The sequence below is a fragment of the Cellvibrio sp. PSBB006 genome (genome assembly GCF_002162135.1).
Classification (GTDB): Bacteria; Pseudomonadota; Gammaproteobacteria; order Pseudomonadales; family Cellvibrionaceae; genus Cellvibrio.
In genome coordinates this window covers 1-115343 of sequence record NZ_CP021382.1, presented here as the reverse complement: position 1 = coordinate 115343, position 115343 = coordinate 1, and the positions used below count along the sequence as shown (strand labels likewise).

At 51.5% G+C, this 115343-nt stretch carries 112 protein-coding genes (1 of these 112 running past the window's edge); 40 read left to right on the top strand and 72 right to left on the bottom strand.

Going from position 1 to position 115343, the window contains the following annotated elements:
* Positions 1 to 941, bottom strand: the 5' portion of a protein-coding gene (locus tag CBR65_RS00570) for an ATP-NAD kinase family protein (protein WP_087465059.1). 211 nt of this gene lie to the left of the window's left edge; 941 of the gene's 1152 nt are visible here — the first part of the coding sequence; it begins with the start codon at positions 939 to 941; the stop codon falls past the left edge of the window.
* Positions 942 to 962: 21 nt separating this feature from the next.
* Positions 963 to 2084 carry a 4-phosphoerythronate dehydrogenase gene (locus CBR65_RS00565; protein WP_087465058.1) on the bottom strand — a complete coding sequence of 374 codons (1122 nt, stop codon included), beginning with the start codon at positions 2082 to 2084 and terminating at the stop codon, positions 963 to 965.
* 257 nt (positions 2085 to 2341) lie between these two features.
* On the opposite strand from CBR65_RS00565, the gene CBR65_RS00560 reads away from it, so the two are divergent.
* Positions 2342 to 3040, top strand: coding sequence for a hypothetical protein (locus tag CBR65_RS00560; RefSeq protein ID WP_087465057.1), 699 nt, complete (start codon positions 2342 to 2344; stop codon positions 3038 to 3040).
* 201 nt (positions 3041 to 3241) lie between these two features.
* On the opposite strand, the gene tusA is transcribed toward CBR65_RS00560, so the two are convergent.
* Positions 3242 to 3475: a sulfurtransferase TusA gene (gene tusA / locus CBR65_RS00555; protein ID WP_087465056.1), complete on the bottom strand. Its 234-nt coding sequence runs from the start codon at positions 3473 to 3475 to the stop codon at positions 3242 to 3244.
* Positions 3476 to 3625: 150 nt separating this feature from the next.
* Here tusA and CBR65_RS00550 point away from each other — a divergent pair, with 150 nt between their 5' ends.
* On the top strand, positions 3626 to 4021 hold the full coding sequence (locus tag CBR65_RS00550; protein WP_232461290.1) for a hypothetical protein: 396 nt from the start codon (positions 3626 to 3628) through the stop codon (positions 4019 to 4021).
* Positions 4022 to 4045: 24 nt separating this feature from the next.
* Here CBR65_RS00550 and rlmM read toward each other — a convergent pair whose 3' ends face one another.
* The 3 genes from rlmM to CBR65_RS00535 are packed head-to-tail and all read right to left on the bottom strand — an operon-like array spanning position 4046 to position 5971.
* Positions 4046 to 5098, bottom strand: coding sequence for a 23S rRNA (cytidine(2498)-2'-O)-methyltransferase RlmM (gene rlmM, locus CBR65_RS00545; protein ID WP_087465054.1), 1053 nt, complete (start codon positions 5096 to 5098; stop codon positions 4046 to 4048).
* Positions 5095 to 5748, bottom strand: a complete 654-nt coding sequence (locus tag CBR65_RS00540) for an alpha/beta family hydrolase (RefSeq protein ID WP_087465053.1) — start codon at positions 5746 to 5748, stop codon at positions 5095 to 5097. The genes rlmM and CBR65_RS00540 overlap by 4 nt, the downstream gene beginning before the upstream one ends.
* Positions 5738 to 5971: a YheU family protein gene (locus tag CBR65_RS00535; protein WP_087465052.1), complete on the bottom strand. Its 234-nt coding sequence runs from the start codon at positions 5969 to 5971 to the stop codon at positions 5738 to 5740. Before CBR65_RS00535 ends, CBR65_RS00540 begins: the two co-directional genes overlap by 11 nt.
* A 124-nt stretch (positions 5972 to 6095) precedes the next feature.
* Between CBR65_RS00535 and CBR65_RS00530 the strand changes: the two genes are divergently transcribed.
* On the top strand, positions 6096 to 6635 hold the full coding sequence (locus CBR65_RS00530) for a glycine cleavage system protein R (RefSeq protein WP_087465051.1): 540 nt from the start codon (positions 6096 to 6098) through the stop codon (positions 6633 to 6635).
* Positions 6636 to 6759: 124 nt separating this feature from the next.
* Here the strand turns inward: CBR65_RS00530 and CBR65_RS00525 are convergent, their stop codons facing one another.
* From CBR65_RS00525 to pilM, 17 genes are all read right to left on the bottom strand, one after another.
* Positions 6760 to 7155 (bottom strand): DUF2721 domain-containing protein, encoded by a 396-nt coding sequence (locus tag CBR65_RS00525; RefSeq protein WP_087465050.1) that lies wholly within the window; start codon positions 7153 to 7155, stop codon positions 6760 to 6762.
* 77 nt (positions 7156 to 7232) lie between these two features.
* Positions 7233 to 12770, bottom strand: coding sequence for a DUF6701 domain-containing protein (locus tag CBR65_RS22615; protein WP_157671930.1), 5538 nt, complete (start codon positions 12768 to 12770; stop codon positions 7233 to 7235).
* A gap of 45 nt (positions 12771 to 12815) precedes the next feature.
* Complete coding sequence (locus CBR65_RS00505; protein ID WP_087468846.1) at positions 12816 to 13247, bottom strand: pilus assembly PilX N-terminal domain-containing protein; 432 nt, start codon at positions 13245 to 13247, stop codon at positions 12816 to 12818.
* A 28-nt stretch (positions 13248 to 13275) separates the two neighbouring features.
* Complete coding sequence (locus CBR65_RS00500; protein ID WP_087465046.1) at positions 13276 to 14055, bottom strand: type II secretion system protein J; 780 nt, start codon at positions 14053 to 14055, stop codon at positions 13276 to 13278.
* A complete protein-coding gene (locus CBR65_RS00495) occupies positions 14055 to 14528 on the bottom strand; it encodes an MSHA biogenesis protein MshD (RefSeq protein ID WP_087465045.1) in 474 nt (157 codons plus the stop codon). The genes CBR65_RS00500 and CBR65_RS00495 overlap by 1 nt, the downstream gene beginning before the upstream one ends.
* On the bottom strand, positions 14515 to 14838 hold the full coding sequence (locus tag CBR65_RS00490; protein WP_087465044.1) for a hypothetical protein: 324 nt from the start codon (positions 14836 to 14838) through the stop codon (positions 14515 to 14517). The genes CBR65_RS00495 and CBR65_RS00490 overlap by 14 nt, the downstream gene beginning before the upstream one ends.
* A 112-nt stretch (positions 14839 to 14950) precedes the next feature.
* The gene (locus CBR65_RS22610; RefSeq protein WP_087465043.1) at positions 14951 to 15355 is read right to left on the bottom strand and encodes a type II secretion system protein; all 405 of its coding nucleotides are present in this window, start codon (positions 15353 to 15355) and stop codon (positions 14951 to 14953) included.
* A 198-nt stretch (positions 15356 to 15553) separates the two neighbouring features.
* On the bottom strand, positions 15554 to 16090 hold the full coding sequence (locus CBR65_RS00480; protein ID WP_087465042.1) for a hypothetical protein: 537 nt from the start codon (positions 16088 to 16090) through the stop codon (positions 15554 to 15556).
* Between the two features lie 4 nt (positions 16091 to 16094).
* Complete coding sequence (locus CBR65_RS00475) at positions 16095 to 17318, bottom strand: type II secretion system F family protein (RefSeq protein WP_087465041.1); 1224 nt, start codon at positions 17316 to 17318, stop codon at positions 16095 to 16097.
* Between the two features lie 59 nt (positions 17319 to 17377).
* The gene (locus tag CBR65_RS00470) at positions 17378 to 19093 is read right to left on the bottom strand and encodes a GspE/PulE family protein (RefSeq protein ID WP_087465040.1); all 1716 of its coding nucleotides are present in this window, start codon (positions 19091 to 19093) and stop codon (positions 17378 to 17380) included.
* Positions 19094 to 19108: 15 nt separating this feature from the next.
* Positions 19109 to 20503, bottom strand: coding sequence for a lipopolysaccharide assembly protein LapB (locus CBR65_RS00465; RefSeq protein ID WP_087465039.1), 1395 nt, complete (start codon positions 20501 to 20503; stop codon positions 19109 to 19111).
* On the bottom strand, positions 20500 to 21417 hold the full coding sequence (locus CBR65_RS00460; protein ID WP_087465038.1) for an ExeA family protein: 918 nt from the start codon (positions 21415 to 21417) through the stop codon (positions 20500 to 20502). Before CBR65_RS00460 ends, CBR65_RS00465 begins: the two co-directional genes overlap by 4 nt.
* Positions 21418 to 21419: 2 nt before the next feature.
* Entirely contained in the window at positions 21420 to 23183 is a 1764-nt protein-coding gene (gene mshL, locus CBR65_RS00455; protein ID WP_087465037.1) for a pilus (MSHA type) biogenesis protein MshL, read from the bottom strand.
* Between the two features lie 51 nt (positions 23184 to 23234).
* Positions 23235 to 23555: a hypothetical protein gene (locus tag CBR65_RS00450; RefSeq protein ID WP_087465036.1), complete on the bottom strand. Its 321-nt coding sequence runs from the start codon at positions 23553 to 23555 to the stop codon at positions 23235 to 23237.
* Positions 23548 to 24216 carry a hypothetical protein gene (locus tag CBR65_RS00445; protein WP_087465035.1) on the bottom strand — a complete coding sequence of 223 codons (669 nt, stop codon included), beginning with the start codon at positions 24214 to 24216 and terminating at the stop codon, positions 23548 to 23550. The genes CBR65_RS00450 and CBR65_RS00445 overlap by 8 nt, the downstream gene beginning before the upstream one ends.
* 2 nt (positions 24217 to 24218) lie before the next feature.
* Positions 24219 to 24821: a hypothetical protein gene (locus tag CBR65_RS00440; protein ID WP_087465034.1), complete on the bottom strand. Its 603-nt coding sequence runs from the start codon at positions 24819 to 24821 to the stop codon at positions 24219 to 24221.
* Positions 24821 to 25753, bottom strand: coding sequence for a type IV pilus biogenesis protein PilM (gene pilM / locus CBR65_RS00435; protein ID WP_232461289.1), 933 nt, complete (start codon positions 25751 to 25753; stop codon positions 24821 to 24823). The genes CBR65_RS00440 and pilM overlap by 1 nt, the downstream gene beginning before the upstream one ends.
* Before the next feature lie 166 nt (positions 25754 to 25919).
* On the opposite strand from pilM, the gene trmL reads away from it, so the two are divergent.
* From trmL to CBR65_RS00410, 5 genes are all read left to right on the top strand, one after another.
* Positions 25920 to 26384 carry a tRNA (uridine(34)/cytosine(34)/5-carboxymethylaminomethyluridine(34)-2'-O)-methyltransferase TrmL gene (gene trmL, locus CBR65_RS00430; RefSeq protein WP_087465032.1) on the top strand — a complete coding sequence of 155 codons (465 nt, stop codon included), beginning with the start codon at positions 25920 to 25922 and terminating at the stop codon, positions 26382 to 26384.
* An 89-nt stretch (positions 26385 to 26473) separates the two neighbouring features.
* The gene (locus CBR65_RS00425) at positions 26474 to 26920 is read left to right on the top strand and encodes a flavodoxin domain-containing protein (RefSeq protein WP_087465031.1); all 447 of its coding nucleotides are present in this window, start codon (positions 26474 to 26476) and stop codon (positions 26918 to 26920) included.
* On the top strand, positions 26917 to 27438 hold the full coding sequence (fldB, locus tag CBR65_RS00420) for a flavodoxin FldB (protein ID WP_087465030.1): 522 nt from the start codon (positions 26917 to 26919) through the stop codon (positions 27436 to 27438). The genes CBR65_RS00425 and fldB overlap by 4 nt, the downstream gene beginning before the upstream one ends.
* Complete coding sequence (mnmC, locus tag CBR65_RS00415) at positions 27435 to 29516, top strand: bifunctional tRNA (5-methylaminomethyl-2-thiouridine)(34)-methyltransferase MnmD/FAD-dependent 5-carboxymethylaminomethyl-2-thiouridine(34) oxidoreductase MnmC (RefSeq protein ID WP_087465029.1); 2082 nt, start codon at positions 27435 to 27437, stop codon at positions 29514 to 29516. Before fldB ends, mnmC begins: the two co-directional genes overlap by 4 nt.
* 52 nt (positions 29517 to 29568) lie before the next feature.
* Positions 29569 to 29985, top strand: coding sequence for a late competence development ComFB family protein (locus CBR65_RS00410; RefSeq protein ID WP_087465028.1), 417 nt, complete (start codon positions 29569 to 29571; stop codon positions 29983 to 29985).
* A gap of 48 nt (positions 29986 to 30033) precedes the next feature.
* Here CBR65_RS00410 and CBR65_RS00405 read toward each other — a convergent pair whose 3' ends face one another.
* On the bottom strand, positions 30034 to 30729 hold the full coding sequence (locus CBR65_RS00405; protein WP_087465027.1) for a DUF502 domain-containing protein: 696 nt from the start codon (positions 30727 to 30729) through the stop codon (positions 30034 to 30036).
* Between the two features lie 67 nt (positions 30730 to 30796).
* Here CBR65_RS00405 and CBR65_RS00400 point away from each other — a divergent pair, with 67 nt between their 5' ends.
* Positions 30797 to 31630, top strand: coding sequence for a glutaminyl-peptide cyclotransferase (locus CBR65_RS00400; protein WP_157671929.1), 834 nt, complete (start codon positions 30797 to 30799; stop codon positions 31628 to 31630).
* Between the two features lie 90 nt (positions 31631 to 31720).
* Here the strand turns inward: CBR65_RS00400 and CBR65_RS00395 are convergent, their stop codons facing one another.
* Positions 31721 to 31927, bottom strand: coding sequence for a cold-shock protein (locus CBR65_RS00395; protein ID WP_087465025.1), 207 nt, complete (start codon positions 31925 to 31927; stop codon positions 31721 to 31723).
* A 402-nt stretch (positions 31928 to 32329) separates the two neighbouring features.
* Here CBR65_RS00395 and CBR65_RS00390 point away from each other — a divergent pair, with 402 nt between their 5' ends.
* The 5 genes from CBR65_RS00390 to CBR65_RS00370 all read left to right on the top strand — a co-directional run bounded on the left by CBR65_RS00390 (position 32330) and on the right by CBR65_RS00370 (position 36442).
* On the top strand, positions 32330 to 33844 hold the full coding sequence (locus CBR65_RS00390) for a PepSY domain-containing protein (RefSeq protein ID WP_087465024.1): 1515 nt from the start codon (positions 32330 to 32332) through the stop codon (positions 33842 to 33844).
* A gap of 88 nt (positions 33845 to 33932) precedes the next feature.
* Positions 33933 to 34688 (top strand): fumarate/nitrate reduction transcriptional regulator Fnr, encoded by a 756-nt coding sequence (gene fnr, locus CBR65_RS00385; RefSeq protein ID WP_087465023.1) that lies wholly within the window; start codon positions 33933 to 33935, stop codon positions 34686 to 34688.
* Positions 34689 to 34703: 15 nt separating this feature from the next.
* Positions 34704 to 35294, top strand: a complete 591-nt coding sequence (locus tag CBR65_RS00380; RefSeq protein ID WP_087465022.1) for a DUF4202 domain-containing protein — start codon at positions 34704 to 34706, stop codon at positions 35292 to 35294.
* Positions 35295 to 35345: 51 nt separating this feature from the next.
* Positions 35346 to 35723 carry a SirB2 family protein gene (locus CBR65_RS00375; protein WP_087465021.1) on the top strand — a complete coding sequence of 126 codons (378 nt, stop codon included), beginning with the start codon at positions 35346 to 35348 and terminating at the stop codon, positions 35721 to 35723.
* Between the two features lie 272 nt (positions 35724 to 35995).
* A complete protein-coding gene (locus CBR65_RS00370) occupies positions 35996 to 36442 on the top strand; it encodes a hypothetical protein (protein ID WP_232461288.1) in 447 nt (148 codons plus the stop codon).
* A 65-nt stretch (positions 36443 to 36507) separates the two neighbouring features.
* Here the strand turns inward: CBR65_RS00370 and CBR65_RS00365 are convergent, their stop codons facing one another.
* From CBR65_RS00365 to CBR65_RS00355, 3 genes are all read right to left on the bottom strand, one after another.
* The gene (locus CBR65_RS00365; RefSeq protein WP_087465019.1) at positions 36508 to 36861 is read right to left on the bottom strand and encodes a hypothetical protein; all 354 of its coding nucleotides are present in this window, start codon (positions 36859 to 36861) and stop codon (positions 36508 to 36510) included.
* Positions 36862 to 36958: 97 nt separating this feature from the next.
* Complete coding sequence (locus CBR65_RS00360; protein WP_087465018.1) at positions 36959 to 37912, bottom strand: rhodanese-related sulfurtransferase; 954 nt, start codon at positions 37910 to 37912, stop codon at positions 36959 to 36961.
* Between the two features lie 76 nt (positions 37913 to 37988).
* A complete protein-coding gene (locus tag CBR65_RS00355; protein ID WP_087465017.1) occupies positions 37989 to 38306 on the bottom strand; it encodes a BolA family transcriptional regulator in 318 nt (105 codons plus the stop codon).
* A gap of 118 nt (positions 38307 to 38424) precedes the next feature.
* Here CBR65_RS00355 and CBR65_RS00350 point away from each other — a divergent pair, with 118 nt between their 5' ends.
* On the top strand, positions 38425 to 38619 hold the full coding sequence (locus tag CBR65_RS00350) for a hypothetical protein (RefSeq protein WP_087465016.1): 195 nt from the start codon (positions 38425 to 38427) through the stop codon (positions 38617 to 38619).
* Positions 38620 to 38851: 232 nt separating this feature from the next.
* Here the strand turns inward: CBR65_RS00350 and galK are convergent, their stop codons facing one another.
* Both galK and CBR65_RS00340 read right to left on the bottom strand, forming a co-directional pair.
* Entirely contained in the window at positions 38852 to 40009 is a 1158-nt protein-coding gene (galK, locus tag CBR65_RS00345; RefSeq protein ID WP_232461287.1) for a galactokinase, read from the bottom strand.
* A gap of 6 nt (positions 40010 to 40015) precedes the next feature.
* A complete protein-coding gene (locus CBR65_RS00340; protein WP_087465015.1) occupies positions 40016 to 41059 on the bottom strand; it encodes a UDP-glucose--hexose-1-phosphate uridylyltransferase in 1044 nt (347 codons plus the stop codon).
* A gap of 176 nt (positions 41060 to 41235) precedes the next feature.
* Between CBR65_RS00340 and CBR65_RS00335 the strand changes: the two genes are divergently transcribed.
* On the top strand, positions 41236 to 42048 hold the full coding sequence (locus tag CBR65_RS00335) for a class I SAM-dependent methyltransferase (protein ID WP_087465014.1): 813 nt from the start codon (positions 41236 to 41238) through the stop codon (positions 42046 to 42048).
* A gap of 55 nt (positions 42049 to 42103) precedes the next feature.
* Here CBR65_RS00335 and CBR65_RS00330 read toward each other — a convergent pair whose 3' ends face one another.
* Positions 42104 to 42925, bottom strand: coding sequence for a KilA-N domain-containing protein (locus tag CBR65_RS00330; protein WP_087465013.1), 822 nt, complete (start codon positions 42923 to 42925; stop codon positions 42104 to 42106).
* Positions 42926 to 43614: 689 nt separating this feature from the next.
* The gene (locus tag CBR65_RS00325; RefSeq protein WP_087465012.1) at positions 43615 to 43995 is read right to left on the bottom strand and encodes a diacylglycerol kinase; all 381 of its coding nucleotides are present in this window, start codon (positions 43993 to 43995) and stop codon (positions 43615 to 43617) included.
* Between the two features lie 120 nt (positions 43996 to 44115).
* On the opposite strand from CBR65_RS00325, the gene CBR65_RS00320 reads away from it, so the two are divergent.
* Positions 44116 to 44655, top strand: coding sequence for a phosphatase PAP2 family protein (locus CBR65_RS00320; RefSeq protein ID WP_087465011.1), 540 nt, complete (start codon positions 44116 to 44118; stop codon positions 44653 to 44655).
* Entirely contained in the window at positions 44652 to 45677 is a 1026-nt protein-coding gene (locus tag CBR65_RS00315) for an MJ1255/VC2487 family glycosyltransferase (protein WP_087465010.1), read from the top strand. The genes CBR65_RS00320 and CBR65_RS00315 overlap by 4 nt, the downstream gene beginning before the upstream one ends.
* Positions 45678 to 45694: 17 nt before the next feature.
* Here CBR65_RS00315 and arfB read toward each other — a convergent pair whose 3' ends face one another.
* The 5 genes from arfB to rpoE form a co-directional block, all read right to left on the bottom strand.
* Positions 45695 to 46114 (bottom strand): alternative ribosome rescue aminoacyl-tRNA hydrolase ArfB, encoded by a 420-nt coding sequence (gene arfB, locus CBR65_RS00310; protein WP_087465009.1) that lies wholly within the window; start codon positions 46112 to 46114, stop codon positions 45695 to 45697.
* Positions 46115 to 46116: 2 nt separating this feature from the next.
* Positions 46117 to 46575: a SoxR reducing system RseC family protein gene (locus CBR65_RS00305; protein WP_087465008.1), complete on the bottom strand. Its 459-nt coding sequence runs from the start codon at positions 46573 to 46575 to the stop codon at positions 46117 to 46119.
* A 103-nt stretch (positions 46576 to 46678) separates the two neighbouring features.
* Complete coding sequence (locus CBR65_RS00300) at positions 46679 to 47659, bottom strand: MucB/RseB C-terminal domain-containing protein (protein ID WP_087465007.1); 981 nt, start codon at positions 47657 to 47659, stop codon at positions 46679 to 46681.
* 5 nt (positions 47660 to 47664) lie between these two features.
* On the bottom strand, positions 47665 to 48372 hold the full coding sequence (locus CBR65_RS22565; protein ID WP_087465006.1) for a sigma-E factor negative regulatory protein: 708 nt from the start codon (positions 48370 to 48372) through the stop codon (positions 47665 to 47667).
* A gap of 294 nt (positions 48373 to 48666) precedes the next feature.
* Entirely contained in the window at positions 48667 to 49257 is a 591-nt protein-coding gene (gene rpoE, locus CBR65_RS00290) for an RNA polymerase sigma factor RpoE (protein WP_087465005.1), read from the bottom strand.
* A gap of 424 nt (positions 49258 to 49681) precedes the next feature.
* Here rpoE and nadB point away from each other — a divergent pair, with 424 nt between their 5' ends.
* On the top strand, positions 49682 to 51301 hold the full coding sequence (gene nadB / locus CBR65_RS00285; RefSeq protein WP_087465004.1) for an L-aspartate oxidase: 1620 nt from the start codon (positions 49682 to 49684) through the stop codon (positions 51299 to 51301).
* Between the two features lie 138 nt (positions 51302 to 51439).
* On the top strand, positions 51440 to 52507 hold the full coding sequence (locus CBR65_RS00280) for a hypothetical protein (protein ID WP_087465003.1): 1068 nt from the start codon (positions 51440 to 51442) through the stop codon (positions 52505 to 52507).
* A gap of 25 nt (positions 52508 to 52532) precedes the next feature.
* On the opposite strand, the gene CBR65_RS22645 is transcribed toward CBR65_RS00280, so the two are convergent.
* The 3 genes from CBR65_RS22645 to CBR65_RS00265 all read right to left on the bottom strand — a co-directional run bounded on the left by CBR65_RS22645 (position 52533) and on the right by CBR65_RS00265 (position 54651).
* A complete protein-coding gene (locus CBR65_RS22645; RefSeq protein ID WP_369825633.1) occupies positions 52533 to 53096 on the bottom strand; it encodes a protein YgfX in 564 nt (187 codons plus the stop codon).
* Positions 52999 to 53250 carry a succinate dehydrogenase assembly factor 2 gene (locus CBR65_RS00270; RefSeq protein ID WP_087465001.1) on the bottom strand — a complete coding sequence of 84 codons (252 nt, stop codon included), beginning with the start codon at positions 53248 to 53250 and terminating at the stop codon, positions 52999 to 53001. Before CBR65_RS00270 ends, CBR65_RS22645 begins: the two co-directional genes overlap by 98 nt.
* A 69-nt stretch (positions 53251 to 53319) precedes the next feature.
* Positions 53320 to 54651: a GGDEF domain-containing protein gene (locus CBR65_RS00265; RefSeq protein ID WP_087465000.1), complete on the bottom strand. Its 1332-nt coding sequence runs from the start codon at positions 54649 to 54651 to the stop codon at positions 53320 to 53322.
* A 204-nt stretch (positions 54652 to 54855) separates the two neighbouring features.
* On the opposite strand from CBR65_RS00265, the gene CBR65_RS00260 reads away from it, so the two are divergent.
* Both CBR65_RS00260 and CBR65_RS00255 read left to right on the top strand, forming a co-directional pair.
* Positions 54856 to 55848 (top strand): folate-binding protein YgfZ, encoded by a 993-nt coding sequence (locus CBR65_RS00260; protein ID WP_087464999.1) that lies wholly within the window; start codon positions 54856 to 54858, stop codon positions 55846 to 55848.
* Between the two features lie 57 nt (positions 55849 to 55905).
* Positions 55906 to 56742, top strand: coding sequence for an HDOD domain-containing protein (locus tag CBR65_RS00255; protein ID WP_087464998.1), 837 nt, complete (start codon positions 55906 to 55908; stop codon positions 56740 to 56742).
* Between the two features lie 56 nt (positions 56743 to 56798).
* On the opposite strand, the gene ung is transcribed toward CBR65_RS00255, so the two are convergent.
* Positions 56799 to 57488, bottom strand: coding sequence for a uracil-DNA glycosylase (gene ung, locus CBR65_RS00250; protein ID WP_087464997.1), 690 nt, complete (start codon positions 57486 to 57488; stop codon positions 56799 to 56801).
* Between the two features lie 161 nt (positions 57489 to 57649).
* Complete coding sequence (locus CBR65_RS00245; protein ID WP_087464996.1) at positions 57650 to 58252, bottom strand: peroxiredoxin; 603 nt, start codon at positions 58250 to 58252, stop codon at positions 57650 to 57652.
* A gap of 362 nt (positions 58253 to 58614) precedes the next feature.
* Here CBR65_RS00245 and CBR65_RS00240 point away from each other — a divergent pair, with 362 nt between their 5' ends.
* The gene (locus tag CBR65_RS00240) at positions 58615 to 58824 is read left to right on the top strand and encodes a bacterioferritin-associated ferredoxin (RefSeq protein ID WP_087464995.1); all 210 of its coding nucleotides are present in this window, start codon (positions 58615 to 58617) and stop codon (positions 58822 to 58824) included.
* A 226-nt stretch (positions 58825 to 59050) separates the two neighbouring features.
* Positions 59051 to 59521 carry a bacterioferritin gene (bfr, locus tag CBR65_RS00235; RefSeq protein ID WP_087464994.1) on the top strand — a complete coding sequence of 157 codons (471 nt, stop codon included), beginning with the start codon at positions 59051 to 59053 and terminating at the stop codon, positions 59519 to 59521.
* Positions 59522 to 59577: 56 nt separating this feature from the next.
* Here the strand turns inward: bfr and CBR65_RS00230 are convergent, their stop codons facing one another.
* The 6 genes from CBR65_RS00230 to CBR65_RS00205 form a co-directional block, all read right to left on the bottom strand.
* Positions 59578 to 60117: a porin family protein gene (locus CBR65_RS00230; RefSeq protein ID WP_157671928.1), complete on the bottom strand. Its 540-nt coding sequence runs from the start codon at positions 60115 to 60117 to the stop codon at positions 59578 to 59580.
* Positions 60118 to 60268: 151 nt separating this feature from the next.
* A complete protein-coding gene (locus tag CBR65_RS00225; RefSeq protein WP_087464992.1) occupies positions 60269 to 61033 on the bottom strand; it encodes a hypothetical protein in 765 nt (254 codons plus the stop codon).
* A gap of 55 nt (positions 61034 to 61088) precedes the next feature.
* Positions 61089 to 63689 carry a serine/threonine-protein kinase gene (locus CBR65_RS00220; RefSeq protein WP_087464991.1) on the bottom strand — a complete coding sequence of 867 codons (2601 nt, stop codon included), beginning with the start codon at positions 63687 to 63689 and terminating at the stop codon, positions 61089 to 61091.
* A gap of 189 nt (positions 63690 to 63878) precedes the next feature.
* The gene (locus CBR65_RS00215; RefSeq protein WP_087464990.1) at positions 63879 to 65045 is read right to left on the bottom strand and encodes an MFS transporter; all 1167 of its coding nucleotides are present in this window, start codon (positions 65043 to 65045) and stop codon (positions 63879 to 63881) included.
* Between the two features lie 42 nt (positions 65046 to 65087).
* The gene (locus CBR65_RS00210) at positions 65088 to 65927 is read right to left on the bottom strand and encodes a general secretion pathway protein GspB (protein WP_087464989.1); all 840 of its coding nucleotides are present in this window, start codon (positions 65925 to 65927) and stop codon (positions 65088 to 65090) included.
* 5 nt (positions 65928 to 65932) lie between these two features.
* Positions 65933 to 67642: an ExeA family protein gene (locus CBR65_RS00205; RefSeq protein ID WP_087464988.1), complete on the bottom strand. Its 1710-nt coding sequence runs from the start codon at positions 67640 to 67642 to the stop codon at positions 65933 to 65935.
* Positions 67643 to 67908: 266 nt separating this feature from the next.
* On the opposite strand from CBR65_RS00205, the gene gcvP reads away from it, so the two are divergent.
* On the top strand, positions 67909 to 70818 hold the full coding sequence (gene gcvP / locus CBR65_RS00200) for an aminomethyl-transferring glycine dehydrogenase (protein ID WP_087468844.1): 2910 nt from the start codon (positions 67909 to 67911) through the stop codon (positions 70816 to 70818).
* 71 nt (positions 70819 to 70889) lie between these two features.
* Here gcvP and CBR65_RS00195 read toward each other — a convergent pair whose 3' ends face one another.
* The 5 genes from CBR65_RS00195 to CBR65_RS00175 form a co-directional block, all read right to left on the bottom strand.
* Positions 70890 to 71792, bottom strand: a complete 903-nt coding sequence (locus tag CBR65_RS00195) for a hypothetical protein (RefSeq protein WP_157671927.1) — start codon at positions 71790 to 71792, stop codon at positions 70890 to 70892.
* Positions 71793 to 72099: 307 nt separating this feature from the next.
* Entirely contained in the window at positions 72100 to 72411 is a 312-nt protein-coding gene (locus CBR65_RS00190; RefSeq protein ID WP_087464986.1) for a hypothetical protein, read from the bottom strand.
* A 37-nt stretch (positions 72412 to 72448) separates the two neighbouring features.
* Positions 72449 to 73156, bottom strand: coding sequence for a hypothetical protein (locus tag CBR65_RS00185; RefSeq protein ID WP_087464985.1), 708 nt, complete (start codon positions 73154 to 73156; stop codon positions 72449 to 72451).
* A gap of 15 nt (positions 73157 to 73171) precedes the next feature.
* Entirely contained in the window at positions 73172 to 74908 is a 1737-nt protein-coding gene (locus CBR65_RS00180; protein ID WP_232461286.1) for a pentapeptide repeat-containing protein, read from the bottom strand.
* 310 nt (positions 74909 to 75218) lie between these two features.
* The gene (locus tag CBR65_RS00175) at positions 75219 to 76001 is read right to left on the bottom strand and encodes a S24 family peptidase (protein WP_198300844.1); all 783 of its coding nucleotides are present in this window, start codon (positions 75999 to 76001) and stop codon (positions 75219 to 75221) included.
* A 144-nt stretch (positions 76002 to 76145) separates the two neighbouring features.
* On the opposite strand from CBR65_RS00175, the gene CBR65_RS00170 reads away from it, so the two are divergent.
* The gene (locus tag CBR65_RS00170) at positions 76146 to 76631 is read left to right on the top strand and encodes a response regulator (RefSeq protein WP_087464983.1); all 486 of its coding nucleotides are present in this window, start codon (positions 76146 to 76148) and stop codon (positions 76629 to 76631) included.
* Between the two features lie 258 nt (positions 76632 to 76889).
* Positions 76890 to 77840: a histone deacetylase family protein gene (locus tag CBR65_RS00165; RefSeq protein ID WP_087464982.1), complete on the top strand. Its 951-nt coding sequence runs from the start codon at positions 76890 to 76892 to the stop codon at positions 77838 to 77840.
* A 10-nt stretch (positions 77841 to 77850) separates the two neighbouring features.
* Here the strand turns inward: CBR65_RS00165 and CBR65_RS00160 are convergent, their stop codons facing one another.
* Entirely contained in the window at positions 77851 to 80535 is a 2685-nt protein-coding gene (locus CBR65_RS00160; RefSeq protein ID WP_087464981.1) for a bifunctional acetate--CoA ligase family protein/GNAT family N-acetyltransferase, read from the bottom strand.
* A gap of 87 nt (positions 80536 to 80622) precedes the next feature.
* Entirely contained in the window at positions 80623 to 81240 is a 618-nt protein-coding gene (locus CBR65_RS00155) for a hypothetical protein (protein WP_087464980.1), read from the bottom strand.
* Positions 81241 to 81441: 201 nt separating this feature from the next.
* Between CBR65_RS00155 and CBR65_RS00150 the strand changes: the two genes are divergently transcribed.
* Positions 81442 to 83409 carry a multicopper oxidase family protein gene (locus CBR65_RS00150; RefSeq protein ID WP_087464979.1) on the top strand — a complete coding sequence of 656 codons (1968 nt, stop codon included), beginning with the start codon at positions 81442 to 81444 and terminating at the stop codon, positions 83407 to 83409.
* 118 nt (positions 83410 to 83527) lie between these two features.
* Positions 83528 to 84544, top strand: coding sequence for a nucleoid-associated protein (locus tag CBR65_RS00145; RefSeq protein ID WP_087464978.1), 1017 nt, complete (start codon positions 83528 to 83530; stop codon positions 84542 to 84544).
* A gap of 180 nt (positions 84545 to 84724) precedes the next feature.
* On the opposite strand, the gene CBR65_RS00140 is transcribed toward CBR65_RS00145, so the two are convergent.
* Complete coding sequence (locus CBR65_RS00140; RefSeq protein ID WP_157671926.1) at positions 84725 to 85132, bottom strand: FimV family protein; 408 nt, start codon at positions 85130 to 85132, stop codon at positions 84725 to 84727.
* A 130-nt stretch (positions 85133 to 85262) separates the two neighbouring features.
* Complete coding sequence (locus CBR65_RS00135) at positions 85263 to 86195, bottom strand: LysR family transcriptional regulator (protein WP_232461285.1); 933 nt, start codon at positions 86193 to 86195, stop codon at positions 85263 to 85265.
* Positions 86196 to 86339: 144 nt separating this feature from the next.
* Between CBR65_RS00135 and CBR65_RS00130 the strand changes: the two genes are divergently transcribed.
* The gene (locus tag CBR65_RS00130) at positions 86340 to 87077 is read left to right on the top strand and encodes a 3-oxoacyl-ACP reductase family protein (RefSeq protein WP_087464975.1); all 738 of its coding nucleotides are present in this window, start codon (positions 86340 to 86342) and stop codon (positions 87075 to 87077) included.
* Here CBR65_RS00130 and CBR65_RS00125 read toward each other — a convergent pair.
* The 7 genes from CBR65_RS00125 to CBR65_RS00095 form a co-directional block, all read right to left on the bottom strand.
* Complete coding sequence (locus CBR65_RS00125) at positions 87072 to 87428, bottom strand: RidA family protein (protein ID WP_087464974.1); 357 nt, start codon at positions 87426 to 87428, stop codon at positions 87072 to 87074. The genes CBR65_RS00130 and CBR65_RS00125 overlap by 6 nt on opposite strands.
* A 202-nt stretch (positions 87429 to 87630) precedes the next feature.
* Positions 87631 to 89823 carry a xanthine dehydrogenase family protein molybdopterin-binding subunit gene (locus tag CBR65_RS00120; RefSeq protein WP_087464973.1) on the bottom strand — a complete coding sequence of 731 codons (2193 nt, stop codon included), beginning with the start codon at positions 89821 to 89823 and terminating at the stop codon, positions 87631 to 87633.
* A gap of 2 nt (positions 89824 to 89825) precedes the next feature.
* Positions 89826 to 90830 carry a xanthine dehydrogenase family protein subunit M gene (locus tag CBR65_RS00115; protein ID WP_087464972.1) on the bottom strand — a complete coding sequence of 335 codons (1005 nt, stop codon included), beginning with the start codon at positions 90828 to 90830 and terminating at the stop codon, positions 89826 to 89828.
* Positions 90831 to 90832: 2 nt separating this feature from the next.
* Positions 90833 to 91456, bottom strand: a complete 624-nt coding sequence (locus tag CBR65_RS00110) for a (2Fe-2S)-binding protein (protein ID WP_087464971.1) — start codon at positions 91454 to 91456, stop codon at positions 90833 to 90835.
* 99 nt (positions 91457 to 91555) lie between these two features.
* Entirely contained in the window at positions 91556 to 92404 is an 849-nt protein-coding gene (locus CBR65_RS00105; RefSeq protein WP_157671925.1) for a LytTR family DNA-binding domain-containing protein, read from the bottom strand.
* 80 nt (positions 92405 to 92484) lie between these two features.
* A complete protein-coding gene (locus tag CBR65_RS00100; protein WP_087464969.1) occupies positions 92485 to 94134 on the bottom strand; it encodes an electron transfer flavoprotein-ubiquinone oxidoreductase in 1650 nt (549 codons plus the stop codon).
* A 33-nt stretch (positions 94135 to 94167) separates the two neighbouring features.
* A complete protein-coding gene (locus CBR65_RS00095; protein ID WP_087464968.1) occupies positions 94168 to 95115 on the bottom strand; it encodes a LysR family transcriptional regulator in 948 nt (315 codons plus the stop codon).
* A gap of 125 nt (positions 95116 to 95240) precedes the next feature.
* Here CBR65_RS00095 and CBR65_RS00090 point away from each other — a divergent pair, with 125 nt between their 5' ends.
* The 3 genes from CBR65_RS00090 (at position 95241) to CBR65_RS00080 (ending at position 97788) form a co-directional block, all read left to right on the top strand.
* The gene (locus CBR65_RS00090; protein ID WP_087464967.1) at positions 95241 to 95993 is read left to right on the top strand and encodes an electron transfer flavoprotein subunit beta/FixA family protein; all 753 of its coding nucleotides are present in this window, start codon (positions 95241 to 95243) and stop codon (positions 95991 to 95993) included.
* The gene (locus CBR65_RS00085; protein WP_087464966.1) at positions 95990 to 96928 is read left to right on the top strand and encodes an FAD-binding protein; all 939 of its coding nucleotides are present in this window, start codon (positions 95990 to 95992) and stop codon (positions 96926 to 96928) included. The genes CBR65_RS00090 and CBR65_RS00085 overlap by 4 nt, the downstream gene beginning before the upstream one ends.
* Before the next feature lie 83 nt (positions 96929 to 97011).
* On the top strand, positions 97012 to 97788 hold the full coding sequence (locus tag CBR65_RS00080) for a ferredoxin--NADP reductase (protein WP_087464965.1): 777 nt from the start codon (positions 97012 to 97014) through the stop codon (positions 97786 to 97788).
* A 109-nt stretch (positions 97789 to 97897) separates the two neighbouring features.
* Here the strand turns inward: CBR65_RS00080 and CBR65_RS00075 are convergent, their stop codons facing one another.
* Positions 97898 to 99040 (bottom strand): RICIN domain-containing protein, encoded by a 1143-nt coding sequence (locus CBR65_RS00075; RefSeq protein WP_087464964.1) that lies wholly within the window; start codon positions 99038 to 99040, stop codon positions 97898 to 97900.
* Positions 99041 to 99532: 492 nt separating this feature from the next.
* On the opposite strand from CBR65_RS00075, the gene CBR65_RS00070 reads away from it, so the two are divergent.
* Positions 99533 to 101131, top strand: coding sequence for a hypothetical protein (locus CBR65_RS00070; RefSeq protein WP_087464963.1), 1599 nt, complete (start codon positions 99533 to 99535; stop codon positions 101129 to 101131).
* Between the two features lie 47 nt (positions 101132 to 101178).
* Here CBR65_RS00070 and CBR65_RS00065 read toward each other — a convergent pair whose 3' ends face one another.
* Both CBR65_RS00065 and CBR65_RS00060 read right to left on the bottom strand, forming a co-directional pair.
* A complete protein-coding gene (locus CBR65_RS00065; RefSeq protein WP_087464962.1) occupies positions 101179 to 102657 on the bottom strand; it encodes a PepSY domain-containing protein in 1479 nt (492 codons plus the stop codon).
* 5 nt (positions 102658 to 102662) lie between these two features.
* Positions 102663 to 103205, bottom strand: a complete 543-nt coding sequence (locus tag CBR65_RS00060; RefSeq protein WP_087464961.1) for a hypothetical protein — start codon at positions 103203 to 103205, stop codon at positions 102663 to 102665.
* A gap of 291 nt (positions 103206 to 103496) precedes the next feature.
* On the opposite strand from CBR65_RS00060, the gene ahpC reads away from it, so the two are divergent.
* Positions 103497 to 104060 carry an alkyl hydroperoxide reductase subunit C gene (ahpC, locus tag CBR65_RS00055; RefSeq protein ID WP_087464960.1) on the top strand — a complete coding sequence of 188 codons (564 nt, stop codon included), beginning with the start codon at positions 103497 to 103499 and terminating at the stop codon, positions 104058 to 104060.
* A gap of 99 nt (positions 104061 to 104159) precedes the next feature.
* Positions 104160 to 105713, top strand: coding sequence for an alkyl hydroperoxide reductase subunit F (ahpF, locus tag CBR65_RS00050; RefSeq protein WP_087464959.1), 1554 nt, complete (start codon positions 104160 to 104162; stop codon positions 105711 to 105713).
* Between the two features lie 49 nt (positions 105714 to 105762).
* Here ahpF and rlmE read toward each other — a convergent pair whose 3' ends face one another.
* Positions 105763 to 106383: a 23S rRNA (uridine(2552)-2'-O)-methyltransferase RlmE gene (rlmE, locus tag CBR65_RS00045; protein WP_087464958.1), complete on the bottom strand. Its 621-nt coding sequence runs from the start codon at positions 106381 to 106383 to the stop codon at positions 105763 to 105765.
* A 188-nt stretch (positions 106384 to 106571) separates the two neighbouring features.
* Here rlmE and CBR65_RS00040 point away from each other — a divergent pair, with 188 nt between their 5' ends.
* The 4 genes from CBR65_RS00040 to CBR65_RS00025 all read left to right on the top strand — a co-directional run bounded on the left by CBR65_RS00040 (position 106572) and on the right by CBR65_RS00025 (position 110295).
* Positions 106572 to 108188 carry an NAD(P)/FAD-dependent oxidoreductase gene (locus tag CBR65_RS00040; protein WP_087464957.1) on the top strand — a complete coding sequence of 539 codons (1617 nt, stop codon included), beginning with the start codon at positions 106572 to 106574 and terminating at the stop codon, positions 108186 to 108188.
* 4 nt (positions 108189 to 108192) lie between these two features.
* Positions 108193 to 108915 (top strand): RNA methyltransferase, encoded by a 723-nt coding sequence (locus CBR65_RS00035; protein ID WP_087464956.1) that lies wholly within the window; start codon positions 108193 to 108195, stop codon positions 108913 to 108915.
* Between the two features lie 66 nt (positions 108916 to 108981).
* Positions 108982 to 109947, top strand: a complete 966-nt coding sequence (corA, locus tag CBR65_RS00030; protein WP_087464955.1) for a magnesium/cobalt transporter CorA — start codon at positions 108982 to 108984, stop codon at positions 109945 to 109947.
* Positions 109948 to 110109: 162 nt separating this feature from the next.
* Positions 110110 to 110295 carry a CsbD family protein gene (locus CBR65_RS00025; RefSeq protein WP_087464954.1) on the top strand — a complete coding sequence of 62 codons (186 nt, stop codon included), beginning with the start codon at positions 110110 to 110112 and terminating at the stop codon, positions 110293 to 110295.
* 95 nt (positions 110296 to 110390) lie between these two features.
* Here CBR65_RS00025 and CBR65_RS00020 read toward each other — a convergent pair whose 3' ends face one another.
* The 4 genes from CBR65_RS00020 to CBR65_RS00005 form a co-directional block, all read right to left on the bottom strand.
* Entirely contained in the window at positions 110391 to 110789 is a 399-nt protein-coding gene (locus CBR65_RS00020) for a hypothetical protein (protein WP_087464953.1), read from the bottom strand.
* A 139-nt stretch (positions 110790 to 110928) separates the two neighbouring features.
* A complete protein-coding gene (locus CBR65_RS00015) occupies positions 110929 to 113301 on the bottom strand; it encodes a TonB-dependent hemoglobin/transferrin/lactoferrin family receptor (protein WP_087464952.1) in 2373 nt (790 codons plus the stop codon).
* Positions 113302 to 113440: 139 nt separating this feature from the next.
* Entirely contained in the window at positions 113441 to 114889 is a 1449-nt protein-coding gene (locus CBR65_RS00010; RefSeq protein WP_087464951.1) for a DUF2271 domain-containing protein, read from the bottom strand.
* 16 nt (positions 114890 to 114905) lie between these two features.
* Positions 114906 to 115334, bottom strand: coding sequence for a hypothetical protein (locus CBR65_RS00005; protein WP_157672185.1), 429 nt, complete (start codon positions 115332 to 115334; stop codon positions 114906 to 114908).
* Positions 115335 to 115343 lie beyond the last annotated feature (9 nt).

Here is a 115343-nt window from a genome sequence, read left to right as displayed (position 1 = left end):
ATATCCGGCGTCAATTGCTGATTACCTCGTCCGATGATGTGACCCTGCCCACCAATGGCAGTGATGATAATGCGCACCTCACCCGTGTGTTGATCCAAAGCATTACTGATATCCTGCGCAGTGACATCGGTCGCCAGAAGCTGTTGGTTGCGCATCAAATCTACGCCCAACAAACTGCCAGCCAGATTGATTTGCTGTAATAGTACCTGCGTGGTTGAACCAGGTCCGACGATATACAAGGTATCATCCACCAGATGTTCAATCACTTCACTTGCCACATCAATTTGTGCCAGCTCATCCACGCGTGCACCGCTATTCTTAACCTGTTGCAAAAATTGCGGTGCCTCCGGCACCAGCAGTGTACCGTAAAATCGTGCACGAACCTGGCCTGCTCGAAAGGCGTCTTCATCAATATCTTTCACATCCTGTTCAACAATCGGAACCCATTTGCCTTCCAATAATAATTGCACAATATGACCTGCACCTTCCGGTGTGATGGCGTAGACACCTGAATGCATCTTCACACCGGAAGGCACGCCCAATACCGCCTGACGTGTACCTACCGCGTCGGCAATATTGCGCGCTGTACCATCACCGCCGGCGAATAAAATCAGATCAACACCTTGTGCCATCAACACACGCGCCGCTTCGCAGGTATCCACTGCCGTGGTGACCTGCGCGGAAGGACTGCCAACAACGGTGTAAGAAAAATCCAGCGCAATAGCACATGATTCGCCCATATCACCGGCATAACAAAATAGGTGGAGTTGCTCGCGCCAAGGCAACAGGACTTGTAAGGCGCGACGCATTCTAGCCATTGCGCGCGGTTCCGCCCCACGATTAAATGCCTCGGCGACGGTAGCTTCACCGTCGCTGCCCTTAAGGCCAACAGTACCGCCAAGTCCGGCATATGGATTGACAATGACACCCAATCGAAACATAGAGAGTTTTTAAATAAGAAGTTACTGACTCTGAAACCCAAGCACATTCAGCCAGGCATCAGCGGCTTGATGGTCAACGCGATAATTGTGGAACTCCCGGCGCATCGGATAATGTTTGCGCAACAGATCGAACCCAATAGCAAAATTGGCAGAACCAGCCAAAGCCTGAGTGGAGAGTTCGCGCAGACGGCGATCATCGGCGGCAATGTCATAGACTTGTGGGATGAGTTGCTTAACTGCATCCCACGGATCAGAAGCAGTCACTACCAAGCGGTTATCGGCTAAAGATTGGACAAGGTCACTGACCGCCTTTTGCGGCTCGACCGAAAGATGGCCACATAGCGCCTGATAGATCATCTCGGTACCCTTGAGCTTACCGTCATAACTGTAACCAGCAATGTGCGGCGTGCCGAGCGCGACGCGCGCCAACAAGGGTTGAGAAATTTCCGGCTCTGGCTCCCACACATCCAACACCACTTGCAAGTCCCTATCGGTGTGAAGGTGTTTCAACAACGCCTGATTATCAATGACCGGGCCGCGACCACAATTCAACAACACCGCGCCCGGTTTGAGCTGTTCCAGTTCCCGCGCGCCAATTAAATGAAAACTGGGGTGAGCGCCGCCCGTGGTCAGCGGGGTATGCATGCTGATGATGTCGCAAGCCAATACCGCTTCGAGGCTCGCCAGATCTTCGTTCTGCTCCGGCGTAAGGAAAGGATCATAGCAATAACACTCAACGCCCTGCGCATGCAGACGGCGGTGCAAAAGCCCTCCCACATTGCCGCAACCGATAATCCCCACCTTGCGTGACAACCAATTGACGTCCAGATGGCATAACGCCGCATAAACGTATTCCACCACAGAGTTGGCATTGCAGCCGGGTGCGCTGGCAAAGCGGACGCCTTGCGCATTCAGGTAATCGGCATCCAGATGATCGACTCCGATGGTGCAGGTGCCCACAAATTTAACCGTGCTATCTGCCAGCAAATCGGCGTTCACCTGCGTAACCGAACGAACTAACAACGCATCTGCATCGGCGACATCTTTCTGCTGCATTTGCCGGCCAGGCAAACGCTGAATATCCCCAAGATCCTGAAAAAACGCTTCAACTAACGGGATATTCTCATCCGCAACTATCTTCATCTGGAGTCTCTAACTAACAAGGAGGGCAAAAAATAATCAGCTTAACGGTTTTGTCGGGTTAGCCGCCGGCAGACTGGAACCCAAGGCCAGGCTTTGGCTCTAACGGAGGCGAGTTAGCTGCAATAACGATTTTTTATATCACGAACTGTTGTGCTTTAGTTCGTTAGCATATACTTTATGTAGTGATGGGTCAGCAAAACCATCATTTCCCGGGAGTCAGCGTTTCGTGCCTCTCGCCTCAGCCAGGGGGTGTTATTATGAAGACCTCAGACACAGGCCACAACATGAATAATGTCGTGGATATCTTCACCGGTAAATCCTTCTCTGCACTCCACGAAGAGCGTTTTATCCGTCTGGCTCCTGAGCTTGACGGGCTCGAAATGCTCTACTCTAACGACACCAGCTCTGACAAACTCTTCAGTCTCAAAATCCTCTGTTGGGGATTACGGGCTAATGGAGAGGTTGTAGGGTTAGTGCCATGGCTAAACGATATAGTGCCCTGCCCTGATATCTGTGATCCCTTGAATGGTCACTGGGAAGGCTACTATGACCAGGGTATCGATGAGGTCTTTTTCGAGGCTCCAATACACAAGATAGTTGAGCTGGAAACAGCGGCCGAGTATTACGAGCTGCAGTGTGAAAATGACGATGATATTGTGCAGGAATTGCCCGATACCATCGGCACTCACGCCGTGTTGGCCAGCCCCGGAAGTAATCGTTTATCACTGGTAGAGGTCGTCAGTTGGCGCCTGCTGAACGATGGCAGCCTCTACGGCATGTTAACCGACCAGACTAAAGTCATCAGCACACCGGTATTGCCGGGTGATGATTGTCTGTACCCGGCACAGACCAGTGAAAACTTCCGTTATTTCTTCCAGCATCAGATCGCTAACAAGATCAAAGCGGAAGACCCGGAAGCCTTGGCTGCAATATCACTGTTGGTTGATGGCGTCTGATTAAAGACTGACCGAAAAACCTCCCTGACTGCCGCATCCTGCGATGCGGCAAGATTTACTTTCCCTTCACTATCTGCATTAAATCCTCGTAGCAGTACTGCTGATCAAACTGCAACCAAGGCATATCTGCTTCACATTTTTTAATACTATTTGTAAAAAATTGTACGAGCGCCCTGACGCTATAACCAAATATTTAAATTTCTAGCGTTTGCAGATGTAATACACATAGTGCTTATCGCGCACTTCCTGCTCCAGCAATTCATGACCCAGAAAATGGCAAAACTTCGGTATATCCCGCGTCGTTGAAGGGTCCGTAGCGATCACTTCAATTACATCGCCTACTGCTGCATCACGCATTGTCTTATGCAACAACATCACTGGCTCCGGGCACAACAAGCCAGACGCATCCAAAAATTTATCGATTTCTCGTTTCATAGTCTCACTTCGTCTATGAACAGGCGGGCAAATCACTTGTCGATTGCTACACTTGGTTTAGGATAATTACACGACATGAGGTTGCGCCAATGCGGATTCGTTGCGTCGGGCCTAGCCAACATACAGACAACCGCCGGGGAACCCTGTTCGATGTCTCGGAACACACACTATATGTATCACCAACCACCCGACATGTTCAGCCGCCAGGTGCTGGAACTTACTTTCCGGTTATTACGCAATAATAACCCGGAGCTTGCTTTTGCTCTGAAAAAAACCATCGATAGCATTCATTTTGCACCACCGGAAGCGACCTTGGGAAGCCACACCGGCGAAATGCATTTGAATACCGATGTTGTCCGCTTACTCGGCGCGGAAACCGTAGGCAAAATCGTTTCCGCTCTAACGGATATCGGCACACATGCTGTGGCAAAAAAAGATCTGCCGCCTCAGCATATTAAAATTCTGCGTGGACTAATTGAAGACTGGGCCGTATTCGCCGAATGGATTTTACAACACGCCACATCAGAAAAAAGCGCATTTCATTGATGGCTTATCGGGTTCATTAAACCATCAATAAATCCGTAAATGTCCGGTCACTTCTTCGCGATCATGGTACAACTGCTTAAACTGGATCTCCAGCTTCAATCCCAAAGCCGCCAGATCATCGCGAATGCGGCGCTCACATTTTTTGACTTCAATGTAGCGTTGCTTCATCGGTAACTTAAGGTTGAAGATAGCTTCGCGACAATAGCCTTTGGTCGCCCACTTACAAATTAAACTGGTAACCCGCGCCGGCTTATCCACAATGTCACATACCAACCAATCCACCGGTTTTTTAGGTTCGTATACAAAACCATCCAACCGCTGATGTTTGACCTGACCGGAATCCATCAGCGCCTGATCCATAGGGCCATTATCCACCGCATCAACAAACATACCGCGCTGAACAAGTTGCCAGGTCCAACCACCAGGTGCAGCTCCCAAGTCCACAGCACGCATACTGTGAGCTAAACGTTCATCCCAATCGGCGGCGGGAATGAAGTGATGCCAGGCCTCTTCCAGTTTCAATGTCGCACGGCTGGGTGCAGATTTTGGTAAACGCAAGCGGGGAATGCCCATGGGCCAGGAAGCGCTGTTATTGAGAGGGCTAACACCCAAGTAGGCCTCTGTTCCACTGATAAATACCAGGTGCAAACGCCATGAACTTTTTTCATCCTGTAATTTTTGTGTGCGCAGTGCTTTGGTGAAGGGCGCGAGAAATTTTTTGCTCAGCGTCGATAATTCTTTCCCTTCGTTAGTATCCACCGTTTCAATCAGCAATTCACGAGCAACAGGCAAATCATGTGCGGCGGATACCAAAGGCGTAACACGATCCGTTACCGGTAAGTTAGTCAACGCTGATCCGCTCACAAACCATTGTCGAATAAAAATTAATTGCCGGAAGCGTACCGTCTGAATCAAATGCTGAGCCGCCGTCGGTTCATGGGTAATAAATAAAACATAGGCGCTACCGTCTTTGGTTTTACTGTAACCATATATGCCCAACTCACCGGCAATATCCGTGATCTCAGCAGCGCACTCTTTTTCGAAACCGGGCCGACAATGCAAAAATAAATGGTTCACACAAGACTCTTTTTAGTGAGAGAACGAATAAATTCAAGCGTCAAATCGGCAGCTTGCTCCCAATGTTGCGATTGGGTGTGCCCGGATTTAACGCGCGGCTTGAAATCATGATCACCATCCGACAGCCACTGTATGTCTATCGTCGCCGACAAAGGATAGCCGCTAACTTCCTGGCTATTCCCCAGAGGGTCATGCTCGCCCTGAACGATCAGGGTCGGGGTAGCTAATCTTTGTAGATGCTCGATACGCAAACGCTCCGGTTTGCCTGGTGGATGAAAGGGATATCCTAAACAAACCAATCCATCCACTTGTAACTCATCAGCGATCATACTGGCCATACGGCCGCCCATTGACTTGCCGCCAATCAGTAATCTACGGCCGGCCGGCAACACTTCACGCTGCTCAGCCGCCACCTGCCGCCAGGATTCCAGCAATACCTCCGTCGTATTCGGCGGACGTTTTTTGCCCGTCACACGCCGTTCGGCCATGTAAGGAAATTCAAACCGAACCACTTCACAATGCCTTGTGCACAGCAATTCACTCATCACACTCATGAAGTTGCTGTCCATAGGCGCACCGGCACCGTGGGCAAATAACAGCGTTGCCAGAGGCGTTTCTGTTGGCGTGTTTCTTAAAATATTATGCGTCATCTGACAAAGATTGCGCGTCGCGACGTGTTAGTAAACTGACTGTCTCGCTGGCGCTATCGAAGACGATCACCACATCGCCTTTTTCTATCTGGCGACGAACCTGTTCGACTTTGGCGGATAAGGGGACTTCATCCCATCCATAGTCCGTTCCTTCACGGGTAATAAACTCTTCAATCAAACCTTGCAGTGCTTCTGCGGATAAGGATTGGGCAGGAATAATCACGGGCTTTCTCCTGAATGCATTCGTAACGCCGGGCAGCAATTAGTCAGTTTCTTCACGGCAACGGTTTTTCAGACTCATCCGCAGGGTTATACTCAGGCAAATCATTAACAATAAGGATTGTACCGTGAATACCTCAGCAACTACCTACCTTGTCTTGACCGTCATCAGCGAAGATAAACCCGGCGTGGTCGAGCTATTAGCACACACTATCAGCCAGCACCACGGCAATTGGCTGGAAAGCCGCATGGCGCATTTGGCTGGCAAGTTCGCCGGGATTTTACAAGTCGCGGTAGCCGCCGACCAGCAGGAGACCTTGCGCAATGCCTTGCAGGAATTGTCCGGCAAGGGGTTAAAGATCATTGTTGAAAGTTCCGTCGCCGCCGAAAAGACGGCCTGCCGCGAATTTCATTTCAGCGTGGTCGGTAACGACCGACCGGGTATTGTCTATGAAATAGCCCAAGCCTTTGCGGGGCGCAATATTAACATGGATGAACTGGAAACTTCCTATTCCAGTATGCCTTGGTCGGGCGAGCCGTTATTTGAAGCGACGGGGATTATTGAGGTGCCGGAGAGCGTGGATATGGATGCGCTGTATGACCAATTGGATTTGATTGCGGATGAGTTAGCGGTGGATATCCGGTTGGAGGCGCCGCCGGTTCATTGATTGTTGATTTAGCTTGAGAGTACTGAACACGTTTTCCATGAAGCCCAAGGGTTTCGAAACCCTTGGGCTTCATGGAAAACTACCGCACTGCCAATCGGCAATATCTTAAACAACAAAACTTGTTTCAGTGCTTCTCGTCAAACTTTTCTAATTCAATGTTAATTGCATTCGTTGAGATGTTTACCTCATAGAACGAAAACAACAAAGACACTACCAACAGAATCAGGCTTACCGCAAAAAGGAACTGGCCGAGTAAATAAAATTGCAGCAACAGAGCGAACATGGACAGCGTGCAAAATACAAATGACATTACACCACTGGCTTGCATCAATCGAATAATCTGCAAACGCTTGCGTAAGCCTACAATTTGCCGACGAACAACTTCTTTGGATGGTGAGCCTTCCGGTGCGCTTAATTGACGAATAACGTTCGTTAACGTAACAAAACGGTTGGTGTAGGCCAGCAACAATAAAGAAATGGCGGGAAACAGGAGACTGGGCGTGGTGATGGTCATATCCATAGCTTTACCTCGACTAATGAATGACTGAAAAAGATAGATTAAGAGCAAATACTACGCCAGTTATTGTGTCGGCAGCGTTAACGAAAATCTTCTCGCCAATAAATGATGCGATCATGACCACGGTAATTGGAGAACCGTACTTCAACGCGCGGTAAAAAGGGGTCCGCGTAATTTGTATCCTGGTTCCAGTCGTATTGAAGATGGGGCAAGCCGCTCAGGTCAATCAGGATGGGGTATGTGATTTGTGCACCCGGTGCACCGTATTGAATGCCGGCACGTCCATTCTGGAACGCGATAGCTGTTGTGGTAAGGCCGTCACCCATTACGTCAGTAGCGTCGGGGTCGGCAAAGTTAAAAACAGATGTTGCACCACTGCGCGTTACGCTGATGGTATCACTTGCCGCATTCACGCTGCTGGAGGAATCTACGAAACTCACATTTGTTAGCGGCAATTGCGTACAGCTATCTGCTCCATTTAAGACAAAAGTATTACCATTCCAGAATTCGGTTTGCCAGAACATGGGTAAGGGTGAATTTTCTGAACCAAATGCATCCTTGATATGCATGCGGCCATAAACAAATGCCAGTGAATCACCAAGCCGGAGTGCATCGCAATTGTTTTCGCTGTCGCAGTCTCCCAGCGTAGCGGCATTCATATCCAGATTATTTAACTGCCGATTGTCAAGTGTGTCTTCAAAACTGAGGCCCAGCTGTACATCCGTGTAAGGTCCATCCGGCGCACCGGTGGGCTGGCGGATTAGCGTAAATGTCGTTGTCGGATTGTTGGTGTCAAAATCCATGATGCCGTTGGTCCAGACGCTGGCTGAAGCCATCACCCGCTCACTGAGGTTAGTTTGATTGCCGTGTTCTGCGTGATACACACTCTCTGCTGTGCCTGAGTAGATCTCCGAGTGGTAGTTGGTGGTTATGCTACCTCCCACAGCCCGTGCTTCTACACGGTAAATCAGGTTGATTCCTTCATTCATGTAACTAAAAGAATCACAACTGTTCTCTGCCTCAACAAAACCGAGAGTAAAGTGGTCGGGATAAAAACGCCCGACAGGTCCGCTGGGCGTCAACGTCACTAAATCACCCGCTCCCAAATAATCATCATCAGCGAGCTCCGGTTGTAAACGAATAGTTCCAACCTCGTTCCAGGAAACATTGGTGTTTTGGACGGTACCAGCCGGTGCGATAGCACTAAAACTGCCTGCATCGGCACCCGTCAGATTACCCGCCTCCCCACCAGTCGGATAAATTAACTCGGTAATCGTCAACGCGACACTGTCGCGCTCCGATGTGGTTTCATTGCCAAAATTCGGCGTACGTGCTCCAGCAAAGTTACGCGCTTCTACTGATACAGTGAAGCTCTCACCCGCTGCAACAAATCCATCTCCACTACCCGTGGTACCTGGGTTATTGGTCACTCCACTGACGGCGAGCGTGTAGGGTTTCACCACAAACGTATTACTGCTACCCGTCAGAATAAAGGGTGGATCATTACCCTCCGCTGCAATCGGCAAGATCGCATGCAGACGCATCCTGCCGACATCAGTAAAATTCAACGGAATGGGGGCGGTCCCCGTGTTATCAAAATTGAGTAAAACGTTGGAATAATTTGTGATGTTATTGTTTGGGTTGGCTGACACAGCATTACCATTCACCGTAAATGTTTGCCCTGCACTGCATGTAGAAGGGTTAACGCACTCATAACCCATCTGCACCGTCCGCGTTCCCGCCACGCGTGCTTCGCAAGCACCGGTATCCGTGTTGGTTTGTACGGCGCGAATAATCGGTGAGGAATTCAACATGCCGGCAACCTGGTTTTGCAAAGGGATTAAATTTCCATCACCGTAAAAACGAAGCCCCACATCACTGAATGCAATATCGGGATCAGCAGACGCAATCTCCGTCGATGTTCCATCATTGACATTGATATTTAACACGGCTGGGGTTAGTTGTTGCAGGTATTTAACGAACGAGGTTTCTACACCGCTGAAGACATAACTATTTCCACCAACCCATACGCCGGTCGCTGGCACTGTTGCCAGCACCGCCGTCGTGCCGGCAGTTGGTGCAATAGCATCGCCATTAATATCTCGTGCCGTAATTACAATGGGTTCTGCTTCACAGGTCACACCAGTTCCGCTGTGCGAGATGGTGTAATAGCTGACTGTCGGTACGGCTGGACAATAATATAAACCAGCACCAACGGCTGGACTCGGCCCGCGCGGAATCGCGACAAATGTACTGCTCCCCGGCACGCGCCAACGCAGGCGAATTTCAGCATCGATCAGGCGCTCATAAAACTCCATGCGAATCGGATATACCTGCCCGGCAACAAGATACACATTGCCACTGGTGTGATCCGTTGCGCTGTGATCGTTCCATTGATCTATTAATAATTGTTCATTAACCCACAAACGTACCCCATCGTCAGAACGCGTCTGGAATTGATAATTACCTGTAGCGGTTACACGCAAACGCCCATTCCAACGAATCGAAAATTCATCCGCATTCACGCCAGTCACACCGGGCGCCGATTGATTCCACATATAATCAATCGGGCCATCAACACGCGTACCGGCGGGGGTGCCAGTCATGGTTATATTGTTGAAGTATTCTCCCTGAATGCCGCCACTGGGTTCCACACCCGAACAGATTTCCGTTGTTGCGCAATGATAAAGCCCAGCCCCCAGTGAAGGAGATGGGCCAGCAGGGATAGCCACATAAGAACCGGCCCCCGGCGTGAGCCAGCGCAGGCGTATCAGTGACTGACCGCCGTTTTCATAGTACTCCAGGCGAATACTGTAGGTTTGACCCGCAACCAATGCAACGTCGGTGCTGGTATTGGTTGTATTTGAATGATCTGTCCAATTATTAATAACCAGGACATCATTCACCCACAGGCGCACACCGTCATCCGATGCGGTTTGAAAGCGGTAATTGCCACTTTGAGTAATGCGCACCAAACCATCCCAGCGAACCGAAAATTGATCGGCGTTTACGCCGGCTACCCCTGGACTTCCGCCAACCCAATCAAAGTTAATAGGCCCATCGATTCGACTACCCACTGCCGTGCCGGATAAAGACGTATTATTAAAATACTGCCCGATAATACCACTGACCAAAGTGGTACATACCGGTACTGACAATCCGGGTTCAGCAACTGCAAATTGTCCAAACGCTGTAATAGCGGTTCCCTGCGTACTGGTTGCAGAACGTGAATTAACGGTGACATCATTCCATGTGCCGCCGGTGTACCGCTGAACTTCGAAATTTTGCGGCGTTGCACCTGCGTCAATATCCCCAGCCAGATAGTTAAAGGTCACATCCATTGTTGCGATGGCTGCACCTTCGCTCGTAATACTCCACCAACGATTGACTGACCGCGCGGCATCCAGATTTGAACTATCAATTTGTGGATGATCACCGTTTGATTGGCTGATATTGACCACAATAAAACCGGCTGCGGTCACGTTGGGAATAGTCATCACCAGCGGTCGATAGGCTGCTACATCACCAATATCAAACGTGCGCCCCTGATAACCCGCAGGCATCCACAAGCCTAAATTACCAGCCACCCATCCACTGCCACGACTCACACCTGACCATCCACCCGTTTGAGCCACACGCAACACATTAGTGTTGGTAATCAATGGTCCACTGGTTAGCGTGATTTGCTCTTGAACCGTGACATCATTGTTGATGGACAACCCCGCTGCGTTATTTAATTCCATTCGATTGAATGTTGTTGCGCCGGCTAACTGTTGCAAACTGCTGCCATTAAATGAATGCAAACCTGTGCCGGATGTGAAGCTACCACTATTGGAAAAGTTTGCGCGATATTGTTGCGCAGCTGTCGCTGAATAATTGTTGTTGTTAGTAAAGTTGTTCAGATATTGCTGCTGGGCCGAGGCATTGGTTGTTCCAGTATTAATAAACTCTCCTTGATAAATAACCGCAGCAGAATTTTCAAATGTCACACCGGCTAAAACCTGAGTGCTACCAGCAATGGTCGGAACACTCCAGGAGGTTTGATTCTTCGTGCCACTGCCAGCCATAATCAGGTTGTAATAATTGATATCACTCACACCTAACATAACCGTTTGTGTGCCGGTGCCGTCGTAAGTGAAGGTACTGCTGGTTCCCGGAAGTATTCGCGCACTACCGTTCGGAACGGTGAGGCTACCGGAAAGAAAAATATTGGCGGCGCCGGTTGCTTGAATAAAAGCTGCATCCGGGTTGTTAGTGGAAATGATTAGGTTGCTATTGATATCCAGCGTGCCGGCAGTCAAATTAATTTGCGCGGTTCGGTTGCTGTTATTTCCGCCATTCAGGGTGACCGGACCATTCACGGTCGCACTGCCCGTACCAATATTCCAGATCTTTGACGCATTGCTGGTATTTGCACCATTGACCGTTACACCGCCGGTCCCTACCGTCAATGCGACTCCAGCGTTGTGGTTTAAATTGACATTTGACCCACCAGTTTCCAGCACCACAGATTTTGCAGCCGCTGCAGCGGTTAACGTCACTGTTCGGTTGTTACAAATAACGACGTCGTCTGCTGCCGTCGGCACCGCCGCACCGCTGGTGCCACTGCAACTGGTTGCACTCCAAGTGCTCGTCGCATTCCAGTTACCATTATTTACCGCGTAGCGTGTACCACCCGGTGTGTAACGGATAATGACAATACCTGAACCGCCAATGCCGCCGTTGAATTGGGAGCCGGAACCCTGGCCTCCCGACGCACCGCCGCCGCCACCGCCCGTGTTTGCTGTTCCGTTGCCGCCAGCGCCTCTGGAGCCCGGCGCAGAACCACCGCCACCGGTGCCACCTGCACCACCGGCTCCGTTAGGAGAGCTGCCAAAAAAACCGCCGCCACGCCCCCCACCGCCATAGGTGACTGCGCTGCCGGTAATGTTGTTACTCACACCCGCACCGCCGGTGCCGCCGGTATTTGCAGATCCATTACCACCTGCAGTGCCCGCACCGCCGCCACCGCCTGCTGCTGCCGTATTTGTTTGACCACCAGCGCCATTACCGCCACTGTTCCCTTGTCCTCCGGTACCACTCGCGCCATTATTTCCCAAGCGGCCACCGCCTCCTGAACCGCCGGATGTGGCAGCAAATAAGACCGACGCACCACCGCCACCACCAGCCGATGTAATCGTGGAAAAAGAGGAAGCACCACCGGTACCGCCCGCTCTTGTTTCGCCGATACCAGCAACACCGCCGACGCCGACCTGCGTGGTGTAAGCGGTAAAAGGAACAACACTTAGCGTGCCGCTGCGTACGCCACCTGCACCGCCGCCGCCAGCACCACCAACGCTTTCGTTATTTGACGTGCTGATAATGCCACCGCCACCACCACCGCCACCGATAACCAGATATTGCACCGACGTAATACCCTCGGGTGCCGTAAAACTTCCCGTGCCAGACATAAAGGTCAGCACCACGTCACCGCCGACTGTCGTCGTCGAGCAATTGGTACATTGCGCAATGGCAGGAGCCGTACCTGTACAAAACCAAACGAAACAAAAAGCCATTAGCAATGCAAACAATGCGCTGCCCTGGTTTTGTTGTTTTGCCCGGATAGGTTGCCGACTCATGGTTAATCCCGTCTGTTTATATTTTTCTATAACTATTTTTTTGCGTTATTCCTGATCGGTAAAAGAACCGACTTTTACGGTTCGCGATGCACTAATCAATCCGGAACCGCAGGTGCCGGTACTGGTGATGGTGTAGTAACTGGATGTATCACTGGCGCTACAACTTGTGCAAGTGCAGCTTGCCTGAACGGTGCAGCCATTCAGACCGGCAACACCGTTGAATGATGTATCGATGTTCAAACCGGTACAGCGCCCATTAATCGCCATGCGGTTGGATGCATCGGGAAAGAACAATACCTGCATGGCCTCCTGGGCACCGCTCTCCGCTGCATAAAATGCCTGGATACTTACCAGCTCCTGCGCGCCGGACAGCGTGGTTTGCACCGTGGTACGCCACAGTGCTATAGCAAAAAAACTCATGACGACCACGATAAAAATTGCCAGCGGAATCAAAAAACCTCGTTGGGATTTTTGCATAACACTAACTGAACGGCGACGATAAAAGTCAGGGGACATTTCTGATCATGACCTCCTGTGTCAAATCCACTCGCTCAGGACCACTGGCAAATGCAAGATTAATGGTAACCAGTGCGTTGCGGTTTTCACTGCCGGCGGACAAAGCAAAGGGCGCGCGCGAATCGACAGCGAAAACATTTTCTGCCATCAATTCATAATCCTCTGATAAATCAATATTGGTATTCGCTGTGGATTGATTGGGGTAAAAACGCAATTGGGTTCCGACCAGGCAAAACGCTTGTGGATTGTTAAGCACATAAAAACGACGGTTGATGGAATTGCGTTGCCATTGTTTGGGGGCCGACAAGGTTAAGCTGTTAGCACCCGTTCCCGTCAGGGGCGCCAGAGACACGGGATTGGTGGCGTAAAGTTCTGCCGAGGAGAGTGCGCCGATGCTCACCCATTGTGCTGAGCCATATTCCACATCGAAAGGCGACACTGTAATGTTGGCGTTGGCAGCTGCACCGTTGGCCGTATCCGGTACCGGCGTCAGATAATTTCCACCCGCTGCAATCGGCATAAATTTAATACATTGATCACCCGCACTGGTTACGAGGCTGTACGGCAAGGCAATGCGCAATTGGCGCGTCATCTGTTCGACAGCTTGACGTCCGGTATTCACCAACAAAGCCCGCGTACGGGTGGTTTCATAATTTTGTGTTGAGCTGACGACAAACTGGCTGCCAATCACCGCCACAATCGAAAGGATAACCACGACGGTAATCAATTCGATCAGGGTAAAGCCCTGTTGTTCGTTAAGGTCACGCATCAGAAATTGTACCGATAAGCGGCAAGGGTCAGCGTCTGACCGTCAGGCGCTGAGACAGTAACAGTGATGCGTTTGCGATTGTTTTCCGTTGTCACGCTGACCTGGCGTTGGTAATTGGGAAAAGGCGCATCGGTGCGATTATGAAAATCGTCCACATCATCGATGTTGGCATCCAGTGTGTTGGTACAACTGACGGTAGCTTGAGTACTATCGCATGCGGGAATGCCACCGCTCGGCGTCGCCTCGTCGTACTTCAGCGCAATAATTTCATCGAGCTTCGATTGCGCCGCTTCCAACAAGCGCACGCGAATAATGGGATCAACACTGTTGCTGCTGGATTGCACGTACACCGCAATCAACGCGGTCAGGGCAATGCTGACGACGACAATAAAGACGATGAGTTCGATAAGGCTGACGCCTTGATGGAAACGAAGCTTCGAAAATTTGTAGCGACGGTGATCAATAATGGGCATAGCCGCTGGCCTCAACAGTAATCGTGGCGGATACGCCGTCGCGACTTACAGTGATACTTCCCGGTGTGGTTTTTCCCAATTTATCGTATGCATAGGTGGGTCGCGTTGAGGTAACGCTGACACCTGATGGCAAAGTGAGCGGATAGGCATCGCTGTGGATGCGAATGGAATTACCGTTTTCGGTAATGTCTACTCTATTGGCGTTGATGGACAATTGAATATTATCTCGCGCCATGGCGGTTTGTTGGGCGAAAAACAAAGCCGCGATGATGTCATCGCGGCTTGTTTGAACAATAGAAGTGGGTACCACATTAACTCTATATACAAAAGCAGTCGCAAGGACGCCAATCATAATCAGAATGGCAATTAACTCAAGTAACGTGAACCCTCTCTGTTCTAAGCTCATACGTAGGCATAATTAATCAAAGCGTTACCCCATAAACCACAAAATTAGCGTCAGCTTCGGTGTCAGCAATGCTAGGAGTGTGGAGAACGCACGTTACAGACGCACCATCAGCAACAGCCGCGGCTACAATTTCATAATTAGGTGGTAAAGCACCTCCTTCAAGTAAGGCAGCTGCATCTGTGCAATTTGCTACAGCGGTGGGGGTCGGGGCGTCCTGAACTCCCGCGTCTGTTGCTACAGCGGCGGCGTAATTCAATGCACTCGCGCTGGCCAAACTGCCAGCAACGCCCTCTACAGCTGATTCTCTAGCAGCATCCGACAAATCAATAAACCGTGGCAACGCCGTAGCTGCCAAGATACCCAAAATCACAATAACCGCGATCAATTCAATCAAGGTAAAACCGGATTGTTGTTTCTTCATAACCAGACTCCAGACAAAAAATTATTGTAAAAAAACCAAAATGTTATTGCGACTAACACACTACCTCTAGCCCAATACTACCCAACCTTCCTTGTCTGATATTGAGCACCGCACCCGCCGCAATATCAGAAAATTGACGCTCGCTTACCTACTAATATAGACCACTTCAATAAGTATGCCAGCGCCGCCCAAAAAGGATCATAAACTTGACACCTGCTTCGCAGCGGGTGTTGTTACCGACACTTGGCCGGTTTGCACGTTGTAGTCAAAAAAATGGCTGCCACGCGGCTCTGTTACCAGTTCATAGCGACACATGCCCTGCTTCGGACTGCTGATATGGTATTGTCGTTGCCCCCAATCCGACTCTGCGACTGTAGCTTGCTGCGGATTTTGCAATAAACTCTCCCACAGCTGCTGACAAAAAGCCGTCGCTTTTTCCGGTTCGTCTTTTGCCACGACCGGCTCGGTTGACATCGGCCAACCCTGATCGCTCATATAAATAAACTGACCATCAATCTGCACAAAAAATTGTTCCGGGTTGACCCGATTAATCAACCAACTCGCGCGAGCCAAGGCCACCCCGGCGGTAAAATGATGCGCAAGTAACTCAAACCCCATACGCCGCCCTTCGCGCGCCATATCCAGGTAACGTACAACAGCAAACAACAGGACGATGCCTATTGCACTGACCGTAATCAGCCATTCAAACCGGCTCCACCCTTGTTGACGAATCATGTCGTCATGCCTTTTGAATGTTGTACATATCCCACATGGGCAGAAAAATACCCAGTGCGAGCACCGTAACAAATCCGGCCATGATGATGATCATGATCGGTTCGATTCGATCACTGAGTTTTTTTACGTCGTAAGCCACTTCGCGTTCGTAAAAGGCGGCAACTTCCTCCAGCAACACATCAACCTGCCCGCTCTCTTCACCGACAGACACCATCTGCAAAACCAACGGCGTAAACATGCCACTTGCCTGGTGCGTCTGAAATAAACCTTCGCCCCGTTCTATGCCGGCGCGAATCGCGCGCACCTTGTCGCCCAGGTAGGGATTATCAATCGCGCGCGCGGATAGCTCCAAAGCATTGCTGATGGGTAAACCGGCCTTCATCATCAACCCAAACGAGCGGGCATAACGCGCCATGGAAGCGCGTTCGATGATGTCACCCACAATCCAGACGCGCAGTTTCTTTTTGCCCCATTGGCGGCTGCCTTCCGGCGTCTGGATATAGCTGTACAGCATGGCACCGCCGATCGCGATAATGACCAACATATACAGCCAATAGTTAACAAAAAAATCTGAAATGCCAATCAGGATGCGCGTTGGCAACGGCAGCTGCGCACCGAACTTACTAAATAAACCAGCAAACGCCGGAATAACCTTGACGTTGATAACGCCTATTGCAATCGCTAATGCGATCAACACAAAACTGGGGTAGCGCAACGCGGTTTTAATACTTTTGATCGTCTCCAGATCCCGTTCCATGTATTCGCTTAATTGATGAAACGCCAGATCCAACCGACCGCTGCCTTCACCCACACTTACCATGCTGATAAATAATTGGTTAAAGACTTTGGGGTGGTAACGCATAGCGGTAGATAATTCCACCCCGGATTCCAATCGTTCAATAATATCCAGCAAGATTTTCTGGAATGTTGGATTGCGCAACGACGCAGATAAACCGCGCAAACCTTTTACCAAAGGAATGCCTGCTTTGGTAATGGTGTACATTTGCCGGCAGAACATAATCAGTTCAACGGTTTCCACGCGTCGACTTTGCGTCAGTTCCTGCCAGTATTGGGCAAAACCCTGTTGCGATTTCTGCTCTTCCAACGCAATGGGCGTGACACCGCGATTCAGCAACTGTGTTGCGGCGGCGTCCGGGCTGGAAGCGTCTACCTGGCCGTTGACCGGTTGACCTTCTGCATTGCGTCCTCGGAAAGCGTAGATTGTCATAGGTGTTTTATTCGGCTCTTTTTGTCGGCTTACGCTGCGCTAAGCCGACCTACGTTTTTTTAAATGGCTTCTTCGACCTGGGCGGTGATGCCCATGACTTCGTCGAGCGTGGTTAATCCTTTTTCAGCATATTCCAATGCAACAAGGCTGAGCGATTGAAAATAAGGGCTCTCTGTTGCTGCACGGGTAAAAGCGTTGATGTTGTTTTCACGTAAGGCTTCGGCCATCGGCTGATTCAGTTCAAGCATTTCAAATACACCGATGCGCCCGCGATACCCGGTGTTGTGGCAATGAGGACAACCGGCGCCGTGTTTAAACGTTACGCCGGAAAAATCTCTTCCTTTGCCAACGGTTTTAATCAATTGCACATCGTTGGCATCGGGCGTGTAATCCTGAATACAGCTGGTGCAAATCTTGCGCACCAGACGCTGCGCCACAATCGCTTTTAAGGCAGTGGCAACCAGATAACCATCGACGCCGATATCAATCAAACGTAACGCCGAAGTGACCGCGTCGTTGGTGTGCAAGGTGGATAACACCATGTGACCGGTCATCGCGGCACGAAGGGCAATTTCGGCGGATTCTGCGTCGCGGATCTCTCCCACCAACAAAATGTCCGGGTCTTGCCGCAAAGTCGCGCGCAACACATTGCCAAAGGTCAAACCGATTTTTTCGTGTAACTGAACCTGGTTAATACGCGGCAAGCGATATTCCACCGGGTCTTCTACGGTGATGATTTTCTTCTCCGGCTTATTCAACTCCGACAACGCACCGTAGAGTGTTGTTGTTTTACCGCTACCGGTTGGCCCCGTTACCAACACCAGACCATGTGGGCGCGTAATCACGCGGCGAAAACGTTCCATCAGGGTTGTCGGCATACCCACTTTATTCAGCGCCAGCACGCCGTCGGTATGGTCCAGTAAACGCATGACCACTGACTCACCAAACTGCACCGGCATGGTCGACATACGCACATCAATGTTGCGATTTTTAACCTTGAGATTAAACCGGCCATCTTGCGGTAAACGCTTTTCAGAGATATCAAGGCCAGCCATCAACTTTAGTCGCACCACTAACGCCGATGCGATACGTTTTTCATTCATCACCTGTTCAAGTAATACGCCGTCAATCCGGTTACGGATGCGCAAGACTTTTTCATCCGGTTCAATGTGAATATCCGAGGCTTTAGTGTTAATCGCTTCTTCAAATATTTTTTGCAGCAGCTTGACGACAGGGGCGTCACTATCGGCCGCTTCGGTAACAAAATCAGCCAGGTCAACCGCCGCTTCTTGCAGCTCTTCGTCCAGTTCGCCGGCCAGTGTGGCGATCTCACTGGCGCGGGTGTAGGCAATATCCAATACATCCAGTAATTCTGACTCACGTACCACCGCCGGTTTTAGCGGCTTTTTAAGGATGCGCTGTAGTTCATCAAGACAAAATAGATCCGTAGGGTCTGCCATGCCCAGTAACAATCCGTCGAAGTCTTCACGCAGCACAATCACCCGGTAGCGGCGCGCACTGGTTTCCGGCAAGGATTGCACCAGAGCGCGATCAAAACGAAACTGTTTTAACTCAACAAACGGAATATTCAGCTGCGCCGACAAAAGATTCAGCAGCGCGTTCTCTTCCACATAGCCCAACTCAACCAGCGTATTACCCAGCTTGCGGCCACTGAGTTTTTGCTCTTGCAGTGCGTGCTGCAATTGCGTCTCGGTGATCATATTTTTTTCGACCAGCAAGTCGCCGATGCGAATTCGTTTTGCCATGGTTGTCATGGTTTTTTGTACCTGTTAATGCGATAAAGCAGCAATGCGCTGCGCAACATAATCTCTAACCTGCGGCTGCGCGTCCTGCAAGCCAATACGTTGGTAGGCCTCCAGTGCGCTGGCATTTTCTTGCAAGGCATCCAACGCCAACGCCAAACCCAACCAATACGCCGGTTTCTCGCCAAAGTTCGTTAACAGCCGGCGATAATGAGTCGCTGATTCCTGATAACGTGCGGCTTTGTGATAAAGCGCAGCGAGCAACGCGCGATAGGTTTCATCCTGCCTGGCCTGCTCAATGTCTTTTTCCAATACCGCCAGTGCAGCCCCATGCTGGCCTTGTGCGGTTAATAATTGTGCCGTCAGGCGTGTGTGATCCGTTACAGGTAAATAAGCATCGGCCTGCTGCAACAATAAACGCGCCGCCTCCTGATTGTTTTGTTGAACATACAAATCAAACAAACGGACTGCGGATTTGACCGGTTGCGGGTGCTGCGCGATAAATTGCTGCAACGATAAAACCGCCGCATCGTCATGGCCTTGTTCAATCAAGGCATCCGCTTGGGCAACCATTTGCTGATCTTGCCAACCGGGGCTTGGCTTAATATCAAGATCACTCGGTTTGGCTTCTGCCACCGGTAAGGTTTTAACCGGAACGGATGCAACCTCTGCATTGGAATTAACAATCGAGTCTTCCGTCGTCACAGGCTGCGGTGAGGAAGTCACCTGCTGCAACTGTGCGCGGAACGCTGCAATCGCTGCATAATCCGGTGCTACCCATTCAGCGCGTTGCAAAAGTGTTTCCACGCGCGTCGTTTCGCCGTCCTGATATGCATCCTGTGCCAATTCCAGATAACGCTGCGCGATGCGCTGCATTCCTTCCACAGCCGGTTGATTATCTGGCGCTAATCTCAGGATTTCCTGATAGTACCGATACGCATTGTCTTCAATCGGTGCGGTTAAACGATCCAGCGTTAATGCACGCTCTGCCTGTTGCAACAGGCGATAAATATCTTCCTGTTGCTTTGCGTTGTGTGATTCGGTTGCAACTGTATCAACAGGTGCAAGCTCTTCCGATAAAGGTTCTTTCGGCACCAACACTTTCGGCGCGGCGTCTTTCTGCATGTTGTCATTTGCTTTCTCTTCAAAAACAGAAGCTTCCTGTGCAGGAGCAACTTCAAGGGTCTCCGGTGACACATGGGCTTGCGGCAGCTCTTGTTCGTTATTTTTTTGCAAAAATAATTGTGCAACCAGTGCCAGTAAAATAACCACAACAAATATCAATACGCTGGGCATCCAGGTATAGCGGCTTCTTTGCAACAACGATGATTGCTGTAACAGCGCATCATTTTCTGCCGTTGTCGAATGATCGGCTTGCTGCCGCGCCGCCAGGTCGCGCAACATATCGTTTACCAAACTCATAATGTCATCCCCAACAAACCGGGAACAACAATACCAACCGCGGCCAGTGCCGCTAATGAAGGCCATAACCAATAATCGCGGCGCGCCAGCCAGCGACCGAGAGAGCGACTCTCACCGGTATCAGCAATCGCGCGCTCAATATGGCACCGACGAACCTTATCGGCACCCTCCCCGTAAGCCGCCAACATCGCCTTATGCGCCATCACATTAATCAAACGCGGCACACCACCGGATGCGCTGTATAACAACGACAAAGCCGAACGGTTAAATAACGGATTGCCAGTGTAGCCCGCAGACTTCAGTCGATAGTTGACATAATCCGGCAAATGCTTTCGTGCAATACTCTGCAAATATTCCGAGAACACAATTCGCTGTTTCAACTGGCGCAAATCCGGACGATTTAACAATTCATCCAACTCCGGTTGGCCGAACAGCACGACCTGCAAGAGTTTGCTTTTTTCCGTTTCAAGATTCGTTAACAAGCGCAAGGCTTCTATCGTTTCGCGCGGCATGGCCTGCGCTTCGTCGATCACCAAAACCACCTGACGCTTCGCTTTTGCCAACTCCACCAAGCGAGCGTTGATGTCTTTCAGTAATTGGTATGACGGCAATTCGGGTGAATAAGCAATACCGATTTCCTCCGCCAGAAACCATTTAAGTTCATCGGGCGTGAGATAGGGATTGGGAATATACGCAGTAATATATTGCTCACCGAGGCTGGCCAGGAGTTTGCGACTCAACAGCGTTTTTCCGGTTCCGACTTCGCCGACCACTTTGATAAACCCCTCACTGTGGCGCAACGCGAGCAATAACGTACTCAACACTTCGCGGTGACTCTGACTGTTATAAAAAAACTGCGTGTCAGGCGTCAGCGAAAACGGATGCTCTTGCAATCCAAAATGTTGACGATACATGGTTATCTTTCCCGGTAAGCCTCGCCCATGCGCTGCATACCTTGCTGGCTTTTGTTGAGTTCCTCATTCCAGGTATTTTCACCGACCACAATGGGCCGCAGCAAAATGACCAACTCGGTTTTGGTTCTGCGTTTACTTTTGGTTTTGAACAAGGTGTTGATGATGGGAATGTCGCCAATAAACGGCCGTTTACCATCAACATTCGTGATATTTTCCTGCATCAAACCACCCAGTACGATGACCTGCCCGTTCGCGGCACGCACGATGCTGTCGGATTCACGGATACCGCGCAGCGCCAAAGGCAAAGAGAAATTTTCATCGCCAACGGTGAATACTTTCAGTTGGTCCTGCACTTCACTCACCACCGGGTGGATATGCAAAATCACCTCACCGTTCTCCGCGATTTGCGGCGTGACATCGAGAGAGATACCACTGAAGAACGGCGAAAGTTCAATGTTGGGTGTGCTGGTCACCGATGACACATTGGCAGTGGTGTTATTGGAAATACCGGTGACAAAATACTCATCCGACCCGACACGAATCACCGCTTTCTGGTTATTCACCGTGGACACGCGCGGGCTGGAAAGCACTTGCACATCGCCCTGGGTTTCCAGCAATGACAGCAGTTCAGTAATGTCTCCCACGCGCAATAACGCCGCAAATGTACCGCCGGTGTCCTCGCGTGTCGGTACAGACATACTCTGTAAATTACCTTCTCCGTCATAATAGGTGATGGTTCGGGTAATGGGCCTCCATCGATTAACCGCACCGCCTGTTCCAGCAATGTCAAAACCATCTTCCACGTTGTAGCCGTAACTCAACTGGCCGCCGATTGCGCCCCAATTAATTCCCGCCTCAAATCCTTCGTTCAATTGCACTTCCACAATTTTGGCTTCCAGAATAACCTGGCGTTTTACGCTCAACTCGGAGCGCTCCAGAAATTCGCGGACTGCACTCAATTCATGGGGCAATGCTTTAACCGCAATCATGCCCGCCTGAGGTGTTACGACCACCATACGCTCATCCGTTTCGCCACCGATAATGGCAGCAATGGTGGAACGCAAAGACACCCAGAAATCAGTACGATTCAAGGTTTGCACGCGCGAACCCGGTGTCAGACCCGAACCGCCGGCAGATTGTTGATCCCCCTCCAGCATGCCTAACAGATTTGCGGTATCGCCCAAATCGGCTGAATTGCTTGCACCGTAACCGCCGGAGTTATTATTGGATTGCGCGCGCCCGATCATTACACTGGTATCAGAAACACCGACACGTTGCACATCAAGATAATTGACATGAAATACCTGGGTGCGCAGTTCATTCGCGTAGATGGTGTAGATGCCACGCTGGTATTTATACTCGTAGCCATAAATATCCCGCGTTACACGCAGCACATCTTCAACGGTCACATTTTTCAGATTCAATGAAATACTGCCACCAACATCCGGATGCACCACGACATTCACACCAGTGCCATTAACCAAGCCCAGAAAAAAATCGCGCGCGGCAACATCGCGTACCGATACATCAAATCGCTCAGCACCAGGGCGCGGTTGAGGTTTGGATGACGGCGCATCTAATAAGGACTGACTGACAGCAGCTGGCACATCGGGCTGTTTATTTTGCTCGGCAATGACGTTGTCCATTTCACTTTCAGCTGCCAGCTTTTTGTCGGCCGGCCCCGAGCAGGCCGCCAGCAAAACAATATTGGCCAGCAACAACTGGCGGCTGATGAGCTTTAATTTGGAGCCTAACGTATGTGGCATAGCCTACTCGACCTCAATCTGTGCAATGTGTTGTGTCGGGCATCGGTTTTATTATTGTCTGACCGATGTCGTATTCAATGAGAGCTTCCACTGCCTCGCGCCCTGTTGCAGCTGAACTTCATTGGCGCTGATGTGTTTGATTCGCACGCCGTTGGAACCGTTGATAACATCGTTCTCGCGCAGCGTTTGGCCATTGATGATCGCCAGCTTGCGCTCACTGCTGATCAGGATTGAATTCAACACCAGCGTCTGTTGTGCTTTAGGCCCTGCGACGGAATAACTCAATGGCTGCGTAGGGTCGCGCAGGCGCTCGTCCGCCGAGGACGCTGCTGTCAAAAACAACAGAATCAAAAATCCGCAGACTTTAAACACCTAATAACCCCTTCTCTGCGCTTAATGTGTAAACGCGTAGTTCAATATCAGCGTTCGGATAATCGGTGACAGCATAGTCCAACTGTTCCCAATAAAAACGCCAGCGCGTGGATTCCAGTGACGTTAAAAAGGTCAGCACTTCAAAATAGCTACCGGAGACTTTTAATACGACCTCATGCTTGAATACCCCAGCACCTTTGCCTTGCGCGCCGTCTGTTGGTTCGATGCGCGTTAATTGCAGCTCCTGCACCGGCAATGTCTGAAGTTGCACGAGTGTTAACTCCCCGGTTTGCAATAACACATCCTGCAATATTTGCGGTAATTCTGCGGCGCTCACCAACCCCTGGGATAAATTCGCCAGATCGCTATCCATCTGCGCCAGGTCGGCCTTTAATGTCGCAATAGTATTCTGCTTACCGGTATTAGGATTATTCGCCACCGCCAGGCTGACAGTGGCAATCTGCGCGTCCAATGCCTGACGCTGCGTGCGCACAGCATCAAGTTGACTTGAGAGATTTTTCTGGCGTGCATCAATCGCATTCTGGAGCAGCAAACTCCACAATAAAAATACAACCGCCAATGCCGTTAAAAATAACAACACGCGCTCACGCAGAACGCGGCTGTCGATTTTTTGTTGTAGATTTGCAAGCCCCTCCCACATGATTATTTATTCTCCTTTGATGCTGGCTTGGCTACCTGGAATTGCAACATATAAGTATCCTGTTCATCGCGCTCGACATTCAGCACACCGAAACGCGTTTTGCTGAAGCTGTCTTCCGCACGCAAACGCTGCAAATACAATGGCACCTGATCCGGCTTGCGGGTTTTTCCCGCCAGCTCCACATAATTACCGCCACTTTTCAGCGAAAAACTTTCCAGCGCCAAGGTCTCCAGCGACTGCCGCGCCATTGCCTGGATATGCGCCGAGAAGCCCTTGGTATTTCCAAAATCCTGATCTGTGATTAACGCCAGAATTTGTTTACGGCGCTCGATTTCCTGTTGTAACCGCTCGATCTCCGCGTCCAATTGCGCCGGCTGATTCTGTGTTTGTTGCAAAGATAATTTCTGCAACGTCAGCTGTTGTGACTCCAGCAGCGCCTGTTCATTTGCCAGTTGTTGTTGCAGGCGCGCGTTGCCTTGATGCGTAAAGCCAGAATAAATACTCAATAGAAAAATTAATGCGACCAGCCCCCACAGCATATGCACGCTGCGCAGTGGTTCGCGGCTGGGGCGGAATTCGGGGCGATAGAGGTTAATCTGTTGCATCACGCCTCCCCCACCCGATCCTGGCGCAGGGCAGCGCCCACCGCCGATAAACACAACGACAAGCTATGCGCTGCTATTGTGTCGTCAATCTGCAAACCCTCTTGCAAAGACAGCAAGCGGATGGATATGGGCAAACTGTTTTTAATGTCAGCCGTCAATTTATCTTCGGTGACATTTTCACCACAGATATAAACGTGACTCGGCGGTGACTGGCGCAACTGGCGCTCGAAATAATCCAGTGAACGCTGCAACTCCAACACCAATGCATCGGCTGGCAAGTCATCCAGCAGGCCAGCGTTGTAAGCCAGGGAAAATTGACGCGAGAGATAGAGGTTACCGTTGCGCAAAATCTGTAAGCTGCCGCCACCCTGCCCCAACTTCACCAGGGCAACACCGCGCTGTGTATCGCAACAGGCTTCCGCCAGATTACGCAGCGCGAGTTCAGCAATATCAATGACATCAAGCGACAACTGCGCCGCACGTGCGCGTGCGACTAACGCCTCGATATTTTTCCGCTGAGCGACGACCGCATAGGCCATGCGACTGGTGCCACGGGCGCTGTCCTCGGGCAATAAAAATGCATCGATGATGGCTTCAGCAACAGGAAAGGTAATGAGATCTTTAACCCGCCAACGCAGAGCCTCAGCCAATTCTTCGGCCGGCACTTTTGGCGCTTCACCTAATAGGAGGTTATATTCCGCAGGCGGTAAAACCAGATGACATGGCAAGCGCGACAAACCCAATTTCGCCAGGCGATTTTTGAGAATATCAGCTTGATCATCATCGGCATTACAGGGGAGAAATTCGCAGTGGGCCAAGCGAGGTTGCTGGGTAGCGAAGCGCTGGACATGCGCGAAGGCCACGCCTTCAGCGCCAAATTCGACACCGATTACCTCGTTCTGACGCTTTTTTGCACCGAACAGCTTCAACAAGATTGCCTCACTGGCAGGATTATTTTAATTAATGTAGCTCATTGTTGAATAATGCGCCACATGGAAATGCTTGTAACGAGCTTCGCCTGTAATAACCTTTAGTTATATTCGACGACATAAACATAACCATTAACGTAACCTTAGACCAGAGGGGTGATTTTGCCAAATGCTCCACATTGTTTTATTTGAACCGGAGATTCCACCAAACACCGGTAATATCATCAGATTAGCAGCGAATACCGGATGCGGCTTACATTTAATTGAACCGCTGGGATTTGAGCTGGACGACAAACGCCTGACCCGCGCTGGCCTGGATTACGCGGAATGGCAGGACGTAAAGCGCTATCGCCACTGGCAGGACTTTCTCGACCGTGCGCAACCCGAGCGCCTGTTCGCGCTCAGCACTAAAGGCACCCGGACTCACAGCGAGGCTCGTTTTCGCGACAACGACCATTTGGTGTTTGGGCCAGAGACACGCGGCCTGCCCGCCAGCATCCGCGAATCCCTGCCACCGGAACAGGTCTTGCGCATCCCCATGCAGGCCAACAGCCGCAGTATGAATTTATCCAACGCGGTGGCCGTGATGGTGTATGAGGCGTGGCGGCAGTTGGGGTATGGTGGCGCCGTTTGAATACCGTTTATGCATAAACCGGCGCTGGTTTGCGATCCCGCTAAAACCCACTATCATGCCCCATCCGATTTTTGTTAAAGGCTTTTCGTATGGCTTCCATCCAGATTCTGGTCGGCAGCGTCATGGGTACTGCGGAGACGGTAGCCGAGGCGGTGGCGGCTGAATTGCGCCAGTTACAGCACACGGTGACGGTAAATTTCCAGGCGGATGTCAGTGACATCCTGCGCGATGAGAACGAGATTTTGCTGGTCTGCACCTCCAATACCGGCTCTGGCGATCTACCCGATAATATCCAAGCACTTTATCTACAACTGACGCGCGATTTTCCACGTATTGCAGGGCGTCAGTATGGTGTCATTAATCTTGGCGACAGCAGTTACACCACCTTTAATGAAGGTGGTCGTGCGCTGGATGAGGCCTTTGCTGATCTGGGTGCGCGGCGCATCGGTGATCCACTGGTGCTGGATGCCTGCGAAGGGCTGGACGCGGAAGAAGAAGCTATCAACTGGATCAAAGAGTGGGCGAAACAATTATGAGTCGCGCTCCCATTGGTTTGTTCTACGGCAGCTCGACCTGCTACACCGAGATGGCCGGTGAAAAAATTCGGGCGGCTCTCGGTGAGGAACGCGTGGATTTTTTTAACATCAATGAAACACCGATCATCACCGCACAGTTTTACGATTTTATTATTCTCGGCATTCCTACCTGGGATTACGGCGAATTACAGGAGGACTGGGAAGATATCTGGGACGATATCGATGAGGTGGATTTTTCCGGAAAAAAAGTCGCGCTCTACGGCCTGGGCGATCAGGTGGGTTACCCGGAGTGGTTCCTTGATGCCATGGGTTATTTACATAGCAAAGTTGTCGCGCGCGGTGCAACGCCCTGCGGCTATTGGCCCAAGGCGGGATACGAATTCGAAGCCTCCAAAGCATTAACACCCGATGGCCAATATTTTGTCGGCCTGGCGCTGGATGAAGAAAATGAATTTGCTTTATCTGAAACGCGCATCAAGCAATGGTGTGAACAAATCCTTGATGAGTTTGGTTTGTGACAGAGTCAGAACGCATTCATCATGCCCAACTGGAGTGGGATGCCGAAGGGCAACCACTCTCCCGCGAATTTGGTGATGTGTATTTTTCCCGCGCTAATGGATTGCAAGAAACCCGGCATGTTTTTTTGCAGCACAATCAGTTAGCTGATCGTTGGTCGAATCCAGGCGACACAAATCCTTTCGTTATTGGTGAAACCGGTTTTGGATCGGGATTAAATTTTTTAGCCGCGTGGCAATTGTGGAATCAGGTAGCACCGCGCGATGCGCGTTTGCATTTTGTGAGCGTAGAGAAATTTCCACTGAACAAACGTGATTTATCACGTGCGCTGTCGCTGTGGCCGGAACTGGAAGATTATTCGCGCGAGTTACTGGAACAGTATCCCGAGGTTATCGGAACCGGTTTTCATCGTTTGAAATTTCAAGATGGCCGCATCAACCTCACCCTGATTATTGATGACGCTGCGACGGGTTTTACACAGTTATTGGGCAGCACCCACCCTTTGTTTTTCGATGCGTGCGCAAAGGTCGATGCCTGGTTCCTTGATGGTTTTGCACCGGCCAAAAATCCACAGATGTGGAGCGATGCCCTATTTGACGTTATCGGCCACCTCAGTCAGCTCGGTACTACGGCGGCGACCTTCAGTGCAGCGGGCATTGTTAAACAAGGTTTGCGTCGCGCTGGCTTTCAGGTGAAAAAAGTACCCGGCTTCGGGCGCAAGCGCGAGATGGTTGCGGCTTGCATTGAAGAAAAAACTTCGTCGATACACGCAGATGATATTACCCAAAACCCACATCACTCGTGCTTTCCCGCGCCTTGGGCTGTTAATCTGAACCCTGTCTCATCACAGCGTCATGCCATTGTTATCGGCGGCGGTCTGGCGGGTTGTCATACCGCACGAGCACTGGCAGAACGCGGTTGGCAAGTGAATTTAGTGGAGCGCCATGAACAGCTGGCCGAAGAAGCGTCCGGCAATCCGCAAGGTGTGCTCTATGCCAAGCTATCCCCCAAGCAGGGAGCCTTGGCCAGTTTTAATCTCACCAGTTTGCAGTTTGCTTTAAACCATTATCGCCCGTTCTGGAATCGAGTTTGTGATGAACGACTAATTGCCCAAGCTTCCGGCGTGTTGCAATTGGCCCACAATCCGGCTGAGGAAAAACTGTATCGGCTGTTGCAGGAAAATTTTAGTACAGCAACCGAGCTGGTTCGTTTTGTTGATTCACAACAGGCGAGTGAATTGGCAGGCGTTAAGCTCAATTATGCCGGCCTTTATTTTCCTTCTGCGGGCTGGATTAATCCGCACCTGCTGTGCAAGATGCTGGTTCAACATCCCAACATCCAGGTCACCTGCAACACGCGCGCGATCTCACTGCAACAACATGATGATGCCTGGTCTGTTTGCGATAACGCAGGTGAAACCATATTGTCAGCGCCCACTGTGGTTATTGCCAACGCCCGGGATGCGCGCGCGTTTACGCAAGCCGCGCATTTGCCGGTTAAATCCATTCGCGGTCAAATCACCTATCTACCGGCGACTGATGCCAGCAAACAGCTGCAAACGGTATTGTGCGCTGAAGGTTATATTGGCCCCGCCTATGCAACCGAACAGGGTTGGTTTCATTGCGCGGGCGCGACGTTTAATTTAAAAGAAAAATCTGCCGCTGTGCGTGCGGAAGATCATCTCACCAATATCAACCATCTGCGCAAGGATATACCTGCACTGGCTGACACCTTTACAACACTTGATGAGCATAGATTAAGCGGGCGGGTAGCATTCCGTTGCACAACACCGGATTACTTGCCGTTAGTCGGCCCGGTGCCCCATGCGGAAAAGTTTCTTGCCGACTTCGCACCGCTGCGTAAAAACGCCAAGGCGAACATCACCCTACCCGGCAGTTATTATCCGGGGCTATTTATCAGTGTCGGCCATGGATCGCGGGGTTTGGCTTATACGCCCTTGAGCGCAGAATTGTTGGCAGCGCAAATAGCTGGTGAGGTATTGCCGGTCAGTCGGGAGCTTGCGCAGGCGTTGAATCCGGGGCGGTTTTTGATTCGGGATTTGATTCGGAATAGGGCTTGATGGGGATTTAGGTCTATACTTTTGGCATAAATTTACTCACAAGGAGTTTCCCATGCTGACGACCGGTAATCGCCACTACACTTTTGATGACGACGTGGATTTTATCCATAACTATTATGAGCGGCTGGTGTTGCAGGAAATCAGCGCAACCAGTGAACGGGTGCAAGCCGGTGATCGTGAATTTCTGGCAGATGTGGCCTGCGTAGCGCTTAATCGCCTGCCCCCGCGTTATATTCGCCACGATGTGGATATGACGTTTTTTATGTCGCCGCAGGAAATGCAGGAGATCGAACATAAAATCAAAATTGCGGTGCAGAGCGCTATCGCGTATGTACAGGCCAGCGAGCGTGGCGAGGAGCCGTCAGCGAGTAAACCTGACACAGCAAGCGAAAAGAAATCACCCAGGAAATCCACCGGCAATAAAAAACCCGGCGCAAAAAAATCTACCGCGCGCAAGCCCAAAAGCTAGGTATCAACACTGGACCGGCAGCACCGGACCGCTTTCAAAACGACCCACTCAGGGCACATCGATCTGTAGCGGTTTATTCACCGTCGGCGGTGGTTCAGACAAAATCTGTGAGCCGCTGCCACAGGCGATAACCGTGCGCATGGCCGCTTCAACACTGATGTGAGGCAATAGATCCACACAATCCGGTGATAAATGATAAACAAAACCCGAGGTGGGAATGGGAGCCGTTGCCACATACACCGTATAATCGCCGTTATCATGAATCGACGTCACGATGCCGGTCACCGACACCCCCGCCGGTCGTCCCATAATGTAAGCTCGACACACCTGCCCCTTCAGCAGCGAGGCATTACTTTCACCCCCCAACAGTTGTGAAATGATTTCCCGAATTGTTTTGTAACCGGGCGCCAGCTTCGTCAACCAGGCGTCCACACGCTCATGCAACAACCGGCCAATGTTGGTTTTGATCAGCAGGCCGATCACAAAAAATGTACTCAATACGATAATAATGGCAAGAATATCCGCCATATATTTAGCCAGGGGTGTAATGCTCACCAGCCAGCCGCTCAACGGGCTGATCATCCCGGTAATAAAATTAAACAGCCATTCGAGCAGGAACAGAAAAATCACAAACGGCAGCACGACCATAAAGCCGCCGAGCAAGGTAAAACCGATGAAGGATTGAAGCCGCTGGGCGCCAGTCCTCTGTCTCAAATAATCACGAAACGCCTGGATCTTTTGCATAAGTTTTACTCTGGGGGTTTCCCTGTCACAATAAGCGCTGAATAAACGTATAAAGGTTGATCACACAGTGAAAAGCATCATCTTGTTTTGGTGGCTATTCTGCCTGAGCGGGCCGCTGATAGCTAACGCAGAAACCACGGTAGCACATACGTCAGGCGTGGTTCATTTCGATTATCAAGTGCTGGCACAACGTTCACATAAACCCACGCTCTTTACCCAAGGGCTGGTGCTGGATGGTGATACCTTCTATGAAAGCAGCGGCTTGTATGGCCGCTCCATGCTGGTCAGCTATCCCCGCACTGAACCGGACAACAAATGGGCCCAGCTCACCGCCAATTTCACCCAAAAAGATAAGCTGCCTGATCGCTACTTCGCGGAAGGCCTGGCGCTGCTGGACGACAAACTCTATCTGCTCACCTGGCAGGAGGGAATCGTCTTTGTTTACGACCGCACCACTTTCAGCGTTATCGACCGCTGGCGTTACAGCGGCGAAGGCTGGGGGCTTACCCACAATGGTAAATTATTAATTCGCAGCGACGGCAGCGAGCACCTGTATTTCCATTCACCAACAGATTTTAGTCTGGAAAAGACCCTGGATGTAAACGAAGAAGGACGGCCGGTGCAGCGCTTGAATGAGTTGGAATTTATTGAGGGTTATGTATGGGCCAATGTCTGGCATGAGAATCGCCTGGTACAGATTGATCCCACGACAGGCCAGGTAGTCGGTTCACTGGACCTTACCGCCCTCACGGCGCAGGTGGATATCGAATCCAGTGAGAGCGTATTAAATGGTATTGCTTACGATACGGAGCACGAAGGATTGTGGGTGACGGGCAAACACTGGCCCACAATGTATCTGATAAAACTGATCAAACCGGTAGCCAGCGCAGCGGATCAATGACTGCTGTCATTCAGTAAATTTTTAAAACACTCCCGGTAAAAACAACAAAGCCGCATCGAAATGCGGCTTTGAGTACATCAGTCGTAAAACCTAGAGACCGATGACGTTTTCAGCTTGTGGGCCTTTTTGACCTTGCTTAACGTCGAACTCTACTTTTTGACCTTCGGCCAAGGTTTTGAAACCTGAACCGCTGATAGCGCTGTAGTGAACAAAAACGTCTTGACCAGCATCGCTCTCAATAAAACCGAAACCTTTAGACTCGTTGAACCACTTAACAGTACCAGTACTTTTAGACATAAAAAACCTCAATGCTCTTTAGCTGAGTAAATTAAAAATTGCCACCTTGGCATCTGTGCTGACTGATCACATCTTACTTATGAAGAACAAAACGAGGTTGCTAATAGATGTACTGCTAGAACAACGATGTACCATAAATAATGCTGCATGTTTGCCAGCCGAGGCACTATATACCCGACTTAAAGCTCAAGTAAAGCCCCCTTTAATGTGATGCGTTAGCCTGCACACCGAGCGTCGCGAGGCGAAACAGAAGTGCGACAAGGGGTGCGACAATTTGTCACCTTTTTACCCGCACAACGCTGTGCCAATCTTAAGCTGCGGTAATCCGGCCGGCGTTTACTTTGTAAGTGAATGGTAAACGACAAGAGCCCGGAAACCATCGGCAATTAACAGAAGATCGCAATGATTAAAACTAAAAACAGCTTTTCTTTTTTATACCATTGGCATCAACGCATCGGCCTGGTGATGTGCATCGCCGTCATCGCCTGGGCCTTGAGCGGTCTGGCTCATCCGCTGATTTCACGCATCAATCCCAAGCCGGTATTTACACCGCCCACCGTGCCCTTGCAGTGGCAGGATGTTGCGCCAGTCGAGCATCTGGTGAAGCAATATGATCTCCGGCATATTCTTCATCTGCGCCTGTTTCAATGGCAGAACCGACCGGTTTATCGTATTCATAGCGACCAGGGTATTGCCTACTTTTCTGCTACCGATCTCACGCTAATTGAACACGGTGAAAAACGGTATGCCGACTTTATGGCGCGGCATTATTTGGGTGACTCCACGTCGCCGGTGATTGATGCTACTCCCATTGAACAATTCGATTCCGACTATCTGTACATCAATCGTTACCTCCCGGTTGTGCGGGTAAATTTTGAGCGTGCTGATAATGCACGCGTATATATCGATACCCAACAGGGACGATTGGCGACCATTGTGGATAACAACAAATCCATCACTGGTGCGTTTTTCCGCGCACTGCATTCCTGGACCTGGATTGATTCCCTGCCCCTGCGACAAAGCCTGATGAGCATCTTCCTGGTGTTGGGTTTTTGTACTGCCGCCTTTGGTCTGGTGCTGTACATCAAGAGCTGGCGTCTGGGTATGTTTCGCAAACAGATCAGTGCGCACCAGCATCATCCTGTGTCACGCAAGATCCATCGTCACCTGGGGGCAACCGTAGCGATCTTCGCGATGGCGTTTTGCCTCAGTGGTTTATTTCATCTACTGGTACGCGACAAGTCTGACCAACCGCAACCAGCGCAGCCGCTGACAATTAACGCAGCAGATTTGCGCCTGGATATGAGCGCGTTGCAGCGTGTACTGGCTCGCGATGACATCCTGGATATACAACTGGCACGCATCGGTGCGGACCTGTATTGGCAGCTGCGCGAATTTACACCGCCGGAACCACCCGGCGGGGAACATCATCACCATCACGCTCACCATGCCCATGAACAACCTCAGAGGGATGCCGTCCGCTATCTCCACGCCACATCCGGCGCGCTACTGGATCAGGGCTGGCGCAGCCATGCCGAGTCATTGGCCCTGGCGTTCAGTGAATACCCGGCAGACAGCATTAAAAATATTCGCCTGGTAAAAGGCTTCGATAATGAATATGGCTTTGTGAATAAACGCTTACCGGTGCATGCGGTGGATTTTGCCTTGCCGGGAAATCCCAGCATCTATGTGGAAACGGCTAGCCATACCCTGGCTGCCGCCATCACCGATGTGGATCGCCTGGAGGGTTACAGTTTCGGTTACCTGCACAAATGGCACTTTGCGGATTTTCTGGGGAAGGATATTCGGGACATCCTGACATCATTAGTTGCATTGGCGATCATGATGGTGTTGCTGCTCGGCGCCTATCGCTACTGGGCTACGCGTGCGCGCCGTAAACGGACGGCGATTGATTGAGAGTGTACAAGTGAAATCTGTTTACCCCACCAGGTAAAGCTGCAACAATTGGGCGCTCTCACGGGTCACATCCTACCGAGGTCCTTCCATGATCCATATCCAGGTTGTAGATACCTCTCCCACTTCTCCTCATTGCGCGCACGACAAACGAATTTCCTGTGGCAACTGCCGCCTCAATACCCTATGCCTGCCCATCAGTCTGCATATCGATGATATTGACCGATTGAACGACATTGTCCAGCGCAGCAAACCTTTGCAAAAAGGCGAGTACCTGTACCGCGCGAATGATCGTTTTTCCTCGCTGTTTGCCATTCGCTCCGGAGCCGTAAAAGCCATCACCCTGAGTGATAACGGTGAAGAACAGGTTACCGGCTTTTATCTGCCGGGCGAGGTCGTGGGAATGGAAGGCCTGGCGGAAGACCGCTACACCAACTCCGCCATTGCCCTGGAAACTGCCTCCATCTGCGAAATTCCGTTTCACAGCATGGAAGAACTCAGCACCAGAATTCCTTCGTTACAGCGTAATATTTTTCAGTTGATGGGCCGTGAGATAACCCATGACCAACAAATCATTACCCTGCTGAGCAAAAGCACGGCAGAGCAACGTATTGCGACATTGTTGATGAGTATTTCGACACGCAACCACCGTCGCCGCCTCTCGGCGATGTCATTTTCCCTACCGATGTCGCGCACCGATATCGGTAACTTCCTCGGCCTGACCATTGAAACCGTCAGCCGGGTTTTCACTCGCTTGCAAAAACTGGGCATTCTTGAGGTTAATCGCAAAGATATTGCGATTAACGACCTAGACGAGTTGCGCAACATCGCAAGCGGCGCCGAATAATTACTAAGGATACCCATGACCCCCGCTGAACAACTTCAGGCTACCTTGGCTGATTTCGATGCAGCCAACCAACAAGACCCTCACCAGGAAATCGTCAACGGTCAATCTGTTCCCAAAGAGTGGATCTACGGCCAACGGATGAGTGAGCAGCTCGCACGCTTTTGTCCAGACGCATCCATCACCCTGCAACTGGCTGCACGTTGCCAGCATATTTGCCGCTGGAAGATTCCGCGCAGCGATTACCCGATGGATCGCCAGGGCTACAAACGGTGGCGTAGCGACCTGGCACAATTTCATGGCGAAACCGCCGCCGTCATCATGCACAACAAAGGTTATGACGAGGCGGCCATTCAACGAGTGAAGGATTTGTTGCTCAAACGCGGGTTAAAGCGTGACGAGGAAGTGCAGGCACTGGAAGACGTGATTTGCCTGGTCTTTCTGGAATACTACCTGGAAGAGTTTGCAGCCAAGCACGACGAAGAAAAGCTGATCGATATCATCCGCAAAACCTGGAACAAAATGTCACCCAAGGGCCATGAAGCTGCCTTGCGCCTGCCATTATCGGAGGCCATGTTGCAATTGGTTACCAAAGCGTTAACACCCTAAACCCAACCACTATCGATACCCTTCATAACAACCATAAATGGAACTCCGCTCATGTACCTGATGCTCAAGCATATCCATATGACAATGGCCGCTTTATCGTTTATCGGCTTTTTTATTCGCGGTATCTGGATGTGGCGACAATCGCCCTGGCTGCATAAAAAACTGGTAAAGATCCTGCCACATATCATTGATACCCTGTTGCTGATCAGCGCCTTTGCACTCGCCGGCGTCCTACGCTATTCGCCCGGCGATCATCCGTGGTTGATGACCAAGATTGTCCTGTTGGTGGTTTACATCGTTCTTGGGGTTATCGCATTCAGGAATGCCAATCCCACTGTGCGCAAATGCAGCTGGATAGCGGCGCTTATCGTCTTCATCTACATCTTCAGTGTCGCCATCAGCAAAAACCCACTGGGCTTTTTCGGCTAATTGTTGGTCATTCCGCTCGCGCCGCCAAAAGCGGCGCATTATTACGCTTTCAACTATAAGAAACGCGTACATCTAATCAGATTATTATTAATAAAGTGTTTTTTATAGCCGATGCTTGACGCGCCAGCCAAAGTGATCTATATCACACACAGGCGTTGGACCTTGGAATAGCAATAACTAATATATTCGGCGACCCCACTATGAAAAAAACACTGCTTCTTTTACACCTTGTTCTTATCGTGCCGTTTGCCTTTGCATGTGACGAAACCTGTATGCGTGACAAAGTCATGGCGGAACACGATATTAAATTCCCGGCTTATCTGGACTCCAAGTATTGCAAAACCACCTCGGTGGATTTTCTGGTGAACTCCCGCAAAAGCCTGCAAAAATATCGCGAAGAGCGCTTGGGCAGCGGCCACCGGGGCGGGATCAAAAATATTCGCAACTTTATTGAACAACGCAAGGAATGGTTGCAGGAGTGTGACAAGTACCTGGAGATGACCAAGCAAGGGCGCGTCTTCCGTACCGATGAAACCACTGAGGAAATCTTCACCTCTATGGACTCGCTCTCCAAAGAGCTTTATTCACTGATTTATCGCCCCAAAAACGCTGCTGAAGATACTCATCAGCTCACCGAACTGGCGGGACAAAAGTTTGAGTTGATGTTCCGTTTGATGGATGCGCATCGCACTGACCTGCAACTGCGCGGCCTGTTGTAATTTCCGCACATATAAAAAAACGGCGCAGCCCTTGGGGGTTGCGCCGTTTTTTTATTGCCTCTCGATCAACTGCTTTTCTTCAACGACAGGACTGACCGCTTGGGTTTGTCGCTGCGCTCAGCATAGCGTTTGGCTTCTTCCTCACGTGCCTTGATGGCCGCCATACGCGGATCATCCGCGCGTGCATAACCACTCTTGCTGCTGTAATGCGTCGCACCATTGTCTGATGCCGCTTTAGCCAGAAACTCCATGCCGCAACGCAACAAACGCGCCTGGTCAGCAAAGCTCAAGTCGGGAGGAAATTTGCCCGGATCAACCGAGGATGGATTACGTGGATTACCTTCGATTTTCAATACGAAGCCACAAGCGTGAGTAGCTGTACCGGCAGCGAGGTCTGCCTCCCAAGCATCAAAGTCCATAAAAATCTCTGCATGATTGCGATGAAGTCGGCATTAAACCACATGCTCTCCTGACCGCGAAGCCATCACATGGTAAATGGCACCTAACTCTACTCATTTATGACTTTGCAGAAGCCGATGTACGTTTTTGCCGCGCTGGTGGTAAGGCACCAATGTGCAATTCATTACGTTGCTTGGCCAGTTCAATCTGCTTCTGGCGTTCAGTAAAACGCTCTTTCTGCTCCGGCGTCAGTTGCTCATAGCACCGAGGGCAACTGACACCGGGGATGTAAAACGTAGAGAGCTTGTCTTCCTCGGTAATCGGGTGGCGACACCCGTGGCATTGATCGTAAACACCCTTTTGCAAGCTGTGATTAACCGCCACGCGGTTATCAAATACAAAGCACTCACCGCGCCACAGGCTCTCTTCTTCCGGCACTTCTTCCAGATACTTAAGGATGCCGCCTTCAAGGTGATATACCTCATCAAAGCCCTGCTCTTTCAGGTAAGCCGTCGATTTTTCACAGCGAATACCGCCGGTGCAAAACATAGCGACTTTCTTGTGTTTGCTCGGGTCCAGGTTTTTGGCCACGAACCCCGGAAATTCCCGAAAGGTTTCCGTCCTGGGATCTATCGCACCTTCAAAGGTACCGATGGAATATTCGTAATGGTTGCGGGTATCCACCACGACCACCTCAGGATCACTGATCAGGGCATTCCAGTCCTGGGGCTTAACGTAAGTGCCCACAATCTTTTGCGGATCTATGCCGTTGACGCCCATGGTCACGATTTCTTTCTTGAGTTTTACTTTCATCCGGTAAAACGGCATGCCTTCGTAGTAAGACTCTTTGTGCGACAAGTTGCTCAGGCGCGGATCGCTTTTGAGGTAATCGAGCAAGCCGTCAATGCCGTCGCGAGTACCAGCAACCGTGCCGTTGATCCCTTCTTCCGCCAACAGCAAGGTGCCTTTCAAGCCCAGTTGATCACATTGCGCTTTCAGGCGTGGCGCAATGGCTTCGTAGTCAGGCAAGGCAACAAATTTGTACAAGGCAGCAACAACAATCGAACTCATAGGGCTTCACTTTCAATATCAGGTTAATGCAGGGCGCGCATTATAGACGCTTAATTTTTGTACAACCAGAGGCAGTTTATTGATGCTTACTGCCGCCCAGGCACTGGGGCGAATCCGGAACAGCCTGGTTAGCCAGCCATTCCTCCGGGCTGTATGTATGCAACGCCAGGGCATGAACCCCCGCCCCCAACTCCTCCGCCAAGGTGGCATAAATGGCTTGATGGCGTTGAACCTGGCGCTTGCCCGCAAAGTCCGCTGATACCAATACCACCTTGAAATGGCTTTCTGAGCCGGGTGGTACACTGTGCATATGGCTCTCGTTGATTACGTCCATATGTATCGGCTGGAATGCCGCACTCAGCTTGGCGCGGATTTGGCTTTCAACAGGTTTCATCGCTGGAACTCCGACTTGGGTCACAAAAATTCCCGGCATTTTACCTCCAACCAGCTACACTTTGTTGACTTGGAGCAAGGAACTGTTCTGACCTGTTAAACCAACCAGACGTATTACCATGAGCGAGCACAAATTCTTCATTGACCGGCGGCGCGGAGATCGCCGTTTGGATCGCGATCCTTGTAAGGATATGCCCCTCGACCTGTACCACCGCAAACGCCGTAAATCCACCGAACGCCGTAACCGCGGGCGGACATTAGAGCAGGACTATTACGCATTTATCGGTCAACCGGACCCACAACGGCGTCATTGATTGATGGTGCAGCATCCCTGGAATCAGACTGAGAAGTCTGGTTCGTTTTCGTTTATCTTCTTTTATATTCTCAGGCTATCGCTGAACGGCGATGTTATTGGTTTTTGAAATGGTGGCGGGGTTTTGGGAAGTGAGTTTGTCGGATTACGGCTTTGCCTAATCCGACCTACGGGGGAGAATTTGCAATAACGTAGGTCGGATTAGCGCAGCGTAATCCGACAAACAACCAGCGTTAAATGCCTGCAAAAGCGCCAGAACTGGCCTTAGCGAGAATAAGCGTAGGCTCGCAGCCGGTTTCCTGCTGGTAATGGTTTTCAACCGTCGCCATCAGGGTGGGGATAAGGGACTGGGGCGCAACGGCCACAACGCATCCGCCAAAACCACCACCGGTCATACGTGCGCCGGCCAAACCTTGCCCGGCTGTATTTAACATATCCACGAGCGTATCTATCGCAGGCACGGTGATATTGAAATCATCGCGCATCGACGCATGGGATTCTGCCATCACACGGGACAGTGTTTTCATGTCCCCGTTCATCAGGGCATCGGCCGCCGTAAGCGTGCGTGCATTCTCTGTTAACACATGACGCGCGCGTTTAAATAGCAGAGGCTCCAACGCGGCCTCGGCGGCCAGCAAATGCTCCAAGGGCACATCACGCAAGCTGCGCTGATTAAAATAGCGCGCCGCCGCCTCACATTGCTCCCGCCGCAGGTTGTATTCACTCTCTACCAGACCGCGTTTAACACCGGAATGAACGATCAGAATTTCCCAATCCTGGGGAATCGACACGGCGCGGGTACCCAGGTCGCGACAATCAATCAGCAAGGCGCTATCGGCCTGGCCACAGGCGGAGATCAGCTGATCCATGATGCCGCAATTACACCCCACAAATTGATTCTCTGCCGCCTGTCCCATCAAAGCCGCTGCCTTGGGTTCGACCGCCTCACCGCTGAGTTCCGTCAGGGCGCGAATCAATGCCATCTCTAATGAAGCGGAGCTGCTCAAGCCGGCACCGGCGGGCACATTGCCCGTAATAAAAATATTGCCACCGCGCAACTGAAAATCTTTTTTACGCAATTGCTGAACCACGCCGCGCACATAATTGGACCAGGGCATTGCGGCGTCGCGCTGCATTTCAGCATCGAGATGAAAACTGACAGTCTGATCGGTAAAGTCATGGGCGATGATATGCAATTCACGATCATCGCGTGCACCGGCAGCAACCCAGGTGTGGTAATTGATGGCCGCCGGCAACACAAAACCATCGTTGTAATCCGTGTGCTCGCCAATCAAATTGACGCGGCCGGGCGCGCTGGCCACGACATCCGGCATTGCCGCAAAACGCGCCTGAAACAACTCTTCTACAACAGCAGGTGTTAATACATTCACAACCAACTACCTCAACCGAAAATGAACAGGGCTTTGCTGACGCAGACGCTCAGCGGCCTGCTCCGGCGATATATCGCGCTGGGGCTCAGCCAACATTTCGTAACCCACCATAAATTTGCGCACCGTCGCGCTGCGCAGCAACGGCGGGAAGAAATGCGCGTGCAATTGCCAGGGCGTCGGATCATCGCCATTAAAAGGCGCACCGTGCCAACCCATGGAATAAGGAAAAGAACACTCAAACAAATTGTCGTAGCGGGCCGTGAGGTCACGCAGGATCGCACCCAGGCTCTGCTGCTGACCCGGCGTTAAATCGGTGATGCGCGGGCACAGCATCTTCGGCAACACCAGTGTCTCAAATGGCCAGGCCGCCCAGAAAGGCACAACCACCAACCAATCATCATTCTCCACCACCACGCGCTCGCCATTGCGGGATTCTTTTTGTGCATAATCCAGCAACATCTGCACCTGATGTTGCGCAAAAAAAGCGCGCTGATTGACATCCGCCTTGTGTATCAACGTCGGCAACTGGCTCTGCGCCCAGATCTGACCATGGGGATGCGGATTGGAACAACCCATCACCACACCTTTGTTTTCAAACACCTGCACCGAGGCATAGGTTTTACCCAGTTCAGCGGTCTGTTCCATCCAGGTGGTAATCACGGCCTGCATCTCGCTATCGTTCAATAACGGCAAGGTTTTGCTGTGATCCGGCGAAAAGCAGATCACCCGGCTGGTGCCGCGCTCGGCCTGCAGTTGGAACAGTGGATCATCGACCGTGGGCGCATCGGGCACCTCAGGCATCAAGGCCGCGAAGTCGTTGGTAAAGACAAAGGTGGTTGAATAGTTTGGATTCACTTCCCCGCCGACGCGCGGATTCCCAGGGCACAGATAGCAGCCCGGATCATGAATCGGGCTGTCAGGCCATTGATTCAACTCTTGCTGGCCCTGCCAGGGTCGCTTGGTGCGATGGGGGGAAACCAGCAGCCACTCACCCGTCAGGGGATTAAAGCGGCGGTGCGGGTGGTCATTAACGGAGAAAATCACAGACATAAAGCGCTGGCCATATAAATATTATAAATTGACAATAAATTACCTGAAAAAATGACCGCTGACAATTTCTAAATCGCGCTTCGGGTCCAAGCCCACGCGAGAGGCTTAAATAAAAGTCCCCCGAGTGTGCAATAACCAACCAAGGCGCTGGCGCCGCAAATGCTAAGCTTCGGAGCATGAAAGAAGACGTTACCTACATCAATCAGCGGATCTGGTTTGCCGAGGACATCGCGCTCGAATACGCGCGGGAACAGACACCGGTACCCGCAGAAACCGCCATACTCCATCAGCTCGGAGATACCCTTCAACATGCCTCGTTGCTCGATATCGGTATCGGCGCTGGCCGAACCACCGCTTTTTTAGCACCCGCCTGCAACCAATACGTCGGCATCGACTACTCCCAGGCAATGATCGACATCGCCACCGCCCGTTTCCCGACCCTACCATTGCATCAACAAGACGCGCGCGACCTTTCCGCTTTTGCAGAAGCCAGTGTTGATATGGTGTGGTTCTCTTACAACGGCATTGACTATGTGCCTCACGAGGACCGTTTAAAAATATTGCAAGAAATTCGCCGCATATTAAAACCAAACGGACTTTTTATATTTTCCTCCCACAACCGCGACCACAAGATTTACCCCGCCTATCATTGGAAAAATCTGCAACTCACCCTTAATCCAAAACGCATGGCGCGACGGATGATCGGCTACCTGACCGGCATCATCAACGCCATCAAACACCGCGCACAACAAATTCAAACAGATGACTACGCCATCTTCAACGACCAGGCCCACCACTACACTATGCTGACGTATTACATCAGCGGCAAAAAACAAATTGAACAGCTGAATGCGTCGGGTTTTGCGGTTGAAGGACTGTGGGGGATGAAGGGGGAGAGATTGAAGGACGATGAGGTTTATGTTGGGGGGTATAGTATTTATTATTTGGCGAAGCGTTATCAGAATAACACTTCAATATTTTCTAACTGATTGATTTTTAAAAGGCTTTTTGAAAAGTGATTTTTAATGGTCTGGAGGATGGTAATTACTGGGTTGTTTTAAGGGAGTTTGGAGAGACGTACTTTAATAGCACCTTCATTTGCGATATCGCCAGTGCATTCAACTTTGGCAAGCGCTCCGACTGGGGTACGCCCTCTGCAATGTAGTGTGCATTCATTGACTCCAAATTTGCCAAACACACCAACTGATGGATATTTGCATAGTCCCGCATATTTCCTTTCGCGGCAGGGTTCTGCTCTCGCCACTGTTTAGCAGTAATACCGAACAACGCCATATTCAATAAATCTGCTTCCGATGCGTAAACGGCATTAATTTGCTGCTTGGTTAGCTTATCGGGAATCAGATTTTCTTTAATGGCATCGGTATGAATTTGATAATTTACTTTGGCGAGGTTTCGACGAATGTCCCACCCTAGCTGAGCGAATTCCTGTTCTTTCAAACGCTGAAATTCTTTGATCAGATACAACTTGAACTCAACTGAAATCCAACTGGCAAATTCGAACGCTATATCCTTTTGTGCATAAGTACCCCCATAGCGACCTGCTTTAGAAATTATGCCGATAGCATTAGTGGACTCAATCCACTGCTTAGGGGTAAGGGTAAAACTATTAAGACCTGCCAATTTTTTAAACCCGTCGAATTCCACGGGTTTAAATTCAGGATTATTGAGTTGCTCCCAAATGCCCAAAAACTCGACCGTATTGCGGTTCCGCAGCCAATTACGGATCAAGTCATCTGTGTTGGTAGAGCTTTTATATCGCGCTATATCCGTAATACAAATGTATTCAATACCATTAACTTGTGACGTACCTATTTCCTGGTCTAATACCTGTAGTTTGCTACTCATCGCTTCATCCCTTGATTACTGGCCTGCGAAACCAAATACTGTATATAAAAACAGCCTCCACTTCAAGAGACAAAAATAGCCAGCCGGTGATCAATTGTCACCGACTGGTTCGATCATTTTTACAGGGAATAACTATAACTAGGGGATGGCTCTTGCTCGAAAGTTTCGTCTTGCATGAGCTGCGTCTCAGGTGAAGAAAACACACGAACTTTCCGTCCGAGGCGGAGCTGTTTAGCATTGTATTCAGGACAGCAAAATCCAACATTCCCGCTCTGACTTACAGGCCAGCTCTATTAAAGCCAAAAATGTGATTGCTGATAAATTTTACTCCACAAAAAATATGACCAATATCATCACTAGGGAGCAAGGTAATCTCTACATAGTGCTGCATGCATTACTCGCTAGTTCCAAATACACCACCACTCACCTTCTGCGCAAATACGACAAAAACTACACATATTTCAAACCATGCATTCACGAAGAGCACAACACGCCGTCTGGCTATGGATGGCAGCACATGTTTCAATCCACGCGCTCGCGAAGAGCGCGACCATCCGGAATCCTTCCGGCTCATTTTGATAGCGATCTATTGGAAATTTATAGAGCGTAAAATAATGAGCATAGACCATGCTGTAGCAAATTGGTAACAATCTCCGCTACAGCATTACCAGATGGATTTTACGTAAAAACTAGAGTGGCCCATAAAAGCGATTGAACGCAACAAGCCCCCATACGATCCCCAACAATATCAAGCTGGTAAATACCAATGCGGAGCCGATATCTTTTGCGCGACCGGAGAGTTCGTGGCGTTCGTGACCCGTGCGATCAACGACAGCTTCTACGGAGGAATTGGCCAGCTCGGCCATCAACACCCAGAAGACGCTGGAGATCAACAGGATTAATTCAATATGGTTGGTGGCGAGCCAGAATGCAGCGGGAATCATCACAATCGCCAGGGTGACTTCCTGCCGAAAGGCTGCTTCAAAACGCCAGGCGGCGGCGAGGCCTTTCATGGAGTAACCAAATGCATCAACTACGCGGGCAATACCGGTTTTACCAGGTTTGGACATAAGTCATTGTGCTCCGATGGTGTAAATGGCGGGGAAAAAGCCGACGTGTAACATAAGTTTCATAATGTGGTGGTATCTCTGACGGGGTAGCAATTAACCGGTCACAAAGGCGGTGAAACTATGAATGCTTTTTTGCAAAGAGTCCACCACATTGACACCTTGGCCTTCCTCTGGCTGCACGTCACCAAACGCTTTCCGTATCGTAAGTCGATTCGCTGGATTTCTCACACGGGCGACGGCCATCTGTATCTTATTGTTGCATTAGCACTGTTGCTGCTCGAACCGGTTCACGGAGCCATTTTCTTCTGGGCAGGTCTGATTGCTTATGGCCTGGATGTGAGCCTGTATTTATTGCTGAAAAATTTAATCAAGCGTGATCGTCCGGCAATGAAGATTGATTTTTATGAAGCCTGGATTACACCTTCAGATCAATTCAGTTTTCCCTCCGGCCATACAGCGGCTGCGTTTTTATTTGCTTGTTTGTTTGCTCACTTATATCCGTTAGTAGCGATTCCGGTTTATTTGTGGGCGAGTTTGGTTGGTGCTAGCCGTGTGTTGCTCGGCGTGCATTACCCCAGTGATATTGCAGCCGGTGCGCTTTTGGGTACGGGTTGCGCATTTTCGGGGATTTATATTCATTCGCTTTTGGTAGGACTATGAGAATATTGTACGGCGTTCAGGGCACAGGTAACGGACATTTAACACGCGCAAGAATCATGGCCAAAGCCTTGGCCGCCGCAGGAGCCCAGGTAGATTGGGTATTCTCAGGAAGACCGAAAGAAAAGTTTTTTGATATGGAGGCCTTTGGCGATTATCAGGTATATCGCGGGCTGACGTTTGCCACAGAGAGTGGAAAAATTCTGTATGTCAAAACAGCGATGACCAGTAATTTATGGCGGCTGTATCAAGACACCAAAAAAGTGAATGTTGAAGGTTACGATTTTATTATCAATGATTTTGAACCGGTATCGGCCTGGGCCGCCAAACAAGCCGGTAAAAAAGTGATCGGTATTTCCCACCAGAATGCGTTTTTCTACGATATTCCCAAGCAAGGCGGCAACATTGTTATCGAGTGGTTTATGCGTAACTTTGCGCCGGTGACTTTGCCCATCGGTTTGCATTGGCATCACTTTAACCAGCCGATTCTGCCGCCGCTGGTTGAGCCTTCCCAATACTCCAATGAATTTACGCCGGGTCACTATCTGGTGTATCTACCGTTTGCGGGCTTGCCGGACATCATGCCGCAGTTGCGTCAGTTTCCTGATTATCACTTCTATGTTTATCAACCGGTGCCGGAAGCCTTTGATGAGGGGCATATTCACGTGCGCCCTTTTTCACGCGAAGGATTTCAGCAGGATTTGCATCGTTGCGAAGGTGTGATTTGCAGTACCGGTTTTGAGTTACCCAGCGAGGCATTGCAGCTGGGTAAAAAAATTCTGACGCAACCGGTTGCCGGGCAGATGGAACAGAAATCCAATGCCTTGGCACTGCAAAAATTAGGCTACGCCTCGGTGACGAAAGAATTGAGTGTCGAAGCAATCGGTAAATGGTTACCGCTGCCCAAGCCGGACCCTATCCCCTACCCTGATGTGTCACGGGCGTTGGTGAAATGGCTGGTGGAAACCGGTGGCGAGAATATCCAACAGTTGCAAAAAGAACTCTGGCAAGCATTACCGGCGTAAATGTTTTTAGGTAATTTTTAATAATCTGCCGAAGGTTTGCCACGCATTTGTTTGACGTTGCCGCGCCGGGTTTTTCCTTCAATACGACGTTTTTTGGACGCCAGCGTCGGCTTGGTGGCGTGACGGGTTTTGTGAACCTTGATCGCTCCTGCAATCATTTCTTTTAAACGCTCCAACGCATCCTCGCGATTTTTTTCCTGGGTGCGCAGTCGTTGTGCCTTGATCACAATCACGCCTTCCGCCGACATCCGGCTGTCTTGCACTTGCAGAAGTCGCTCCTTGTAGATGTCTGGCAAGCATGAAGCGCGCACATCAAACCGCAGATGGATTGCGCTGGAGACTTTATTAACATTCTGCCCACCGGCGCCCTGCGCGCGGATAGCCGTTAATTCAATCTCATGGAGGGGAATACTTAAGCTGGATGTAATTCGCAACATAATCAGGGTTGGATACGCAGCGGTTTGTGATCATCAATCAGCACTGGCTGCAAACGGCTGTCAAAGCGAATGTGATGGGAGCGCCAGCGAACCACCAGGGCGCCGACAACAAGACCGATAAAGGCAGAGAAAATGGTGATGCCCTCTTGGGCGAATTGCTGGTGCGCCATGCCGGCGGCGAACATCATGGCTAACAGCGGCACCAGATACGCAAATAGCGAACCGTTTACCACCACACTTTCCGGCACACCGATTTCCACTTCATCACCCAATTGATATTGCGCAGCATCGCGACCTTGCAACAGCACCCACAGATATGAGGTGTGGCCACTGAGCTTCGCCATCAGGCTTTGGCCGCAGCCTTTTTCAGCGCTGCATGAATCACAGGTAGAGCGCTGAATCGTCTCTACCCAGATGCCTTCCGGCTCTATGGCCACAATACGGCCTTTTTCATGGATCATGCCACCACCTCAATCGGATGCTCAGGGGCGCATTATGCAGGAATTGGTTTATGACTTCGACGGCAAGGCGGGTGGGAGATTCCCACCCGCAGCGTGAGAGAATTTATTTTGCTTCGACACCAGCCGCGACCTGCTCAGCCGCTACCGCAGGAATTTCTCCTACGACGGTGAGTCGGTGGATCTGATCGTTGCGCATCACTTTGCTCATGAAGGCAACGGTAGCGCCGCGCTGGCCAATACCTTCCGGGGGCTGCTGGGAGGCAGGTTCAATAAAAACGGAAAAGGTACTTAACCCATCGGTAAACATCAGCATATCCGTAGACTCCCGAACACGGTGCTGCCCCACGAACGCAAAACCTGTAGGAATCCACTTCAATCCCCACCCTTCCGGTTCGCCGCCCTGGGTTTTATTACATCCACCCAGTTCAGCGTTGGCGACGCGGTGTAGCTTGGCCGCAGGTGCCTGCTGTAATTGTTTGATATCGGGATTCAAATCCAATTCCAGAAATTGATAGCGTTCCAGGATGCGCCCGGTGCCGTCGATCATCAGCGACTTGAGCACCAATCCGGTTTCCTGGTCCACGCTCAATACATAGCCATAGCGAAACTCATCGCGCGGAACCACTTGCAGCACGGTGGCCATGCGGCCGGCAACGCGCTCGGTGTAGCGGATCTGAAATTGATACAACTCATCCAGCCCGATCAGCCGGGAGCCGATAGAACTCAACCGCCCCTGCAACAATTGATCGCCGGGAGAGAAGCAATCCAGCGCCTGGCCGTGGCGAACAATTTCCCGCTCCGGTCCATTCAGGTACAACAGGCGCTCGTGTTCAACGCCCTCGTCCACCCAATGGGACACGCGAAACCCCTGCAATGTGCTGGTGTTCTGGTGTTCGTAGGTGAAAGAACCCTGATAGTTCAGGTTGTGGGATACCCGCGACATCTTGGCAAATAACGCTTGCAGGCTTTGGGCTTGGGAAGGAGCTTGGGAGGGGTTGGGGGTTTCTGTCTGGGCAAAAACAAATTGAGCGGCCTGCAATAACAACAGGCCGCTCAAGGAGCGAATCAATACAGCTATACGCATAGGAATTAATCTTCTTCGGTCAACACAACTCGCGCAAAGGGTAGCATACCCTGACCACTGTTCAATGCCGCGTTGTCGGCATGCTCTTCAATCAATTTATTAAGGTAGTCACGCACTTCCTCGTCGGATACCTGGGCAGCCGTTTGTGAGCTACTGGGCAGCGGAACAAAGATGACCTGGCGATTATCCTGTTGACGCGACTCATACCCGGTTTGCAAACCAACTGCGCGCGCGCTCAAGGGTTGTGCATGGTAACCGGCCGGTAAAGAAGGCGCGGGAACGGCTGCGGTCGTCGGTGCATCCACCTGTGGTGTTGCTGCTACCGCCGCGGGTGCTTCCGGGTTCAACCCACCGAAGTTCTGTGCAAACAGGACCACACCACCAGCCACCGACGCTGCCACAGCAAAGCGGGCAACATTTTGCCACCATTGCGTGGCTTTCTTTTCCGGGGTGCCCGGAGCAGATGTGGTTGAGTGATTCTCTTCCTGTTCCAGCGCGGCGCTGACGCGTGCCGCAAAGTCACCCATTTCAAGCATGGGCAGATCACGATGGAGGGCAGCACGGGCAACCTGATAACGGGACCAGGTAGCTTTGACCTCTGAATCAGATTCGCTGGCCTTGAGAACGCGCTGCAATTCCAATTCCGAGGCCTCATTATCCATCAGCGAGGAAAGGGATTCTGCCAATGGATGATGCGTATTTTGCTGTGTCATGCTGAGATTTACCTCTGTATAGACATCTCGTGGAAACCCGCTAGCCGATAAATGCGGGGGTTTATGTTGCTCATGTTGTTTACTTAGCTTACCCGTTCAAACGGCAACGAGTTGTACTTGTTGCAAAAGACACGACAGATTTACAAAGGTTCAGCGCCGTGCCAGTTTTCGTTAAGTTTAGTTAAAAAAATATGCATTAAATGTCCAAGCGAAGCATGACGTGTTTCATTTGGTTACAGATCCTGCACCTGCTTTTCCACCCTTCGCGCACCAATTCAGGCTTCGCTTACCCTCTTACACTTCACTTAACAGGGGATGAATTCGCTTATCGATAGCTTCGCGTGCGCGGAAAATCCGTGAACGCACTGTACCTACCGGGCAATCCATGATTGCAGCGATGTCTTCATAACTAAGCCCTTCCATCTCACGCAGGGTCACCGCTGTACGCAGATCCTCCGGTAGATCGCGAATTGCCTGGTCGATAGCCGTCTGCAATTCTTCGGTCAGCAGGTTATGTTCCGGGGTATTCATTTCTTTCAGGGCATCGTTACCGTTATAGAATTCTGCCTCTTCGACCTCGACATCGCTAGCCGGCGGCCGACGGTTCCGGGCCACCAGATGGTTCTTGGCGGTATTGATGGCAATGCGATACATCCAGGTATAAAAGGCACTGTCTCCCCGAAAATTGGGTAATGCCCGGTACGCCTTGATAAACGCATCCTGGGCTACGTCATGAACCTCGGCATGATCGCGAATAAAACGGCTGATGATCGCCAGGATTTTGTGTTGATACTTGATTACGAGCAAGTCAAAGGCACGTTTATCGCCTTTTTGAACGCGTTCAACCAGTTGTTGATCCGCATCTTGCGCTATTTGCGCTGTCATTCTGCTAAAACCCCCAAGCACTTCGGTACACCCGAAGTCAGATCAGACCCAGCCCTGCGGCTATGAATTGTTATGAATGCGCAGCTTACCTGTAAAAGTTAATACCGCACAATCAATCACTTGCGAATATGAATGCCTTTAAATCGCGGACAGGGGCTCATTTCGAACTGGCAGATAGACTCACCCCCATCAGAAAAGTTCAGGCGCCACCTATCATACCGGGCTTTACCAACCTGTCAGTAAGCAAACCCACACAAGACCGCGGATATGCACGCGAGCGTATAAGCAGGGCACCGAAAAAAACCTTATAGTGGGCAAACTGTGCGGCGTTAAACTGGAGCGGCAGCTTGTATATACTGCACGGCCGCTTGCACGGCCATTTAAGACCCTGTCTGGCAACGATTTTTGATACGGACCCGTATTGATGAACAAACACTACAACCATGATGTATTGGTCATTGGCTCCGGCGCTGCTGGCTTGACCCTGGCTTTAAACCTCGCCAACTATGCCAAGGTCGCCCTGCTCAGCAAGAGTGCCGCTAATGAGGGCTCGACCTGGTTCGCCCAAGGCGGTATTGCGGCAGTCCTCGATGATCAGGACTCTATTGATGCCCATGTCGCCGATACGCTGATAGCGGGATCGGGTTTATGCCATGAGGACGCGGTACGATTTACCGTGGAGCGCAGCAAAGGCGCTATTCAATGGTTGATCGATCAGGGCGTCAGCTTTACCAAAGAAAGCGGCAAAGAGGATTACCACCTCACCCAGGAAGGCGGACACAGTCATCGCCGTATTATCCACAGCGCCGACGCCACCGGACAGGCCGTGCATAGCACCCTGTTGGAGCGCGCGCAGCAAAATAACCTGCACATCTTTGAACACCATGTCGCTATCAACCTGATTACCCAGGCCGATGCCGGTTCGCGCAAGCTGCGTTGCACCGGTGCTTATGCCTTGAGTCATGAAGACGATCATGTCCATGTGTTCCAGGCCAAGGTGGTGGTGTTAGCCACGGGCGGGGCCAGTAAGGTTTATCTCTACACCAGCAACCCGGACAGCGCCAGCGGTGACGGCATTGCTATGGCCTGGCGAGCTGGATGCCGCGTTGCCAATATGGAGTTCAATCAGTTTCACCCTACCTGTCTGTATCACCCCAAAGCCAAGACGTTTCTGATCACCGAAGCGCTGCGTGGCGAAGGAGCTTATCTGCGCCTGCCTAACGGCGAGCGGTTTATGCCGCGCTTTGATGAGCGGGCAGAGCTGGCGCCTCGGGATATCGTCGCCCGAGCGATTGACCATGAGATCAAACGTCTGGGTTGCGACTGCCTGTATCTGGATATCAGCCATAAATCACCGGAATTTATCAGCGAACATTTCCCCACCGTAAAAGCGCGCTGCCTCGAATTCGGTATCGATATCACCAAAGAACCGATTCCGGTGGTGCCCGCCGCGCATTACACCTGCGGCGGCGTGGTGGTCGATAAAAATGGCCAAACTGATTTGCAAAATCTTTATGCCATCGGCGAAACATCATTTACCGGCTTACACGGCGCTAATCGCATGGCGAGCAATTCGTTGTTGGAATGTATCGTCTATGCACAATCGGCCGCGGAACATATTCTTGCCAACTTACCTGATATTCATGAACCCGATCCGTCACCACAATGGGATGAATCGCGCGTAACCAACTCCGATGAAGATGTCGTTATCTCGCACAACTGGGATGAACTGCGCCGTTTTATGTGGGACTACGTCGGCATTGTTCGCACCCATAAACGGCTGGAGCGAGCCACCCATCGCATCAAACTATTGAAGAAAGAAATCGCCGAGTACTACAGCAATTACAAAGTCAGCAGTGATTTGATCGAATTGCGCAACCTGGCAACAGTGGCAGAACTGATTATTCGTTCCGCCATCGAACGCAAGGAAAGCCGCGGTTTACATTTTTCGCTCGATTATCCCAAAAAATCCTCGGTCGCACGCGACACTATTCTGGTGCCGACCAACTTTGCGGGGCAGGACATTGTAGTCAGCAAAGATTGATCATACCGGGCGGCGGATATTTTACCGCCGCCCATTTCGTTACAGATTCTCACAAGCAGGTACAATTTTTTACCACTCCTTTTCAGGCCGCGCTGCATACTCTGTGCAATGAAAATATCATTCAATGGAGTTGCCTGTATGCGTGCTACCCTCTTCGCTCGTTTGCTTGCCGTCGTATCCCTCAGCCTTTTTTTCCTGATCAGTTGTGGCAGCGATGACAAGCCACCCAAGGCAGATTTCGGTATTGCGCCCGATGGACTCAGCGGGCGGATTATCCTGCGGTTATATGAGCACGATGGACAAGTGTTTGCTGCAACAGATCGTGGCTTGTACAGCAAAAACAAAGGGAATGGTCGCTGGCTGGCAGCTGGATTGAGCAATCGCGAAGTGCTGGATATTGCGTTTCTGGATGACGAACATTACTTGGCTTCCACGTCACTTGTTGTTGATGAAATCGCACAATATCAATTAATGGAAACAACAGATGGCGGGGAAACCTGGAGTGAAATTATCCATGATTTCGGTGGTGAAGATGACCCCGAAGCCATTCATGGCCTGCACTATGACGATGACAATAATGCGCTCTATGCCACCGGTATAGAAGTTCTGGCACGTTCACTGGATGAAGGGCGTCACTGGGAAATTCTGAGCGGCGAGTGGCACGGCTTCGGTCAACGTAAAACCATCGTAAAGCGCAACCCGGCTACCAATGAAGTCTGGTACGGCGGCCAGAATGCATTGGAGCAATTAGTGCTGCGTGCTTATTCGCTGGACACCAATGAAGAACGCAGCTATTCCGACTTGTTGCCTAACCCCAGCGTTATTTATGGTATTCAATTTGATGCAACTAACGATCAGCGCATATTAGCCAGCGGTGAGGGCGGCGTATTGGAAAGTACCGACAAGGGTGAAACCTGGACCAATTTATTGGGCGATGTGGACTACCGCTTTTATTTTGACGTAGCAATCGATCCAGATGACCCACAGACACTTTATACCGCCGGCTGGGATAAAAATTGGGATACACCTCAACCACTGATTCTGGAGATCTCAGAAAATGGCGGCACCAGTTGGTCGAAATATCTTTACCCCAGTCAATCACTCTTTGGCGGTGTCAGGAGTTTGTTAGTCGTCAAGGAAAGAGAAAATACCGTCTTGTATCTGGGGCTTTACCGCGGCGGCATTATGAAGGTGACTTTTTTGTAAGCATAGTTTTTGTAAGCGTTGTTTTCTAACGGCGAGTCCGCAACCACACGCGCAAACGCCGATGTGCTTCTGACGAGGTGCTATCAGGCAGAATAACAAGGTGAATGCGCGTTTTATTATTTTTGTCACGACAAGGTAAAACCATTAACCAGGGCAACACTACCGCTTCATCTGACAGGACTATCTCCCGTTGAAATTTAGCGTCTGTGAGTAGCCAACCGCGCTCGGCTATATGCAACACCTGCGGCAAAGCTCGCCAGGCGGTGTAGCAGATTTGCCAGCTAATCAACAAGCCGGCCATACCCATCAACCACAAGATAAACCACCATGGCTGCTTGAATATGAGTGGGATAACAGCGAATGCCAGACTGATCGCTAACACGCCATGTACGATACATTGCGCGTACCATAAATGACGTGAAGGCCGTAGATGAACAGTCAGAATTTCTGCGCCGGAAGCTTCCGCCGGCCCGCTGTTCGAGAGGGGCGCTTCAGGTGTTTTTCTGAAGCCCGGTATTAGCGCGAACAATATCAACAATCCTTTGTAAATTTGGGTTCTGTGGGTTTTCGCGATTGATGAACCAGGCATACATATCCTGATCCTCGCATTCCAACAATTCCCAATAACGTTCTTTATCGTCTTGTGGCAGGTCGGGATATATATTTTCAAGAAATGGCAGGAGGATTAAATCCAGCTCCAGCATGCCGCGCCGACTTCCCCAAAACAAACGGTTTCTTTCCACGATTTACTACCTGCTGCACTGATAAAACGGTCGGGCAGTATAACGTAATTCAACACTGCCAGCAGCGTTTCACGCCCCCTGAGCCACAACTGTGCGATTGCGCCCCTGCGCTTTGGCCTGATATAGCGCCACATCCACACGCCTGAACAGATGATAAAAGGCATCCTCGCACTGGTGTGACCCGACGCCGATACTGACAGTCACCACCAATTGTGGGAACGCCTCAAATCGGGTGCAGGCAATCTTGCTGCGCAATTTCTCGGCCGTGTTATACGCGTCTTCAAGGCGAGTGTCGGGAAAGATCACCATGAACTCCTCACCGCCCCAACGCGCCGCACGGTCTGTCTGGCGGATGTTGTCCATAATCAGGGAAGAAATTGCGCGCAATACTTTGTCACCGCCATCGTGACCGAGTGTGTCATTAATATGTTTGAAGTGGTCTATATCAATGATCAACAAGGATACCAGACGCTCAGTGCCCGCCGCGAAATGGTCTTCAATATACTCCGTCACACCCTGGCGATTCAGCAAGCCGGTGAGATGATCCGTCATGGACAATTGTTTGTATTTATTGCTTTGCTGAGCCAGGACACTGTTTTGATTGGCCAGCTTCGCCAAACGCAAACGCTCCAACATGACACTCCGGCGCAAGGTTGCAAGCTTGATCGCACCGGCCGCAAAAATGACACATATCCAGAATATCAAAATACTGAAATACCAGCGCTCCGCTGAGATCCACAAGCCCACAAACTCCAGCCGATTTAATTTAAGGTCGTGCTGTCCTACCGGTGCGGGATAACTTAAATCAATCCCGAATGCGACAACATTGCGAAAATTGGGCTGGGAAAATTCTCGCGGTACCTGATAGGACGTAATCCACCATTCACCTACCGAGAATTCTTTTAATTGCAAGGTCAAGGGTTCATTCACAAATTGGCTGGGAATATAAACGTTATTAAATTTAGCGGTATCCATTCGGTTGATATCGGAAAAACCCGGCTCGTAATTGCGCATATAGAATCGCAGTCGCTGATCGTTCCCGCTGTAGTCAACATCAACATTGATCCTGTCGTAACCGGAAAGATCGATCCCTTCGCTGCCTTGGCCACCACCAATAATAATATGGAAACCGCAGGTGTAATCCTGCCCATCTGCTACCACCACGCAACGCCAGCGCAATTGTTCGGCATCTATCCAATACACCTGTGATTTACCACTGGGGGATTCACTCATATACAAATAAGCGGGAACCTCGGCAGCGGGCGCCAGGATTAAACTTTTGGTCGGAAAAAAACGGTGCGCGTACATCGCTAGTAAGGTCAGCAGGCAGCACAACAATAATTTGTAATAGCTGCTGCCGCGAATGTTGGCGTAATAGCGGTAGTTGGTGTTGCGCTTCATAACATCCCGTCAATGATGTATCCCAGGCGGACTTATAACGACCGCCTTGTTCAAGTTATCTGTCAGTATAGTCAGACAAACAATCACTGCTGAATAATTGAGAATGGGTCACTAACAGACTCCAGCACTTTTGCTCTTTGGTAGATAGCTCTATCATGGCGTGCATCATGTGCCGAAAACACATTATCTGATGGGAGTTTTACCTTGATTGAACAATTGACGACAGCTGATCAATCCCTGCTCAGTTTAATTGATACACCCGACTTCATGTCACAAACCTGCCTTGTTGATCTCGATCATTACGGCCTGGTGGGTGTAGAGGGTCCGGATGCGGCCAAATTTTTACAAGGCCAGGTTACTTGCGATGTACGTGAACTAGCCAACGGTGTTACGCGCCTGGGAGCACAATGCAACATCAAAGGACGGATGCTGGTGAGTTTTCGGGCGCTGCAACTTGATGAGCAGCGGATTCTGTTGCGAATGCATCACAGCTTGATAGAAAAAGCCTTAGCCGGTTTTGGAAAATATATCGTGTTTTCCAAGGCAAAACTGCATGACCGCAGCAACCATTATCGGCGAATCGGCATCAGTGGCCCGGCCGCTGAATCACTCCTGCACGCAGCGTTGGGAACAGTTCCCGAGCAAGAGGGTAACTGGGTTGCAGCAGGTGACCATATCATCATCAAACTCGACCAGCAGCGGTATGAGTGTTGGTTGGCGGCCAATGCTGAGGCGGTGATAGCAACATTGTCACCGCACACCGTGGCCGCCGCAGAAAACCTCTGGACCTTGCTGGACATTCGCGCCGGTATCGGTGAGGTACGCGCTGAAAGCTATGAAATGTTTACGCCCCAAGCGCTGAACTATCAATTGGTGGAGGCGATTAATTTCCGCAAAGGCTGCTACACCGGCCAGGAAATTGTGGCGCGTTTGCATTATCGCGGCGCATTAAAACGGCATATGTATCGCATCAGCTTTGCTGCGGGCGAGGATATCCTGCCGCCACCAGGCAGCGTTATCAACAACAGCGAGGGTAAGGCTATCGGCGACATTGTGATGGCCGCGTACAGCAACCCTCAGCAAGCCGAGGCGTTGGCGAACCTCATTGACGAACAACTCGCCGATGCCTGGCTGGGACCCAAAAAACTCGAACACCTATCGCTTCCCTATGCTATACCTAGGGAAGAAAAAGCGTAACGACACGTTAAATGCTGCATCTGCGGCAGTTTCACCTCTCGAAAAACAGGACCACCGATGAGCTTAATCGTAGAAAAAGTCCGTCAGGAAATTATCACCGCCATTAAAAACGATCGCCTGGTGTTACCCACCTTGCCTGAGGTAGCCCTGCGGGTTAGAGAAGTTGCCGACGACCCCAACGCTGACCTGGAAAAACTCGCCCAGGTAATCGGCAATGATGCTGCCTTAAGCGCCCGCATAGTGAGAGTAGCCAATAGTCCATTATTAAGAGCCAGTCGCCCGATTGAAGATCTGAAAGCCGCCGTCATGCGCCTTGGCATCGCTTATACCAGCAACATCGCGACCGGTTTAGCTATGGAGCAAATGTTTCAGGCCACCTCTGACCTGGTTGATATGCGCATGCGTGACGTGTGGAGCCGCTCCAGCGAAATTGCTGGTATCTGTCACGTGTTATGCAAACATTACACACGCCTGCGGCCGGATCAGGCCACTCTGGCGGGCTTGATTCATAAGATCGGTGTGCTGCCTATCCTGACCTATGCGGAAGAGAATCCCGCGCTGCTGAATGACAGCCTGACGCTGGATAAGGTGATCGATAACCTGCACGCGCCTATTGGCGATCTGATTCTAAAAACCTGGGGTTTCCCGGAAGAGTTGGCCCACATACCGTCCCAGCATGTGGATTTTACTCGCCAGGCACCCAAGGCCGATTATGCCGATATTGTCACTGTCGCGATGTTGCAAAGTTATGTGGGCACTGACTCGCCAATGGGGCAAGTTGATTATCACCAGGTCACTGCATTTGAGAGGTTAGGCATGGACCCGGACATCCAATTAGCAGAATCCGAGGACCTCTCAGCGGAGATGGAAGCAGCCATGGCGCTGCTAATGTAAGCTTGTTTGAGGTTGAGTGGGGCCGGTTCATACGGCCCCGGGCTAAACGCCAATCACTAGGATAAGCGCCAATCAATCGGTGCTTTACCCTGCTGCTGCAAATACTCATTGGCTTTCGAAAAGTGACCATTGCCGATAAACCCGCGATGGGCCGACAAAGGCGATGGATGTGGTGACTTGAGCACCAGATGCTTACGCGTATCGATAAACTGACCTTTCTTTTGGGCATAGCTGCCCCACAGCATAAACACCACACCCTCACAGTGCTCATTAACCACCTGAATAGCCCGGTCGGTGAATTGCTCCCAACCCTGCCCCTGGTGTGACCCCGCTCGCGCTCGCTCTACCGTCAAAGTCGCGTTAAGCAACAAGACGCCTCTCTCTGCCCAGGCCTGTAAACAGCCGTGCCCCGGCGGTTCGATATTCAGATCCCGTGCTATTTCTTTGAAGATATTCTGTAGCGAAGGTGGTACATCAACCCCCGGCTGCACAGAAAAGCAAAGACCGTGCGCTTGTCCGGGGCCGTGATAAGGGTCTTGCCCCAGAATAACCACTTTAACCTGCTCCAGAGGCGTTGAATTAAAGGCATTGAAGATTTGCTTTGAGGGAGGAAAAACCACCTTGCCCATTTGTTTCTGCTGCAACAAAAATTCCTTCAACTGCAACATATAGGGCTTGTCAAATTCCGGAGCCAGATGCGCCAGCCAACTCGGTTCCAGATCAATCTTGCGTGCAGTGTTCGTCATGTGAAATGCGTGCCTCGCCTATTCAAACAAAGGCCGTAATCTAACAGCCATACTGCAAAATCGCTAACAGAAATCCCCGGTGCGAAACAAAAAATCATCCACACAGGTATAAAAAAACCCGGCCTTGCGGACCGGGTTTTTCGTTAGCCAAACAGCGCAGCTTAAAGCTTGTCGCCGTGCTGGCTCAGGTACTTGGCTACACCAGCCGGTGATGCGTCCATACCCGCGTCACCTTCTTTCCAACCAGCCGGACATACTTCGCCGTGCTCCTGGTGGAACGCCAATGCATCAACCATGCGCAACATCTCGTCAACGTTACGGCCCAATGGCAAATCGTTAACGACCTGGTGACGTACAACACCTTCTTCGTCAATCAGGAAAGAACCACGGAAGGCTACGCCACCTTCAGATTCAACATCGTAGGCACGGCAGATTTCGTGTTTAACGTCAGCCACCAAGGTGTATTTAACCGGACCGATGCCACCATCGTTGACCGGCGTGTTACGCCAGGCGTTGTGAGAAAACTGAGAGTCGATAGACACACCGATAACTTCTACATTGCGCTTTTGAAACTCCGCGTTGCGGTGATCAAATGCCAGCAATTCGGAAGGACATACAAAGGTGAAGTCCAGCGGGTAAAAGAAAATTACGGCTTTTTTGCCTTTGATGGCAGAGGACAAGGTATAGCTGTCAACAATCTCACCATTGCCCAGAACAGCGGCAGCTGTGAAATCCGGTGCTGGTTTACCTACTAATACGCCCATGTCGATTCTCCTATATGTGACGGGTGGATAAAAAATGGCATGAAGACTTCATGCCCGGAAATCAGATTCGGAGTTAGCCGAACAACTAAAGGCTGCGCCCTAAGCGCAAGGTTTTACCAATTAAAAACTATTTAGCCGATAGCAGTCAGCTATGATACACACCCCAATCGGCGAGTCATATTAATTTTCTATATAACCTCACAATGCTTTTACTATAACCATTCACCCCGGTTTGCCAACGAATTCGTGTGTAAACATTATTAAATAGCAATTATTCTCAGGTATGATTGACACAGATTCTCATTAACATTAATATCTTCACCGTACTCACCCCACCATACTTGTCTTTGAGAAACCGCGCTATGTACGTCTGTTTATGCAAAGGTATTACCGACAGCCAAATCAAAGAAGCCGTTTATGACGGTGCGACCTCTGTCGGTCAATTGCGTAAATGTCTGGGCGTTGCCAGCCAATGTGGTAAATGCGGTATCACTGCCAGAGAGATTATCCAGGAAACTCTGGCTGATGTGCCCGCCTCCAACGGATATCCCCAGTACTACGCTGTTGCCTGATCGCCTTCCTTGCCCCTATTGCTTTTCCCGGCATCAGGATCAATGTAAAACGCAATAAGAATAGTTCTTCATCTTGTTTATTTTCCCTTATCCATCAATTACTTAGCCTTGACGACGCGGATAAATACGGCCAGACTGTCGGCCTGATACGCCATCGATAGGTTCTATCTATCCTGGTTCATAATGCTAACCGTGTTTATTCCTCACCGCTCCAAAGGAGACGACTATGAAAGGCGACGTCAAGGTAATTGCAGTACTGAATAAAGTACTGGGCAATGAGCTGGTGGCCATCAATCAATATTTCTTGCACGCACGTATGTACAAGAACTTTGGCCTTAAAGAGCTGGCCGACCACGAATATCATGAATCCATTGATGAGATGAAACACGCCGACGCGTTGATCGAGCGCATTCTGTTTTTGGAAGGCATTCCGAATCTGCAGGATTTAGGTAAATTGCATATCGGTGAAAATACCCTGGAAATGCTTAAGTCTGACCTGAACCTGGAACTCAAGGCTATTCCCGATTTACGTGATGGCATTATCTTGTGCGAATCGGTTAACGACTTTATCAGCCGTGATTTGCTGAAAGAAATTCTGGAATCTGAAGAGGAACACGTGGATTGGCTGGAAACCCAGTTATCCCTGATTGATACCGTAGGCTTGCAAAATTACCTGCAAAGCAAAATGGGTTCCTGATTGGTTTAATGCAATAAAAAACGGGGCCATCAGGCCCCGTTTTTTATGTATACCATTTAAAAGCGGTAATCGAAATTCGCGCTGACAATCTCTGTTTCAACATCGTTTTGCTCAGGCAACGTCCGGTATTCAATATTGAAATTAAAACGCTGATTGAGAATAAACCCGATGCCGATGCCATAGGATGCACCAGACTCGGAGATGTCTAGTTGCGATACCTCACTACCGTCCTGCGCAAACAGTGTTTCTGATGCATCCACATCCATATAACCCAGTAATAAATACAGTTTGGCTTCATCATTAATCAATTCAGGTTTGTAATACACCGCGTAATAGCTGTCGATTTCACGTTCCAGTGAATCATCATCTTCACTATTGGCTTCGCTCACACCGGTACCGTAACGAATCTCCAGCCCCAGCGCCGCATTGTGTTTGTAGCCCCCCAGAATCTCGGCGGTGCGCGCGTTACCGACATCGATGACTTCATCATCGTACATAAATTCAGCCATACCGACACCGACATAAAAACCGCGCGCGTTGTCGGCCATGACGCAGACCGAGAACAATGACATCACTACCGCAAGTAAAAGCTTCATAGAACATTCCATTTATTATTGGAGACCGCTGAACAATGACCTGTATAACCAGCGCACAACATTCAAAGGCTCCCTGTTAATGCAAAGAGAGTTTTAACAACTGCCAACTATATCGAATAAAATACCCGGTGAGTGATAACCGTGTCTGTATTCAGTTCAACAAACCGTAAACGCCCAGCGAATATGCCCGTTTGCGTTTCTCACCGGACAGCGAGGCAGGTTTGAGTAATTCGCCAAGCTTCACCGCTTCGGTTTGGAAACGGGTATCGCCGGTTCCTTCATCAAAACTCGCCATAACACCTTCAGCAAAATGGTAAGCGATGACATCCCCCGCTTCTACTACCACGCTGACCGTAAAATTCAATTGATTGATACCCGTTTGAAAAACCTGCAGCGGATTGCTGTCCCAGATGACTACCAACTCGTCATCCACCGGCCGCAGGACTTTCACACTGAACGTGCCCGGTCTGGCAAAGTAACCGCCTACGCCTGTCAAAGTGCCGGATGCGGGGATGGGATTAGCCAGGTCCACCAGCAGCAAAGGTTGCTCGTCAAGCGTGCTGCGCTCAACCAACTCGCCGCCGACATAATCCAGCAGCCCACCCTGCACCATAAAGTCTTTATAGGCATCGATTTGGCTTTGTACGAAGCGGCGCACCTGGCTGCGTAATACCGAAGACTCCTCGATACGCGACATTTTTTCCACACCCAGTACGTCGTTAACCCGATTAAGCTCAGCGAGTTCCTCGCGCAAATGTAGCTCTTGTTCTTTCATCTGCGCGATATTCGCATTTGCTTGCTGCAGATCGCTACTCAATTGGCGATTCTGGTCCTTGATCTGCTGGATATCGGGCTGCACTTGGCACGCCGCCAGGAATGAGGCCGCAAACAACAGCGGGATATGCAGTGATTTCATGAGGATGCCTCTGATTATTGTGCCGGTTCAGCGGGAGCACTGATTATAGGAGATGTTATTTCTTGATGCTGAACCGGGTGGTTTTCAGGGTTTGGTTGTCCAGCATCAGATCGACCTGGTAACCGCCCTCAGAAAATCCCGAAACGGGTTGCTCAATACGAAAATATTGAATGCCCTGGCTACCGCTGACAATCACCGGGACCTGTGCCAACTGCAAGCTGCGCGCGCCATCATATAGCACGGCTTGCAGCACCGAAGTACCTTCTTTGAAATTCTGATACTCGAAGCCGATGTAGATTACCCGATCAGCCGCTACCGTCTCGGTTTGTGCTTGCTGAATGTCCGTTATTTCCCGATTACTGATGATCAAATGGCTGATCGTCGGTTGATTCTGTTCAAGCAGTTGTTCGGCGCGGACTTTTAAAGCGAGCAACGTTTGGCTGCGGGGAAAGCGCTCGCGTGCGCTGGCGATGGCGCTCTGGGCATCCAATAGACGATGGCGTTCGATCAACCCCTGAATATTATTGACCAAGGTCTGCTCAATACTGGCAAGACCCGCTAATGCGGCCTGGTTCGAGCTGTCACCATCCAGGATTTCGCGATAGGTTTCATAGGCATTGTCACCGGAGGGTTGGAGTACCCGCCCTGCCATATGCTGCGATTCAGCTTTCCTGAGCAGCGTTTGCTCACGCGCTCGACGCTCCTGCTGCACTTCGCGTAACTGCGCCTGTTGCTGGAGCAATCCAGCGTCTGAGGGAGCCAGGGCCAGACCTTTGTCCAGCAATGCCAAGGCTTTAGTCGTTGCGCCCCTCTTCGCTTCATCTTGTGCCAGTTGGCCGAAACGTTGCGCCACAGCGAGAATGCCGGCCCGGGCTTCACTGTTGGCGGGATCTTCCGTTAATACAGCGCGATAAATGTCCAGCGCATTTGCCCCGGCCGGTTCGTCCAGCTCACCGTCACGCAGATACTGTTGAGCTTGTTGTAAACGATTGACGACAGAATCCCGCTGGGCCAGCCGACCCAGCGCATCAAGCAACGCCAGATTACGCTCAGGCTCATCAAAGACGGATCGCGCCGCGTCGGCATAAGCTCGCGCAGTATCCAGGTCATTTGCATCCAGTTCGCCGATAATGCTGGCGGCATAAAAATGTTGCAGCTCCTCCAGCCCTTCGCGCCCACCCGCTTGTTGGACGGGATCAGTACCCACCATGGCGGCGCGGTAGATGATGGCTAAATCGGCGGCAAGGTCAGGGTTGCTGGTCAGTTGCGCGCGCATCTCCTGAGCTTGCTGTAACAGGTCCGGCACAGAAGAGCTCATCCTTGGCTCCGTCGGGTTTCCCTGGGGTGCAGGTACCAAAGACTGTTCCTGAATCGCCGGGGATGTGGCAGCACTCGACAGCGCAATACTTGACTCGGCTCCATCTCCGGCGGGCGCCTCGGATTCAAAACCCAAGGCCGGCTTGGCGTAGTCCTGCCAGTAAAGGCGCAGGTCGCTGCGAAAATAAAATACCCCGCCGATAATTAATAACAGAAACACAAACCCAACCCAGCTACTGGACTGGGCTGCAGGCTCCACTTCGGTGTAATGGTGATGCTCGGCGCGTTCTTCTTCGCTAATAGAAAAGCTTGAGTGAGGTTGTGCCAGGCTTTCGGCGGCCAGGTCATCGGCATCCGGCGCTGTTGATACCGGCTCGCTGTAGCTTTCGATAGTCGGCGGAGCGTCAGCCAGCGCCGTATTCGGGTGAATAACAATCTGCTCACCGGTCAGCATCGGTGGCGGGTTGATCATGGTCGGCGACAACTCATCACTGCCAGGGACATCAAGCACCGAATCCTCTGCGCGCATCGCCGCCAGGATCTGGGTACTGGTGATGGAGTCGAGGTCAGCAATTAATTCACTACCGGTTTGGTAACGCTCTTCCGGGTCTTTCGCCATCACCCGGTCGATGATCGGCTGGAATACCTGTAAGTGGTCAGGCAAGCGAGGGATCGCCTCCGATACATGCTTGATACCCACCACAACCGCTGAATCCGCATCAAAAGGAACGTGACCGGCCAGCAGCACAAACAGCACCACCCCCAGGCTATAGAGGTCCGCCCTGCTGTCCACCGAAAGCCCTTTGGCCTGCTCCGGACTCATGTAATGGGGTGTGCCAATCGCCGTGCCCGTTTGGGTCATCCCCGAGGCAACGTCCGAAGGGCGCGCGATACCGAAGTCCATCAACACCGCTCGATGATCCTCGTCGAGCAACATGATGTTCTCTGGCTTCACGTCGCGGTGGACGTAACCTTTGCGGCCCGCGTAATCCAGCGCCCGCGCAATATCCTTGACGACGTTCAGCGATTGCGCCAGGTTGAGTTCAAAGCGCTTGTGCTTGAGGTCGTGCCCCGGCAGATACTCCATGGAAAGGTAGTAAAGCCCCTCGTGAATACCGACATCGTAAACCGTGACAATATTGGGATGCATCAACCGGCTGACGATGCGCGCTTCGCGCAGGAAACGCTCGCCAAAAGTGGCATCTGTGCACAGGTGGGGGGACATGACCTTGAGCGCTACTTCGCGCTCAAAACAGGTCTGGATCGCCAGATAGACCGTCGCCATACCACCCTGGCCAAGCGTGCTGACAATTTTGTAACCAGGGATGTCGATCTGCATCTATCTGTATACCGAACCTTCAAGGGTCAATGCGGCAAAGCGTTTTGCCAGTTGCATCGTGTGGGGTAAATCCTGTCGACGGATTACCGGATCTAATTCATGCGGGCTCTGCCTTAGCGCCGAAGCCCACTAAATATAGCAGCCTTTGTCGACGACACAGCGCAGCGGTGGCGACGCTCACTATACCGGTTATCCGGCCGCAACAGGGCTGCGCCATAAACGCACCAGCATAACGAAGAGAATCGCCACCAAGAGTGCAGTGGCTGATATCAGCAGCAACTGCCATCCCAATTGGTGATAGATCCAGCCGGTCACGCCGGCTGTCACCGTCATGACGGCATAGGTTGCAAACTCGTTGATGGCCTGCAATCGCCCCCGGATATAACTATCGGGGACACGGGTTAACAAAGTGCTGCCGCCCATGTACATCAAATTCCAGCCTATACCAACCAGCAACAGGGCGATGTGAAAGTTCACCAACGCCTGCCCCAGCAATGCCAGACCACAGCCCAATGCCAGCACCAGGCAGCCGACCAGTGCCACCGGCTCCGGCCCATAGCGACCGATAAAACGTCCGGTTATCAGGGAAGGCGCAAACATCCCCAACAGGTGCCATTGAATGACACTGGCAGCGTCCTTCGCACCAAAACCACACCCCTGCATGGCCAAGGGGCTGGCCAACATGACCAGCATCATCATGGCGTAACCACCCGCGCAGAACACCATGGCCGGCTTAATATGGGGATAACGCAAGAGTTCACTCAATGGAATCGATGGGCGGGCCGTGTCCGCTATCTGCCTTGCTGGCAGACGGCTGCATAAGATCACTGGCAGCGCGGCCAGCGCCAACAAGGCAACGAGCAAGTAAGAACCGACGTAATCCCGCTCCAGTAAATCAAGGCCGAAGCTGCCGAGCATCGGCCCAAAAAGCGCAGCCAGGATTCCGCCACTTAACACCCAGGCGATAGCGGTACCTTTATGTGAATCCGCAACCCCATCTGCCGCCGCGAATCGGTAATAAAGTGCGGATGCCTGGTAAACGCCGATCAACAGTCCAGCCACACAAAACAGGACAAACGAGCTTTGCCAGACCGCCCATGCCGATAACAAACCGCCGATCAATCCCATCAGTGCGCCGCCGATAAAACCACCCTGATAGCCCAGAGTGGCAAACACCCGCGGCAATATCAGCGTCAGCGCGGCAGTACTGGCGGTGATAAATAAATAAGGCAAGGTAGCCAGATCCGGTGATGGCGCCAGGTTCTCACCGACCAGGCCATTGAAGCTAATGCCCACGGCAACCGAGGCCATAAACAGAAACTGGCATAAACCCAAAAAAACGGCGCTATAAGACATGCTTAAAGCCTGAGAAAAGAATGAGGAAAAGACGGGCAGACACTACATATTCACCCAATTGTTCAAGGCACGCAGTTTGAAACGGTGTTCGCGAAAGCGGAGCAATATGCCATCGACATAAATCTCCTCCAGGTTCAACTGCCCACCCACCTGGTTGCCCACACGGCGTGGCTGGCCATTCAACACCACGTTGCTCGCACCGTCGCCGGTGAAGTTGTGTTGGGAATAGATAATGGAGGGAATTTCCTGCTGCACGCTCCAGGGAAGCTGGCGCAAATCCGGAGCGTTTTGAATAGCGTCATAGGTTCTGGTAGCCCCACTTGCGGGCTTATTAGCCGTCGGGATTTCTTTAGTCGCGGTTTCAGCGGGCACCTTGTCCAGCAGCGACACTGAGGTCACCGCCGGAACCTGTACCGGCACAGACTCCACCACCGCCGGTTCTTCCACCGGTTTGTAAAGATCATTGACCTTGTCATCCACCGCTGGTGCGCTGGGTTCGGCATACAGGGAGTGGACCGCCTCGGATGGTTTCCCGGCGGTGGCCGGTTGACGGGCTGGTGGCTCTTGCGGGTTAACAGGCGCAACGGCCGGCGGTGTCTCAACCCGCCGAGCTCGAGGCTCGGCCACCGGCGGTTCAGCGACTTCGCGCGCAACAGGCGCTGAAGGCGTCACCTCGGGCGCTTGCTGGCGCGCCTGAAGCAAGAGATACACGAGCAGAATCACCACGGCGACCAACACGGCGCCGCCAATAAGCCATGCTTTCGGCAGCGACGTGCCGCCCGCCCGATAACTGACTTCGTGGACCGTATTGATGTCTGGCGTAGGCTGCGAATTTTTACGTTCGCGGTCCGCGCGGTTCAGTGCATCAAGAATCAATGACATGGTGGTTATTCGCTCTCGGCACGAGAGGAGGCGCTGGATCTGCGGTCCTCCAGGGTGATCAGGGCTTTATCGATGCCCAGTACTTCATTGAGCCGCCGCAAGGTCTGCGCGCCCACGATCCCGTCAGGTTTGATGCCCTGACTTTCCTGAAATAATTCCACGCGTTTCTTCAGTTTTTCGTTGTAGATGTTGCGCGCCAGGGGTGAATCCTGCCGGTCGAGCCGGGCAAATTGATCCGCCAGCCAGTTTACCGCCGGACCCCGTTGACCGTTCATCAGCGGCGTGTCAAAGCCAGCCGGACGGAACCAGACATAGGTCAACTCATCGTTCCACAACTCGGCAATGCGGCTCCAGGGCACAGTAAATTCGGTCCCGTCACGCAATAACAGGGCATTTTCTTCCCCCAGACCAATGACCAGCACATAAGCCAGCTTTCTATCTGCAGTAACCAGGGTCAGGATGGCAGGGCGATTAAGTTCACGCAGCTCATTCCAGGTCGTCATGCTGCTGGTTTCACAGGCGTAGCCTTCCTCGCCTGACTCTGCACATGCAGTACCCGCATCAGCGCCCAGATAAGCCAGTAAAGCCTGGCGCGCGCGATCTTCATCGCGAGTCCAGAACACAATATCTTCTTTCGCGGCAGTGGAAGAGGCAGATTGAGTGGCGCTGCTTTCAATGACTGAACTTGCCTGTTCATCAGCCGACGCCGTTGCCGAAGATTCAGCTGCACTGCTGTTGGCTACCGGCACAGCGGCCACGGCTTCACTGACAGGAGCCGTCGATGATGCAGGCATCAATAGCCAGATAATGCCGACCAACAGGCTCGTTGCCACGACGCCGGCCAGCGCATAAAACCATTTTTCCTGTACAACCGGCAGGCGGCTCGGTGTGGTCAGGTGCGCTTTGGTGCCCGATACCTCCAGCGCCGCCTGTTCAAAGATTTCGTTGTCGATCACCGTGCGGTTCTTGCCATAGGCACCCAGCAAAATCCGCTCACAGATAATGTTGATCAACCGCGGGATACCTCCACTGAACGTGTGGATACGTTTTACGATGGGATCAGTAAAGGGATTGCGATTATCCGGCATACCGGCAATGCGCAGACGGTGCGCAATGTACGCATGGGTTTCGGCCAGGGATAAGGCTTCAAGGTGAAAACGCGCGGTGATGCGCTGGGACAATTGCCGCAACGAAGGCCGGGCAAGCAATTTTTTTAATTCCGGTTGACCGACCAGAATAATTTGCAGCAGTTTTTCAGTAGTGGTTTCCAAATTGGTCAACAAGCGAATCTGCTCCATCACCGTGGGCTTGAGCAGTTGGGCTTCATCAATCAGTAAAACGGTTTTGCGGCCTTTGCGATGGTTTTCCAGTAAGAAATGATGCAGCGCATCGGTAAGATCTTTGGTGCTCCAACCATCAACGATGTAACGCACGCCCAGTTCGTCGCAGATAGTCGACAATAATTCCGGCGCACTGGCCATGGGATTGAGGATGATCGCAATATCAGTGTTGTCCGGCATTTGCTCCAGCAAGCAGCGAATGATTGTGGTCTTGCCGGTGCCGACTTCACCGGTCAGCAACACAAAGCCGCCGATCTGGATACCGTACAGCAAATGGGCAAGCGCTTCGCGATGCTGATCGCTCATGTACAAATAACGAGGATTCACAGCGATGGAGAAGGCTTGTTCACTCAGTCCGAAAAAGTTGTGATACATGGTTAACGGTTGTTCTTATGTGGGTGTATTGGCGGCTCGCGTGTGCCGGGGACGAACAATCTGCCACCGATGATACCAGACTCGCAACCGAAAATTTCTGCGCGGCGGGATTGGCCGAAATTCCGCGTGACCTTGCCGGCAAATTGCATCCAACAGCACTGCGCTCAATTGCCGAAAAGTCCCCCAATTGGTACCATTGCCGCCTTTTTGAGCAGGCTCGCCTGCCCCGCCCTTTTTGCCCCGTTCCCACGTTAAAGAGATGCCCTATGTCCGTTGATCTTCGTTCAGCTTCCCTGTCACAACTGGCTTACCACGACGAGTTTGTCCAGCGCCATATCGGCCCTGACGCACAGCAAACTGCCAGCATGCTGGCCACGCTCGGTGTGGACTCTGTTGCCGAGCTGATCGACAAGACCGTGCCGGAAAAAATCCGCCTCGCCGGGGAGCTGACCTTGGCTGATGCGGTAACCGAAGCCGATGCCCTGGCACAACTCAAGGCCATCGCCAGCAAAAACCGGGTATTCAAAAGCTACATCGGCATGGGCTATTACGATACGCATACACCCCACGTCGTACTGCGCAACGTACTGGAAAATCCGGGCTGGTACACCGCCTACACGCCTTATCAACCGGAAATTGCCCAGGGCCGCCTGGAAGCCTTACTGAATTACCAACAGATGATTATCGACCTGACCGGGATGGAGATGGCCAACGCCTCCATGCTCGACGAGGGCACGGCAGCCGCCGAAGCCATGGCGATGTGTAAACGCCAGAATAAAAAGAGCCGTTCCGATGTGTTCTTTGTGGATGCTGATACCAATCCGCAAACCCTTGCTGTGGTCAAAACCCGTGCCGAGCATTTCGGTTTTGAGGTGGTCGTGGCCAAGGCAGATGAAGTAGTAAATGGCGATTACTTCGGGGCCTTACTCTCTTACCCAGGCTCCAGCGGCGAGATCCGTGATCTCACGGGCCTGATCGAGACAGCCCATAGCCAGAACACCCTGATTACCGTCGCCAGTGACCTGATGGCCTTGATGCTATTGAAATCTCCCGGCAGTATGGGTGCGGACGTGGTGGTGGGTACTAACCAACGTTTTGGTATCCCCATGGGTTTCGGCGGCCCCCATGCCGGTTTCTTTGCTTTCCGCGATGCCTATAAACGTTCCGCACCGGGTCGTATTATCGGTGTATCCATTGATGCGCGCGGCAAGCAAGCCCTGCGTATGGCAATGCAAACCCGCGAGCAACATATTCGCCGCGAAAAGGCCAACTCCAATATTTGTACCTCGCAAGTGCTGCTGGCGGTGATGAGCGTGTTCTACGCGATTTATCACGGGCCGGACGGCTTGAAGCGTATTGCCAACCGTATCCACCGCTTAACCGCGATTGCCGCCGCCGCATTGCAAGCCAAAGGTTTCGGGCTTGCCAACAACCAGTTCTTCGACACGATTACTGTGCAAGTCGGTGATAACCAGAAGGCGATTTACCAAGCCGCACTCAAAGCCGAGATCAATTTGCGCCTGGTGGGTAAGAATGCGCTGGGTATCAGCCTCAACGAAACCACCAGTCTGGCTGACCTGGAAGCGCTGTTGGCCGTGTTCGGCGTTAGCGGCTCTGACTTGCGCGGGCTGGATCGTCAGATTGCTGAAGGTAAAAACCTTACCGCCAGCAAAGCCGTTCCCGCTGATTTGTTGCGCAGCGACGCTATCCTGAGTCATCCGGTGTTCAACAGCTACCACAGCGAAACCGAGATGCTGCGCTACCTTAAACGCCTGGAATCGCGCGATATCGCGCTCAACCAGTCCATGATTCCGCTCGGCTCCTGCACCATGAAGCTCAACGCGACTGCTGAAATGATCCCGGTCACCTGGCCGGAATTCGGCAAGATGCACCCCTTCGCGCCCATGGAACAAGCGCAAGGTTACCGTCAGCTGTTTGAAGAATTGCAGGAAATGTTAAAAGCCTGCACTGGCTACGATGCCATCAGTCTTCAGCCTAATGCGGGTTCTCAAGGCGAGTACGCCGGTCTGGTGGCCATCAAAAAATACTTTGAAAGCAAAGGTGAAACCGAGCGGGATATTTGTCTGATTCCGGCATCCGCCCACGGCACCAACCCGGCTTCGGCGCAAATGGTCAGTTACAAAGTGGTGGTCGTAGCCTGTGATGGTAAAGGCAACGTGGATCTCGATGATCTGCGCGAGAAAATTGCCACCTTCGGCGAAAAGATCGCCTGCATCATGGTGACCTACCCGTCCACCCACGGTGTATTTGAAGAAGGCATTACCGAGCTGTGTGACATGATCCACGCGGTCGGCGGCCAGGTGTATATCGACGGTGCCAACATGAACGCGTTGGTGGGTGTAGCGGCGCCAGGCAAATTCGGCGGCGATGTCTCACACTTGAACTTGCACAAAACCTTCTGTATTCCTCACGGCGGTGGCGGCCCCGGTATGGGTCCGATCGGCGTAGGCCAGCACCTTGCGCCATTCCTGGCTTCGCATCCGGTACAGGATGTGCCCGGTACAGAAACAGCGAACGGTACTATCTCTGCCGCGCCTTGGGGCTCAGCCAGTATTCTGCCGATCAGCTGGATGTACATTCGCATGATGGGCAAAGTCGGCATGCGCCAGGCCACAGAGTACGCAATTCTCAACGCTAACTATGTGGCGAAAAAACTGGGCGATCATTACCCGATTTTGTACAAGGGCACCCATGGTTTTGTGGCTCACGAATGCTTGCTGGATCTGCGCCCTTTGAAAGAAGCAAGCGGCATCAGCGAAGAAGATATCGCCAAGCGCTTGATGGATTTCGGTTTCCATGCGCCCACCATGTCTTTTCCCGTGGCAGGCACCTTGATGATCGAGCCGACTGAATCAGAATCGCAAGCTGAGCTGGATAAATTTATCGAAGCCATGCTCACCATTCGCAAGGAAATTGCGCAGGTTGCCAGCGGTGAGATCAGCGCCGACGCCAGCGCGCTGCACAACGCACCTCATACGCAAGACGACATCATGGATGAGAACTGGACTCGTGCTTACAGTCGTGAAATTGCTGGCCGACCAGCACCCTGGCTAAAGCAACACAAAGTGTGGCCGAGCGTGAATCGTATCGACAACGTGTACGGGGATCGTAATTTGATTTGCTCGTGCCCGAGCATTGAGAATTATCAGGAATAAGTAAAACAGGAAGGATTCTGATTCAGGCAAAGAACGTGGTAGCCACGTTCTTTGCTTCACTCGATAAAAATTTAAAGTTTCGATACCGCCGAGTTTAATGGCATACGGCCAGTATTGATAACAGCATGCTTCTGACGCAACCACATACCCAATGCCGACAAGGCAATCATCGCCGTCATCAAAAGCTCACCACCATCCTCCGCCAGCGTAAAGACAGTTTGCGAGACATTTGCGCCGAATAACCCGTGCAAGGCATCGATGCCAACACCGAAGAAAATCAGTAATGCAAAATAGAAGCTGAACAAGAGATAGGCACTAAAGTCTTCTTGAGTGGTTATCGTGGTGACACCAACCGCCCAACATGTAACAGCAAACAACCCTGTTGTTGCAAAGCCCAACAAATCCCCCGGCACGGGATTCAGCCCCCAAAGGGCAACGTAAGCATGACCGATGGATTCGTGGAGCTTGAATGCATCATCGAGAAAAATAATAAACATAATGGCAGACCAGGCGAACCAGGATTTTTTGTGATGTGCCACCGCGAACAATAAAAACAGTGCCGATGCCGATAGCTCTAGCGCATAACCAAAGATTTCCGGATAACCCCGATCAATAAACGAAAACTCGACCTGACCGTATAAGAAGCTATCAGTCAGTTGATACTTTTCCACATACGCATAAGCAATAAAACAACCGATAAGCAACAAGCCCATACCCGCCACGCCCAGGACACACCTGCGGTGCATACGATCAGGCAGAAACAGAAAATCTTTTGCAACACGAGGACAAGAAAGCAAACCGCTGCCAATACATTCAAAAGCGACTTTCGCTGTAATGTGCATATCGACCTCCTTAGATGAAATCCATAGCACCACTTCGCTACTCGTCATAAAAATGTCACAAAAAAATAATAAAGTAAAAATTTTTAAATTTTTTTGTGATGCCCTTCCGGGACAACGAGATTCTGCTGCCATGCGCGGCACAAAAATCCTTGTCCATACGGTGTGCGCCTAAATAAAAATTTCACTTGTGCCTTTAAAAAGCGGCAAGAAGACGTCGATGAAGCAAAAGGAATTGAAGAAGGGACGTACGTCAAACCGGGATCTATTTTCTCTGACCCGGTCTCGACGTATTTCAAAGGAGTTCTACAAGAATATGCGAGCCTTGCTGTGTGCGGTCCCGCACAATGGATAAAGACAGCACCCGGCCAATTAATGAGGGTAGCGTTTTTGAAAAAGCCGGGATCAGAATTCGGGCCAGATCGGATCTGGATCGCCTCGATTACACGAGGCCGACAAATTTAATTAACAGAACCGATGCCACCACAACCAGGAAAACGGCAATGGCCGCATAACGAATCACGCCTTTCATCTCCACGACCATTTGCTGTCGTTGGGCGGCCAACTCAGCCAGGAAAGTATTCGTGTTGTCACGCAATTCGAATTCAGCTTTTGCAATCACGGTAGTGATCTCTGTGGTTGCTTTTTCTACTGTTCTATCCAACATAGGCTCAACTTTTTCATCCAGGATGGTGTTGATTCTGTCCTGCACTTGATTAAGTTCGTTTTCCCAGTCAGTGTTTAACCATGCCATAACAAATACCTTGTTGAAAATAAAAAATGACGCTTGTCTAATCCCGCAAAAACCAATCATCACGGTAAGTTTTTACCATATCCGGCCAGAGGACGGTTAACAACGTAGCCAACGCACCGTTTATAAAACCTTCGGGAAAAGTCATCAGTGCGAACACCAAAAAATGTTCGCGCGTGCTGGCAAGCGCAAGTTCGCTTCCGGTTATGGAAAACAACAACAATGCGCCGAGACCTATCAATAAACAACTGATCATGGCGCCAAAAAAGCCAATACCCAGGAAATAGGTAAAGGGATTTTTGAAACGCCAACGGTTAACCAACCATAGCACTGCCCAGGCCCAACATACCGGTATGACAACACCCAAACAAAAATCCACCGGAAATGTGCGTAAATCGAATTGATTTAATGCTACATCCCAATCAAGTGTCAGGCTGCGAAAGGCAATCTGGTAAAACTCAAGAACGAGCAAGGCGACGGCACCGATCAACAATGCCAGACTCCAGCCAAATACCATCATGACAACCGTCATCAGCATCGGGTGAAATGCCAGGGTGGCTTGTACGGAAACCTGCATTAACCAGAACAGGCTAAGGAAAAGTATGCTCGCAAAAAGCAGGTGTTGACGGGATGGGTAACTCGCCAGCTGGCGCCAGGGAGCGTAAATAACCGCTGCTGCCAGCAAAAAGAGACTTGGGATCAAGGTCAGCCAGAACAGCAGAGGTTCTGGCGGAAGCAGCATATTCATCAGCGTGGCCCACGACTAATGCAAGTCGGACAAGGCTTTTTCAGCCTCCACAGCGAAGCATTCAACACGATCACCTTCTTCGATCGCACCAATGCCTTTTTTCAAGGCGACGCGGCGCGGAACAAATTTGAACAGGCCGCTACGCTTTCCGTAATGGTAGATTTTATGACTTGCCAGGATTTCTCCCGGTTCCGCCGCCGCTTCAAGGCGAGCCGCCATACTGACAGCCACGCCTTCGAGATCGGGCACACCGGTCACTTCATTGTGCACCACCGACACTTCACCTAATTCCACACCAATGCGCAATTCAAAACCTGCAGCGGTTAATACATTGCGAATCATGCAGGCACAGGAAAGCCCGACAGTGACATTCTTGAAGGTAACCCGAAGAGAATCCCCTTCCATATTGGGGTGCCCGGCTTCCCATTTTTTCAGGATCGGTTTGACCAATCCACGAAACAGCGACAGTTTTTCAGATAACTCATCATCGGCCCATTTTGAAAAGCCTTTCAAATCCATAAATAAAATGGTGAGGTTGCGCACCTGTTGCTTTTCATGGTCAGCCGCCAGCTCCAGCAAGCGAGGCCAGAACTCTTCGCGAATTGCGGCAATTTTTTCTTTCAGTTGCACATGCAGCTTTGCATCGCGACGCAAGGCCAATTGCGCCAGCTGGATACGCTCCGCTTCATCCTGCAATTGCAGTTTCAGTTCGGTGGGGTTGTGTGGGCCAACCTCCTCCACCACAAATTTCACCAAGGCACCGCCCGCTACGTCGGTAATGGATTTCAAGCGCAGAATGGTGCCCCAATGAGCCGCCGCGAGATGGTCAATAAAGATAGGTAATGTGGCTAGCTCCTGATCGATCAGGCGGTAGGGATAACGCAGCTCGATGGTAATCGCATCCGCAAAGATCCGTTCAAACTCATGCTGGCGATAAACGGTTTTCTCTTTACCCGATTTGTCCCAAAACGCGTAATGGCATTCGATATTGGAGATATCCCAACCCGTGCAAGTCATCTTCCACAGACGCGCGCCGGTAATATTGGCATTCGCAAACTTGGTGCCGGTCAGGTTGGCCTCACGCAGGTCAGCGTTCACCAGGTTCGCGCCGCTGAAGTCTGTCTCCTGCAAATCCATATTGCTGAAATCCACTCCGCTGACATTGGCCGAACGGAACACCGCGCCCACCAGTACAGCACTGCGTAAGTCGGCGTTGGTTAACTGCGCGTTGACCAACAGGGCTTTGGTTAAATCAGCACCCTGGAGATTGACACCTTCCAGGTTCGAGTTCGTCAGGTCAACCCTGGCGAGCTGTTGCCCTTCGAGATTACTGCCCGCCAGGGAAACATCGCGCAGCATAAAGCCGCTGATGTCGTGTCCGCGAAAATCAATATTTTCGAGCTTTGCGTTGCGTGTGTTGGCGGTGAGCATATTGGCAAAAAACAGTACTGACCCACTGAGGTTACAACCGCAGAGGTTTGCAGCAATCAATTTTGCATGGGAAAAATCATTGTCTCGCAGATAGGCACCTTGCAAGTTGGCCAAAATCAAATCGGCGTGTTTAAAACTGCACTGGGTGATGCGCGCATTGCACATAGATACTTTGGAGAAATCAAAATCATCAAACTTCATCCCGGTCAGCTCCACACCGTCCAGGTTCAAATCGCCAACCGCGTGGCGCTTACGCCAGTTATTCCAGGATTTTGCGCCTTTGTGGAGTTCTTGAATGATTCGATCTTTATCCATATCCATTTGCTACATCTGAGGGTCTAAACGAAGGGGTGATGATGGTGCAGGCAGGAGAACACTGAATCCGCAGCCAGACCAGCCGAGGGATTATAGCGATCATTATGCGCCATGATCCATATTAATCGTAAAATATCATATATAGGAAATACAGACACACGACCCCAAGGGGCGGCTCACGAAGGGCCAGGGAAGGCAGGAGTAGCAGAAGGGATTTAAACAAGCAAAACCAGGCAACTTATAATAGAGCACCTGGAATAGAGCACCTGGGCAAATGCCAAAACAAGCGAGGCGGCCCGGAAGAAAATCAATCCCCTCACTCTGTTGTCGATGGTGAGGGTTTTTCGGCTGACAAGCGGCTCATCTCTGCTTTCAGCGTCATGATATCTGCTTCCAGTTCCCTGAGTTTGGAGGAATCCACAACTTGCGGCTGGACGAAGACGTTGGTGATCTTGGCGCGCACCCGCCAGACTTCACGCACACTGTCCATGGGAATGGAATAGGTTTTGTAATCGGTATTGTCGCTCTTGAGGATCAGCATGTTGCGATCTTCTTCATAGACATAAGTGCGCTTCGCAACAATGCCTTCTTCTGCGACCACAATGCACAGTGCACCATTCTCAATTGACAGGGTATCCGGCAACCGCTCACACACAACAATTTCACCGGGATAAATAGAAGGGATCATGCTATCGCCCTCTACTTCAAACAAGCGATAACCACCCGTTTCGTAACCGGGAATTTTATAAACTTCCAACGTATCCAGATATTTTTCATCCAGATAATTTTCTATATATCCTGCATGAGCCTCCCCACGAATTAACGGAATGTATCCTTCACGACTTATTTGATAACCGTTATCCATAGATTGCGGCTCGCTCTCACTTGACTGGTAAAAAATTTCTCCCTCACCGGTCACCAACCAATTGCAATCAACGCCAAAAACGCGATTAATCTTCAACAAGCTGTCCAGTGAGAGTTTGGATTTCTGTGATTCCAACTGTGACAAGGCGCCCTGCGTTATCCCGATACGCGAAGCAAATTCCTGCTGGGAAAGGCTTAACAAGTCACGCAGTACAACCAATCTCGAATCACTCATACTTTTCACCATTCTAGATATTAATATACTAATGGCGCAACCTTTTTTATTAGCATTCTTATTGCGAGCCCGATACAATGGCCAAACATCTTTAGCGTCTGGGCATTTTAAGTGTCTGGTTAACTCACCTGCCGGAATTTAGATATGACAATCAGCAGCAGCGGCAATACTGAGACCATCGCTACTCCTCTACTGATCATTGCAGATGACGATTTGGACGACCAAGTCCTTGTAAAAGACGTTTTACAAGAACATAAGATATCCATGGAAAACACGATATTTGTTAGTGATGGTCAAGAATTGATGGAGACGTTATCTATCATCAAACCCCAGCCGACAATTATTTTGCTGGATCTGAATATGCCTCGCCTCGATGGGCGTAAGGCGCTCAAGAGTATCAAAACAAGTGATGTTTACAAACACATTCCTGTGTTAATTTTCACTACATCCAACGCGCAACACGATATTGATTTGAGTTATTCCCAAGGCGCTAACTCTTATTTCACCAAACCGGTTTCGTTTGATGGCCTGATGGATGTGATCGGTGTGATCAAACGCTATTGGTTTGAACAGGCCGCCATGCCTTTTGCAGCCTCACGCTTCAATACGACATTTGAAAACATCGTGTAAGTTTTTCTGCTGTACTGATCACCATTACCTGATTCCCAAACCATCATTCATTTTTTGTCCATCACCCGCTGATTTTTTGTATGTTGTTTAACGCACCCATAGACATCAACGCCACGTATCACCCATCGGCACTGTAATACGTCGTTTCGCTCAAGCGCACCATTCGAAATCAATCAACTGAAGTCCGGACGAAATACGCCAGCAATTTCAGTGTTATTATGCGCACCCGACCCAGTGACGAGTCCGGATACCGCCGCCATGATTGCTACCTTGATTACTCATCCTGCCTGCCACCTGCATCTGATGCCTGAGGGGCACCCAGAGTGCCCGGAACGTCTGGACGCTATCAACAATCAACTCCTCGCCAGCGGCATCGATAGCCTGATTTACCATCGAGAATCGCCCGCGGCTACCGACGAACAATTGTTGCGCGTTCACACACACGACTATTTACAACGCCTGGCTCAAGCACAACCTGACGAAGGTATCCTGCGCTTTGCCGACGATATTTATTTATCGCCCGGCACGCTGACCGCTGCTCGCCATGCGGCCGGCGCGGGTATTCTGGGTGTGGATATGGTGATGCGGGGTGAAACAGATGCGGTGTTTTGTAATGTGCGCCCGGCGGGGCATCATGCTGAATCCGCAAAAGCCATGGGCTTTTGTATTTTTAATAATGTCGCGATTGCAGCAGCACACGCACTGGCAGCGCACCATCTTGAACGGATTGCGATCGTGGATTTCGATGTACACCACGGCAACGGGACCCAGGAAATTTTTCGCCATGAGCCGCGCGTGCTGTTTTGCTCCAGTTTCCAACACCCGTTTTACCCACTGACCCCCATCGACAATGTGCCGGATCACATTATCAATATTCCTTTACCGGCGACCTGTCGCAGCGAAGGATTTCGCGCTGCGCTGACTGAACACTGTCTGCCGGCACTCACCAGGTTCCAACCGCAGCTGCTATTGATCTCCGCTGGCTTCGATGGGCACCTTGATGACGACATGTCATCGATCCGGTTGGTGGAACAGGATTACGTGTGGATTACCCAACAACTGCGTCAGCTCGTCGACAACAGCAAGAACAACCCCGACGTTACCCAACAATGCCGAGGCATGGTGTCATTGCTGGAAGGAGGCTACGATTTACCGGCGCTGGGTCGCTGCGCCATGATGCATATCAAGGCCATGGCGAAACTTTCGTGATCACACAACGTTAGTCCTGAAGTTTCATGCGCATATCAATCAGTCCGTCTTCACGCTTATATTTGACGGTAAAGCCAAGCTTGCGTGCCAGATTCGCCATACTCGCATTTTCCAACATTGTCATACCGGCTAGATACTGCGTGCCCTGCCCTCGACAGTAATCCACCGTTTTTTGCATCAGACGATGCCCCAAACCGGATTGTTTGATATCGCTGCGCACGGTCACCGCAAACTCTGCCTCAAAATTATCCGGGTCCTGTTGCGCGTTAACCACACCCAGAATTTCGGCATCGCCCGTTGCGTTTTCGGCAATCGCAACAAAGGCCATCTCGCGCGCGTAATCAATTTGAGTGAAGCGCGCCATCTGTTCATGGGAAAATTGCGGCAGCTCACCAAAATAACGTTTGTAGCGATCCTCACGGGTTAGCGCCTGGTCGAACGCTTGGTGCATAACTTCATCTTCCGGACGGATCGGCCGTATAAAAACTTCGCGGCCATCGCGCAGGGTAAAATGTTCTTCCAATTCTTTGGGATAAGGGCGAATAGCCAGGCGACGTTGTCGGGTTGCGGGTGCGATATCGACATTCACATCCAGCACAATAATTTCATCGGCCACTGCCAACGCGGGATTGATCGTCAAGCCCACCACATGTTCGTGGTCAATAATAATCTGGCTGATCTTGGTCAACAGAATACATAACGCCTGACGATTAAGCGGCGAATACAATTGCCGCTCACGAATCTTGCCCTCGGCCAGCGCCTGAATCACCAGGTACCGGGCCAGCGCCATATTCAGTGGCGGTAAGGCCACAACTGCGTTGGTATGGATATCCCAGACCGAACTGGCTTCACCCAATAAAATAACCGGCCCGAATACCGGATCAGTTTGTACCTGAATGCGCAGCAAATGCGCACCGGTACGGCGCGCCATGGTTTGCAGAGTAAATCCGCTCAGTTTTGCCTCAGGATAAAGATCACTGACCCGATTAAGGCTCGCAACAGCAGCCTCTTCCACTTCGGCGCGGGTATTTAAATTCAATACCACACCGCCGATGTCCGACTTCAACGGAATATCCGGCAACACGATTTTCAAGGCAACGGGAAAGCCCAACAACTCAGCCTGATCAGCAGCTTCTGCCGGTGTGCTCGCCGCCTTGGTGGGAATCGTCGCAATGCCATAGGCTTGCAATAATTCGGCGGATTCCTCGCCGTTCAGATGCAGCCGCGCATCATCCAGAGCCTGGGTAATAATGTTATTGGCACGCTCAGGATGATGGGGAATTTCATCGCTGACCGAGTCTGGCGTTTCCGACAATAATTTTTGGTTACGCCGATATTCCACCATGTGCATAAACGCACCGGCGACACCTTCCGGCGTGCGAAAAGAAGCTATTCCCGCTTCAGCAAATCGCTGGCGAGCTTCCACGGCGGCGTCCTCCCCCATCCAGTTCACCAACAGATTGGGCTTGCGTCCTTTGTGTTGTTGGTAAGCTTTGATGACTGCTTCTGCATAGGCCGTCGGTGAACTCAAACCGGAGGGCGCATGCAGGATAAGCAGGTTATCAATCGCCTGACTTTGCAACAAAATATTGATGACGTCACCGTATAACGCCGGCAGTGCGTCACCCAACATATTGATCGGATTGATAGCGCGGCCACCGCTGTGAATGATGTGTTGCAATTGACTGACGATGTCCGGTTCCAGCGCAGCAAGACGACCGCCGCGTTGCAGAAGTGCATCAATCGCCATAATGCTGGGACCGTTACCGTTAGACAGCACCACCAACTGTTCGCCGGTGATAGGTTTGCCATAGGCCAGGGTTTCTACCGCTGCCATCAATTCGCGCAAGTCACCGACGCGCAACATACCCGCACGACGGAACGCCGCACTGTAGACTGCATCTTCACCAATTTTTTCTGCACCGAGACGCGAAGTCGCTGCCATGATCTCCGCATTGGTCCCGGCCTTGATCACCAGAATCGGTTTGTTGAATGAGGCTGCCCGCGCCGCCGACATAAAAGCACGACCATCCTGAATTGCATCGATATACAACAAGATGGCCTGGGTCTTGGGATCGCGACCGAGGTAGTCAATGATCTCATCGAAGCCCACATCTGCCGCGTCGCCGGTCGCAATAAAATGGGAAAAACCGATGCGCCGACGATGCGCCCAATCGAGCAAGGTGGAACACACCGCCGAGGATTGCGACACAAAAGCAATCTTGCCCGGCTGAGCCGTTGTGTGCGCGCAACTCGCATTCAGTCCGAGGCCGGGCACGATAATGCCCAAACAATTCGGCCCCAGAATACGCACACCGGATTGTCTGCCAATCTCCAACATTTGTTCTTGCAAGTTGGTGCCTTGGGCGGTGTAAAGCGTGTCCAGTCCAGCCGCAATCACAATTGCGCTGCGCGTCCCTTTGCGCCCCAGTTGCAGAATAATTGCCGGCACCCGCGTTGCGCGCGTGCAAATAATGGCGAGGTCCGGGGCTTCCGGTAATTCATCTATCGAGCGATACGCCAGCACACCGTTCACTGCTTTATGATGCGGCGTTACCGGCATGATCGGGCCGTCAAATTGACCCTGCAATAAATTACGCATCACCACATTACCCGTGCGGGTCGGCTGGTTGGATGCGCCGATAACGGCAATGGAGCGGGGTTTGAGCAACTGCTCAATATGTTTGAGACTCATAATGCATTCATCAGAAAAAGCGTGCGAAAAAATTAGCAACAAGCATGCCTGATGCTACCGCCGGGGACAATCTCAATTGAGGAATACTTACTGTGCGTCGTTTGCGCGTGCTGCGGGTGTAATGACCGGTTTGTCGGTATCCGCTGCGGTATCGCTTTTGGCTTCCGGCGGCGTTTTTGATTCGAGCGTTTTTACGGCGGATGTTTCCGGCGCGAGCGTTATCGGTTTGAGGATAAACTGCATAGAGGCGGCCAAGCCGTCCAGATTCACTTCGTAGGTGATGTAGTGTTGCTCCACCCACTCACTCCAGCGCTCCGCTTTGGTCATCAGGTCCGCGCGATAAACCGCATTCACTGCCGGCGTGCGCGAATGATAATTGGCCGCGCGCGTCCACAAATCACCCTGATCGTTGTAGATGTGATCGCGAATACGCCAGGCCGCCAGTTGGTAGGGGTAACAACCGTAGGCCGCCACATCACTTTCAAACACGCCGTGAGACATTAATTCCTTCAGGTAAGCACTGTTGAACTGCATGGGGCCGACATCATAGGTGCCGTTGGTATTTCTCACCCACTGCCCCGGCTTGCCGCCTTCCTTTTCTGCAATGGCCAATAAAATATTCGCGGGCACATTGTACTCAATGGCCGCCTCTATCAGGCAGGCAACCGGTTCGTGAAGTTCGGGAGGCAAGTCAGCAAATAACATAATCGTCACGTTTGCAAAAAAGTTATTCCATTTTCATCCAAATAAAAATAATTTCAATGGCCTCACCTCCAACCACCGCACAAAACTTACGTGAATATGTAATGCGCTGTAATGCTCGGTGGGCGTTGCATTCTATAGCATCGGGGTACTTGGCTGAAATTGAGGTATGTGCCAGGGCTTATCCACAATAAGGAGATAACCATGTCACCCTACCATTTACTTCGCTCCTCCGTGTTAACACTTTCCCTGATCACTCTCATTCCCTGGGCCGCCGCAAAATCTGTGCGTGACGATGGCGTTGAAAACCCACCGTTACTGGAGATTCAGCGCAGCGGTCTGGAAGCCGTAAAACCTTTAGCAAAATTGAAGAAATCTGTCGCAATGGCCCAACCCACCGGGCCACAGGAAGCCTATCTCACCTGGCGGGTTACCTATACCGAAAGTAGCCTGTGGAATCCGGCAACCGGTCGGGATGATCGGGTAAGACTGCGTAGCTATCAGGGAACCCTTGTCAATCCTGACGCACCGTTTGTTGCACCGACCATCAGAGTTGCACCTGGCGATACGATCCGCGCTACGCTGTCTAACCAATTGCCTGGCGATCCGTCCTGTTACGACCACGAGCAACCGGTTAATAAACCGCACTGTTTTAACGGCACCAATATGCACACGCACGGTTTGTGGATCAATCCCGCTGGCAACAGCGATAACGTGCTGATCTCCATCAACCCCGGTGTGGATTTTCAGTATGAATACAATATTCCTTTGGATCATCCCGCCGGTACTTTCTGGTATCACCCCCATCGCCACGGCTCAACCGCGTTGCAAGTCGGCAGCGGTATGGCCGGCGCGTTGATCATTGATGGCAAACGTGTACCGACAACAACCTCCAAAGGCGATATTGATACGCTGCTCCAACCGACGCCAAAGCAGTCGTTCAAGGAACGCGTGCTGTTGTTCCAGCAAATTCAATATGCCTGTTACACCAAAGGAGACAATCCCGTTGTGAAAAAAAATGCAGACGGCACGTATCGCTGCGACCCGGACGATGTCGGTGTCGTGGAAAGCTATGCAAATTTCAGCGGTAAAGCCTGGGGGCAATCCGGCCGTTACACTAGCATCAACGGTGAAATCCAACCCGGATTCTACGACGCAAAAGCTGGCCAAATTGAACGTTGGCGAATGATTCACGGTGGTGTGCGCGACAGCATTAATTTGCAATTCCGTCGTATGAAAAGCGATGTCGATATCCCGAAAAAATTTACCGTGGAGCAGCATGATGACTTCATCAAACAAAACTGCACCGGCGAATTGGTACCACAAAGTATTGTCGCCGCCGACGGGCTTACGACTGCCACAATTCGCGCAACAGATTCGTTGGTGTTTCAACCCGGTTATCGTTGGGATACATTAATGTTGTTTCCCGACGCAGGAAAATATTGTGTGATTGATGCAGCGGCAGCAGCCTCTGCCAATGTCGATCAAACACCGTCTTCGCGCAAACTCTTAGGCGTTGTTCATGTTGCAGACGGCAAGGAAAGTGATGATTCCATCCAGAAGCAATTGCAGGTAGCTCTCATCGAAGCGGCAAAAGAACATTACGCACCAGAAGTCGCCAAACAGGTGGCTGATGAGTTGAGAAACAACCGGCTAACAACATTTGTTCCCCACGAAGACCTGCCGCCCACGCCCAACAAACAGACATTGTTTTTCAATATGACCTCGACAGATTTTTTAATCGACGATGAAATTTATGAGCCAGGCGTCATCAATCGCACCTTGATTCTCGGCAATATTGATGAATGGACGCTCACCTCAAAATCCGGCAGTCATCCGTATCACATTCACGTTAATCCGTTTCAGGTCATCGCCGTGCTCGATCCCAACGGCAAGGATGTGAGCGGCCCGGACGCAGTGGACGACTTCGATACCAGCGGTGCCCCGGACCCGCAATATCGCGGCATGAAAGGCACCTTCAAGGATACGGTGTGGGTCAAGAACGCGGCGGGCAAAAGCTACCAGGTGATCGTGCGCACCCATTACCAGCGCTATATCGGTGATTTCGTCTTGCACTGCCATATCCTGGATCACGAAGATCAGGGCATGATGCAAAATGTGCGCATCGCCCTACCTGACGGGCGCGGCGGAGCGGCAACCGGGCATCATTGATCCGCCCGGGCAAGCCATCTTTGCTAAAGATGGCTTGCTTCACGACTTCCGTGGCCATTTCAGACTGTCTTAAGGCACCCGCTTCTCGCTATAATGCGCGCTTTTTGCGGTCGAGCTTATGGCACTTACATCCATCATTTCCCATCACATACTGCGCCACTCACCCACGACCGGCGTAGACCTTCACTTACGGCCAGACGCGTTTGCTGCAAACGGCAAACTGGAAGATCTGGTTTACGAATTAAAGTCCAACTTTATTCGCAAAAGCGGCAAAAGCTACGGTCGCTTTTCCGGCGAAACGAGCGAGTTTCCGTTTTCTGCCTGGCTCAAGGAATATCGCGCAGAGCGTTTGGGTTTTGCCAGCTTTACCCACAAAGCAGCCCAACATTTCAAACTGGAATTGGAAAAAACCGAATGCCTGATTGATGCCTACCTCTTCTTTGTTGAAGAAAAAATTGAAGCGGGCGAATTTTTGCACGTGTTTATGGCGGAGCATCTGCACGGCTCTTATCTGGATGCCGAACTCGCGCTGGATGACTCCCGCTATCTCGACACCCAGGGTTTTGCGCTAGCCGCCAAGATTGACCTGTCTGATTGGGACGCCGGCCATTCAGCCACCTATTTATCCTTACTGCGTTCGCGCGGCGAAAAAGAATTGTCCGATGCTTTCGCCAACCTCGTTGGCTTTAGCGATAAATACGACATCAAAAACGATACCGCGCAATTCCTGCAAATTGTCGACGACTACGCACAGGAGATGGACGAACAGGCCGCGCGGGTGACACGCACAAAAGTGGTGGATTATTGTCTGGAGCAAAACAAAGCCGGCAAGGCGGTGGTGATTGCGGATTTATCGCAAACACTTGCCAGCGAAATCAAAACCCATGAGCCGGAACATTTCTCGCGTTTTGTGCAGGAAAAGCAACCGGAGAAAAAAGCGGAATTTATTCCGGATAGCAGCCAGATTCGCAACTATGTGCGTATCAGTGGCCGTAATGATTCGTTGAGCATGAGTTTTGCGTCGGAGTGTTTGGGCAAGGAGATTGTGTACGATGCAAAGCAGGATGTATTAACGATTAAAAATATTCCGCCGGCGCTTAAGGCTAAATTGTTGAAGCATATGAAGGGGGAGTGATCGGCAGCGTACGTCACGGGAGCACTTCGTAGTACGTTTGTCATTAGGCCTGTTGTTTCGAAAACGCATGAATACATCCTTGTAGCTCCCTCAAGTCGTCCCTGACTTGAGGGTTTCGAAACAACAGGCCTAACGCCAAACTCGGATTGCGCGCCGCGTCGAGTGGGGTGGGTCAGTTTTTTACTCTGCTAACCGCGTTGGCATATCCAGTAAAACTGTATATTCCCGCTGCAAGCGACCGGTAGGCCAGCGGGCTTCAAGAATAAATTCGAGGTAAGGTTCAGTGATGGGGCGTGGTGAGGTGATTATTACCACTCGCCGGTTTAAATCTACCGTGAATTTGAAGTCGCTGTAAAAGAAAAAGTGTTCCAGTTTGCGTTGTGTAAACTCCTCAACAGAAGCAAAACTCACCAGAATTTCTTCCGCGCTGATACTGCCCAGATTGGTTAATGCGACCTCTGCTTTAAACGGTTCGTTGAGTGTTGATTGTAACTTCAATTCGCCCAGGCCAAGCGCCGCCGCTTGCGTGGCCCATAGGCACAAGATCGCGCCCAGGATTGATACCCATTTGTTTTGTTTTTTCATCATGCCAACCTTTTGGGATATAAGGACAGAAACCGAACTGCATTGATTCTAGACCAAGGTTTGCAGCAGCGTAGCGACGGACTCCACGGATTCAGATTTTATTGTGCCGCCGTGCGGATGGCTTGACTATTCGTTACCAGGCAGAAAACTTTTGTGCGAGTTTTTCCTGTCGGAAATGCGCCACAATAAAATCAACAAATACGCGCGTCTTGGCGGGTAACATCTTTGCACTGGCAAAGTAAATGGATACAGGGCCTGCGTCATAACACCACTGCGGTAGTAACCGTATCAGTTGGCCTTGCTGAAGATACGGCAACGCGTGGGAGTGTGGTACCAGTCCTACGCCCAAGCCCGACGCGGCTGCCTGGCAGATCGCTTCCGGATCATTGAGGATCACCCGTGGTCGGGGCTCTACCACCACCAGTTCGCCAGTAATCGTCTGCAAATGCCAGGGTTGAATTCGACCGGTATTGGAGGAGCGGCGCATGATGCCGTCCCACCCAAACAAATCCTGAGGTACGACAGGATGGGTTTTATTTGCCAGAAAGCAAGGTGCGGCTACCGTCACTAATTGCGCTCTTGCCAACTCGCGGGCCACAACGCCGGGAGCCAGATCAATACCGCCGCCAATCGCTGCATCCAGCCCTTCGTTAATTAAATCCACCTGACGATTTTCAAAACGCCAGTCCGGTTGGATATCCGGATACTGCTCCATAAAACGGGCTAGCAAAGGCAGTATGTACTGCTGACCAAACGCGAAGGCGAGGCTCACCCGTAATACACCTGCCGGTTTGTCGCGCTGCCGACTCGCGTTAGCCACCGCCGCCTGGACACTATTCAGGCCGTCACTGACCTCCAGCAAAAAACTTTCCCCGGCCTCGGTCAACGTCAGTCTGCGGGTACTGCGATGGAATAACCGCACGCCTAACGCGCGCTCCAGCATGGCCACGTTTTTGCTCACCCCTGCCGGGGTTAAACCCAGCAGCCTGGCTGCCGCTGAAAAGCTGCCGGTCTCCGCGCTTCTGACAAAGGATTCAATTCTCGCCAAGCTTTCCACTTCATTCACCTTTAACTTTTGGTTGAAAAAGTTTTCCCTAATTACCTGCTACTTGTAAAGCAATAAAATCCTCACACTGGCTCCACACGTTGTTACTGAAACCGGGTCCACGACACCCATGGGTGGCTGGCCCATCTTTACGGAGCAAACATCATGAAACTGAGTGGAAAAGTAGCCCTGGTTACGGGCGGATCACGGGGCATCGGTGCCGCTATTGCCAAACGTTTGGCTCGGGAGGGCGCCAAGGTGGCGATTACCTGGTCCACCAACCCTGACAAAGCAACTGAGGTTGTAGGGAGCATCAAGGCGGCAGGTGGTCATGCCATAGCCATACAAGCCGACAGTGCGAACCCTGCCGATATCCGGCGCGCTGTCGCCAGTGTCGTCGAGCAGGAAGGTGGATTGGATATTCTGATCAATAACGCTGGTGTTGCCACGATGGTGCCGGTCGAGGAATTCCAGGAAGCCGACTTTGATCGGTTAATCGCGGTGAATGTGAAGGGTGTTTACGTTGCCACCCAGGAGGCCTTGCGCCATCTGAAAGCCGGAGGTCGTATTATTAATATTGGCAGCATCAACGCTGAGGTGGTGCCTTTTCCAGGTATGGCCATCTACGCCATGAGCAAAGCAGCTATTGCGACCTTCACGCGCGGTCTGGCGCGTGAGGTGGGTGCGCGGGGCATTACGGTTAACAACATCCAACCCGGTCCGGTGAATACCGACATGAATCCGGCAGACTCGGATTTTGCGGAAACATTGCGCGGGCTTATGGCTGTCCCACGTTATGGCTCAGCCGAGGAGATCGCCGGCCTTGCCGCGTATTTGGCCAGCGACGAATCCGCCTTTGTCACGGGTGCCAGCTGGAATATCGATGGGGGCTTTGCTTTATAACACCCTCATTTCGGCGGCGACAAAGGCGATTTCAACCCGCATCGCCGGGTTTAATAATTCCACTTTCAAACACGCGCGCGAAGGCGCGCAGCCGGCGGGCAACCAGGCTTCCCATTCGCGATTCAGTACGGGCACGTCGGCGATATCGGTGATGTAGATGGTGGCGGAGATCAAGCGGGATTTATCGCTCTGGCATTGCGCCAGGGTGGCTTCGGCCTGCGCAAAAATTTGCCGGACCTGCGCGGCCATATCCACGGCGGTGTCTTCGGGGACTTCGACAAAATGGATCAGGCCGTTGTAAATCGTCGCGTCGGACCAGCGTGAGGTTGGGTTTATGCGTTGGATATTCATGAGGGTTCCCGTGGGATTTAAAAATGTGGGGGCGAATCTTAGCGGAGTTGGGGTGAGTGATGGGATATTAATCGGTCTAGAGGGTGTCGGATTACGCCGCTGCGCGGCTAATGCGATCTACGTATTCTTAAAAAAATGTTGGGGTCAACGCACCAGGCATCTTCCCCAACCAAGCGTCCAAATAACGTTTAACCGCAGCGGTTTAAATCAAATCATCAATACGAATCGGCAAGCGGCGGATGCGCTTGCCGGTTGCATGGAACACGGCATTGGCCACGGCCGCGTCCATCCCGACATTGCCCAATTCGCCTACGCCCTTCACGCCGATTGGTCCGAGGGTGTCGTCCACTTCCGGCACCAGGATGATGTCCACCCTGCCGATATCCGCATTGGCGGAGATCAGGTATTCCCCAAGGTTGTCATTCACGTAGCGGGCGTGGTGCGGGTCCAGTTCCAGCTTCTCGTGTAAGGCCGAGCTGATACCCCAGATCACACCACCCATCAATTGGCTGCGGGCAGTACGTTCGTTGATGATCCGGCCGGCAGCAAAGGCGCTCACGCTGCGGCGCATGCGAATCTCACGGGTCAGCCGGTGGACGGCGACTTCCACAAAATGCGCACCGAAGGCGTAAGCCGTACGTCCTTCCATCCAGGCACCGCCGCCAGCCTGTAGCCGCCCCTGATATAACGCCGTCATGGCTTCCTGCTTGGCACCCGGCGGCAACCACTGACCCAACTCCTCAATGGAGCCCCGCCCGTCCGCTGCCAATAACTCCAGAATATTACCCGGCTGGTCGCCGAGTTTGCGGCGAATGGCGGCACAGGCCGTGGTGATGGCCGAGCCGATTACGCCGGTAGTCATGGAGCCACCCGAACAAGGCGCAGGCGGAAAGCGGCTATCGCCCAGTTCCACTGTCACCGCTGATACCGGTACCGCCAGTGCCTCCGCTGCGATCTGCGCTAACACGGTGTAAGTCCCGGTGCCCATATCGTGGCTGGCGACGCTGACCAGTACCTTGCCGTGCTGGCTGACGCTCACCCGCGCGGTTCCCGGCCCAAAGTAAGTGGGATACAACGTCGACGCACACCCCCACCCCAACTGCCAATCCCCCTCGCGCATCCGTCCCGGACGCGGATCACGTTTGCGCCAGCCAAACTGCTCCGCTGCCTGACGGTAGCATTCCGTCAGCGAACGGCTGGTAAACGGATTGCCATTTACCGGGTCCACGCTCGGCTCGTTGCGCAGCCGCAGCTCGACCGGGTCCATCCCCAGTTTGTACGCCAGTTCGTCCATGGCGCACTCGATGGGAAAAACAAAGGGCACTTCCGGTGGTGAGCGCATGGCAGCAGGCGTTGTGCGATCCACCTCAGTGACGTTCAAACGGGTTTCAATATTGGGGCAGTTGTAGAGTCGCGCAGTGTTATGGCTGCCATTCATGGAAACCAGATCATGACGCGCGGTGGTTTCCCAACTTTCGTGGCGGTAGGCGCTCAAGGCTCCGTCTTCACTGGCGGCAAGCACGAGGCGGTGCCGTGTCTCCGCGCGATGACCGATAGTAATAAACCCCTGACTGCGGGTATCGGTAGAGCGAATCGGACGTTTTAATTCTTTGGCGGCCAGGGCAGCCAGGGCCATACGCGGTGTTAACGCGCCTTTGCCGCCAAAACCCCCACCCACATAGGGACTGCGAATGATGACGTCCTCAGGGTTCAGGCCGAACTGCTCTGCCAGCCCATATTGCTTGACACCCACCCACTGGCTCGGCTCGTGGAAGAACAGCTTGCCGTCCTCCCAATAGCAGGTGGAGGAATACAGTTCCATTGCCGCGTGGACCTGGCCCGAGGTTTCGTAATCCGCCTCGACCACCTGCGCCGCCGTGCGCAGGGCGGCAGTCACGTCGCCTTTGGTGAGATGACTGTTACCGCCACCAGCCTCTTCAACCGTCAACGTACGACCCCGGGGCGAATCAAAGCTGGCAGCAGCAGGTTCGGTGGCATACTCGACGGCAACCCGGCGTGCTGCTTCCCGCGCGATTTCAGCTGTGTTTGCCACCACAAAACCGATGATCTGCCCGGCATAGATAATCTGATCACTTTGCATCGGGAAAAAAGCCGAGGGGCCATAGCCGCCTTTCCCCGAAGACGTGGTCGGTTTAAATTTGCCTTTCACATCCTGCCAGGTGTAGACGGCCAAGACGCCCGGCAACGCCTTGGCGGCGTTGATATCCATCTTCGTGATGCGTCCACGAGCAATACGGCTGGTGACCAGATGCCCATAGGCCAGGTTTTTCACCGGCAGATCTTCCGCATAAGGCGCTTTACCGGTGACCTTCAGGCGCCCGTCGACACGCGGCAAGGGCTCGCCAATAAGTGGTTTGGCTGATTCAGCGGACATGGCTAGACCTCCATGGCTTGGGCTTGCAACAAGGCGCGCGTTAGGGTCTGCACACCCAACTCCACCTTGAAACCGTTGTCGGATAATGGGCGGCTTTCGGCAAAAGCCACACGGCTGGCGGCTTCGGCGGTTGCCTCATCAAGGCGTTTGCCGATCAGGAATTGCTCAGCCTGGCTCGCCCGCCAAGGCATACTGGCCACACCGCCCAGGGCGATATGCACCTCACCTACACGGGCACGATCCAGCCTCAGCGCGACCGCCGCCGAGGCAAGGGCAAAGGCAAAACTGCTGCGGTCGCGCACCTTCACATAGCAGGAACGGCGCGCATGGGCACCGACAGGAATATGAATAGCGCTGATCAGCTCAGCCGGTTGCAATTGCGGTTTACCCGGATAGGGATCAAGACCATACAAGTCAGCCACAGCAAGCTGGCGCTGCCCCGCCGGCCCGTGAATCGTCAGCCGGGCATCCAGCGCAATCAGGGCTTGCGCCAGATCGCCGGGATAAGTTGCCACGCAGGTGTTATTCCCGCCCAACAATGCATGTTGTCGGTTCGCGCCGTTCAGCGCTGCACACCCGGAACCGGGGTTGCGCCGGTTGCAGGCTTCCCAGGCAGTATCGCGATAGTAGGGACAGCGGGTTTCCTGCAAGAGATTACCGCCCAGCGACGCCATATTGCGAATCTGCTGGCTGGCCGCCTGCGCCAGTGACTCTGCGATGACCGGTGCCTGACGACGCACCACTGGGTCCCGCTCTACTTCAGCCATGGATGCAAAGGCGCTCAAGCTCAAGCGACCGTCATGCACGCGCGCGGACGCTGTATGACTGTCCAGCAGATTACCGAGGTCAATAACCACCAGCGGGTTGATAACCTCCAGACGCATCAGATCCACCAGGGTGGTACCGCCGGCGAGGTAACGAACCGCCTGACCGCGCTGATGTGCCTGGCTGGCCAGTTGTACCGCTTCATCTACCGTGTTTATCCGAAAGTGATGGAAAGGTTGCATCCTCAGCCCTCCATCACGTTGGCGGCATCTGCAATGGCGGCCACAATATTGGGATAAGCCGCGCAACGGCACAGGTTGCCACTCATGGCTTCGCGGATGGATTCAGGTGATGTGGCCAGGCCGCTCTCAATGCACTGCAATCCGGCCATAATCTGGCCCGAGGTGCAGTAGCCGCACTGGAAGGCATCGTGTTTGATAAACGCCGCTTGCAGGGGGTGAAGCTCAGTATCGCTCGGCGCCAGTCCTTCGATGGTACGGATATTCTGCCCTTGGGCAGTCACCGCCAGCGTCAGACAGGAGGCCACCGTCCGGCCATTGATCATCACCGTACAGGCGCCACACTGGCCGTGGTCACAGCCTTTCTTGGTGCCGGTCAGCTGCAAGTGTTCGCGCAGGGTATCCAGCAGGCTGGTGCGGACATCGACCTTCACCTCATGGGTACGTTGGTTAACCTGAAGGGTGATGGGCACAAGCGCGCGGGCATCCAGCGGCTTAGGTTGATCCGGCGCGTCGGCCAGGGCTCCCTGCCCTGCCATCAGGGCAGCGCCCCCGGCAGACGCGCGAAAAGAGGCGCGAAAGAAGCCTCGGCGACTCAAGGACACGGATTCATTTTCGTTATCTGACATGCGTAACACCTCCGGCAGGAACAGAAGTGTCGCTATTACAACGGTGAGCAGAGCCCCGTCGCCACTGGCTTGGGACAATTGACGGGATGGAGGGACGAACTAATTAATCACATCGAACTGATCCAGGGCTTCCTTGAATTTACGCCCGATGTTCAACTCCCGCCCGCTACGTAAACGGACCAGATCGTTGCCGGACGATTGACGTTTGATGCGTTCGATGGCGTGGATGTTGACGATATGCGAGCGGTGGATGCGGACAAAATCGGCGGGCGGTAACAGCGCCTGCACATCACTCATGGTCATGCGCAGCAAATAAGGTTGGTCGCCATCCGCAAATAACTCCACATAATTGCGCGCGGCCACGACACATTCGAGTTTATTAATTTGTAACAGGCATTGGTCGCTGCCTTTGCTGACCAGGATGACGGACGGGTAAGACGCCTTGTTCTCTGGCTTATCAACAACCGATGGTGCGAGAAGTGCAGGCGCCGATGGTCTGGAAACTGGCGGCGTCAGCGATTTCAATAGATAGATATGCCACAGCGATAACACCACCGCCACCGCCGCAATATAACGCGGCACAAAGACCATCACACTCGCGGCGACACTGCGCGTGTCAGTAATCACATCAACACTGACACGAAAGGACACCGTTGCCACAAGGATGATGAACCCGACCCGCAAGTAACTAAACAGGCTGCCATTGATATTGCGACGCAAGGATTTGAACACCAGCGGCGTAATCAACAACCACACAATCCACTCACGCACCGCCCAGACCAGTGAACCGACAAAGTCCGGCGGCGTGGGCATCAGCAAGGCTTGATAGAGGGTGCAATAACAACTAAGCGCCACCATGTAACCGCCCCAACCCACCACCGACGCACTGATTTCGCGGCGCTGTAAACCAAGCGGAACATCATTGAAAAGTGATGTGGAGTTAGACATAACAGATCCAGGCCATTGGCGTTCACTGGTAAGACGAATGTCCGAAATTCTATTCCTCTCTATCCCTGAGTCAACTGACATCACATGCCAATATACGCCGGGCCGCTACCTCCCTCCGGCGTCTTCCACACAATATTCTGCTTGGGGTCTTTGATGTCGCAGGTTTTGCAATGGATACAGTTTTGCGCGTTGATCTGCAAACGCGGCCCCGCATCGCCGGGCAGAATTTCATAGACACCCGCCGGACAATAGCGCTGCTCCGGTGCATCAAATGTGGGCAGATTGTAAGCCACAGGAATAGTGTCATCTTTTAACGTGAGGTGATTGGGTTGGTTGTCTTCGTGACTGATGTTGGATAGTGCAATGGAAGACAGACGATCAAAGGTCAGTTGTCCGTCCGGCTTGTCATAATGAATCGGTTGCGCCACCTGAACCGTCTGCAAACTGTCATTGTCGGGATTTTTATGGCGCAAGGTCCAGGGCAAACGCAAACCCAGACTGGCCAGCCACATATCAATACCGGCGTACAACATACCCCCCCAGGTGCCGAATTTACTCAGCGCCGGTTTTACATTGCGGACTTTATCCAGATCTTTATAAGCCCAAGAGGTTTTGAAATCCTCGGCGTATTGCACCAGCTCATCTTGCGCACGATCACTCGTGATCGCCGCCAGCGCCGCATCGGCGGCGAGCATGCCGGACTTCATGGCGTTGTGTGAACCTTTGATGCGCGGCACGTTAACCATGCCCGCCGCACAACCGATCAAGGCACCACCGGGGAACACCAGTTTCGGCAGCGATTGAATACCGCCCTCGGAAATCGCGCGCGCGCCATAGGCAATACGTTCGCCACCGCTTAACAGATCGCGCACCAGCGGATGGGTTTTAAAACGCTGGAATTCATCGAAGGGTGAAAGGTACGGATTGCGGTAATTCAAATGCACCACGAAACCGACAGCCACCTGATTCTCCGCCTGGTGATAGATAAAACCACCGCCGCCAGTGTCTTTGTCCAGCGGCCAGCCCAGCGTATGGATCACCGAACCCGCGCGGTATTTCTCTGGTGCAATTTGCCAGATTTCCTTAAAACCCAAACCATAATGTTGATGCTGTGCGTCAGCGCGCAGATTAAAACGTGTTTCCAGTTCCCGCGTCAGTGAACCGCGCGCGCCCTCGGCAAATAACGTGTAACGCGCATGCAATTCCATACCCGGTGTGTATTCCGGTTTATGCTGGCCATCTTTGGCAATGCCCATATCGCCGGTCGCAACACCTTTCACGGCACCCTGTTCGTCGTACAAGACTTCCGCTGCAGCAAAACCGGGATAAATTTCTACGCCCAGTACTTCGGCCTGTTCGCCTAACCACTGGCATACCTTGCCGAGACTGACGATGTACGTATTTTTGTTGTGCATCAAGGGCGGCAATAACACATGCGGAATAGCGTGGGATTTTTTTTCATCGAGGACAAAAAAATTATCGCTTGTTACCGGCGCATAAACCGGCGCGCCCTGCGCCTGCCAATCGGGTATTAATTCATTCAAGGCAACAGGATCAATCACGGCGCCGGAAAGAATATGCATGCCCACCGCTGAGGCTTTTTCCAACACACACACACTGACCTCCCGCTGTTGTGCAGCGGCCTGCTGCTTCAGGCGGATGGCCGCCGCTAATCCGGAAGGACCTGCACCCACGATAACCACGTCATACTGCATGCTGTCACGTTGCATGAATGTTTCCTTTTTAATAATTAACCCAGAACATTAACGATATTCCATCGGCTGGCCATCGGGCCGCTTCATTACAATTTCATCGCTGCGCGCTGCACCGCGGGCAACTTCGCGGCATAAATCCAAAAAGGCTTCGATACCCGCCGTGCGAAATTTCTGGCGATGCAGCACAAAATTAAATTGGCGTTTCAGGTCCAGGCCGGGAATATTAAGCGGTATTAAACTGCCGCGCCGAAACGCATCTTTTAATGCCAGACGCGAGATACAGCCGATGCCCATACCCGCCTCCACCGCCCGTTTGATCGCTTCGGTGTGTTCCAATTCCAGCCGAATATCCAGTTTATTCAGCACATGACGAAACGCCGCATCAAAGACCTGCCGGGTACCGGAACCGGCTTCGCGCAAGATCCAGGCCTCTCTGGTGACATCATCCAGCGTCACCTGGTTTCGCCCCGCCAGCGGGTGGTCCGGTGCGGCAAAGATCACCAGTTCGTCATCCACCCAGGGCGTAATTTCCAGATCGGGATGCTGACTGTCGCCTTCAATTAAACCAAAGTCGAGCTTCAAGTGAGCGACTTGCTCCACCACCATGGCGGTATTGTGCACTTCAAGTTTGACGCGCGTGCCGGGATGGCGATGCATATATTCGCCAATCAGCATCGTTGCCAAATAATTACCCACCGTCAGCGTAGCCCCGATACGTAACGACCCAAGGCCACTACCGCCGGCCAGCATGGATTCCAACTGCTCCGCCCGATCCAGCAATTCTATGGCCTGGGGCAATATCTGCCGCCCCCGCTCATTGAGCTGCAAACGCTTACCGTGGCGATCAAATAAGCGCGTGTCAAACTGCTTTTCCAGCTCGGACAGGGCCATGCTGGTGGCAGATTGGGACAAAGACAAAGCCTCCGCCGCCCGGGAGACGCTCTCCTGGCGACCGATGGCAACAAAGACTTCCAATTGGCGTAGTGAGTATTTCATATCAACATTATTGACTAACTATATAAATATAATCAACTTAACAGATAAACATTTTACCCCTACAATGGTCACAAACTAGCCGCACTTGTGCGTAGCAGCGTCTCAATACAAAGAGGATTCAACCCATGAAGGTGGTAGTCAGTATCAAGCGCGTCGTGGATCACAACATCCGCGTTCGCCCCAAGGCGGACGGTTCCGATGTGGACACCGCGACCCTCAAGATGAGTATCAATCCATTTGATGAACATGCGGTTGAAGAAGCGGTGCGATTGAAAGAAGCCGGGCTGGTCAGCGAGATTGTGGCCGTCACCATCGGCAATGCCCAGCATCACGATGTACTGCGTCACGCCCTGGCCATGGGTGCGGACCGCGCTATTTTGATTGACGGCGACGCGGAGCTGTCATCCCGCGCGACAGCAAAGCTCCTGCTGGCCATTGCCAAACGCGAGCAGCCGGATCTGTTCCTGCTCGGCAAACAGGCGATTGATGCAGATGCCGCTGAAACCGGTCAGATGCTGGCGGCTTTGTGGAATGTCGGCCAAGGCACCTTCGCGTCAAAAATTACCCTCAACGACAACCAAGCAGTGGTCACCCGCGAAGTCGACGGTGGCCAGGAAACTGTTGAATTGGCCCTGCCTGCGGTCGTCACCGCCGACTTGCGCCTTAACGAACCGCGCTATTTGAAATTACCCAACCTGATGCAAGCGAAGAAAAAGCCGTTGGAAACACTGGCCATTGCAGACCTAGGTGTGGACACCAGCAGTCAATTGCAGTTAGTGAAAGTGGAAGAACCGCCGGCACGCTCACCCGGTGTCAAGGTTGCCAACGTGCAGGAACTGATCGATAAATTGCGTCACGACGCGAGGATTTCATTATGAGTACGTTAATCATCGCTGAACATGATCAACAGAGTTTGCGTGCATCTACACGCTCAGCCATTACCGCCGCTGCGGTATTGGGTGATGCCATTGATGTGTTGGTTGCCGGCGAAAATATTGGTGTGATTGCCGAACAAATTGCGCGGCTCAACGGTGTCAGACGCGTTCGCGTTGCCGATGACGCACGCTATGCAAACCTGCTGGCTGAAAACTTCGCACCGTTAATTGTGAGCATCGCTAGCGAATACCAGGCGATCATCGGTGCGGCTACCAGCTTCGGTAAAAATCTGTTGCCGCGTGTGGCAGCGCTGTTGGATGTCGATATGGTGTCAGAAGTCACCGCCATTATTGACAGCAACACCTATGTGCGCCCGATTTATGCCGGACATTTAAACGCGACGGTGCGTAACGATGCTGCCATTAAAATCTTCACTATCCGCGCAACAGCATTTGAACCGGCAATCGAAGGTGAAAACCTGGCAGCGATTGCCCCCCTGGCAGCAACAGAAGCAACAACCCTGGCGCGCTGGGTCAGCAGCGCTATTCAAAAGAGTGAACGCCCCGAATTGAGCACTGCTCGCGTTGTTGTCAGTGGCGGCCGTTCATTGGGTAGCGCTGAAAAATTCCAGCAACTGTTATCGCCCCTCGCCACCAAACTGAATGCCGCGATCGGCGCTACCCGCGCGGCGGTAGATGCCGGTATTGCACCCAATGAATATCAGGTCGGGCAAACGGGAACAGTTGTTGCACCGGATTTGTATATTGCCGTCGGTGTATCCGGCGCAACCCAACATATCGCAGGTATTAAAGATAGCCGCGTGATTGTTGCCATCAACCACGACCCGGACGCGCAGATTTTCCAATGGGCCGATTACGGTTTGGTAGCCGACCTGTTCGACTCCGTCACCGAACTGGAAAAATCCCTGCTCCACTAATTAACCGTAGGTCGGATTAGCCAAAGGCATAATCCGACACCAACCTTATTCACACCACATAGACCCAAAGGAACCCCCACACAATGGCAGCCGTTGAACCGGAAAAAGTGTTAAGCGTTCACCACTGGAATGAATCACTGTTCAGCTTCACCACCACACGCAGCGACTCCCTGCGTTTTGAAAGCGGCCAATTTGTGATGATCGGTTTACACGTCGACGGGCGTCCACTATTGCGCGCCTACAGTATCGCCAGCGCCACCTACGACGAGCACCTGGAGTTTTTCAGTATTAAAGTCCCCAACGGCCCCCTGACCTCGCGCTTACAACATCTGAAAGTGGGTGACGATCTACTGGTCGGCCGCAAACCCACCGGCTCACTGCTGCTGACGGATTTAAAACCCGGCAAGCATTTGTATTTTTTAAGCACCGGTACCGGGCTCGCACCTTTTCTCAGTTTAATTCGCGATCCAGAAGCCTATGAGCAATACGAAAAAATTATTCTGGTGCACGGCGTACGCACGGTCAGCGAACTGGCTTATGCGGATTTCATCACCAAAGAATTGCCGGAGCATGAATACCTCGGCGAAGATGTGCGCGAGAAATTAATTTATTATCCCACCGTTACTCGCGAACCTTTTCGCAATCAGGGGCGCTTGACCGACTTGATTGAAAGCGGAAAATTGTTTGACGATATCGGTTTGCCACCGCTCAACCCGGAAACCGATCGCGCGATGTTGTGTGGCAGCCCTGCGATGCTGGAAGACACCTGCGCGCTGTTAAACGCACGCGGCTTTAATATTTCTCCACGTATCGGTGAAGCCGGTGATTACGTGATTGAGCGGGCGTTTGTGGAAAAATAACGACACAAAAACGTGTAAAAAATGTCGCGCAATAAAAAACCCCGGCTGTTTAGTCGGGGTTTTTTATTGCGCGGTTCAGGACTAATGGCAGCGGGTCGATTAACTCTTATCAGTAGTTAGTAATGCCCGAGGATGTACAACTAGCCCAGTTACCGATACAAATTGATCCGGCATTTCTCAAGCGGCTGTTGGTAATTCTGGCTTCACTGTTTGGGCTGTCGCTACGGAAGATTCCTTCATTCATATTGGAAATCTGGCAACGATCAACATTCACAATCGCTCTGAATGTTGTCCCGCCATTCTGCCGCAAAAATTTACCCATGTTATCAACGACACAATTGGATACGTTCAAGGTCGATGCTGCATTGACTTGAAAAAATTTATCTTCCCCATTGTAGCCGGAGATATTGCGCACATTTACTGTGCCGGACGATTTGATGGTCATCGCATCTTCACCAACGTTGGTCCAACGAATGTTATCCAGTGTCCCGCCGCTGTAAACGTGAATACCATCAACACCGTTATTGCCGATGATCACATTGCGCAAAGTCGCACCGTTCTCGACGCGGAACGCGGGTTGCTGGCTTTCGCTTTGACCGCCATCGCCCAAGGCAGATGTGGGGTTGAACGTCCGGCAACCACCATCATAAGTACCGCTCGTCACGCGGATGGTGGATGAAACCGAAGTACTTCCCGTTGAGTTACAGGTAGCGCCGGTAATACTGCCATTATTGCCACCACCGGTAGAGACCGGATCGAAACGCCATTGCTGGCTGGCACCACCCCAATACGTCCAGAGGCGGATATCGCCACCATCGGCAGTGTTGAACTCAAATACCTCAAGCGCTTTGGCGGAAAAACGGGAGGTAATCGCAAAGGTGTTATTACCGACGTTATCGATTGCCCAATGCTGATTCTCACCGTTCAACCAGGTCCACTGACGCGCCCCGGCACCGTCGTTACTGTTCCATTCAAAGACATCCACTGACTTACCGCTGTGCGCGGCACGAATGGAATAGTACCCATTACCGAGATTGGTAACGTCCCACTGCTGATTGGGATTGCCAAGGTACGTCCACTGAATAATGTTGGCACCATCATCTTGACTGCTGTTGGTCACGTCCAACGCTTTACCGCTCAGTTGGTTAGTGATGATGTAACGTCCATTGGAAATCTGCGCGAAGGAGGACGACGCAAACACCGTGACTGTGACGAGAAACAGGGCTTTAGTAAAAAGCGTTTTAATTAACATACAAATTCTCCATGGTTTGATTTTTTATAATGTGCGGAAATATTTGATACAGCGAGGCCCAAAAGCCCCATCAAACGACCAACGCAGGGTTTGCTGCCATTAGCGCTGAAGGGAAATCCTATCAAAAGCTGGCCAATTTAATATAATAATATATGACAATTGTGAAGGTGTTTTGCAGGTTATCGCAGATCGCAATTAAAGCGGTTTAAGCACAAGATTATTCTGAATATATGGGCTAGCGCTTGCCGATGAAGCGAGAATGTCTATAATCCCCATTGTGCAAAATCGTGCCAAGTTGACTATAAGAGCGCCGGCATGCACTCCTGCCATCCATTCTATTTTTTACAACACAGAGGTGAGGGATCACTGGACTCCGAAAAACCATCCGTTCTACTCACCCAATAACAACGTTATCGGCAATATCAGGAAGCGCATTTATTTTCACGTTTGGGATCACCAAGCATTTATTCTGTACAAGAAAAAGGAGCGGTCATGTTTAAAGTTCTACCCATCTTACTGAGTGTGTTTCTTCTCATCTCTTGTGGCGGCGGTGGCGGCGGTGGTTCATCAGACGGCGGGGAAACCAGAAGCAGTACAAGTAGTAGTAGTAGTAGTAGCGAAAGCAGTAGCAGTGTGACTAGCAGCAGCCAAAGTAGTAGCAGTGACAGCAGCAGTAGTGTAGCGCCAAATGAAGCGCCTACCGCCAGTGCTGGCGAAGATCAAATTGTCCAGGGTGGTTTTACTGTTCAATTAACTGCAGCCGGCTCCGCAGACCCCGAAGGCGAAACTCTGACGTATGAATGGATGCAGGTAACCGAACATAATATCATGTATGTCACGGCGGACGGCACCATTACAGAAGAAATGGACACGCAAGACTTATTTGTTTATATCCCCGCAACGGAAGCCGGTAAAGAATATACTTTTTCACTTACGGTAAGCGACGGCACTCACACCAGCGAAGCCGATACTGTAACGCTCACCGTAGCGGATTGCTTCGAAGGTGACGGAGATGTATTCATCGAATGCATCGACCCTTCCTGGTTCGGCATCTCCAGCTATCAGGAAATTGATGGCAATGCCGGCAATAATTTTTACAGCAATGGTATCGACAATCATGTCAACTGGTCGCTCGTCGACCTCGAAGATGGCGAACACAACAACGTCATTGATGTGAAGTTCTTGCGCAACGACTCCAGCGGTAACTTCACCATTGCTGCACCCACACCTGAAAACGCCGACATGCCTGCTATTGATATGACGGATTTTGCAAATGGTTATATCAAGTTTGATGTACGCGCTGTGGGAACAACAGACCCCTTAACACTTTTCCTGAGCATTCAATGTGGCTATCCCTGCGGTACAAGCACACCATGGACTGTCGAGACCTTGCCCGACAGCGAGTGGACCAGTGTCACCATTTGGGTTGAAAATTTAATTGATCTCGAACTGGATGTGAGCAAAATCAGTACCGCGCTGCTGATTAATCCACAGTGGGTAAACCAGGCCGATGTGAATTTCCAACTGGATAATATTCGCTGGGAAAAAGCGAGCTGTGACGATGCACCCAATGTGGTGTTCAGCAATTGCCTGATACAGGATGATCGTTCCGCAAGCGGCTGGGATGAAGACGGTGGTTTTTATGGACTCCCTGATCCCGATAACCATATAAGCTGGTTAGAAATTTTCAGTGGTGACGAAGGCCACAACGATGTCATTGAGGTTTCCTTCAATAACGACACACAATCAAGCAGCTTTTCAATAATACCTGTCCCGTTAGCGAGCATGGACCTGAGTGCATATGCTGCCGGCGAGATGGTGTTTGACTACAAGATGGTCAGCAATCCGCACGCCGACACCAATCTCTTCGCTACTGTCCAATGCGGCGACTGGCCTTGTGCAGGCGGCGAATTTTTATTGGATAAAAGTGAATTCGGCGTATGGAAAGAAATGCGCATTTCTGTTGCAGACATGATTGATAACGATCTCGACATTATGCAAGTCTCCACCTGGTTTACGTTGATACCCACCTATGGACAACCGCAATCAGGCATACGAGTTGAGTTGGATAACATTCGCTGGGAAGAATAGAACGTTAAAAAAAACCGGAGCCAGGCTCCGGTTTTTATTCCACCCACTTAAGCCAAGGCTTCATTCAATATTGGCTTACGCATCTGCCGCAAACCCATCAGCAAAAATATCACCGCAATGACAAGCAGCGTAATATTCAAACCCATCACCACTGGCGCTACAGCCCAACCAAACTTAATCACATGCAATGTCACCAGCGCCGTTAATAACAACGCGCTGAACACTTGCAATATAGCTCTGCTTTTATTGTCATCATCCAGATATTGCGCAAGGGCAATGGCTGCAACCACGCCGACCCACAATACACCTGTTGACGGGATACCGATCATCACTTGAGTAGTCCCACTCAATGCCAACGCGGCGGGTGTACCCCAAACTATCCCGGTCCAGACATTATTGAGATAGTCACGGGTTTTTCGTTTGACCAGCCAGATATTAATCCCGGTTACCGAAACAATAGTGAGTGCCAGACCAAAGATAGCGTAGAGAATTTTTACCGCGAAACCACCGAAATGGCCGAAGTGAATCCGGTACACCGAAAAGATAATTTGGCGCCCTGCTTCGCCATCAGAGAAACCGATCTTATCCAGATAATTTCCGGCGGAATCAAAACGGTATTGCTCCGCATAAATTAATCGACCGGGATGTTCAGCGCCGACAACCATGTATTGGCTTGGCGTTCCCACCTCTTCCACAGTCACATAAAAAGGTGTGGTCCCCGGTGCAATGGTTTTCATCTGCTCCAGTGCTTTACCAATCGCGGGGTTACCTATTGGCTGCTCAAGTTCAGGCTCTGCACCATACACAGCAGGGATAACCGCCTCCACATCGCCTTCAAAAAAGGCGGCGGCCAGTACCAGGCTCACGATGGCTGCCAGACCGAAAAAAGCCCCGGTAATCGCAATCATTAAATGAAACGGAGCGCCCCATACACTTAAGCGATTATGGATATCGACTTGCTCCAAACGACGCGCGCCCTTTAAACGCAGATTGAATGCATCTTTAAAAATACCGGGGTGTGCCAGAAAACCGGAGATAATTAAACCGCACAGCATTGCGCCCAAAATACTCACCACAATCATCCCGAAGCTGCCGGGCAGGTGCAGATATAAATGCAAGTGAATCAACATGTGCGTCCAATCGTGTTGGACTTTTTCACCCAGACTGCCGTCCGGATTGACAAACCAGCCGCCGGTATCCGATGACACAACCGTACGCGGTATGCTTTCAGTGGGCAGAGTCACGTACATATGTTTATGTTCGTGTTCATCTTCCGCGTGTTGCGCTTCAGCTTCATGCTCCGCTTCCTGCGCGGCCACTGTGTTATAAGCCTGTTGTACCGCTTGCGTATCATATTCCAGGGATTCGTGAACCGTCGGTTGTTCCCAGCGCTCAAATTCCTGATAAAAAACCACGATGGCTCCCGATAAACAGACGAGATACATCAGGGCACCAACCAGCAAGCCAATCCATGAGTGACTGGCGAGAGATTTTTTGACCAAACCGGGTGAGAGAATTTGCTTCATAGTGATCACACGTAAATAAGTAAAGCACTTAGGCCACTGGCAAGTGCAAGCCAGAACACAGGGCGAAACACTTTGGTGTCCGCACATACCCAATACGAAGCAAGTCCCCACAAGACAGGAACCAGAATGACGGCAGTAACCATGGCGTTCACTGTGGTCCAGGGCAACAACATCACCAAGGCCACACTGGTCAGCGTGGCTGCCGCGCCAGCGAGTAAAACACTGGCAACAAACAATCCACCGTGACGCAACAGCGTTTTCACACCCGGCAAACTCGCCTGCCCTGCTTCCCATTCTTGCAAGCGTTGTGGGCGAATATCCGCTTTGACCAACATCACCCCCCACGCAATTAACGGACTCACCAGCAAACTAAAACTGATACCAAACTCCGCACCGCTCGCCATGATCCAGCAAGCTGTTGCAACTAACAGAATGAACCAACCTGCGGGAACCAGCCACCCACGACCACCAAGCAAATTTTTCCAGGAAGCGTACAGGCAACCAATGCCTGCGCCAGCTAACAGTGTTCCGATAACGCCGTAGAGCATGATGTTTTACTCTGAGAAAGAGGGAGAAATGCGATCGCGGGAGATATAACGGCAACCTTAATGATATTTATTATTATTTTCAAGGAAGAATATTCTTCTGCTCATAGCGGCTATTTTCCGATGCTTGTCCTCATAAATACCGCCAATCAAGTAAATAGCTTCTCCCAATCAACTCTTACATATAGTTTTTTATTATCAAAACTATGCGGTTATTCAATTAGCCCTATCATCGTCAACTCCTTAACCTGTGCCCGTCAAATCAATTCCCCCACAGAAATCAGGAGTATCTCTATGACGACAATTAATTCCGAAATCAAACCCTTCAGCGCTCAGGCTTACCATCAGGGCAAATTCGTTCACTTGACCGAAGCGGATCTGAAAGGCAAATGGTCGGTAGTATTTTTCTACCCCGCTGACTTCACCTTCGTGTGTCCCACCGAACTGGGCGACCTCGCTGACAACTACGCTGAGTTTCAAAAAATGGGCGTAGAAATTTACTCCGTGTCCACCGACACACACTTCACCCACAAAGCCTGGCATGACAGCTCCGAAACCATCGGCAAAATTCAATACCCGATGATCGGTGATCCCACTGGCGCTATCACCCGCAATTTCGGTGTGATGATTGAATCAGAAGGTCTGGCTGATCGCGGTACCTTTGTAATCGACCCACAAGGCAAGATTCAAATTATCGAGATTAATGCTGGCGGTATTGGTCGTGACGCGTCTGAGCTGCTGCGCAAAGTGAAAGCCGCTCAGTACGTTGCTGCTCACCCTGGTGAAGTTTGCCCGGCCAAGTGGAAAGAAGGTGATGCGACTTTGGCTCCATCACTGGATCTGGTTGGCAAGATCTAAGCGATTTTTTACGAAAACGTTATACGGAACTGCAACACAATTGCGCTCAAAAAAGCCCGCCCACAAAGCGGGCTTCAAAAAAATTAAACGGAGATCACCATGCTCGATTCGACAATTAAAGGCCAGCTGAAAGCGTATCTGGAAAAACTGCAACGCCCTATTGAACTGGTCGCCACCACTGACACCAGTGCCAAAAGCCAGGAATTGCTGACCCTGTTGGACGATATCGCCACCTTGTCCGATAAAGTCAGCGTTCGCAAAGATGGTGATGCCGCGTACAAACCTTCCTTCAGTGTCGGCGCACAAGGCGAAACCGGGCGTATTCATTTCGCCGGTATTCCCATGGGCCACGAATTTACCTCGCTGGTGCTTGCGTTATTGCACAGCGGTGGCCATCCGCCAAAAACGGATGCCAAGGTCATCGAGCAAATTAAAGCGATCGATGGTCAATTTCATTTTGAAGTCTTTGTTTCCCTGTCATGCCACAATTGTCCGGACGTGGTGCAAGCCGTGAATTTAATGGCCGCATTGAACCCCAACATCACTGCCACCATGATCGACGGCGCCTTGTTTCAAAGCGAGGTGGATAAACGCCAAGTCATGGCTGTGCCCACCGTGTTTGTGAACGGCGAACACTTTGGCCAGGGCCGCATGACGGTGGAAGAAATCCTTGCCAAAATCGACACCGGCGCAGCCGAACGCGAAGCCAAAGCCCTGAGCGAAAAACCGGCTTACGATGTGTTAGTTGTCGGTGGTGGGCCCGCTGGCGCAGCGGCTGCGATCTATGCAGCGCGCAAGGGTATTCGCACCGGCGTTGTAGCCGAACGTTTCGGCGGACAAGTGCTCGATACACTCGCTATCGAAAATTTTATTTCAGTAAAAGAAACCGAAGGCCCAAAACTGGCTTCGGCGCTGGAGCAACACGTTAAAGAATATGACGTGGATATTGTGAACCTGCAACGCGCAGAGCAATTGATTCCCGGCGAGATGATTGAAGTCAAGCTGGCCAGCGGCGCCAGCTTGAAAAGCAAAAGTGTAATTCTCGCGACCGGCGCACGCTGGAGAGAGATGAACGTTCCCGGCGAAAAAGAATATCGTGGTAAAGGCGTTGCCTATTGCCCACACTGCGATGGTCCTTTATTCAAAGGCAAACGCGTCGCAGTGATTGGCGGCGGCAATTCCGGTGTAGAAGCTGCCATTGATTTGGCCGGTATCGTTGCTCATGTCACGCTGATTGAATTTGATTCAAAGCTGCGTGCCGATGCGGTGCTGCAACGTAAATTAACCAGCTTGCCCAATGTCACCGTCATTACCGAAGCACTGACTACAGAAGTGCTCGGTGATGGTCAAAAGGTCAATGCATTGACTTACAAAAGTCGCCAGACTGATGACATCATCAAAGTCGAACTGGAAGGTATCTTTGTGCAGATCGGTTTGTTACCCAATACCGATTGGTTGAAAGGCACTCTGCAACTGAGCAATCGCGGTGAGATTGAAATTGATGCACGCGGTCAGGCTTCCATTCCCGGTGTGTTTGCCGCGGGTGACTGTACTACCACACCCTATAAACAAATTATTGTTGCGATGGGTGCCGGTGCAACCGCTTCATTGGGTGCGTTTGATCATTTGATCAGGACCAGTGCGCCGGCTTAAAAAATAAAACAGTCGTTGTAATCTCCAACACAACGGCTGTTTTATTTATTTAGCCTTTAAATCCCTTCCCCACCACATACACCTCGCGCGAACGCGGGCGGGAAGCGTCGGGTTTGCGGATGACGACTTTTTCAAACGAGGTGCGCACGTCTTTCACGTAATCATCGTAACCCTCGCCGTGAAATACCTTGGCGACAAAGTTGCCCTTGGGTTTCAATACCTGACGTGCCATGTCCAGCGCCAGTTCAACCAGGTACATGGATGCTGCCTGGTCTGCGGCATCAACACCGCTGATGTTGGGTGCCATATCGGAGATCACCAGATCCGCATGGGCGCCGCCCAGTTTTTCCATAATCTGATTAAACACGTCATCTTCCGTGAAATCGCCCTGAATGAAATCCACATGCTCCAGCGAATCCATCGGCAGGATGTCGGACGCAATCACCCGCCCTTTTACACCCACCAAACGCCCGGCAATTTGCGACCAGCTACCCGGTGCGGAGCCGAGATCCACTACCAGCATGCCGGGGCGAATCAGTTTGTCCTTGTCATTTAATTCCAGCAGTTTATAGGCGGCGCGGGCGCGATAACCGTCTACCTGGGCTTTTTTGACGTAGGGATCATTGACATGCTCTTCGAGCCAGCGATTGCTGCTTTTGGATCGGGCCATGGGGAACAACCAGTATGACTTAACAGGATTAAACGGGGTGGCAAGCATAGCAGGTCGCCGCGCAATCGCAAAAAATCGATACCGGCAGAAGTAAACGGAACTGACAGCGCCTCTCAAGCCGGGTAGAATCCGCTCCATTCATTGCACCTCACCCAACCTTTGCCGGAGACACCGGCCAGGAACTCTCTATGATTCGTATTACTGAACTTTCCCTGCCGCTGGACCACCCCGCTGATGCGTTGCGCAAGGCCATTCTGGCCCGCCTGAAGATCGCTGATGCCGACCTGCTGGACTTCACGGTGTTCAAGCGAAGCTACGATGCGCGCAAAAAAAACAGTGAAATTACGTTTGTCTATATCATTGACATTAAAGCAAAGCATGAAGAGCAAATCCTGCAACGATTTGCCAAAGACAATCATGTGCGGCCTGCACCAGATACAAACTATTACCCCGTTGCAGAAGCGCCGGCTGACCTCAACGAGCGGCCATTGGTCATCGGCTTCGGGCCCTGCGGTTTATTCGCGGCCCTGACCCTGGCGCAAATGGGTTTTAAACCTATTGTGTTGGAGCGCGGCAAAAATGTTCGTGCACGCACCAAGGATACCTGGGCGCTGTGGCGCAAAAAAATTCTCACACCGGAATCCAATGTGCAATTCGGTGAAGGTGGCGCGGGTTTGTTTTCCGATGGAAAACTCTACAGCCAGATTAAAGATCCCAAGTTTTATGGCCGCAAGGTGATGCACGAATTTGTGCGCGCCGGTGCACCAGAAGAAATTCTGTACGTGAGCAAACCACACATCGGTACCTTTCGGTTAACCGGCGTGGTGTCCGCCATGCGTGAAGAAATTAAAACCCTGGGTGGCGAGGTACGTTTTGAAAGCAAGGTCACCGATTTTTTGATTGAAGATGGCCGCATGGCCGGTGTGGTATTGGCCAACGGCGAAACACTGCGCAGCCGTTATGTGATCCTCGCGCTCGGCCACAGTTCGCGCGATACCTTTCGCATGCTAGATCAACGCGGTGTGTTTATTGAGGCTAAACCTTTTGCTATCGGCTTTCGCATCGAACACCCGCAATCACAAATCGATCAGGCGCGGCTCGGCAAATATGCCGGCCATCCGGAGCTCGGTGCGGCGGATTATAAACTGGTGTATCACGCTAACAATGGCCGTGCGGTGTACAGTTTTTGTATGTGTCCCGGTGGCACGGTTGTAGCGGCAACCTCGGAGCCCGGGCGCGTCGTCACCAACGGCATGAGCCAATATTCACGCAATGAACGCAACGCCAATGCCGGTATCGTCGTGGGCATTAATCCCGAACAGGATTTTCCCGGCGGCCCGCTGGCCGGTGTTGAATTGCAGGAACAACTGGAGTCGCGTGCGTTTGAGTTGGGTGGCAAAGATTATTGTGCACCAGGGCAATTGGTCGGTGACTTTATTCGCGGTAAACCTTCACACGCGTTTGGTGAAGTAGAACCTTCCTATAAGCCAGGTGTATTGCTGGGTGATCTAGCGCCGTCGCTGCCGAGGTATGCGATTGACGCAATTCGTGAAGCCCTCCCCGCCTTTGGCAAACAGATTCGCGGTTTTGATCGGGACGATGCCATTTTAACGGGCATTGAAACGCGCACATCTTCTCCGGTTCGCATTACCCGTGACCACGAAACGCTACAGAGTTTGAATACCCGTGGCTTATACCCTGCAGGTGAAGGCGCCGGTTATGCCGGGGGTATTTTATCGGCCGGGGTAGACGGGATTAAAGTGGCCGAAGCACTCGCACAACAAATGCTGGCTGACCGGAATTAACACCATGAAGCTCGACGACATTAAAAAGCTGCAACAAAAAAAATACCGCAACGAATTCCAGCACTTTCTGGTGGAAGGTGAACACTTGGTTTTGGAATTACAAAAGGCAGCACAACATAATCCCGCCTTAAACCAGTCCGAATTATTGGTCACTGAGGCTTATGAAAATTGGGCCAGCCCTTTTAAAACCACGCTGATCAGCAGCAAACAAATGGCGCAGGTCTCGGACACCAAAACACCGCAGGGAATCCTTGCCGTCACCCCCTTTTTCTCTCTGGCGCAGACGGCAGCATCACAAGAGCGTGCTATTTATCTTCATGAAATTCAAGACCCTGGAAATCTGGGTACCATCTTGCGCAGCCTTGCCTGGTTCGGCGGTTTTCGTTGTTTATTAAGTGCCGGCTCAGTGGACCCTTACAACACCAAAGTCGTGCGCGCCAGCATGGGCGCTATTTTTCATGTGCCGCTGGAACTGGATGTGGACATACATTCACTTGGCACGCGCTTCCATGCCATTGCCTGCCTGGACATGCAAGGCAAACCATTACGTGATGCGCAGTTCCGACAATGTGATTGCTATGTGTTCGGCAACGAAGCGCGCGGCGTACCCCACGAGGATCTGGCAACACTCAAGGCGCAAGCCTTTACCATTCCCGGCAGCGGTGCTATTGAATCCCTGAACCTGGCCAGTGCAGTGAACTTGTGTGTGTATGAATTAACGCGGTAATAACAGGTCGGTAATTTTCACGTTAGCTTCTATACTGTTTTGTAACACCTATTCGAGGAACTGCCCATGCTGATCAATTGCGTCGCTTATCAGGAAGGTAAAAAACTCAGCAGTATTCCCGTGGAAGACATCAGCGACTATTTAAAACAACCGGATTGCTTTGTCTGGGTTGCGTTAAAAGATGCTGACCCGGAAGAGCTGGAGCAGATGCAACACGAATTCACATTGCACGAACTCGCCGTGGAGGATGCTCATGCCGGACATCAGCGCCCCAAGATAGAGGAATATGGCGATTCACTGTTTGCTGTCATGCATACTCTGGAGCTACTGGAAGGTGAATTAAATCTTGGCGAGGTGGATGTTTTTGTCGGTAAGAATTATGTGCTATCCAACCGCAGTCGTTCACAGCAGGGTTTTCTCGGTGTACGCGCGCGTTGTGAACGGGAACCACATCACCTGGTGCAGGGCCCGGCTTTTGTGTTTTATGCGCTGATGGATGCTGTAGTAGATCGCTACTTTCCCGTTGTGATTGCGCTGGAAACCGAGCTGGAAATTATTGAGGATCAAATTTTTACCAAAGGTTCGCAACGCGACAATATTGAGCGTTTGTACCAATTAAAACGCAAAGTTATCACATTAAAACACGCTGTCGGTCCGCTGCTGGAAGCTGTTGGCAAATTGGATGGTGGATGGGTGCCGCCCATCGTCGCCAACACCAAACATTACTTCCGCGATGTGCAGGATCATCTTTACCGTTTGAACACGTCCATAGATTCCACGCGCGACACGATCAGCACCGCTATCCAGGTAAGCCTGTCGATGGTGAGCATTGATGAAAACGAAGTGAACAAACGCCTCGCTGCCTGGGCGGCGATCTTTGCGGTAGCCACGGCATTTGTCGGTATCTGGGGCATGAATTTTGAACATATGCCGGAACTGCAATGGAAGTACGGTTACCCGGCATCCTTGTGTGTGGTAGCAGTTATTTGCGCGTATCTTTACTATCGCTTTAAAAAATCCGGATGGTTATAAAGCGATGTTTCCTTTTCTATTCCTGACACGAAAATCAATATCTGAGCTTATGTTGGTTCGCGCACCCAATCGAATAAATAGTTAACTTTAACGGGATATTCGTAACGGCAAAGGGTCACAGAAGGGCAACTACATAAATTCAATTTGAAGAAGGAAATGATTATGAACAAAGATCAAGTGAAAGGTACAGCCAAAGACGCAGCCGGTAAGATTCAACGTGAAGCGGGTGAAGCCGTTGGCAGTGAAAAACACCAAGCGAAAGGCGCTGCCAAACAAGCTGAAGGCAAAACTCAAAAAGCGTATGGCGATGTAAAAGAAGACATCAAAAAAGCTGCCAAAGGCCGCTAGGCACAAGATGTCTTGTTTTACACTTAAGGAAAGTCAGGCTGGCAAAGGATTGCTGTGCTGTTCCCGCCTCGTTTAATTATCTACCGCCAATCTCATTATTCCACGCGGGTAATAACCGCCAACCCATCGCGCCGTTCCAACGTAATCGTTAATGTTGAACCTGCTGGCTTTTCCAAAAGAATGGTTTCCGGTGTACTCACAAAGCGTGCGTGGTAAGACGTACTGTGACTCGTCTCCACACTGCCTGTAGCATCCAGGCACCAGATAATAATCGCGCCTACTTTATCCAATTGCACTTTATAAGGGCCGGTACATTCATCCCCGGCTGTGGGACTGTGGTGCTCAATATGATACTGCGCACCCGGCTGGTGCTTAAGATTACCTACCCCACCCTCTATCGCATAAGCCAGGCGTGTCGCCGGATCGGTGAAGCTGTCACAGCCTGCACCGGAAACCGCGATAAAAAACCCTAGTGAATTAATCAGCTTTTTCATAGGCAATGTGCTAACTCTCAATTGTTATGATTAGCCAGCAATAATAAACGCTGGCTTTTATTGAATAGTAGCAGGAAAAAAGCAACCGAGGGGAGCTATCATGGAAGGGGAGGACGGACCCCGAAGGGTCCTGAAAAAACTAAAAATGATATGCCAAACTCACCCGGTAATTGCGGCCCGGTTCAGTATAGCGATGAATGCCATCTTCGCTCACACCGCCACGGGCACCACCCGCCGCTGAACCCTGGTTAACAAAACGAATCCGTTGCCAGCGGATATATTCTTCATCAAACAGGTTGTAGACGCCGAGGTTGAGTTTCAGATTCGGGGTGATGTTGTAACGCGCCTGCAGATCCACCACAGTGAAATCACCGTAATCGGTAAAGTAATCTGCGGGAATCTGGGTGAAGTTGGCAGTATCGACAGCGATTGCATCCTCTTCATCCTTACCAGCGGAAAATACCGCATTGGTTTCTACACCCCAGCGACCACTTGCTGCTTCGTAACCCAAGCCAATAATGCCGGACGCCGGCACAATACTTTGCAGCGGTGTACCGTCTTTCTCTTCGCCTTCGCTCCAGGCATAAGCAAGGCGTAAATGGACTTGCTCGGTGAGCGACCATTGGCCTTCAACTTCTATACCTTCAACTGTGACTTCACCAATATTGTCAAGCATGTCGTATTCATCGCCGAAGAAATTGGTGCAGGTGGTGCCAGCGCTGTTACACGTTTGATACTCCACATTCGCATTGCGTACAAGCGTGTTGTAATCAATAAAATTCGTGTAGTCATTGCGATAGGCAGAAACACCGAATAGATAGCGATCGCCTTGCCAGCGATAACCGATTTCGATATTGCGACTTTCTTCTGCGTCCAGGTCAGGATTGGAAACGGTGTTCCATAAATCCACTTGTTCACCGCTGCTGACTTCCGTGGCGATAGATGTCGATGGTGAGAAGTACATATTTTCAACCGTCGGCGCGCGGAAACCGGCTCCGGCTTGAATCCACAATACATGATGCGGCGTGAAATTCCAGCTCGCACCCAATTGCCAGGTGGGCGATGAAAAGGTGACATCGCCGACCGTGCCAGAATTATCACCGTATTGCGGGTTATTTAATGATGGCGAATAATCGTAATGATCAAAACGCACGCCGGCATTGAGCAGTAAACGATTATCCACCAGACTGATTTGATCACGCGCATAAATACTGTAAGCACTGATATCTGTGTCGGGCACAAAGTCACCGCCGATCACTGGCCAACCTACGCCGACTTCTGATGTAGTGCCTACATAACGGGTTTTTATATCCGCATAGGTCATGCTTTTTTCTTCCAGGCTCACACCGTAACTGATGTTGTGATTCGCCAGTTTTTTATCCAGATGCAGAACCGTTTTATGCAATTCCTGATCGTAATCGCGGTGCTCGGTACGATGGCAAGGGGCAACAGCGGGCGTGTCTGCGCCCGCCGGACAACCGGTGGGTACGGTCATATGGGTGTGACCCAGGGTGTATGCAGTTTGGTAATCGTAGCGCCATTCCAGTTCATCAAATAAACGATTGTTGGCTTGCCATAGATAATTAATACCATAGCGCTCGCGTTCAACGTCATCGTCTGTAGTGCGTGTTAAATAGGAGGCGTTCAAGCGCGTCTGGTTATCCAGTTGCACATTGGCGTTGTATTTTTCTGCTACAAAACCCAGGCGATGATTTTCATTAGCGTTGTAATATAGCTTGAACAGGATGTTGTCATTGTCGTAATCCACTGGGTCGGGAATTTCACGCGCGGTGCCGGGAATAGCCGGACGCGAACCGGAGAAAAAGGATTCCGTTTCATGGCCTTCACGCAAAGTGTAAACCAGTAAGGATTCCCAGTTGCCGGTGCGATTCGCCAGTGTTGCTGTCGCAAGAGTTTCTTCATTCGCGCTGGCGTAGCCGAGCTTAATACCGAGGTGGGTATCGTTCACGCCGGGTTTTAAATAATCCGCCGGATCTTTGGTGACAAACATCACCGCGCCGCCAAGGGCACCGCTGCCCGCCGAAATCGAATCAGCACCCTTCACAATTTCAACGGTCTTCATCGCATCAATATCGATACCGCTACGTCCGCTGCTGAAAAATTCATAAGGCGCGTTGCTGGCGGGATTCAAAGTCTCGCCCAAACTCAAACCATCAACCGTAATGGCAACACGATCACCATCCAGGCCGCGGATGTTAAAACCGTTGCTGCCAAAACGGCCCATATCATCCACCGCAACGCCGGGAATGTAGCGCACCAGATCGTCCAGGTTGCGCGCCTGGTTATCTTCGATGTCAGCGGCGTCAAGGACGCGGGTATTTTCGGTGGTGGACTGAATTACCTCCGCCGATATCGTCACTTTGTTTAGGGCTAATTGTGTTTCGCTCGCGCTTTCCTGCGCGTGGGCAAGGTTAACCAGGCTGATAGCCAAAGCCAGCGGCATCAATGCGCGCTGACGGGATGAACAACGAAGGGAAAAAACCGGTTTCATTACATGCTCCTCTTAACATTCTGATATTGATATTCATGCAAGCATTACCCGGTTGTTGTGCGACCATCCGGCCGCTTTCGCTTTATATGCAGTTCTTACGTGCGGCAGTTGTTACGTGTGGCTTTTAGTAAAATATTCCTCAAGGTTTAAAACTGACTTTCACGGCACCCACTTCTTTTTTGCCGTGCACCTGCTGCGTAAATGCCTGGCCGGAGAGTTCAAATGGCACACGCAATAATTCACGCTCGCCGTGTTCCCGCGCAATTTCCAGGTGCAAGACATAATCGCCTTTGTCGACTTTGCGGCCCTGATCATCGCGGCCATCCCACACCAACATGTGTTGCCCCGGCGTTGGCGTTGGCCGAGCCAGACCATCAATCATGGATTCATCACGGCGCCCGTAACGCCGCCACCAAAGCGGAATTTCCCGCAACCAGCGCAGACTTTTGCCATGCACCAATAATTGACGCACAACTTTTTTGTCCGCATCGGTTATCCACACCGCCACATACGGACGGCGATATTCCGCCACGGTTAACGGCGGTATTTCATACTCCACCAGAAACTGCATGTCGTTTTCCCACAGGGGTCGATGCGCTTCATCGGGAATTAACAAGGAGTACCAACCGTCGGACGCAAAGGTTTTTCCGGTTTCCGTCATGATTAACGCCTCCACATCGGGTAAACGTTTGACGAGTGCCAACCCGTCATTGATTGGCATTACAGTTAATGCCGTGGCCAGTGCGTCTGCCGTGGCCGCGTCACTGGCAACCACAATGGCGGAAGGCGCATTACTGACGGGCCAACCATCAACAGGATTGATGATGTGACTGAAGCGGCGATGATTGATTTCCAGATAGCGCCGACTGTGACCGCTGTACGCCACCGCGCGCGATTGCAATGACAATACGCCATAAAAATTCGCGTTATCCGGACTGTGTTGCGGCTCTGCTACAGCCACTTGCCAGGGCGCACCTTGTGCGTTACTGCCCCAGTAAACGGCGTCGCCACCGATATCAATCTTGATGCCGCTGGCCTGTGGGGCGAGCATGCGCGCTTTATGTAATGCCTGATCGAGAATGTAACCTTTGGCCAGACCGTCGATTTGCCATTGCACGTCGCTACTGCTGAAATGTTCGTTAAGTTCTGCGGTGTCAGCCCGCCGCGCGTCCTTGCGTAACGCAATGCGTTCCGGCACTTCACCCAGCGCGGCGGCGTTGCGCCAGCTGGCCAACAGATTACCGATGCGGCAGCTGAATGCAGCCTCGGTTTTTGCTCGCCAGCTCTCACATAACTGCAACACCTGCTGCAACTCCGGTGACAGGGATTTCAGCTGCTGCGCATTCAATCGGCTTATTTCACTGTCGTCACGGTAATTGCTGAGCAAGGCATCCAGGCGGGAAATGTCCTGCATTATTTTTTTGCTGACGTCTTGCGCTTCCGTATGCGATAAACCGACCAATGTCAGCGATAACTCCGTCCCTAAAATATGTTGATGCGTTTCGCTGTAGTCAGTGGCGGCGTTAACCGTTGTCGCCATCACGGCGGTGATCAACATCAATAGGCGAAATAAAAAACAACAACGCATAGTGGATCACCCGAATTTAGTAAGCATCGTCAGCCGATTTTTTTCCTTCCGGTTTCGCTTCTTCCTTGCGCGCCACGCGTGGTGCTGGCAATGGGTCACGGCTATCCACTACGCCATTTTTATCCAGATCCCAACGTTCAAAACCACGCAAACCGATGGTTAGATATTCGTTCCAGTCAATCGCCTCATCTTTATTTTTATCGAGCACGCCGAAGCGCACATAGGCCTGCTTGATCTGTGCTTCGCGCACGCGGTCCGCTTGCCGGTCAAGGCGAGTTTCAAATTCAATGTGATATTCCCCGGCACTCAAGTCACCGCTACTGTCGATATCCGTCGCGGCGAAAGCCTGTTGACGATGCTGGTCAAACTCTGCGCGCGTGACGGTACCGTCGGCATCTTCATCGTAGAGTTCAAGAAACCCTTGTATCGAATGTGAGCTAGGCATGGCTAACAC

Excerpts from the sequence above, each read along its gene's own strand:
- CBR65_RS00395 (WP_087465025.1), bottom strand. The coding sequence starts at position 31,927 with ATGTCTAAAAGTACTGGTACTGTTAAGTGGTTCAACGAGTCTAAAGGT.
- CBR65_RS00220 (WP_087464991.1), bottom strand. The coding sequence starts at position 63,689 with ATGCAGATCGACATCCCTGGTTACAAAATTGTCAGCACGCTTGGCCAG.
- CBR65_RS00105 (WP_157671925.1), bottom strand. The coding sequence starts at position 92,404 with ATGTCTAACTCCACATCACTTTTCAATGATGTTCCGCTTGGTTTACAG.
- CBR65_RS00070 (WP_087464963.1), top strand. The coding sequence starts at position 99,533 with ATGTTTAAAGTTCTACCCATCTTACTGAGTGTGTTTCTTCTCATCTCT.
- CBR65_RS00005 (WP_157672185.1), bottom strand. The coding sequence starts at position 115,334 with ATGCCTAGCTCACATTCGATACAAGGGTTTCTTGAACTCTACGATGAA.
- CBR65_RS00165 (WP_087464982.1), top strand. The coding sequence starts at position 76,890 with ATGATTGCTACCTTGATTACTCATCCTGCCTGCCACCTGCATCTGATG.
- CBR65_RS00540 (WP_087465053.1), bottom strand. The coding sequence starts at position 5,748 with ATGACGCATAATATTTTAAGAAACACGCCAACAGAAACGCCTCTGGCA.
- CBR65_RS00090 (WP_087464967.1), top strand. The coding sequence starts at position 95,241 with ATGAAGGTGGTAGTCAGTATCAAGCGCGTCGTGGATCACAACATCCGC.
- CBR65_RS00330 (WP_087465013.1), bottom strand. The coding sequence starts at position 42,925 with ATGAGTAGCAAACTACAGGTATTAGACCAGGAAATAGGTACGTCACAA.
- CBR65_RS00505 (WP_087468846.1), bottom strand. The coding sequence starts at position 13,247 with ATGCAAAAATCCCAACGAGGTTTTTTGATTCCGCTGGCAATTTTTATC.
- CBR65_RS00015 (WP_087464952.1), bottom strand. The coding sequence starts at position 113,301 with ATGAAACCGGTTTTTTCCCTTCGTTGTTCATCCCGTCAGCGCGCATTG.
- CBR65_RS00265 (WP_087465000.1), bottom strand. The coding sequence starts at position 54,651 with ATGAAGCGCAACACCAACTACCGCTATTACGCCAACATTCGCGGCAGC.
- CBR65_RS22565 (WP_087465006.1), bottom strand. The coding sequence starts at position 48,372 with ATGACACAGCAAAATACGCATCATCCATTGGCAGAATCCCTTTCCTCG.
- CBR65_RS00375 (WP_087465021.1), top strand. The coding sequence starts at position 35,346 with ATGTACCTGATGCTCAAGCATATCCATATGACAATGGCCGCTTTATCG.
- CBR65_RS00460 (WP_087465038.1), bottom strand. The coding sequence starts at position 21,417 with ATGTATCGTCAACATTTTGGATTGCAAGAGCATCCGTTTTCGCTGACG.
- CBR65_RS00185 (WP_087464985.1), bottom strand. The coding sequence starts at position 73,156 with ATGAATATGCTGCTTCCGCCAGAACCTCTGCTGTTCTGGCTGACCTTG.
- CBR65_RS00390 (WP_087465024.1), top strand. The coding sequence starts at position 32,330 with ATGATTAAAACTAAAAACAGCTTTTCTTTTTTATACCATTGGCATCAA.
- CBR65_RS00340 (WP_087465015.1), bottom strand. The coding sequence starts at position 41,059 with ATGTCTGTGATTTTCTCCGTTAATGACCACCCGCACCGCCGCTTTAAT.
- corA (WP_087464955.1), top strand. The coding sequence starts at position 108,982 with ATGCTGATCAATTGCGTCGCTTATCAGGAAGGTAAAAAACTCAGCAGT.
- CBR65_RS00110 (WP_087464971.1), bottom strand. The coding sequence starts at position 91,456 with ATGTCAGATAACGAAAATGAATCCGTGTCCTTGAGTCGCCGAGGCTTC.
- CBR65_RS00130 (WP_087464975.1), top strand. The coding sequence starts at position 86,340 with ATGAAACTGAGTGGAAAAGTAGCCCTGGTTACGGGCGGATCACGGGGC.
- CBR65_RS22610 (WP_087465043.1), bottom strand. The coding sequence starts at position 15,355 with ATGAAGAAACAACAATCCGGTTTTACCTTGATTGAATTGATCGCGGTT.
- CBR65_RS00560 (WP_087465057.1), top strand. The coding sequence starts at position 2,342 with ATGAAGACCTCAGACACAGGCCACAACATGAATAATGTCGTGGATATC.
- CBR65_RS00495 (WP_087465045.1), bottom strand. The coding sequence starts at position 14,528 with ATGCCCATTATTGATCACCGTCGCTACAAATTTTCGAAGCTTCGTTTC.
- CBR65_RS00160 (WP_087464981.1), bottom strand. The coding sequence starts at position 80,535 with ATGAGTCTCAAACATATTGAGCAGTTGCTCAAACCCCGCTCCATTGCC.
- CBR65_RS00355 (WP_087465017.1), bottom strand. The coding sequence starts at position 38,306 with ATGAAACCTGTTGAAAGCCAAATCCGCGCCAAGCTGAGTGCGGCATTC.
- CBR65_RS00305 (WP_087465008.1), bottom strand. The coding sequence starts at position 46,575 with ATGATCCATGAAAAAGGCCGTATTGTGGCCATAGAGCCGGAAGGCATC.
- CBR65_RS00225 (WP_087464992.1), bottom strand. The coding sequence starts at position 61,033 with ATGAAATCACTGCATATCCCGCTGTTGTTTGCGGCCTCATTCCTGGCG.
- CBR65_RS00025 (WP_087464954.1), top strand. The coding sequence starts at position 110,110 with ATGAACAAAGATCAAGTGAAAGGTACAGCCAAAGACGCAGCCGGTAAG.
- CBR65_RS00065 (WP_087464962.1), bottom strand. The coding sequence starts at position 102,657 with ATGAAGCAAATTCTCTCACCCGGTTTGGTCAAAAAATCTCTCGCCAGT.
- CBR65_RS00320 (WP_087465011.1), top strand. The coding sequence starts at position 44,116 with ATGAATGCTTTTTTGCAAAGAGTCCACCACATTGACACCTTGGCCTTC.
- CBR65_RS00230 (WP_157671928.1), bottom strand. The coding sequence starts at position 60,117 with ATGAAGCTTTTACTTGCGGTAGTGATGTCATTGTTCTCGGTCTGCGTC.
- CBR65_RS00080 (WP_087464965.1), top strand. The coding sequence starts at position 97,012 with ATGGCAGCCGTTGAACCGGAAAAAGTGTTAAGCGTTCACCACTGGAAT.
- CBR65_RS00075 (WP_087464964.1), bottom strand. The coding sequence starts at position 99,040 with ATGTTAATTAAAACGCTTTTTACTAAAGCCCTGTTTCTCGTCACAGTC.
- tusA (WP_087465056.1), bottom strand. The coding sequence starts at position 3,475 with ATGAAACGAGAAATCGATAAATTTTTGGATGCGTCTGGCTTGTTGTGC.
- CBR65_RS00565 (WP_087465058.1), bottom strand. The coding sequence starts at position 2,084 with ATGAAGATAGTTGCGGATGAGAATATCCCGTTAGTTGAAGCGTTTTTT.
- CBR65_RS00145 (WP_087464978.1), top strand. The coding sequence starts at position 83,528 with ATGGCACTTACATCCATCATTTCCCATCACATACTGCGCCACTCACCC.
- nadB (WP_087465004.1), top strand. The coding sequence starts at position 49,682 with ATGAACAAACACTACAACCATGATGTATTGGTCATTGGCTCCGGCGCT.
- ahpF (WP_087464959.1), top strand. The coding sequence starts at position 104,160 with ATGCTCGATTCGACAATTAAAGGCCAGCTGAAAGCGTATCTGGAAAAA.
- CBR65_RS00120 (WP_087464973.1), bottom strand. The coding sequence starts at position 89,823 with ATGTCCGCTGAATCAGCCAAACCACTTATTGGCGAGCCCTTGCCGCGT.
- fldB (WP_087465030.1), top strand. The coding sequence starts at position 26,917 with ATGAGTCGCGCTCCCATTGGTTTGTTCTACGGCAGCTCGACCTGCTAC.
- CBR65_RS00350 (WP_087465016.1), top strand. The coding sequence starts at position 38,425 with ATGAGCGAGCACAAATTCTTCATTGACCGGCGGCGCGGAGATCGCCGT.
- CBR65_RS00040 (WP_087464957.1), top strand. The coding sequence starts at position 106,572 with ATGATTCGTATTACTGAACTTTCCCTGCCGCTGGACCACCCCGCTGAT.
- CBR65_RS00335 (WP_087465014.1), top strand. The coding sequence starts at position 41,236 with ATGAAAGAAGACGTTACCTACATCAATCAGCGGATCTGGTTTGCCGAG.
- CBR65_RS00325 (WP_087465012.1), bottom strand. The coding sequence starts at position 43,995 with ATGTCCAAACCTGGTAAAACCGGTATTGCCCGCGTAGTTGATGCATTT.
- CBR65_RS00380 (WP_087465022.1), top strand. The coding sequence starts at position 34,704 with ATGACCCCCGCTGAACAACTTCAGGCTACCTTGGCTGATTTCGATGCA.
- CBR65_RS00240 (WP_087464995.1), top strand. The coding sequence starts at position 58,615 with ATGTACGTCTGTTTATGCAAAGGTATTACCGACAGCCAAATCAAAGAA.
- CBR65_RS00095 (WP_087464968.1), bottom strand. The coding sequence starts at position 95,115 with ATGAAATACTCACTACGCCAATTGGAAGTCTTTGTTGCCATCGGTCGC.
- CBR65_RS00100 (WP_087464969.1), bottom strand. The coding sequence starts at position 94,134 with ATGCAACGTGACAGCATGCAGTATGACGTGGTTATCGTGGGTGCAGGT.
- CBR65_RS00170 (WP_087464983.1), top strand. The coding sequence starts at position 76,146 with ATGACAATCAGCAGCAGCGGCAATACTGAGACCATCGCTACTCCTCTA.
- CBR65_RS00445 (WP_087465035.1), bottom strand. The coding sequence starts at position 24,216 with ATGTGGGAGGGGCTTGCAAATCTACAACAAAAAATCGACAGCCGCGTT.
- CBR65_RS00215 (WP_087464990.1), bottom strand. The coding sequence starts at position 65,045 with ATGTCTTATAGCGCCGTTTTTTTGGGTTTATGCCAGTTTCTGTTTATG.
- CBR65_RS00035 (WP_087464956.1), top strand. The coding sequence starts at position 108,193 with ATGAAGCTCGACGACATTAAAAAGCTGCAACAAAAAAAATACCGCAAC.
- CBR65_RS00125 (WP_087464974.1), bottom strand. The coding sequence starts at position 87,428 with ATGAATATCCAACGCATAAACCCAACCTCACGCTGGTCCGACGCGACG.
- ahpC (WP_087464960.1), top strand. The coding sequence starts at position 103,497 with ATGACGACAATTAATTCCGAAATCAAACCCTTCAGCGCTCAGGCTTAC.
- CBR65_RS00470 (WP_087465040.1), bottom strand. The coding sequence starts at position 19,093 with ATGACAACCATGGCAAAACGAATTCGCATCGGCGACTTGCTGGTCGAA.
- CBR65_RS00280 (WP_087465003.1), top strand. The coding sequence starts at position 51,440 with ATGCGTGCTACCCTCTTCGCTCGTTTGCTTGCCGTCGTATCCCTCAGC.
- CBR65_RS00115 (WP_087464972.1), bottom strand. The coding sequence starts at position 90,830 with ATGCAACCTTTCCATCACTTTCGGATAAACACGGTAGATGAAGCGGTA.
- rlmE (WP_087464958.1), bottom strand. The coding sequence starts at position 106,383 with ATGGCCCGATCCAAAAGCAGCAATCGCTGGCTCGAAGAGCATGTCAAT.
- CBR65_RS00365 (WP_087465019.1), bottom strand. The coding sequence starts at position 36,861 with ATGGACTTTGATGCTTGGGAGGCAGACCTCGCTGCCGGTACAGCTACT.
- CBR65_RS00360 (WP_087465018.1), bottom strand. The coding sequence starts at position 37,912 with ATGAGTTCGATTGTTGTTGCTGCCTTGTACAAATTTGTTGCCTTGCCT.
- bfr (WP_087464994.1), top strand. The coding sequence starts at position 59,051 with ATGAAAGGCGACGTCAAGGTAATTGCAGTACTGAATAAAGTACTGGGC.
- CBR65_RS00175 (WP_198300844.1), bottom strand. The coding sequence starts at position 76,001 with ATGAGTGATTCGAGATTGGTTGTACTGCGTGACTTGTTAAGCCTTTCC.
- CBR65_RS00255 (WP_087464998.1), top strand. The coding sequence starts at position 55,906 with ATGAGCTTAATCGTAGAAAAAGTCCGTCAGGAAATTATCACCGCCATT.
- ung (WP_087464997.1), bottom strand. The coding sequence starts at position 57,488 with ATGACGAACACTGCACGCAAGATTGATCTGGAACCGAGTTGGCTGGCG.
- CBR65_RS00140 (WP_157671926.1), bottom strand. The coding sequence starts at position 85,132 with ATGATGAAAAAACAAAACAAATGGGTATCAATCCTGGGCGCGATCTTG.
- CBR65_RS00155 (WP_087464980.1), bottom strand. The coding sequence starts at position 81,240 with ATGTTATTTGCTGACTTGCCTCCCGAACTTCACGAACCGGTTGCCTGC.
- rpoE (WP_087465005.1), bottom strand. The coding sequence starts at position 49,257 with ATGACAGCGCAAATAGCGCAAGATGCGGATCAACAACTGGTTGAACGC.
- CBR65_RS00205 (WP_087464988.1), bottom strand. The coding sequence starts at position 67,642 with ATGTATCACAACTTTTTCGGACTGAGTGAACAAGCCTTCTCCATCGCT.
- CBR65_RS00425 (WP_087465031.1), top strand. The coding sequence starts at position 26,474 with ATGGCTTCCATCCAGATTCTGGTCGGCAGCGTCATGGGTACTGCGGAG.
- CBR65_RS00085 (WP_087464966.1), top strand. The coding sequence starts at position 95,990 with ATGAGTACGTTAATCATCGCTGAACATGATCAACAGAGTTTGCGTGCA.
- CBR65_RS00195 (WP_157671927.1), bottom strand. The coding sequence starts at position 71,792 with ATGGCAGCAGAATCTCGTTGTCCCGGAAGGGCATCACAAAAAAATTTA.
- CBR65_RS00020 (WP_087464953.1), bottom strand. The coding sequence starts at position 110,789 with ATGAAAAAGCTGATTAATTCACTAGGGTTTTTTATCGCGGTTTCCGGT.
- CBR65_RS22645 (WP_369825633.1), bottom strand. The coding sequence starts at position 53,096 with ATGCCTGGTTCATCAATCGCGAAAACCCACAGAACCCAAATTTACAAA.
- CBR65_RS00480 (WP_087465042.1), bottom strand. The coding sequence starts at position 16,090 with ATGATTCGTCAACAAGGGTGGAGCCGGTTTGAATGGCTGATTACGGTC.
- CBR65_RS00440 (WP_087465034.1), bottom strand. The coding sequence starts at position 24,821 with ATGCAACAGATTAACCTCTATCGCCCCGAATTCCGCCCCAGCCGCGAA.
- CBR65_RS00370 (WP_232461288.1), top strand. The coding sequence starts at position 35,996 with ATGCGTGACAAAGTCATGGCGGAACACGATATTAAATTCCCGGCTTAT.
- mshL (WP_087465037.1), bottom strand. The coding sequence starts at position 23,183 with ATGCCACATACGTTAGGCTCCAAATTAAAGCTCATCAGCCGCCAGTTG.
- CBR65_RS00405 (WP_087465027.1), bottom strand. The coding sequence starts at position 30,729 with ATGCAAAAGATCCAGGCGTTTCGTGATTATTTGAGACAGAGGACTGGC.
- CBR65_RS00060 (WP_087464961.1), bottom strand. The coding sequence starts at position 103,205 with ATGCTCTACGGCGTTATCGGAACACTGTTAGCTGGCGCAGGCATTGGT.
- CBR65_RS00465 (WP_087465039.1), bottom strand. The coding sequence starts at position 20,503 with ATGAGTTTGGTAAACGATATGTTGCGCGACCTGGCGGCGCGGCAGCAA.
- CBR65_RS00315 (WP_087465010.1), top strand. The coding sequence starts at position 44,652 with ATGAGAATATTGTACGGCGTTCAGGGCACAGGTAACGGACATTTAACA.
- CBR65_RS00210 (WP_087464989.1), bottom strand. The coding sequence starts at position 65,927 with ATGTCATTGATTCTTGATGCACTGAACCGCGCGGACCGCGAACGTAAA.
- CBR65_RS00245 (WP_087464996.1), bottom strand. The coding sequence starts at position 58,252 with ATGGGCGTATTAGTAGGTAAACCAGCACCGGATTTCACAGCTGCCGCT.
- CBR65_RS22615 (WP_157671930.1), bottom strand. The coding sequence starts at position 12,770 with ATGAGTCGGCAACCTATCCGGGCAAAACAACAAAACCAGGGCAGCGCA.
- gcvP (WP_087468844.1), top strand. The coding sequence starts at position 67,909 with ATGTCCGTTGATCTTCGTTCAGCTTCCCTGTCACAACTGGCTTACCAC.
- CBR65_RS00300 (WP_087465007.1), bottom strand. The coding sequence starts at position 47,659 with ATGCGTATAGCTGTATTGATTCGCTCCTTGAGCGGCCTGTTGTTATTG.
- CBR65_RS00410 (WP_087465028.1), top strand. The coding sequence starts at position 29,569 with ATGCTGACGACCGGTAATCGCCACTACACTTTTGATGACGACGTGGAT.
- CBR65_RS00150 (WP_087464979.1), top strand. The coding sequence starts at position 81,442 with ATGTCACCCTACCATTTACTTCGCTCCTCCGTGTTAACACTTTCCCTG.
- CBR65_RS00525 (WP_087465050.1), bottom strand. The coding sequence starts at position 7,155 with ATGGATATGACCATCACCACGCCCAGTCTCCTGTTTCCCGCCATTTCT.
- CBR65_RS00190 (WP_087464986.1), bottom strand. The coding sequence starts at position 72,411 with ATGGCATGGTTAAACACTGACTGGGAAAACGAACTTAATCAAGTGCAG.
- CBR65_RS00475 (WP_087465041.1), bottom strand. The coding sequence starts at position 17,318 with ATGACAATCTACGCTTTCCGAGGACGCAATGCAGAAGGTCAACCGGTC.
- CBR65_RS00550 (WP_232461290.1), top strand. The coding sequence starts at position 3,626 with ATGTCTCGGAACACACACTATATGTATCACCAACCACCCGACATGTTC.
- trmL (WP_087465032.1), top strand. The coding sequence starts at position 25,920 with ATGCTCCACATTGTTTTATTTGAACCGGAGATTCCACCAAACACCGGT.
- arfB (WP_087465009.1), bottom strand. The coding sequence starts at position 46,114 with ATGTTGCGAATTACATCCAGCTTAAGTATTCCCCTCCATGAGATTGAA.
- CBR65_RS00010 (WP_087464951.1), bottom strand. The coding sequence starts at position 114,889 with ATGCGTTGTTGTTTTTTATTTCGCCTATTGATGTTGATCACCGCCGTG.
- CBR65_RS00500 (WP_087465046.1), bottom strand. The coding sequence starts at position 14,055 with ATGCGTGACCTTAACGAACAACAGGGCTTTACCCTGATCGAATTGATT.
- fnr (WP_087465023.1), top strand. The coding sequence starts at position 33,933 with ATGATCCATATCCAGGTTGTAGATACCTCTCCCACTTCTCCTCATTGC.
- CBR65_RS00180 (WP_232461286.1), bottom strand. The coding sequence starts at position 74,908 with ATGGATATGGATAAAGATCGAATCATTCAAGAACTCCACAAAGGCGCA.